Genomic DNA, 115,343 nt, shown 5'->3' on the forward strand with positions numbered 1-115,343 from the left:
TTTTTTTATCCTTTAAAAAGAGAAAAGAAGCACCTTGGAGCAAGTAGACCTCTTGCCCCAAAGCTTCATATTCATTTAAAATTCATTCATTCTACCCATTCCACCTGCACTCATAGGAGATGAAGCATTTTCGTCCTTACTTGGTACATCAACTATCATAGACTCAGTAGTAATCAGTACACTTGCAACAGATATCGCTGTTTCAAAAGCAATACGGACAACTTTTGCCGGATCAATAACACCAGCGGTAAACGCATTAACGTAGTTCATAGCCTCAACATTATATATAAGCTCTTTATTATTCTGTTTAATCAAATAGTCAATTATAACAGCAGACTCAAGACCAGCATTTTTGACTAATCTCTTAATAGGAACATTAAGAACTTTTTTGATAATATTTATACCTATTTGTTCTTCATCTCCTGCACCTTTTAACTTATCAAGAGCAGATGAAGCGTAAAGAAGTGCAACCCCACCACCTGGAACTATACCTTCTTCAATTGCAGCTCTTGTTGCATGCAGCGCATCTTCAACCCTATCTCTACGTTCCTTAACCTCTAATTCAGTTGCTCCACCAACTTTTAGCACAGCAACACCACCTGATAATTTTGCTAAACGTTCTCTTAATTTCTCTTTATCGTAATCAGAGGTTGAAGATTCAATTTGAGATTTGATCTGCTCAATTCTAGCTTTTACTCTGTTGGTGACTTTATTTTCACTGACAATTGTAGTATTGTCTTTAGTAATTTTAACATTCTTAGCAATACCAAGATCTTCGAGAGTTAGATCTTCCATCTTGATTCCAAGCTCATCCTTTATGACATATTTAGCACCGGTTAAAGCTGCTATGTCTTCGAGCATCTCCTTTCTTCTGTCACCAAAACCTGGGGCTTTTACTGCGGCGACTTTTAGACCACCACGCAACTTATTAATGACTAGAGTACTTAATGCTTCACCTTCAATGTCTTCCGCAATGATGAGCAAAGGTTTACCAGACTTAACAACAGCTTCAAGAATAGAAAGCAAAGGCTGTATGATATTGAGTTTTTTTTCTGTAATTAAGAGATATGGATCATCAAGCTCCACTATCATTTTCTCATTGTTTGTAATAAAGTATGGAGAAAGATAGCCACGGTCAAACTGCATACCAGTAGTAAGCTCAACCTCTAGTTCTTTTGAGCCTTTACTTTCTTCAACAGTAATCACACCTTCTTTGCCAACCTTTTTGACAGCATCAGCAATATTACTACCAATGCTCCTATCACCATTTGCAGAAATGATAGCAACTTGAGCTACCTCATCTATTTTTTCTAAAGAAATTGTGCGAGACATTGATGCAACTTCCTTTAATACTACATCCTTTGCCTTTTGCATTCCGTTTTTAATACCAACACGATCGTTTCCAGCAGCAATTGATTTTGAAGCCTCCATTATCATGCTACTAGTTAATATTGAGCATGTTGTTGTACCATCGCCAACTTTGTCATTACATTGAGAGCAACTTTGAGCAAAGATGCTTGTTATTGCAGCGTTCAATGGTTTTTCAGGCTTGATGCCTTTCATTACTTTATAACCATCTTTTGTAATTTCTGGTGCCCCATAAGGCTTATTAATCCCTACTGTTTTTCCTCTAGGTCCTGCAGTTATTGCTACTGTTGAGTCTATTACTGCTGCAACTTCACGGAAAGCCTGTTGTAACTGCTCGCCTGATACTACTACATTAGTCATCTTTATAACTCCTTAATTAATAAAAAAAACTTAGAAAACTATAATAAAATTATTTGTAATATGCTATACTGTGTTTTATTATTTAATAAAACTAAAGACTGTTACTTAACGATAGCAAGTATATCGGACTCTTTCATTACGATAAACTTTTCATCACCGTGCTCTATCTCTGTGCCAGCCCATTGACGATAAAACACTTTATCACCAATTTTTACAGTTAAGGACACGCGCTCACCACTTGTGCTACGTGAACCTTCACCAACTGCTATAACTTCACCCTTAGTAGGTTTTTTTTCAGCACTTGATGGAAGCACAATTCCACTTTGCTTTTCTTCGCTGATAGGCTTAATTAGAACACTATCATCTAGTACATTTAAGTTTACGCTTGACATTTGTTTTCCCTCATCAACAAATTAACCTATAAGCTTATATATGTACTAGTAAGTTAGATTTCAAGGGCTTAAACTCTTTAAATATTAGAAGACGAGAAGCATTTAGTATTGTATAGTAAAATTTAGGCTTATTAATATGAATTGCATGAGTTACATACCATTACAAAGCCGTAGTGCAGTAATTCTGTATGGGCAAGATACGAGAGATTTTCTGCAAGGCATTATAACAAACGATATCAACAATTTAGGTAGACAAAAAGCTATTTACTCTTTACTGCTTAATTCTCAGGGAAAATACTTATACGATTTTTTTCTTGTTGAATATGGTAAATATATTTTACTAGAATGTGAGAATATATACCTACAGCCAATGATTGAGAAACTAAATCTGCTTAAAACTTATCTGAAAGTGAAGATTAAAGACGTTAGTACTCTATATAAGGTTGGAGTTTTATTTAATACTCAGTTAACAGAACATAGTAATGAGTCGCAGGTTATTTTTCAGGATCCAAGACACAAATCTTTGGGAATGAGAATAATACATAAGGATGAAATAAAGCAGCCAGTTGAGAATTTTATTCACTATGAGAGGGTGAGAATTCAAAATCTTATTCCGGATGGAGTGAAAGACATGGTGCAAAATTCATCATTTCCGTTGCAATATTTAATTGATAAAGTAAACGGTATAAGCTTTAATAAGGGATGTTATATAGGCCAGGAAGTGGTAAATCGAATGAGCAGGCAGGAAATATTTAGAAGGAAACTTTACTCTGTTAAAGGAAATAATGTACTTCCGAATATTGGTACTAAAATAATAAATGAAAATAATGAAGAAGTAGGAGAACTGCGCTCTAGTGTAGACAAAATCGGGCTTGCATTGCTTAATACTGCAAAAAGCTATGCAAGTTTGTACGCTGATGAAGTGAAGATATTTGTTTGCTAAAACATTGAGACTTGTAGATAAAGCCTTAAGGTGACGAATAACATTAATTGTAAAACAAAGCTATAAGAACTGCTTAACAAGTTTCAGCAATTACATTAGCATATTAGTTAGCGTTCAGTTTATTTCTAGCTCATAACTTATTTTTGATCTACAGGTTCACTCAAAAAAACTAAAAGTGTTTTTAGTGAATTATATGAAATTATAGCAACTACTTATCTTTAAATTAAGCACTAGTGGAGAATTGCTTTTTTAAAGAGTTAATAAGATTTACAAGTGAATGGTGTTATCTAAGTCACTAGTTCCATAGAGGATTTAAGAAAAAAGTATTAAAATATTTTCTTATGCCATATATTTTTCTTTCCTGTATACACAAAAGTTAGGTAGCATTATAAATAAGATTTTTTTGTGTTTTGATGCTTTCTAGCTTTATATTTCCAGGATTAAGTTTTTTCTTCTTACTGTTACTTTACTATGTTAATATAAGAAAAAATAGGGAACTAAACAAAGAAAAAATAAATGTAGCAAGTCTTGAAAGTACTTTATGTAAACTAGAGCATGAACTTCAAGAGGTGAAACAGATTTTACTATATAAAAATGAGGAAATAATAAACTTAAAAGTTAGCAACGCAGAACTTGGAGTAACCTTGCGAAAAGAACGTGAAGAAAAGAAAAGAGAAATAGAGTTATTAACGGAAGCGGAAAAAAGGCTCACAAATACTTTTAAAGCACTGTCTCTTGATGCTTTACAGGTGAATAGTAGTAATTTTCTGAGCTTAGCGAATGAAGCAATTAGTAGTAAATTAAGAGAGACAGAGGGCGATCTTAAAAAAGGACAGACAACAATTAATGAAGTTGTAGCTCCAATAAAAGAGAGGTTGGAAAAATTTGATAGTGAAATACGTGAGCTAGAAAAGGAAAGGATAGGAGCTTACGAAGGTTTAAAAGAGCAAATTGGATTGTTAATAAACCAAACTTCCAGTCTTGCTAATGCTTTAAGGAAACCTCACATCAAGGGGAAGTGGGGTGAAATACAATTAAAAAGAGTGGTAGAAATGGCGGGAATGATTGAGTACTGTGATTTTTTTACTCAGCCGTCAGTAGTTGATAAAAATGAGGATAATTTATTACGCCCTGACTTAATAATCAAGATGCCCTCTGGGAAACAAATAATAATAGATGCTAAAGTGCCGCTTGATTCTTATCTTGATGCTATGTCACAAAATGATTTAAGAATACAAAGAGAGAAATTAAGAAGTCATTCCTTGGCAATAAAAAGGCATATAAGCAACTTAAGTAAAAAAGAGTATTGGAATCAGTTTAAAAATACGCCAGAGCTTGTGGTGCTTTTCTTAACAGGGGAAGGAGTTTTTAGTGCAGCATTGGAACATGAACCTGCTTTAATAGAGATTGGAATAGAGAAAAAAGTGATTATTGCAACACCGATTACTTTAATCGCGCTATTGAGGACGATAGCATATGGCTGGAAGCAGGAAATGATAGCTGAAAGTTCGAAAAAAATCAGTGAATTGGGACATATTTTGTATGAACGCATCTGTACAATGGGTGAGAATTTTGATAATTTGAGGAAAAGCTTAAAAAGTTCTGTTGATTATTATAATAAAACTGCTAGTTCGCTTGAAGCAAGAGTATTTCCTGTTGCTAGAAAGTTTAATAAGCTTGGTGTACACGCGAAAAATAAGGAGTTAAGCGTTGTAAAAGAACTTGAATTTCTACCACGTACCTTGTATGCTGAGGAGCTAAAAGTGGATTAGGTTTCTTAAGTTTATTTCTGTCATCTAGGCATTACCTCGGCTGCTATTTTCTTCAACTTGCTCTGTAAAAGTTTTTCTTATTTATTCATTGCTAAAGTGGCTTAGCAATTCACATGCAGCAACAGCGACTGCAGTCAAAAACGCTCTTAGTAGTTGTACCTAAAATTCTATCAAGTTTCCCTGTAATAACATTTTTTTATTCTCACCAGTAACTTTTCCGTTCTTCCTAGATCCATCCTATAAGTAATGAAAGACTTTGTCGTTAGTGGCCTTCATTTTAAGGAAATCCTATTTATGTGTTTATGTGTCGTTTCCGTCTATGACTTAAGTACTTAGTGCTTATTAGTTCCTTCTATTGCTGGGCAAGCATATCACTTAACACTTCCTCTTCTATTAATTATTTCCTTCTTCAAAAAAAAAAAGAATTTATGTGCGGCTTAATTAAAGTTCTCAACAATTAATATTTGTAATACAAAGAGATTGATTAACCTCAATAAAGGTCATTTATAACTTCCGTACTAGCTAAACCTATAGGGAATCGTGTAGTTGCTGATTTTGATTTTCCTAATCCTTTAAACTGATTGCTGATAATTCTTTTACTTGATTTAAGAGAAATTTTAACTCAATGTAGGAAAAACTTAAAAGACATGTAACCACCATAATTTTATGTGATTTACAAAAAAGTGTCTTAAGTTTTTTTACTAGATTTTGTTACTGAATCTACAGATTAAAGATGAATTTTAGAGTCAAAGATAGCCTTAATGCTGCAAGCAAGGAAGTTGTTAAAATTTGCCAAGCAATTTTTACATTTGTGATCTGTCTACTTTTGGATAAACTTCATTTGCATTTCCTGTACGCTACTTTCTATTTGTTTTATTTGTTCTATTAACCTTTCTTCTAAATCAAAGTTGCCACTAACCCTTGCCTTAACTTTTTCTTTTTGTAATATACTTAATTCTTTCAGTAATACTATGTTATTCCACACAGTTTCTGCTGATTTTCTCTCGCTTAGTTGACTGTTTAGTACACTAGTTTTTTTTAATATGAACCTTACGACCTCAATATCATTAGACTGCTCAAACTCGTGTAATAAAGCCTCTTTATTAAATTTGCTGTTATTGGTTGCAGTATCAATCATACGCTGTTGTAATCTTCTCATTTTTGTGTTGGTAAATTCAAAGCAAGAAAACTGCTCAAAAAATATAGGATAGCATAAGATCATGGGAAATTCTATTGCTATACGTAGAATTATAGCCTGACTTTGTTCTGCTTCAATTAGCTCTGGAGATTTATTGTGAAGGTACTCGTCTTTTGTTACTCTAATTTTACTACTGAGAGCATGCTTTTTAAAGTTTCTTCTTAATTCATTGCTCTTATTGTAAAAGTAATCTCTATAATATTTTTTGATACTACTGTTAGCTATAGCATTGATATACTTCATGAACTTGTACTCAAGAACTGAGTATTTTTCTGGAGTAAGTTTTTCATCACTTTGTAGACTACTATTGACTATATGACGCCATAGATATTCAGAATGCAATTCTGTTGAATGATCGAGCGCAGAGAGCACTTCTTCTTTTTTATATTTCAGTTCATTGCATATATCATATGGGTCTTTGGTATCTGCTAAAGTCACAAATTTCAATGTATGTCCTGGTTTGAGTATTGACAAAGCAAGTTCTGCTACTCTAGTTTCAGCATTATATCCAGCATTATCACCATCCATACATATGGAGATTTCTTTAGCAAATCTCCATAGGGTTTTTATCTGCTCTGCGGAGATTGCAGTGCCAAGCGGGGCAACTGTATTGCTAATTCCTGCTTGATGCAGTGCTATCACATCAACATACCCTTCAACAACAAATACGTGTTGTTTTTTGAGTATTTCGCTCAAAGCAAAGTTTAATCCATATAAATTTTCTCCTTTCTTAAAAAGCTGACTCTCTGGGCTGTTTAAATATTTTGGCTGCTGCCTAGAACTTAATGCACGTCCACCAAAGCCAATAACTTTGCCTGCGATATTATATATGGGAAATATCAGACGATTACAAAAATAATCACGAAAACTTTTATTTATTAAGCCAATGTCGGTCAAAATTTTGTCTTCAATACCAGAAGAGTTCAAATATTCTTTTAAACCAGAGCTTGGTGCATAACCTATTCTAAATTTATCTATAATTTTAGGTGAAATCTTACGCTGCTTTAGATAAGCTACAATGCCTTTGTTCTTTTGTACAAACCAATTTGTAGCTAAGTCTAGCACTGAAAGCAGTTTATCACTTTTTCTAGACCTAGTAGCACTGAGTTTTTTGGGTAACTTAACGCTTGTAACTAATGCTAACTTTTCTAATGCTTCTTTAAAGCTTAAGCCCTCAGTTTGTGAAATGAACTCAAGTGCATCTCCATGAGCTAAGCAGCCGAAACAATAATATAACCCTTTAGTGTCGCTCACAAAAAAAGATGGGTTTTTTTCGTTATGAAATGGACAGAGCCCAACAAAACTGTTTCCTCTTTTTATTAACCTGACTTTCTTACTTACTATGTTAGATAGCAATAGCCTTGACTTTATAGTATCTATGTAATCCATTCTGTTAAACTAGCAGTAAGATAAGAATTATATAGAATTTATATATATAACTGACTTGAAAATTTATTTCAAATTTAAATACTAATAAAAGATCATGGTCACTAGACGGCTTGACAAAGGAAGCAAAATAAATTACTCGTATTAGATGCCTTTAAGTTATAATTTCTTATATGTCAGATATAATATCGATTGCTTCAGATCATGCTGGTTATGAGTTAAAATCAAAGATAAAACCTTACTTGGAAACCATGGGTTATATAGTCGTAGATCACGGCTGCGCTGCTGGACAAAGTAGTGTAGATTATCCAGATTACGCTATTAAGGTTGTAGAAGATATAACAAACAAAAAGGCAAATTATGGAATACTAATTTGCGGTACAGGTTTAGGCATGAGTACTGTAGCGAACCGTTTTGAAGGAATTTATGCTGCTTTATGTAATAGTGTTGAGATTACAAAATTGGCTCGTGAGCATGGCAACGCAAATATACTGTGTCTTGGTGCAGGGTTTATTACTGATGAGTTAGCAAAAGACATAGTTAAACAATTTCTCGAGACAGAATTTTCTGAAGAGATTAGGCATAAAAAACGTCTTGATAAGCTTAACAGTATCAGTAAGAGAAAAAACACACAGACCTATGATGAAGATGAGATATCAAAGTTCGCTAAAATAGCAAGTGAATGGTGGGATGAGAATGGCAAGTTTAAGCCATTGCACATGATGAATCCTGTGAGAGTGTCTTATATTATTGAGAAGATAAAAGAGTTTAAAAAATGTGACTTAAGTGAAATATCACTTCTTGATGTTGGGTGTGGTGGTGGTATTTTGTCAGAGTCAATGGCACGCGTTGGCATTAACGTTATGGGGATAGATGTATCCGAAGAAAACATAAAAGCAGCACAATCATACACGAAGAAAGTAGGGTCGAATATAGAATATACACATACTAGCATTGAAGAGTTAAGCAGTAACAAAAAATATGATGTAGTTCTGCTTATGGAAGTAGTTGAACATGTAAATAATTTAGATCTTTTTATGAAAAAAGCGATAGAGCTACTAAAACCAGGGGGGTTGATATTTATATCTACAATAAATAGAACTATTAAGTCCTTCTGTTTTGCAATAATTGGTGCAGAGTATATATTGAACTGGCTGCCAAGAGGTACGCATAATTGGAGTAAGTTTCTTAAACCATCAGAAATTGCAAATTATCTAAGAGAAAATAACGTAAAGTTGCAAAGCATGGCTGGTATGGAGTATAATGTGATAAAGCGTGAGTGGAATTTAACTAAAAACGTGGGTGTTAATTATATACTATGTGGTTCCGCAGGCAGTTAGCTTATTGATTTTGCTGCTAGTGTGGATATGACTAAACTTTAAGTGTTGCATAATGAAGCAATTCGAGAATTTTTACATCACTACACCAATATATTATGTAAACGATAAACCACATATTGGTCATGCATATACTTCTCTTTTATGTGATGTGGCAGCAAGATTTGTAAGACTAGCTGGAAAATACGTCAAGTTTACTACCGGTACAGATGAACACGGACAAAAAATTGAAAAAGCAGCTAAAAAACAGGGAATGAAGCCAAAAGAATTTACAGATAAAGTAAGCATTTCATTTAAAAAACTAGCTGAGTTTATAAATTTTCAGTATGATGATTTTATTCGTACCACGGAAAGACGTCATGAGAAAGTAGTTATAGATCTATGGAATAGACTTGAAGAGAGAGGACAAATATACCTAGATTTTTACTCAGGTTGGTATTCAGTGCGTGACGAAGCATTTTATCAAGAATCAGAGCTAATAGATGGTAAAACGCCAACAGGTGCTGAAGTTCAGTGGATAAAAGAAGAGAGTTACTTTTTTCGTCTGTCAGGTTGGCAGAATAAATTATTAGAGTTATATAGAAATCAGCAAAATTTTATCTTTCCTGAGAGCAGGAAAAATGAAGTGGTATCGTTTATAAGATCAGGACTAACTGACCTTTCAATCTCTCGCACTAGCTTTAACTGGGGAATAAAAGTACCAGGTAATGACAAACATGTGATTTACGTCTGGATAGATGCATTAACTAATTACCTTACATCGATAGGGTTTCCTGATATTAAAGGCAGGGAATATGAAAAGTTTTGGGCGAATGATAACTCTTTTAGTGTTCATGTAATCGGCAAGGACATATTGCGTTTTCACGCTGTATATTGGCCAGCAATTCTCCTTGCAGCAGATTTGCCTTTGCCAAAACAAATTGCAGTTCATGGTTGGTGGCTAAATAAGGGAGAGAAAATATCCAAGTCTCTTGGTAATGTTATAGATCCAATTAAGTTGGCTGAAGAGTTTGGTGTTGATCAGCTACGCTATTTTCTTCTTCGGGAAGTAAGCTTCGGTCAAGATGGTAACTTCAATAAGAAAAATATGGTCAATCGAATAAACTCAGAACTGGCAAACAACATAGGCAATTTAGTGCAAAGAACAATTTCGTTTTTATATAAGCAATGTTCGGGAATTGTGCCAACAATCAACCGGAATTTGCTCAAAGACACTGAAGGTTTACCTAATTGCAAGGCTATACTCGATCAAGTAGTGAGTCATCTGTCAAAGTATGAATTTAACCATATCATACTTCTGATTATTAATATCTCATCTGAAGCTAATGCTTATATAGATAAAAGTAAACCCTGGACGCTAAGTAAAACCAACAGAGAGCGCATGAATTTGGTAATCCACAAACTATTAGAGTATATCAGAATAATCGGTATTTTATTGCAACCAATTGTTCCAAAGTCAGCAGAGATAATACTTGACCAATTACAAATTCCAAAAAAACAACGCAATTTTAAATCCTTATGTGGCGCATGCGTAAGCTCAGCTGTACTATTACCTAAGCCTACACCAGTTTTTTTAAGGGTTAACATTTAAGCAAAGAATCATAGTATCCTATGTTATTTTGTTTTAGAACATTGCGATCTGGTTGTACCTTGATTAGCAGCAGATAGTCTAGTGATTTCAACATTATCAAACGGTGCTAACAAAGAAGTAGTAAAATAGTTCGTAAGGTAAATAAGATGTAGCTAAATAAGCACAGATTTTGCTATCTGATAAGCAAGCTAGTTAACTGCACTTACTACTTAGTTTAAATAATCATTAACTTTAGTTGTCTGATTTTTTGGGCTGGAAATCTTAGCTCCTTTTTTTAAATTTTCGCCAGACAGATTATTAGGAATTACAGAATCTAAAAAAACATCTCATTTTTTTCTTTAAATGGACTTCCGGAACATGTACAGATCTGAAACCTCTTCTTGTTTTTCTTTGCATGCTCTTGATGTTTTAGCCCGTCAATATTACCAATAATCTCATTCTTAACCTCTATTGCTTTTTTAAGGTAAAAAATCTCAGCTTATCTTTCAGAAATTTTTTTTTGCTCTTGACCTCCCATTTTGTTTCTTAACTCAGAATTCTTCTGCCGCTTTTTTCTAATACTGAAACTGCAGCAATTGTTTTATTCTTACTAATGGCTACAGTTAAAACCATAATAGCTATAAAAATACAGTGCTACTAATAACAACTGAAGGACTAAACATTTAAAACTGCAATTGGAGTAGAAAATTAACATAAGGAACTGCAGCAAATATTTCTGATATTAATGAGCTAGGGTAGCGAAGCACCACTTAAAAGATAAGGTGCGTTAGTTTTAGCAAACACGCTTTTCATTATATACACCTCGCTAAGATTAATTTATTATTTAAATTCTAGCACAAATAAAAAGACAAATCAACTTTATTAAAAATTAGTAAATTATGGTAAGAATAGGTATTAATAAAAGGCTGCTAATAGCTATGAACTATATCTTTCCATATAATCTTTAAATGCACCTCGATTAGAGTCAAAATATAACTTTATACTGCCAATTGGCCCATTCCTTTGTTTTGCAATGATAAGCTCTGCAATATTTCTAATTTTTTCCATTTTTTCTTGCCACTCTCGATGTTTATTGCTCCCTTCACTTGGCTGCTTTCTCAGTTCATAATATTCTTCTCTATAAAGGAACATTACTATATCTGCATCTTGCTCTATACTTCCTGAATCACGTAAATCAGCGAGTTGTGGTTTTTTATCATCACGTTGTTCAACAGAACGTGAAAGCTGAGATAGTGCGACGATAGGAATATTTAGTTCCTTTGCAATTGCTTTTAAACCCTGAGTTACCTCTGAAATTTCTTGCACTCTATTTTCATTACTTCTTTTTGTTGTTCCTTTAATTAATTGCAGGTAATCAATAAATGCCACTTTTACATTATATAATTGATACAGTAAGCGTATTCTAGTATGAAGAGCACTAATTGATAATGCAGGAGTATCATCTATTATAAAAGATAGTTTAGATAATTTTGTACTGGCATTGATAAATTTATGTAATTCAAAATCACTAATTCTTCCGGTTAGCGCTCTATAATAACTAATTCCTGAGTCTATAGTGATCAATCTCGCAGCTAACTGTTCTGCTGACATTTCAAGCGAAAAAAATACTACATAATGTTGTTTATCTTGTCTTTTCTGTAAAATCTTACAAACATTAAGTGCAATATTTAGTGCTAATGCTGTTTTACCCATAGAAGGCCTTGCAGCTAGAATTAATAGATCAGATTTCTGTAGACCACCAAGAAGCTGGTTTAAATCTTGGAGTCCGGTTGTAACACCAAGCGCTTCTGGATTATTTTTCAGCGTGCTTATTTTTTCAACTACATCTTTAACTGAGCTTGCAAGCTTTACATATGTCTTCTCACCTTGCTTTTTTACTGCTAAGTTAAACAACTTAGTCATCGTCTGTTCGATTTGTATCTGTGCAGGGTTTTCAATGTCATAGCTGTAACTATCAGTAATTATTTCCTGCCCGAGCTTAATTAAACACCTTCTTAAATAAGCATCGCGGATTATTCTAGTTAAACTATAGATATCAAGTGCAATACTTGCCTTTGCTGCAAGCTTTGCAAGATATTCTACTCCGCCACACTTGGTGAATGCTTCATTGTTATCAAAAAACATTTTGAGGCTCAGTTCATTAGCAACCATGCCATGTTTTCTAGTTTTAGATATTTGGGTGAAAATGCTTTGATGCAATGGATCATAGAGGTTGTCTGCTGAGATTACATCTTCAACTGCATCGCAAATTCTATTGTCACGAATCATTGCGCCAATTAGCATTTGCTCTGCTTCTAAGTTACGTGGTAGTTTACATATTTCCTTGCCTGCATCTTTTGAATTGATGAGATTAGCTAATTCATTCATTTTTATTTTCCAGAGCAACTATTGACTATTGTAGAATATTTGATTTCTATTTAAAAGATATAAATGGTAAAAAAATTTGACTAATTCTGTGTTGCTTATAGCATTAAAACTTATGGCTCCTGTGGTGAAATGGTAGACACAGCAGACTCAAAATCTGTTGCCTGGAAAGGCATGCTGGTTCAAGTCCGGCCAGGAGCACTTTGATATTTAAAAGATGCGTTATGTTATACAAAATTTTTAATCGTTTATTTTCTATTTTTTTTTCTATGAATGCTATTCAAGAAGTGAAGAAGGATAAAAATGGTATATGCTATGTAATGGGGCTTAGGCGCTATATATCAATATTGTTTGATTTAATTATTATTATTTTATTCTTACAGCTCTGCAGCCAGACCCTAAATCGGCTCTTTATAAACTCAGAAGATAGTAAAGCACTGAGCCAAATTGCTGCAAAATATCAAATGCAAGTGTCACTTTCTACAGAAGAAAAGGTAGTGCAAGGCAAATTTATTAAATTGTTAATCCTAAATCAAATAGCTCAGTTCGCTATACTTTTTAGCTGTATAACATATATGTGGATAAGGTTTGCTGCTACACCTGGAAAACTATTGCTTGGGCTTAAAGTTGTGGATGCACAGACCTTTGAAAAAGTTACCTTAAGACAAGCGACAAAAAGATTTTTTTCTGTGATATTATCAGCTATGCCACTATTTCTAGGCTTTTTATGGTCAAGCTTCAATAAGCGTTGTCAAACTTGGCATGATAAGATTGCAGATACAGTGGTTATTACTGGTAAGAGTCTTAAGAAATACAAAAGCTAGGAGAGTTTTATACCTGCTTAGTATAGCAGAAAATAGTTGCGCAGGTAAAGCCACTGCTAAATCACACTGTAATCTTTATGATATTATTTAAGTAGCTGAAGTTAAGATCTATTCTTTTTTCCAGGTTTTAGCATCAAGTGCTGGAATGACAGGAAAGAGAGATATACTGAATAGTAGGAATATCACTTTCAGATACTGTTTTATGAAGTTATTAGATACTGGAATAATAAAGGCTTCTGAACCTATAGGTTTACATTTAAGTTTTATTTTATACTATTATAGCGATTACATAACTTTAAGGGACAATTATGTCAGTTATGCCGGATAAATGGATAAAAGAAAAAGCTGAAAATTTTGGGATGATAGAACCTTTTGTAAGTTACAAAAGCAGTAATGGTGTTATATCTTTTGGACTATCATCTTACGGGTATGATGCAAGAGTAGGTAATAGATTCAAGATTTTCACTAACATCAATTCAGCTGTCGTAGACCCTAAAAATTTTTCTGAGAATAGCTTCATAGATAAGGAAACAGATATATGTATAGTTCCACCAAATAGTTTTGTACTTGCAAGTACAGTTGAATACTTCCGTATACCAAGAGATGTACTAGGTATTTGTGTTGGTAAATCAACTTATGCAAGGTGTGGAATTATAGTAAATGTTACTCCCTTAGAGCCTGGGTGGGAAGGTTATGTCACATTGGAGTTTTCCAACACTACTCCACTTCCTGCAAAGATTTATGCTAATGAAGGTGTGTGCCAATTTGTGTTTTTAAATAGCAAAAGCGAGTGTGAAAAATCATATGATGATATGAAAGGAAAATATATGAAGCAGTGCGGTATTACTTTACCATTGGTAAAGTGATTACTATAAGAATGATAGCTTTTGCTACTACCTAAATTACTATTGTCAGAGAATAAAGCTCGCATTGATTTTACTTTGTGTGTTAACTTTTTGGGTTACGTTTTATTTACTATCTCCTTTGCTCATTTTGAGGTTAGACTTTCTATATCTACTGTATGAACACTCCATAGTAGTGGCAGAGTTTGCTATTATGCTATTATTACATTTTTTGCTATAATAATCTGGTCTACAACTGCTTATCATTCATTTCTCTAGATGTTAATTTTACAATTAGTCGATAATATCTAATTTTAGTGATTAATATAAATCAGTATTTGATTAATTCGTATTAACTTATTACCATAATTTATTAACTGCTTTTCCAACATGCTTTCACACTTTTCATTGTTAACTTTACTTACTGCTTAATCTTGACTGTCTTTTATATTTATATTTTTCAAGTGCATGATGAAACTAAGGAATGATGCTGTTACAATAGTGGTTATAATAGTTGGGAATAAGCAAGAGACGTTTATTAATTTCTTCCTAGAATTAGTTGGATTAGGTACTACTATAGTTAACCAACACCAGTAACCTACCTCACACTAGATAAACTTCTTTCTATTCTCTTCTTATACTTCAAGTCTTACTTATACTGGCATTTAGTTAGAGTTAAGCAAATTTTTTACCTTTACATTTTTCCATGTTTAGTTATTATAGATCTATATCACATAGGTCACTGTACTTTCCTTAAGAAGGATACTAAAAAAACTATACTAACCCACCTAATATATAGAAATCAAAAAAACAAGATTTTTTAACTGAGTGGAGCTAGCTGGGAAAGAATGATTAAAAAGACGGCTGTATAAAAATATATGGTTATAGTAGAGTAGATATTTAATGATGATTATAAATATGTTCTCTGTCCTATTGCATTAATGATCACCGTATATTCTAGTTTACTATTTAATAGACTATATATGCTATAACCACCTGCTCATACTCTACAATATTCTTTAAGCTTATAGGGCGACAATTTATTAAGGTTAATTGGGTTAACTGTAAAATGTTTTTTTATATAACTCTTCTAATCTTAAACTCATTGTTTCAGGAAAGTCTGAAAAACCTTTCTAAACTATATTTTCTTTATAATAGATTAAGTATTTACTCTTACAGGTTATTTTTTTATTTTGACTAAACAAGAGAGACACTTTGAAGTTTCTTTACTGAGAGATATGCTAAATTCTTTGACTTATCATGAGTTCTATTAAAATCTATTACTTAGTTAGTTAGTATATAGCATTTTCTTAATTTTAAAATAAAAAAAAGTTGTTACCACACAGAATAACTATGTGGAATATAATAACTATTCTTAGCAATACTTGTAACTGTAAAGTTAGAAGTTGTAATACTTGAAGGTATGATTGAATAATTACTAGTAACAGTTTGTAATTATTAATTTTTATAACTTTAGCTACATCTTAAAACCCCTCCGGTATTTTTGTATACTAAATTAATTATAGCATCTGATTCTTTTTGAATTTCTTCTTCAGTTAAAGTATGAGTTGGAGAGCAAAAAGTAACTGATAATGCTATGGATAGCTTATTTGGTTCTATATTATCTCCATAATATATATCAAATATTGAAACTTCTATAATAAGCTCCGAGCTTTTTTTGATTATATTAATTATATTACCTGCTGCTATATCTCTATTTACAATAAATGCAAAATCGCGCTTTACACTTTGATATTTATAATCAGTGAATTTTTTTTTACTTATAGGTAAATTACTGATGTTTTCTAGTAACACCTCAAAGCCTACAACTTTTTGTTTGATGCCAAAAAAGTTTAATATATTGGGATGCAGCTCTCCAAAATAACCAACTATTTTACCTTTAAAAGAGAAAGTGCCTGACTTTCCTGGGTGGTAATATTCTTTTTCTGCTTTTTCTATAGTTAAGTCATCACAATTGACACCGAAAAATTCCAGAACCATTATGAGATCAGCCTTTACATCAAAAATATCTACTTTTCTGTTGGAATTATAATGGTTCCTCGGCAAATTATTTCCTGACCTAATTTCATTTAAAACATGCTTAGGCTGATTGAGACTATCGTAAATTGGCCCAATTTCAAAAATCGCAAGATCAGGTATTCCATGAGTAATATTATCTGCAGTAACTTGCAATAAATTTGGCATAATACTTGGCCTCATTATGTTGAAGTTATTATTAAATGGGTTATCAATAGTAACTAACTTATCTGAGTAACCAAACTTTTCAGCTGTTGATTTACTCATAAATGACCAAGTGAGCACTTCATGAAATCCTCTACTTGCCATTAAAGTACGCAGACTATCTTGCACACTAATTTCTACCGTAGTATTACCTATTAGCGGTTCTTCCTTTATTTTGTCATAGCCATATATTCTCACTACTTCTTCAACTAAATCAGCAGGTATAGAAACATCTGGCCTCCAGCTTGGTACTCGTACATTCCAATTACTTCCAGTTCTTTTATCAATATTAAATCCTAGATTTGTTAAGATATTAAATATCTCATCTGGTGATGCAGATACACCTCCAAACTTGCTTACATCTTGATAATCAAAATCTACTTTGGTATTAACCTTACCTAAACCGCCGTTAGCAGATACTACACTTGAAACCTCTCCACCACATAGACCTAAAACCATTTGAGTTGCAAGGCTCAGTACATCAAATTCAGGGTCAACTGAGCGTGCGAATCTATAACTTGAGTCTGTAGAGATACCCAGCTGCCTTGAAGATTTAGTGATAGAAATAGGGTCAAACCAAGAAGACTCTAAAAAAATATCAGTGGTTTCAAGAGTGCATTCACTATACTTACCACCTATAATTCCAGCAATTGCATGAGTATTTTTACTATCAGCAATAACACTTATGTCTTTGTTTAATAAATACTCTTTACCATTCAAATCAGTAAATTTTTCTTCGCTGTTTGCTTTGCGTACTATAAGTTCTCCTTCTATCTTTTTTGCATCATATACATGTATTGGGCGGCCAAAGGATATCATGATGTAATTAGTAATATCAACTATTGAAGAAATGGAGCGCATTCCTATTGACTGTAGCCTATCTTTTAGCCAATTTGGGCTCTCTCTATTTTTTACATTGATAATATGTGTTCCACTAATAAAGCTTTTCCCATCGGTGACCTTAACATGTATAGAAGAATTCCTTTTCATTAAAGTAGCAGGGAACTGAGATTTATCTTGGATTTCATTGTTATGCGCTGGAATGATATCGAAGCGAGTTAAAGCCTTTAACGTTCCAATTCCAGTTGCTGCCAAGTCACGTGCTATTCCATAAACACTTAAACAATCTCCACGATTTGGAGTAACATTTATATCAATTACAGGATTGTAATTGAAAAATTTATCTCCTACTTTATAATCATTAGAAAGCTTGATTATTCCTTCAATTTCTCCTTGGGTCGACGCACGTTCAGAAGTAAAACAAGACATCTCTTTGCTTGGTAATCCCTGTATTTTTATAGGTTTGGCCATAAAATCGTCTTCCGGTAACGCGCTACTAGAAGGTGTGAGTACAGTTCTTATACTTTCTCTAATATTTTTTGTTCCATGAGCTATCTGTGAAACTCTGCTGCTGTCATTTGTTTTACGTAACCTTAACTTATCAGTGTTTGGGTAAGATACGACTTCTAATACTTTTTCAGTAGTAACCCCAGCCAATTTAGTATTGTTGTTGGTCACGTTTTCTACTTCCAGCCCTATATGAGTTAACTTATCAGTAATTTCTTCTAAACTAGCACTGGTTTTTAAATATTCTAGTAACCAAGATAACGTAAATTTCATTGATATAAAAAGAAATAAAAAACCTATTGTAATATAAAATGCGGTGGTTTTAAAACTTATGATTTTTAATTCTTTCTTTTGAAAATATACAACTGATTATTTATGTCTTTCTAATTTTTTTTAATGAATAAAATGGATTTAGAAGGGGAAATATATACTATTTTTAGTAACGATTACAACCATCTTTTCCATGTTTTACGCATTAGTTACTATTATGTGTTCTAAATCATTTATTTCACAAAATTACACAGTAATCACCAATTCTTAATTTTTTTCTTCCTAAAATTTTAAATAATAAAGATTTTTCTGTTTTACTGAGAGTGATTTTCTTGTGTAATTTTTTGAACTCTTATTCTTGTAAAAACTTGATTTTATAAGATCTTAGCTCTACTTAATATCAGTGTTTAACTTTTACTGTACCTAAAGCACTATACTTAGTAGCAAGTTCAGTTAGCATGAAATTTTCTTTCTCAATTTCAATTGCTCTCTACATCAATTCTTATGCTTTATTTTTCAGTAAATAAAATAGTTTATATAATAGTAATACATGATATTAAAATCTTAAAATAAATATTTTATGTCTTAATGCACTTCCATACCTCACTTTTAGCACAATGAACTATTTAAGCTTTAAAACAACATCCTGAAAAACTTTTCTACATAGTTTAGTTCCTGTACTTCATTTACTGCATAAAGTGGTATAGTTTGCTGCTTGATGCCTGGTATTTTTATAAAAATCTTGCCTACTTCTTGCCCTTTTTTAATTGGTGCAGGTATCATATCTTTATATTCAACATGCACCTTAATTTTATCATGCAAATTACGACTGTAGGTTATGATAACGTCTCTTGCAACTGTGATAGGTACTTTTCTATCTTTTCCGTATAGGACATTTACTTCCTCAATTATATCATCTTTAGTGAATATTTTTTTAGTATGAAAATGGTCTAAAGAATATTGAATCAGTCTTTTTGCTTCTTCTATTCTCTCTTTCTCAGTGCTCAAACCATTTACGACAACGAAAACTCTCCTATCATTTCGTCTTGCAGATGCTACAATTCCATATGCACCAGCACTCGTATAACCAGTCTTTAATCCGTCAACCCCGATTCCATAAAAAAGGAGAAGATTTTTATTTTTTTGTAAGACTTCATTATATGTTAAATATTGCTCAGAAAATAAGTCATAATACTCAGGGAAATCAGTGAAGATTCTCTTTGCTAGCACCACTAAGTCTTTTGCACTCATGAAGTGAGCTTCATCCGGCCATCCACTTGAATTGACAAAGTGACTATTGCTTAGGCCTAATTTTTGTGCGATTTCATTCATTTCAATTACAAAATTCTCTTCTGATCCCGCAATGCCTTCAGCTAGTGTTATGCAAGCATCATTACCTGAAACTATTACGATTCCTTCGAGCAACTCTTTTACTGTAACAAACTGACCTTCTCTTAAAAACATAGAAGAGCCTTTTCTTTTCCATGCCTTTTTACTTACTTGAAATTTATCTTCCATGTTTATTACCCCGGCTTTTAAATAGGCAAAAGCTATATATAAAGTCATCAATTTGCTCATTGAAGATGGAGCTATTTTTTCATCAGGGTTATGCTCAAAAATGAACGAGTCTGAGGCTAAGTCCAAAATCACTGCTTGCTTTGCTTTAGTTCTAAATTGATATGAATATGAAAAAAAAGGGAATGAAAAGACTAACAGCAAAATTGCCAATTTATCTAATACGCTCATAGTTTTAAGTTTATAGTGTACTAATTAATAGTATGATTATGCGCTAGCATTTTAATGAAATTAAGATAAAATTTTATACATATGATATAACTTGCTGCAGTATAATGTATAGAATTATGAGCTCAAAACATTTTAAAGTACAAAAAACATGAACTAGAAGTAGACAAGTGGTGCTTTTACTACAGTTGATCAACATATTAATGGAAAGAGATGCAAGTGTTATAATTCATATGATAGAAACTCAGATAACAGTACAATTTTAGCACTACAGTAGTAGTAGGACATTTTTTACATGTTACGTGCATGCATAGTGTGTAATAGAGAAGCAATATCAGATTTTGAGTAGAATTTAGAGGATTGCAATATATCATTGAGAAAATGAACAAGAGAATTAAAAATACAGCAAAAAGTAAAACCATTTTTAGTGGTAAGAGACTTTAAAAGGGGACCATGGCTTTAAGCTTATCTTGACAAAACTTTACAGCAACCCTTTTTATTTATTTCTTTTGATTGTATTTCACTTGCTTGAGTACTAGATTTGAGTGTGAGATATGTTATACCACTAACCGCTAATATAGATGTTACTACTATACTAGCCATTGCTCACATATCATCTAGTCTAACTGTGTGTTCAAGTGCAGTAAACACTGCTAACCCAGCAACAAGACCAGAGCAAATAGAGTTGTACACGAAACTTTTGATTGTTTAGATTAGTTTGTTTCTAGCAGTTATTTTTACTGCTTTATCGGCTAGGACTATTTGTGCTGCTTAGGGTAACGCTTGCCTTTCTCTAATATCTCTCCCACCTCTAATACTCTCTGTATTTCCTGTTCTAATGGTATAATAAACGTTAGTTAAATCACACTTAAAATAATATAATGACTTCAAAATCTGTAGTTAAGTCATACTTATCATGATATATTCATAAAATTTTAGCGTAAGATTGCCTTAATTGTGTTAATTTATAGCTTAAGACTGAAAATATTTATGTTGGAAGGAAAATACAGTTTTAAAGAAATTGAAGCTAAATGCAACATATTGTGGGAGGGAAATCAAGTTTATAAATGGAACGGTGACAAGGATAACACTTTTACTATAGATACACCTCCGCCGACGATATCAGGGAAATTGCATATTGGACATATATTTAGTTATTGCCATACAGACTTTATTTCAAGGTTTCAGCGTATGCTTGGAAAAGATGTATTTTATCCAATTGGGTTTGATGATAATGGACTTCCTACTGAAAGATTAGTAGAACAAGCCTATAAGACTAATGCAAGAGAAGTTGGTAAAGGAAAGTTTATAGAGATGTGCCATGAAGTTATTGAAAAGTCAAAGCAAGAATTTAAGGAATTATTCAAATCAGTTGGCATGAGTTATGACTGGAGTTTGGAGTATCACACAATCAGCAGAGAAGCTGTGGCACTTTCTCAAATGTCGTTTATTGATCTATATAACAAAGGGTATGCATATAGAAAAATGCAACCCATTGTTTGGGACCCAGTTGATAAAACTACGATTGCACAAGCAGAAGTAGAGGATAAAGTCTTTGAGTCATCCTTAAATACGATAGTTTTTTTTACTGAGAAAAATGAGCAAATTAAGGTTGCAACCACACGGCCTGAGCTGCTTTTAGCATGTGTTGCAGTTTTCTGCCACCCAGAGGATGCACGCTATACTCATTTAATTGGAAAAGTAGCCTTAGCACCGATAACAGGAGAAAAAATTCCAATAATAGCTGATAATAAGGTAAGAATAGATAAAGGTACTGGGCTTGCTATGTGCTGTACATTTGGTGACGAACTCGACATATATTGGCAGCAAAAGTATAGCTTACCGATGAAAGTTATCGTTGATCAGGATGGAAGGATAAGTCTAGGCTCAGTTTATCATAATAATAGATCCCAATATCAAGGTGCCAGGATGATAGAAGAGAGGTCTATTTGGATAACGAAAGAGGATGTAACACACAATGCTAGAATCTATAATGAACTAAATGGGTTAAAGGTTAAAGAAGCAAGGAGGAGGATAATTGAAATTCTAACTGAAAAGGGACTTTTGATAAAAAGCACTAATATATCTCATTCTGTAAGGTGTGCAGAAAGATCTGGTGCACCACTTGAGATATTACCTACTTATCAATGGTTTATCAAGATTTTAGATCAAAAGGCTAAAGTGCTGGATAAGGTAAAAAAATGTAATTGGCATCCGAGCACTATGCGTAAACGTATGGAAGTGTGGATAGAAGGATTGAATTGCGACTGGTGTATCTCAAGACAGCGTTACTTTGGTGTACCATTTCCAGTGTGGTATTCAAAACGTAAAGGAGAAGAAGGCACAATTATTTTAGCTGAAGCAAAGGATTTACCTATGGATCCACTTAAAGATTTACCAAAAGGATATAGTAAAGAAGAGGTCATCTCAGATCAAGATGTTATGGATACTTGGTTCACAAGTGCAATTACTCCTCAGTTAAATGCGTTGGCGATAAACAATGAGTTTCACTTGCCAGGTCATCGATACGATAAGGTATTCCCTGTAGATCTACGCAGTCAAAGCCATGAGATAATAAGAACTTGGGCATTTTATACGATTTTGAAGGCACATTATCATGCGAATTCATTGCCGTGGAAAAATATTATGATCAGCGGCTGGTGTTTAACTCATGATAAAAAAAAGATGAGTAAATCTAAAGGTAATGTTATTACTCCTCATGCAATGCTTGATGCTTATGGGGCTGATGTAGTGCGTTATTGGGCAGCAAATTCAAGGCTTGGAGCTGATACAGTTTACTCCGAGAATATACTTAAAGTCGGCAAGCGACTTATTACAAAACTTTGGAATGCAAGCAAATTTGTTTCCATATTTATAGGGAAACATCAAGCTATAAGTATAAATTCTGTTAGTGAAATGATGGACAGGTGGATGTTGTCTAAGCTATATAAAGTTATAGAAAAGGCAACAAGTAATCTATTACAGTTTAAGTACTGCGAAGCTTTGAATGTAGTAGAGGAATTTTTCTGGGAGGATTTTTGTAATAATTACTTAGAGTTGGTAAAAAGACGCGCATATGGAGATATTGTTACTAACAGAGCGAACTTAAGTGCGAAGCAGAGTTTAGCGTACGCATTAAGTATTGTTTTGCGATTATTTGCACCTTTTTTACCGTACATTACAGAAGAAATACATTACCAATTGTACAGCTGTAATTCTGTACATACTCAAAGCAATTGGCCGGATAAGGAAGAACTTGTCTATGATAAGCATTCTGAGGAAATGGGAGATGATTTTATACAAATATTAAATACTGTGAGAGAAATAAAGGCAGATAACAAAGTATCAGTTAAGCATCGGATAAAGAAATTGATAATAAAAACAAACCTACAAGAGGATAAGTTGAACCAATCTGCACAGGATGATTTGCAGACAGTATGTAATGCTGAAGTGATAGAGTGGAGTGAGGATACACACCTAGGATTTGAAACTGAAAATGGAAAGTTTATCATAAAAATAAATTTATATTGATTCTTATATAAATTTTCTTGACTGCTTTCATGTTCATATTTCCAACAATTATCGCTGTACATGTGAGGAAGGAATAATGGATGGATTTATAAGGCCAACACACTACATATCTTAAGTCAGTATTTTACTACTTTAACATTGATTGTATCCTGGACACTTTCTATTGTAGCTTACATTGGGTTCTTGTTTTCAGTTGCATTTTTTACGTAGCTTTTCTTGTCGTCTTGAGTTTACCTATGCTTTCTATTTTTCTATTTGCATTTCTATATAAGATAATTGGCAACAATAAAAAAATGGGAGCTAAGTGAGCTGTAAACAAATAGGTAGAGGAAAGAAAAATTAGTTGGTTGAATAAATTATACCAAGAGAAGTAGAGTTTAATAGGCAAAATTAAAGGATTAGGTTATAAGCTATATCAGTCGAAGGAAGAGAAAATTGGTGTGTAGCAAGAATTAAGAGAAAGAAGAAGGTCAGTTAAAAATATCAAGATAAAATTTTCTCCTTTAGAGAGAACTTGAAAAGTTTAAAAGGGAAATAAGAAAAATAAATAAAGAAGTGAAAAAGTTGTGAGAGGTTTAAAGTGACGTAGCACAAGAGGCAAGAATATTGTCTGAGGAGAAGAGGAATAATTCTGTTTCAGTAAATAAAGCTAAGTATTTACGGATAATAGCTAATTAATCTGAAATGCAAGTTAAAGTCATCTTATCTTCCTTGGATATAAATGATAAATACTTTGTGCTAGAGTTTGAAAAACAAGCTTGCTGGTAGACAATTGTCAAAACTAAGCTACCTGCGCATTCACATAGCAAAACTAAGAAGATCTTCTAGAAAATTTACCGACATGCTTATTTTTTAACTACATGATTTGATAAAATAAGTACAATAAACAATTTAACTTTAGATTAATCAGGCTAAAATGCATACAAGTTGTAAGGTAAAATGAAAGCCACTATAGAAGAGAATAAAAAAAGGATCTTTTAAAAGGAGAATAATATTAGTTTATCGCTTTCAAGAAAGTAACAAACATTGTAACTCAAATAACATGATACTTTGTGTACAATAGAGGAGATTTGCTATTAAAAATAGGTATTTTTCTCTCTGTGCAAATAGATTTTAACAAATATACACACTTTAGCCTTTAGGAAAGAATAATGAGTAGCTTACTTTTAAAAGTCGATATGGTTTATCTTATAGCTATATTGCGGTAATTGCAAGAAGTAAGGTCTTGTTGTTAAAAAGAAGTTATTCAATGTTTGCTAAATGAAGTTTTACATGTAGAAGATTCTAGATATGTTAATAAAGTAATCTGCTCAATTAGATCTGCTGATATTTTACGTACCATACATCGGACTATATATAACTTAGATTAGATCTAGCTAGCACTTTGTAGGCTTTATGATTTTCTTAAGGTAAAAAGGTTGCAAAATACAATAATTGTTTTATAATTTGCAAGAGGATTATGCGAAAAGGCATGTGATGAATCCAATAGTGTGTGCGCTAGATACGCAAGATTTAAATGAGGCCATATCCTTGGTTAATATTCTACGTGATAAAGTTGGTATGATAAAACTTGGATTAGAATTTTTTGCTGCCCATGGTCCTTCTGGGGTGAAAAAGGTTGCAAAATGTAATGTACCAATCTTTTTAGATCTAAAATTATATGATATTCCGAACACTGTAACTAAAACAGTTGAAGCAATAAAAGCTTTAGGTGTTGAAATATTAACATTACATGTTAGTGGTGGAACAAGAATGCTAAAGGAGGCTCTAAATGTAGTGAAGAAAACAAAAATAGAACTGATTGGGGTAACTGTGCTAACTAGCATGAGTAATAGAGATTTAAGTAAGCTTGGGATAGCAAGAGAAACGAAATCACAGGTAATTTTATTGGCAAAAATTGCAAAAAAAGTTGGTCTGCATGGAATAGTTTGCTCTGCAATGGAAGCTCAGGAAGTGCGCAAAGAGTGTGGTAAAAACTTTAAGATTATTACTCCAGGAATTCGCATAAATTCCAGCCACGATGACCAAAAAAGAATAGTAACACCAAAAGAAGCAATAGATTCAGGAGCTGATTATATTGTAATTGGCAGGCCCATTACAAAGAGCGGTAGTCCTACAAATAGTGTAGAATTGATATTAAAATCATTGACCTGATTAAGATTAAAAGAAAATTAAAAAAAAAGTATTTAACATAAACGAGTAGACATTATATGGTATTATTGTTTTTATTTTTCCTTGCTGGACTGAGTTAAGTATTATATGTAATGTGTGGCACTGCTTGGCACCGTATGGTTTCTCGGCTATCTTTCTACAAACGCAACGATCGTGGAGAATAATGTCGATGTATTTCATTTTTATGAAAATTTCCTTTTTAAATGAATTAGCTGTATCATTGGGATATTAAAATAATCTCAGACTCAAGAAATTAAAAGCAAGAGGTATGCTGATCCTATAACAACCGAGCAGTTGTATAAGACAAATAGTAATATCAACAATTATAAGGAGTTCTTAGATTTGATAGAAATTGTAATTTAATGTTCAGAAATTAGAATAGATTTCAGTACAAGTAATAAATATTCTTCTGATTATATCTACAAGGGAAATGCATTTGTTAATGTTGAAGGCTGGTAGTAAAAAAGATTGCCGAGACCTTTAGTAAGGAAGAAAATAAAGCCTTTATCAAAAGTGAGAATATGTTTCCACCTCAATAAGGTAAATTAAAACTGATAAGTTAGATAGTAATACAATAATGTTTATATTATTCTTTAGGTAAAGATTATTTTAAATTATGACTACTAAAATCTCATAAGTCAACATTTTTTTTACAATTAAGCTTGTTACTTAAAGTATCAAGATACCATTATATAAATACACTTTATTTGAAGTTTTTTATTGCTAAGCATGCCAGCAAAAAAGCTATGAACACCACACAAGGTAAGGGCTATAAGTTTAAATGAGAATTGAAAATTTCTGTAGCATCATTTTCCTCCAATATACATTGGAATTATATAGTCTATTGTTGAAAATTGCTGTAACGTTCGCGTATTTAGTCCATAGCTCCTATAACCACTTAGCTAGAGGTGGCATTGACATCATAATTGCGTCTGGATCACCATCAGTCATCAAACCAAACCTTGTACCACGATCATAAAGTAGGTTAAATTCCACATACCTACCACGTTTTATTAATTGGGTCTCTCGCTGTTCTTTTGTCCAAGGTTTTTGCATATGTTGATGTATAATATGCAAATAAATTTTCAAAAAGGTTTTGCCTATTGCTTTTATAAACTTGAAATCACTTTCCCAGCTACCAGAGTTAAGATTGTCGTAAAAAATTCCACCAATACCGCGAGGTTCTTTTCTATGCTGTAAGAAAAAGTAGTTATCACATTGCTCTTTAAATTTTGGATAATATACAGTATCAAATTCATCACATGTCTCCTTAATTGATTTATGGATATACTGATAGTCTTCTTTGTCTTTATATGTCGGGGTAAAATCTATCCCTCCACCAAACCATTGTTTTGATGTATATATTAGTCTCGTATTCATATGTGCCGCAGGGACAAGGGGAGATTGCATGTGAGATACTAAAGATATACCGCTTGCCCAAAACTTTCCATTGCTCTCATTTGCACCAGGAATTTCATTTATAATTTGATCTGCGAACTTTCCATATACCTTTGAAACGTTTACTCCTACCTTCTCAAAAACACTACCGTAAATAATTGTGGATTCACCACCTCCACCACCTGGGCGATCCCATTTTCTTTTTTCAACTTTCGGATTTGTAGACAACTGTTCTTCAATCAACAAGAAAGATTTCACAATTTTATCTCTTAGCACACAAAACCATTCAAAAGCTTGTATTTTCTGTTCTCTCATAATGTTTTGCCAATAGTGCCAAAAATTACTGATAGTAATTATATATCAAAGATGTTAATAAGTCTATAGTAATTAAATAGGTATAATGAAGCATTGTTATATGTAAAATGAGTAAAAGGTATATAGATAGCAAGAAAGAAAATAGGGTTGATTTTATACTAAGAAATCATGGAATGTCAATTGTTTTTATTGCAATCATTATGACTTTACCTTCAGTAATGATATCAGCACTCTACTTTTTTGATGTATACGATTGGCATGTTAATATAGAGATTAATATGTTAGTTAGTATCCTCATGACTCTCTTTATGATATACAACGCAAAACGTTATAGATACTTGCTTGGTATTACAGAATTTCAAAATGCAATATTTGCAAGTGCACTCAATCATAATACAGAGTTCTGTCTCATTTTACACAAAGATGAGGGTGTTGTTTATGCTGATGCGAGGTTCTACGAAAGGTTTAAGGAACACATAGATAATGATGTTACACTAGACAAGCTTCTTAAAGCAGGAAATGTTTCAGAGAAAGATACAAAAGCGTTATATGATGCGCTAAAAAATAACTCTTCCGTACAAGTACGCATTACCTTAGACAAGAAAAATAAAACATCTAATTTTCTTTTGCTTTTTGATCCGATATCAGATAACCCCCAAATTGCTCTAGATAATAATAAGATCTTAAACTTGTCATTAGCACCAATAGCAAGACCACATGGATATTTTGTGCTAAAAGCAACACAGATGAATAAAGAACAAGTGTATGAAGAATTAATAGAAAAGCACAACATAGGGACTTACATTGCAAATGCTAAAGGGGTGATTTTATCTGTGAATAGAAGGTTCTTAGATATGTTTGAGTTGAGAAAATTTGAAAAAGGCAGTTTAATCAATGATTTTATATTTCAATCTAATCATGGTAATACGACAACTGACAATGAAATTTCTTTTTGTACCGTAAACGGTGTTCCATTTAAGGCTTATATGAGCACTGCTATGTTTTGTGATAAACATAGTCATAACTATATATATGGCTTAATTACACCAGTTGAGTCAAATGTAGTTGACTATCAACTACATCCGTGTTTTGCAAATTCATCAATTGCTATTGCACAGTGCGATTCAAGTGGCAACTTCATAAAGAAAAACACAGCGTTAATAAAACTTGCAGGTTCAGATACTAACTCAATCTTTACATTAATATTAGACGACTACCATATGAAAATACGTGAATATTTTTCAAGTAACAGAATAAATAATGCGTCCTTTGACGTGCAGCTTAGTAACAAAGATAATATGAAAATATACTTTAATAAGTTTCTCCATGGTAGGATTATGTTTATACTTTGCTATTTTGTTGACAACACTGAACATAAAAACCTAGAAATAAAGCTTGAGCATTATCAAAAAATGCAGGCTATAGGTCAGTTAGCTGGCGGTATTGCACACGATTTTAACAATATATTGACTGGAATAATAGGATTTTGTGATTTACTTTTACTTCAACACTCAGTTGGTGATCCATCTTTTGGAGATATAATACAAATACAGCAAAATGCAAAGCGTGGGTCAAATCTAGTTAAGCAGTTGCTTGCCTTTTCAAGGAGGCAAACTATGCAACCGAAGATTATTGATGTAAATAGTACAATAGCCAGCCTTTACGAAATGATAAAAAGATTGATAGGTGAAAACATAAAATTCACTGCCTATTATGGTAGGGACTTAGGTATGGTTAGGGCTGATCAAGGACAATTGGAGCAAGTTATTATTAACTTAGTAGTTAATGCTAATGCTGCAATGGAGAAAGGGGGAGAACTGACTATACGGACTTTTAATAAAAAAATTAATTCGCTGAATTCTACACCTAAAAATATGTTTTCTCCAGATAAAGAGGGAATTGAACATGGAAATTATGTTGTAATCGAAGTAATTGATACAGGATGTGGAATGACGAGTAATATAATTCAAAAGGTATTTGATCCATTCTTTTCTACTAAAGATATTGCTTCTGGTACTGGTCTTGGCCTTTCTACTGTATATGGTATTATTAAGCAAACTGAAGGATATATCTACGTTGCTAGTAAGGTGGATTATGGAACAAAATTTAGCATATTTTTACCTATGGTTTATATATCAGATGAAGATGATATAGAGAAAGATATTGAAGAAATAGAAAAACCAGTAGTAAATGAAGTTAAAAACAATGGTACGATTTTATTAATTGAAGATGAGGATTCAGTAAGGGAATTTACTACTAAGACGTTACAAAGGAGAGGATTTGATGTAATAGAAGCTAGCATGGGCAGTCAGGCACTGAAAATAATAAGTAAAAAAAGTCAACACATAGATCTAATAATCACTGATGTGATAATGCCAGAAGTTAGTGGTCCGGAGATAGTTAAAGAAGCCTTAATTCACAGGCCAGATATAAATGTCATTTTTATTTCCGGGTATGCAGAAGATGCATTTTTAAAGAATGATAATATTAATATAGAAGATTTCCACTTTTTACCAAAACCATTCACTCTAAGTGAATTAGGAAATAAAGTTCAAAATGTACTACGCAAAGTAGAAAAAACAGTTTGATTCTGGATGTCAAAGTTCATTTTTTCTTCTCTACTACGACAAAAAAACAAGCCTTAGGTATTAGCATTCCTAATTTACCAATAAAGTACTTTTCCTACAGCAGCAGGGTTGTCGGTAATTAATACTAACTGTAATTTTTGTCAACAGCCACCCTTTTAATTTACTATTATACAATAACCTTGATCACGTTCTTTACTTTACCGTACAAAATAACCATATTATATATAGTTGGAAATTTCTGCGTTAGAGGATTTTTAATGCTAATACCTAAGGCTTGTTTTTTGTCGTAGTAGAGAAGAAAAAATGCACACGGAATGTGTCATGGAGAGCAAAAATAAATTGATAGAATCAGCACATTTTTAATATGAATGGAATTCCAAATTTATCGCTAATTCTGGTTAGTGATCAGTTTATAGCTATAGAAATTGAACTGTTACATGTTATAACTTAAATAGGGGAAATTTATGTGAAAATGTATTAGACAAAATACGTAGTAATTTGAATGTATAATCATCAATTTTATCTTCCACTGTTTGGTTTGTATTGCTATACTAATGTCTCGCAGCTGCAGCTCTGTTATTTTTCCTTTTTCAGGGGTAAGAGATAATCTAAACTTTTTTGCAATAGAGAGATATATATTTGCAATACACAACAAGTACAGCAAAATTAAATGAATAAATTAGGAATGACATTCATTAATATTTAAATAATAAGGTATATAAAATCATTATTACATGTAATATTAGACTAGTACAAGCACCTTTTCATAAGGAAATACGCTATTATATACGATCTTAAATGTTCTGTGTGCAAACTTATATCAGTTTAATAAAAGAGATCTTAATAGGTAATAGTTGTAGTGACAGAGAAGAAAGAGTATTTGTTTATTTCATTACTGCACCCAAGCAAATTTTAGCAAAGAAGGACTTTAGTGAAGAATCGTTAAAAACTATGACAGCTTGCAAAGATTCAGGTTACAATAATTAATAATGGGTATAAGATAATAGTTGTTGGTATTGTGGATGAGCAGGTTAAGGTTACGATCTTGATAGTATAAGTTATTATGAAAGATTTAAACAATGAGAAATGCTTAGAAGTATCAATCATTAAAAACGTATAGAGTGAGATATTAATCCAATAAAGGAAGGTAAAGCAATATAGAAAAACTGGTAGATGAGTTCTTTTATGCATATAAGAAACTAGTCTCAACTTTAAATAAAAGCCGGAGTTATATAACCAATATTCCTCAGATATTGTTGCTTTCTGGCAGGGTAAAAATAGTCAATGAAAAAAAACTCAGAAAGTGTTGTAGAGTAAATAGTTTCTCTCAGGGCTTAGTGTTAGAACTGAAAATCAAAATGGTCTTAACATTGAAGTAGTGGTTAGAAATGCACTAAAATCAAGATATGGCAACAATAGAAGATGACATATCTTCCTTGACTTAGTTTATAAAGGTAAAAGTTCATTATAATGATTCCAAGGATAAAATTAATGATACGGTATGGTAACTTATCAAGTGAGTTGGATTTAATATTAGAGGCTTTGAATAAAAAGTTATAAACATTAAAGTTGTTAGATTTACCGTTAAAAGCATTATTTCTCTACTCTGCGTTTCAAAAAATCCCTAATGCATTCTCCTACTGTGTTACGTCTTTTGCCTGCAGTACATTTTGCAATGCATGTATCATTGACCATTTCTTGGCCGCTAGAACAACTTATGCAAGCATCTACTGTACTCGGTGCTATCACGCTCACTATTTTTGGTGCGCCAAAAAATAAAGCAGTAAATGCACCGAGCGCAAAAAAAGCTGGCCATGGCATTCTACCAAATATTGCAAGTAATGCTGTGCCTATTATAACTATTAGCCAATTATGTTTTTAGGTATGTTTTATTGTTCTATATATTAATTTAGCTTCGTGCTCTGTTTTTTATTCTTAGCCAAATTGGTTGAATCGAACTGTAAAACCTGCTAAAGTTCTATCTTATAGAAGGCACCCTTAGCTCAGTTGGATTAGAGCATTTGACTACGGATCAAAAGGTCGAGCGTTCGAGTCGTTCAGGGTGCACTCTATTTTTAGAGTGCGTAGAAAGCACAGGCCATACTTGAAATTGATGCATGAAATACTTACCTTTAGAGGTTAAATACTGAACTATTGTATATGAACACAAAAGACTATTATGAGCTACTGGAAGTAGGCAGGAATGCTAGTATTGATGAAATAAAAAAAGCATATAAAAGATTAGCGTTGAAGTACCATCCAGATAGAAATCCTGGTAACAAAGAAGCAGAGGAAAAATTTAAGGAGATAACGGCTGCGTATGAGGTTCTGTCTGACCCTGAGAAAAAGGCGGGTTATGATAGATATGGTCATGAAGGCACTTCTAGTAGGTTTGACTTTAGCCAGGCTGCAGGAGATTTTAGTGATATATTCAACGATTTTTTTAGCGGTGGGTTCGGGGAATCAGGAAGGTCGAAAGCGAAAAGAAGTACACCGGGAGTTCCTGGGTCGGACTTGCGTTATGATCTTGAAATTACCTTGGAAGATGCATTTAATGGAATACAGGCGCCTATACATTATGTTACAAATGTAAAATGTGACATGTGTCGAGGTACAGGCAGTGAAGGTGCAATCAAGCCAGTCCAATGTCACATGTGCCGAGGAAGTGGTAGGGTTAGGGCACAGCAGAGTTTTTTTACAATTGAAAGGACTTGTACGACATGTTACGGAGAAGGTGAGATAGTACAGAATAAGTGCAAAAAATGTAGTGGGAATGGACGTAGAAGGGATGAAGTAAATATATCAATTTCAATTCCGAAAGGCATAGAAGAAGGTGCTAAAGTAAGGGTAAGCGGTAAAGGAGAGGCTGGAGCAAGAGGTGGAAAAAGTGGAGATTTATATGTATATGTTAAAATTGCTCCGCACAAAATTTTTACTCGGAATAAAGCAGATTTGCATTGTAAAGTACCTATAAGGATGACATTAGCAGTGCTTGGTGGTGAAATCGATGTGCAGTCAATTGATGGAGCTAAAATAAAAGTGAAAGTTCCTGAAGGCACTCAAACTGGTACTAGACTGCGCTGTAGAGAGAAGGGTATGCCGTATATAAACTCAAATATACGTGGTGATTTATATGTACAGGTGATAATTGAGACTTTAAATCCAAAGATCTTAACTAAAAAGCAAATTGAGTTACTAAAAGCACTTGAAGAGGAGGAAAATATACAACAGCAATCTGAAGGGTTTTTTAGTAAAGTAAAAAAAAAGTAAAAAGTTTACTAAATGATGTTAAAAGTAGCCTTTAGATTTTTTTTACTGTTCTCTATTACTATAACACTTAGTGTATACTATGCGAATATTTTTATGTAAGCTTACTTAATTTTCATTAACTTTGTTAAAAGCTTTATTTAATCTATCTAGGAGATAGGCTAATTTTTTATACTTGTAGGTAACAATAGAGTATAGGTACAGCTTTCTAATTTTAAAGTTAGCCTCTTGTGAAGCTGCAGAACAGTTAATAAGCTAAGAGAAAAAAGTTATAAAAGAAGTTAAAATAAATTAAAGGAAAGAAGCGATAAGAACGGAATAAGCTCCGTATATAATGATATACAACGCATTTCAATCTAACAGTTTTCATAAAAACCATAAGTTTAAGCTGTGAGTGTTAGATGCTACATATTATCAGGCGATCTGCTAACTTTGCAGGGCGATATAGAAATGATGTAGTTATTACTAAGTGGTGATAGAATTCTTACCCGGAAAGACGTGGTTCTGTGCATAAGTGACAACAGTGGTTTAGAATTAAGGCAACCTAAAACTACACTAAACACCTCTTCCCGTTTTGAAATCAACCCCAAGCTGATAAATCATAGCCTAAAGTGTACTATAACTTCAAAAAGAAGAGATCAGAAAATTTAAAACTCAATTGGAGAAATTATATGCTCAGCTTAAGGATAAAGAATCAATCACTAAAGTAAACAATGCAAGATCTAGAAAATAAAAACACACCACTTAATAGTGAACCAGGCAAGGACATGTATGGATTCTTTTTACATTATGCTATACATAATAACCATTTAGATGAAGTAATAAAGTATCTACTAAAAACGAATCTTTAAAGTACAAGACAAAAATAGAAAGACTCTTTAGATTTTGCTGTTAACAAACTAAATTAAATAGAATAGTAGGTGGGATCTTTATAAGAGAAAATAGAGAGTAAAATAGGTTAAATAAGAATAAATTGGAAGAAATAAAAACTAAAATGAAAGCTTTGAAAAAGGCAGATCTCTCTAAAGAAATTAAAGATGGAAGAGAAAGCAATGGTATGAGGAATAAATTTGCTGTAAATGCACGACTCGTAAGCAAAAATAGCACGAACCATTGCTTTATGAAAACATATTACTTTACTAGGCCCTAGTAATCTTGATATAGTAGTCACTTTAGTTAAGTCTGCGGAAGTTTATAAATGGCAATTTTAAGTGTTAGGGAAGCTTTATGTATAGCAATCAGAGAAGAAATGCAAAATGATCACAATGTATTTATCATGGGTGAAGAGGTTGCAGAGTATGATGGTGCTTATAAAGTGACAAAGGGATTACTGAAGGAGTTTGGAGAAAGTAGAGTAGTTGATACTCCTATTACTGAACATGGATTTGCTGGTCTTGCTGTTGGAGCAGCACTTGCTGGACTTAGGCCAATCGTTGAGTTTATGACTTTTAATTTTTCTATGCAAGCCATCGATCAAATCGTAAACTCTGCAGCAAAAACAAACTACATGTCAGGTGGACAACTTGGATGCTCTATAGTGTTTCGTGGACCAAATGGCGCTGCAGCAAGAGTTGCCGCACAACATTCTCAATGCTTTGCATCTTGGTATTCGCATATACCAGGGTTAAAAGTGATAGCACCTTACTTTGCCTCTGATTGTAGAGGTCTGCTCAAAGCAGCAGTTCGTGATCTAGACCCAGTAATATTTTTAGAAAACGAGATTGCTTATGGGCATGAGCATGAAGTTTCTGATTCTGAACTATTAAATAAAGATTATCTACTTGAGATAGGTAAAGCTGCTGTTATACGCAAAGGAAAGGATGTAACTATCACCGCTTTCTCACTGAAGTTAGTAGATGCTTTAAGTGCAGCTAATTTGCTTTCGAGTGAAGGCATAGAAGCTGAAGTTATCGACCTTAGAACTTTGAGGCCACTTGATACTGAAACTGTTATTAATTCTATCAAAAAAACTAATAAGTTAGTAAGCATAGAGGAAGGTTGGCCATTTGCAGGAATAGGGGCAGAGCTATCAGCCATCATTATGGAACAGGGGTTTGATTATCTTGATGCTCCAGTTATAAGGGTAACTGGTAAGGATGTACCCTTACCTTATGCTATAAACCTAGAAAAGAAAGCGTTGCCACAAATGGAAGATATAGTTAAAGCTGTGCATCAAGTTTGCTTTAGAAAAACTTAACTACTCATCAGAAAGATCGTAGCTAAACTGAGAAATATAAAAGCTGAAAGAATATCAGTTGTTGCTGATGTTAGGATTGAGGAAGAAACAGCAGGGTCAGATTTTAAGCGATGGAGCATTATGGGAATGAAAGTTCCAATAAACGTTGCAATGATCGACATCATAATCATGGAAGCTACAAAGATAACCTCCACTTTGAAAGTGTGGAACCTTATTGTTAATACCACAAGTGAAATAATAGATAGAATTATTCCATTTATCAAACCTATCAAAAACTCTTTTATCAGTATTCTATTTGTATTTTGCTCAGTTAAATGTTTTGTTGCAATTGCCCTGATGGTCAGCGTTACTGTTTGAGACCCTGCGTTTCCACTCATTGATGCAATTATTGGCATTATTATTGGGAGTACTACAAAGCTCTCTATTACACTATCGAAAAAACCAACTACTATAGAATATATTGTTGCTGCTAAGAGATTGAATAATAGCCAAGGTAACCTTTGGATTATAGTTTTATGTATAGGAGTATTTATATCGGCTTTAGAAGATACACCGCTTATTTTAAGTACGTCTTCTTCTGTCTCTTGTTGAACAACTTTTATTACATCTTCGATTAAGATCACACCTATAATCTTACCTCGCTTATTTACTACTGGAGCTGACAGTAGAGAGTAATCTTTAAATATTCTTGCTACTTCCTCTTGATCTACTCCAGTTTTGATGATCTTTATATCTTGGCTCATTATTTCTTTTATTGTTGTTTCTCCTGAGTGAGATATCACCTTACTTAGATTAACACTACCTATAGGTTCTAGTTTTGAATTAATGATGAAGATTTGATGAAACTTTTCTGGTATTTTTTTATAATTGCGTAAAAATTCTGTTAACTCGTTTATCGTCCAATAGTACGGAGCTATAACCATATTTTTATGTATTAACCTTCCTGCACTCTCTTCTGGATATGATAATAACTCCTCTACTGGCTTTCGAGTTGTACTGGGCAAGTAGTTAAGTATGTTTCTTATAGACTTTCTGTCTAAATCTTTTACTATAGTTACTATATCTTCTGCGTTGAGAAGCATTAATAACTTTGCGGTATTTTTTACTCCTAGTGTTTCTATAATTTCTACTTGTAAATCTGGCACTACATGCACTAGAGCATCACTTAGCAAGTGTTGATCTAAAATACTAACTAATTTTTCCCTGTGATCGCTAATCGAAGTGGATAAAAAATATGCTAATTGAATGCTGTCTATCGTTTTTACAATCTTACGGGCATTTTCCAACTCTTCGTTATCAAGTGATTTAATTAGGTCATCAATAGCTTTTTTATCTAAGCCATAATGGAAATTTACTTCAATATTCATATTTTCACCTTACTGCTTAATAAATACACGTACTTGATTCATTTAAATATTAGAGTATAATAAGATTGTTTTAAATTAACTATTATATGGTTAAATTTCTATTTTGTGTACTATTATTGCTACTAATAGTGAATATATTAAAACCTAAAGCATAATGAAAACTCATTTAGAAATCCTTGAACATTTTCAGAGCTTAGCTGAAAATATTTCAATTATCAGGAGGTGTCTTTGATATAGAAAAATTGAAATCACGCCTTGTAGATTTAGAATCTCAAGCTGCAGGTGATAATCTATGGCAAGATAACCAAAAGGCACAAAAGATTTTAAAAGAGCGTTCTAAGATTAAAAATGATGTGGAGTTATTTTTAAAGCTAGAAAGTGATTACAAGAGTATCGTTGCCTTAATGGAATCTGCTATCGATGAGAATGATGAAGAATTTTTCTCTGAAGCCGAAAACGAATTAACGGAACTGGAAAAACTAATCAAGCGTAAAGAAGCAGAGTCTTTGTTTACTGATGAAACAGATAACAACAACTGTTTTTTGGAGATTCATTCGGGAGCTGGGGGAACAGAGAGCAACGATTGGGTTGAAATGCTTGTACATATGTATATAAGGTGGGCTAAGATTTATCATGATTTTAAAGTTGAAGTTATAGAAAAATCAGAAGGAGAATCAGTTGGAATAAAATCTGCAACGATAAAAATCATTGGAGAAAAAGCTTATGGATGGGCAAAAAATGAAAGTGGTATTCACAGACTGGTTCGAATATCTCCATTTGATGCAAATAGTAAACGTCATACTAGTTTTGCAAGTGTAGGAGTTACTCCAGTAATAGAAGATTCAATTGATATTGACGTAAATGAAAAAGATTTGAGGATTGACACTTACCGTGCTTCTGGTGCTGGAGGTCAGCATGTAAATAAAACTGAAAGTGCAGTGCGTATAACGCATATTCCAACAGGTGTTATCGTTCAGTGCCAAAATAGTCGATCCCAGCATCAGAATAAAAATGAGGCATTAAAACTGCTTAAAGGACGTTTATACCAAATTGAACTGAAAAAAAAAGAACAAAAAACAGCTCAAGAGTATGGCAAGAAATGCAATATGGGTTGGGGTAATCAAATCAGGTCATACGTTATGCATCCGTATCAAATGGTGAAAGATTTAAGGACTGGATATGAAGTTGGTAATATAAATTCTGTTTTTGATGGTAATATAGATTGCTTCATAGTTAGAATGCTCACTAATAAAAATTAGGCAGAGTTGACTTTTACTATGATATGTTTATAGAAAAAGCACTATTGGTGCTGGATAAAAACTCTCTCACTATTTTTGAAGATAGGTTAACTTTCATTTGCTTGCCCATGTTTATAATCGTGCTAATTACTACTAAATATAGTATTGTTGTGTAAATTTTTTACTTACATATTTTTATTGCTTTTTATAATCACTATAGAATTGAATTTCTTGATATGGTATCTGTTACCTAAATAGCTGACACCTCTTTCTACATAGCTTTAGCTATTTACTCCAGATATATTACCTGTATACTTATTACTAAATTAAACTTAAGATAATCAAAATGGGCGAATTTAAATCAATCCGTAATATTGCAATAATTGCACACGTCGACCATGGCAAAACTACTTTGCTTGATAATATGTTAAAACAAAGTGGTACGTTTCGCGGAAATCAAGAAGTACGAGAGCGGGTTATGGATAGTAGTGATCAAGAGCGTGAACGCGGAATTACAATACTTGCAAAATGTACATCGATAACATGGGGCAATGAAAAGATCAACATTATTGATACACCAGGACATGCAGACTTCGGCGGGGAAGTAGAAAGGGTGCTATGCATGGCAGATGGTGTACTACTGCTGGTTGATGCTGTAGAAGGTCCAATGCCGCAAACTAAGTTTGTATTATCAAAAGCGCTAAAAGCAGATTTAAAGCCGATTGTAATAATTAACAAGGTTGATCGACCAGACAGCAAAATTGATGAAGTATTAAACGAGATATATGAGCTATTTTTTAGTCTTGATGCAACTAATGAGCAGCTAGATTTCCCATTACTGTATGCTTCTGGTAGGAATGGTTGGTGCGTTAAGAAACTTTCTGATGAAAGAAAAGATTTAAGCCCACTATTTTCGACAGTTATAGATTGCATAAAACCTCTTGTTTATGATCAAAGTGCACCTTTTGCTATGCTAGTTACTTTACTTGAATCTGATAGGTTTCTCGGCAGAATCCTGACAGGAAAGGTTTGCCAAGGAATTATAAAAATTAACTCTGACCTTAAGGTATTCAACCTCGATGGTAAAGTGGTCGAACGAGGAAGATTGATTAAGTTACTATCATTTTCTGGCTTAAAACGTATTCCAGTAGAACAAGCTGTAGCAGGTGATATAATTTCAATTGCAGGGCTTAAAAAAGCTTCAGTCTCAGACACCATAGCATCACCGGAAGCTACAACTGTGATAAGCTCAACTCCAGTTGATCCGCCAATAATGGCAATTACTATAAGCGTTAATGACTCACCCTTCGCTGGGCAAGAGGGAACAAAACTTACTTCGACTGTTATAAAGGACCGTTTATATGCAGAAGCAGAAACAAATGTTGCAATTACTGTAACTACAACACCAAGTGGTGAGGCATTTGAAGTTGGTGGACGGGGTGAGCTGCAGCTTGGAGTGTTAATCGAAGATATGAGGAGAGAAGGTTTTGAGCTTTCTATTTCACGCCCTAGAGTCTTTTTTAAAGAAGAAGATGGTAAAAAGCTTGAACCTATAGAGGAAGTAGTGATTGATGTTGATGATGAGTATAGCGGAATTATTGTGGAAAAACTTAGCTTTCGCAAAGGTGAAGTGACTGATATTAGATCTTCTGGTAATAGTAGAACGAGGTTAACGTTTTTAGTGCCATCGAGAGGATTAATCGGATATCAAGGGGAATTTTTGACTGATTCCAGAGGTACTGGTATAATGAACCGTGTATTCTATGGTTATGCTCCATATAAAGGTCAAATTTCTGGAAGACGTAATGGGGTATTAATTTCCACTGATCAAGGTGAAGCTGTAGCGTATGCAATTTTTAATTTACAAGATAGAGGGATTATGTTTATTAAGCCACAAGACAGAATGTATTGTGGTATGATCATCGGTCAACATAGTCGTGACAATGATTTGGAAATAAATGTGCTTAAAGGTAAACAGTTAACAAATGTAAGAGCTACAGGTAGTGATGAGGCTGTAAAACTTACTCCACCAAAAATAATGACTTTAGAAGAAATGATAGCGTATATAAATGATGATGAATTAGTAGAAGTAACTCCGAAGTCTATACGTTTACGTAAGAAATTTCTTAACCCTAATGAACGTAAACGTGCAGAAAGGGAAAAAATAAAGAATAGATAGAGGTTTTCCTGTTTTGAATAGATATTTTATTATATTACTTCTATTATTCAATCTTTTATATAACCTGCTCTCAACGGCAATCTTTCATCAAAACTTACTTACGCTTTTTAAATATTTTAAGTATTCTGTAATTCTCATCTATGTTTCCCCTTAGAATTTCTTACTATGAATTAGTCATGTAAAAAATCTATTTTATCCTGAAAGTTGTTTTTTTTTGCAATAACTTGTACAGCAGAATGAAATATTAAACTATATTTTCTATAGTTAAGTTTTTTAGATGAAAAGATGAAAATTTGTGTAGGGATCAATGGCCTTGGTAGAATAGGGAGAAGTGTATTGCGTGCTATTTTCGAAATAGAAAAGTATGGTGAACAAATAGAGGTTGTAGCTATAAATGGATCACTCAGCGCCAAGCAGCATGTACATTTAATTAAATATGACTCTATTCATGGAAAATTTGATGGTAACGTTGATTTTAGCGAGTCTGAAAATTGGATTTCTATAAATGGCAAAAAGTTTTTTTTATATAGAGAACGAAATCCTGAAAATATCCCTTGGAATGTTGATGTAGTACTTGAATGCACCGGTGCGTTTAATAAGCGCATAGAAGCAGTAAAGCATAATGCAGGAAGAGTAATTGTTTCTGCTCCAGTTTCAGATGCTGATGTAACTATAGTATATGGTGTGAACAATAGTATGCTAAAAAGAGAGCATAAGGTGATATCAGCAGGTTCTTGTACTACAAATTGTTTAGCTCCAATTGTGCAGGTTTTGCACTCTAATTTAGGTATAAAAAGTGGTTTTATGACTACTATACACGCCTATACAAACGATCAAAATATTCTTGATGGTAATCATAAAGATTTACAAAGAGCAAGAGCTTGTGGGTTATCTATAGTGCCAACTACAACTGGAGCAGCAAAAACAATTAGTTCTGTCATTCCTGAATTAAAGGGAAAGCTAGATGGTATTGCCATCAGAGTTCCAGTTAGTAATGTCTCTATGATTGATTTTAAATTTATAACTGGTAAGAAAGTAACGGCTGAGGAGATAAATAGGATATTGAAGGATTCAGCAAATTATGTACTTTCCATGTGCGAGGAACCTTTAGTTTCAATAGACTTTGTACATAGCCCCTACAGTGCAATTGTAGACTTAGCTGGTACATATGTCACAGGTGATATATGTAGGGTTGCAGCATGGTATGATAACGAATGGGCCTTCTCACTAAGGATGTTAGATATAGTGTTATTGTGCTATAATGGAGCATGAATAAAAACCCAAACGAATATACTTCATTTTATGAGCACTTTGCAGAGCTTAGGAGAAAGGTTATTTTCTGCTTTCTGTTTTTTCTCGTTGTTTTTGGTTTTTGCTACTATTTTAAAGAGAATATATACTATTTTTTACTCACTCCTTTAATAGAGGCCACAAAAGGAAGTAATAGCTTTTCTCTAATCTATACAGACTTGACAGAGGCATTTTTTGTATATCTCAGAGTTGCTATAATGAGCGCACTTTTGTTTTCTTTTCCTGTATTTGCATGGAAGTTTTATATGTTTTTAGCACCTGGACTATATAAAAGTGAAAGGGCAGTGTTGTTACCATATTTAATTGCAACACCAGTTTTGTTTATAACAGGAGCTGCTGTAGTTTATTATTATATATTTCCTTTAGCTTGGAGGTTTTTTATTGCTTTTGAAAGTAGTGGCAAACCTTTTGGCATACCAATAGAGTTTATGCCGTCAGTCAGTGAATATTTAGACCTTGTTCTCCAATTCATGTTTGCATTTGGCGCTGCATTTCAAATTCCGGTTATACTCACGTTAATGGTTAGAGTCAGGTTACTTACCACACAAAATTTGTCGAGTAGGAGGAGAATTGCAATAGTGGTAATTTTTATTATTGCTGCAGTCCTAACTCCACCTGATGTATTAAGCCAAGTAGGACTTGCAGTACCAATGCTGATTCTATATGAACTATCTATTCTAGTATGCAGATATATTGAAAAGAAGGCAAAAAGTAATACTTGATATTGACATTTATAAAAATTACATAATATATATTATGGAAAATGAAATAGAGATTAAACATTTTCTTCCTTTTAGGCTTCTGGTGATAGCCTCATTAGTCTTTGTTACAGCGCGGTTAAATACTTCCAATAACCTCTTAAGTAGACTTGGAGTTAACGAAAATATAGGATTAACAGATACATTACTATTTTTATCATCACCACTTGCTTTATAATCTATTGAGATAATTCCTCTACTTTTTCCACCAGTAAGAAGTTTTCCAATTATAGGAATCTTTAACAGAGATTTATTAATTGAATATGCTGGTATTACTTGTCCTTCGACCTGAAACTTGTGATCTCTAACATCAAGCTTACCACTGGCGCTAATACCTAATTCTGCTCCTTCAAGCCAAGACTCTTCAATTTCAATAATACCATCTTTATATGAAAAAGGTGCGTTATACTTATCAAAATATACACCTTCATTCTTTATAGCATTTACAATACCAGGCAATGAAGACATTGACAATAAAGTAGTGAGTAGTGGAGCATCTTTGATGTAGAAATTACTAATGGATAGCATACCATGATGTTCTCCACTCTTCCTCTGAGGGGATAGATAAAAAGATAATTTGCCATTTTTAATTGATCTGCTAATTCCTAGAGAACGCAAAAATATGCCTGAATTATCTGTATATATTTCAAGACCTATTCCACTATACTCTGCTAATATATTACTGTTATCTTTCAGAAATTGCCCTGTAAATTGACTTCCACTGCAATCACCTTTAGTACAAGTTAAATTCAGTTTAGCATTTTTAATAATAATATCTTCTTTCATAACTACGTTATCAATATTCATGCTAACTTCTATATTACTGTTTAATCTATTACTATCTTTGCCAAGCAAACCTAAAATATCACCTAAGTTCACTTTCTCACCATGGATAGTTATAGCGTTTTTCTCTTTACCTGATTTAATCTCTATACTAAAGTTATTATCAGGAAGTTTAAAGTCGCTAGAACTTAAGTATAAATTTCCATTTTCTAATTTCCCATTGAATTTTATATTTAAGCCATTTCCTATAAAGTCTAATTTATCTATTAGTAGCTCACCTGCTCCCTTTAACTTTGCAGAAAATGAAATTTTATTGTGATCCTCAAAATAATTTTTCCGCCCTAGATAGCTTGAATGCAACTCAAGCTCTGATAAATCTACATTACCATTAATATACCCAGTCTTATCCTGATTTATCACTGATTCTATATTTGCATTGATGTAACCATTACCAAAATTAAGTATTTGAGCAGGTAAATCTCCGGTTAAATTCCAGGAAAAACTTCTATTTTTGTTGCTACTTTTCAAGTCAAATATTAGCTGTGTATTATTCACTATGCCGCTTCCACGTAAATCAATAAAATCCCTACTAAAATCAAGCTTAACATCGTACTTACCGAGGTTTACATCACAGATAACTAGATTGTCAATTTTAGAATGGAAATTGGCTAAAAAATTTGCTTTTTTATTATCGGTGTTCAGATTAAAAACACGAAAATTGAATATAGATTTTGCTTTTCCATCTATTTTGTCCCTTGTAATTTTAATAATATCATCTAGCTTAAATTTTATGGGCTCATATAACCCATAAGCATCACTCACAGCCTGGCCATTGATAACAAGAACTGAATCTTCTTCATTAAAAGAATTCATTTCAATATATCCACTATCAATGGTAAAGTTCTGAAACTTAGCACTATTTATAGTAATTTTCAGATTATTATTTCTAAGAGTTAAGTAACCATTTAATTCCTTTACTTGTTCGGAATTTTCATCAAATTTTACACTACCGTTTTCTATATCAGCAATAACTGCAACATTCGATAAGTTATTATTAATTAAATTATTAATTTTGCCATTGAAACTTATAACTGTATTTATAATATTCCCATTAATATTACGGCAATACCATTTTTTAAATTTACTATTTACTACACTATCTGGTACATAGGTACATAAATCCCTTGCAGCAAGTCTGCCAATGTTTGCCCTAAGCAGGGCATTATTTGTGCTAAGGTTTATTTTACCTATTAAAGAGAGAGATATATCGTATAAGTTAAAACAGAAGTTTCTTACACTCATTACCCCATTATTATATGTTAAACTTATGTTTACGTTAGTTATAGGTAAGTCTTTGTTTACATAATTTCTTATATCCAACACGTATATATTTCCATCTACGACTTCATTCTTTCTATTAATTTTCATTGAAAAGCTTCCTTTAAATCCTACGTCTTTGTTTAAACTGTAATTTTTAACTAACGTAAAAAATTCGCTTAATAATCCCAATTTTAAGTTATAGAATGTTCCACACACATTTAATAAACTATTGTGATTTTTTACTATAATAGACAAATCACCTAGAATCCCTTTTTTATCTTTTGTGTGAATATGGATATCCAAAATATCAAAATTCTTTCCCTTTCCTACATACACTTTATCAATAAAAAATTCCTTCTCTGCATCTTTATTTATAGTAATATTAGTAATTTCAACTTTTGAATCTGCATTCAAGTCAAAAAAGAATTTTTTCATTGCTTTCAAATAATTTTGAAAACTAAAATCAACCGCTTTGGAGTCAGCTTTTTCCTTATTAGCAGTTCCTGTAATCATTAAAGCTGTTGACACTGAGATCCGTTTTTTTTCTCCTTGAATCTCAGAGTCATGCATTGAAATAACAGTGGCAGGCCAAATATGTATATGTACTTTATCAGCTAAAACCTGAGAAAATTGTATATTAGTTTTAAATAAAGAGTTTATCTTAAAATGCACGAAAAAGTTGGCAATTTTTATAGTAAAATCATGATTTACTACTTCAAAATCCGTAATAACTAAGCACGGATCTTTACTACCTTTTTGCCATATAATCGAAGTACCATTCATATTGATATTTGCATTGGCAAGCGCTCCTGATATCTTCTTTCTTATATAGAAATTAATATAATTAGTATTAATTTCTAAAGAATCCTCATTTTTAAACAAGATAAAGAAGCAAAATACGAATAATAAAACTATAAAAAATAATACAGTGATTTTTTTAAGCATCAATTATTGCTTTTCTTGCTAAGCTATCAGCCTCCTCGTTGTGCTTATCACAATTATGCGCTTTAACCCATTTCCAATTAATATCATGTTGTAGGGCAGCATTATCTAACTCTTTCCACAATTCTATGTTCTTTACTGATTTCTTATTACTTGTTTTCCAGCCGTTCATTTTCCACTTATCTATCCATTCTGTTATGCCACGTTTAATATAGAGGCTGTCTGTATATAAGTTAACATTGCAAGGAAATTTTAACGCCTTCAGCCCATTAATCACTGCTGTTAATTCCATTTTATTATTTGTAGTGTTTTCTTCCCTACCATAAATACTCTTTCTATGGCCTTTAAATAATATTATTACTGCCCACCCTCCTGTTCCCGGATTACAAGAACATGCTCCGTCTGTGTATATTGTTACTTCCTTTTTATTCATTTTTTACTATATGAGCTATATGAATAGTAAAGCGTATGCCTACTTCTATAAAAGCACAATTTTAATGAAACTTACAGAAATAGGGCAATTTAAGCTATACCTTTAAATTTTATTATAGAAACGAAAAAGAGTCCAACAGTTAGCACTATCAGGAGAAAAAGTAAAAAGTAGTTTTTGTTTTTCTGCTGTTCCTTCATAATCAAAACCAATTAATGGAACAAAAGATAATACTAGCAAATAGAGAGAATAGGTAGGAAATTGAATAAGAAAACATTTTTTTCTGTGAGCTATAATTTTTAAGCCTAATAATAGATATAGCATACCAAATAAAAATGCAGCCCTCGAGAATTGCTACGCTTAGGTAGAGTAAAACCCTTTTTAAAAATAATGATGGAAGTAGGCTGGTCAATACTAGCAGTATACTATAAATTAATATATGTTTCCTTGTTTTTTCTGAGCCATAGACAATATTGAACATTGGGATTGATGCTTTTGTATATTCCTCAGACTTATTTAGAGATAAAGCCCAAAAGTGCGGTGGAGTCCACATGAAAATTATTAAAAATAGAATAAAACTTTCCCAGCTTATAGAATTAGTTACGGTTGCCCAACCGATCATTGGAGAAAAAGCACCTGATATACCACCGACAACGATATTTTGCGGAGTGCGCCTTTTAAGCCAAATTGTATATATAAAAACGTAAAACAATATACCAATTGCAAGTAAAACAGCAGAAATATAATTCACTGCTATTGCCATAATAAATACTGACAATACTCCAAGAGTTATACCAAACTCAAGAGCACTTTCTGCAGAGACTTTACCTGAAGGTATAGGACGATTTTGTGTCCTTTTCATGAGCAGATCTATATCTCTGTCATACCACATATTTATGGCACCTGCAGATCCTGAACCAAGAGCAATACATATAATGGATATTAGTGCAATGAAAGGATGTATATTACCTGGTGCAACAACCATTCCAGCAACTGCAGTAAATACTACAAGATATATCACCTTTGGCTTTAATAAACACCAAAAGTCCAGTATTGTTGATTCAACATTTAACAAAGCACTCGTATACATCCTATTTTATAACCGGCGGTTTTTCGAAAGTATGAAAAGGTGGTGGTGAAGATACTGTCCATTCTAAGGTATCACCTCCCCAAGGGTTATCTTCAACTTTTTTACCCCATTTAAATAAATGTATAATTATGAATATAAAAAGCATAACTGAAATGAAGGACATATATGAACCAATCGAGGATATATAGTTCCAAGGAATAAATGCATCAGGGTAATCAGGTATGCGCCTTGGCATACCAGCTAACCCTAAGAAATGCTGAGGCAAAAAGGTGATATTAGTACTAATAAAAGTAAACCAAAAGTGTATTTTTCCTAGGGACTCATTATACTGCCTACCTGACATTTTACCTATCCAATAGTAAAAGCCAGCGAAGGCTCCAAATAATACAGCTATTGACATAACATAATGAAAATGAGCAACAATATAATATGTATCATGTAATAGCCTATCCACTCCACCTTGAGATGAAATTACTCCAGTTACACCGCCTCCTACAAACATAAAAATGAAACCTAGTGCGAACAGCATAGGAGTCTTAAGTTCAATTGCTCCACCCCACATAGTTGCAATCCAGCTAAATACTTTAACACCGGTTATAACACCAATAAAAATTGTGCTAGTACTAAAAAATATAATAGCATCTTCACTAAGTCCAACAGTAAACATATGATGAGCCCAGACTATAAAACCAAATGTTGCTATCGCTATCATAGCATAAACCATCCCTATATAACCAAACACTGGTCTATGAGAAAAAGTTGACACGACCTGGCTTATGATACCAAACGCAGGGAAAATAATGATATAAACCTCTGGATGACCGAAAAACCAAAATAGATGTTGAAATAATACAGGATCACCACCACCAGCTGGATTAAAAAAGGAAGTACCAATATTACGGTCAGTAAGTAGCATAGTTATAGCACCAGCAAGTACTGGTAAAGCAATAATTAACATAAATGAAGTCAACAAAATAGACCAAACAAATAGTGGCATCTTAGTTAATGACATACCTTTTGCACGCATATTAAATATAGTGACTATAAAGTTGATTGCTCCAACAATTGAAGACATACCAGCAATATGAAGTGCAAATATAGCAAGGTCAACTCCTGCACCTGGGTGGAACATGATTTGTGACAAAGGTGGATATAAAGTCCACCCTGTTCCAGGACCTTCACCAGCAAATACTGAGAGAAGGAGCAAAATAAAAGATGACACTAATAACCAAAAACTTAGATTATTCATACGAGGAAATGCCATGTCTGGTGAACCAATCATGAGAGGAACAAACCAATTACCAAATCCTCCCATTAGAGCTGGCATTATCATAAAAAATACCATTATTACTGCATGTCCTGTAACTATTACGTTATATAGTTGATAATTACTACCTAGTATATTGATATGCATTAGCTGAGTACGAATAATTATTGATAACAATCCACCAATAATCCCAGTCAATATGGAAAAAATGATATACAGTGTTCCTATATCCTTATGATTAGTAGAGAATAACCAACGTCTTATACCTTTTGATATATCATTCATACCTATACTCCAAATTTAACTTACTAACTTTTTATTTTCAATCCATTCATTAAAATCTTCTTTACTCACTGCCTTAACAACAATCGGCATAAATCCATGACCTTGACCGCATAATTCATAACATTGTCCATAGTAAATACCAGGCTTTTTGACATTAATCCATGCTTCATTTAGTCTACCTGGTATGGCATCAATTTTTACACCGAAAGCTGGTACTCCCCAGCTATGTATTACATCTCCTGCAGTAACTTGTAAACGAATATTAGTATCGGTAGGTAAAACAACATTATTATCAACAGAGAATAGCCTCAAATCCCCTTCAGCAAAACTATCTGTTTCCTTAATGTAGCTATCAAAAGATATACCTTGATGCTCTGGATACTGATAACTCCAGTACCACTGGTGGCCAATAACTTTTAGTGTCATGTCAGCCTTTGGTATCTTTTCTTGTAGTTTAATTAATTGAGCATTTTTAAAAGCCAATATACCGACAATAATCGTTGGTATAACAAACCAGATAATTTCTAAAATAATGTTGTGACTCGTTTGACTTATATTTGTTACTTTATTCTTTTGAAAGCGAAATACCACATAAATAAGCAGCATCCATACAAGAAGCATTATTCCAACCATTATACTCATCACAAATAAATGCGATTCAATTACAATTTCCATTATCTCAGTTGCAGGTGTGGGAAATCCAAATTGCCAAGAAGTAGGAACAGAAGCAATTGACATATTTGAGTAAAATACTATCAATAATGCAAGTAACTCTACCATACTTGTTTACTGTAAAACTAACTATATAATAGCGTATATAACTTACTATGCAAACAAAGATTAGTAGTAGTTAATAGTTTTAAAACGTTTAGTTAGCTACAATAATATAACCCCAATTTAAGGAAAGAAGAGCATTTACATGAATCTATCTCAATAAAACATCATAAATTTTGAAAAAGCCTGCCTTATACTAAATTATAAATTTTTTATTAACTAACCTCTAATACTCATAGCGGCACACGCAGTTCGTATACTAAGACACATTTATTCTCTACGAAAAGTAGTGAATGAACAATTCAAAAAGTCAGAAGAAGCAGAAGATCTTTCTGTTAAAATTATAGAAGAAAGGGGGACTAAAGGCTATGATGGGAGTAGAAAGGTAGAAAAAGGACATAGTAGACTTTGTATGTACAGAGATATATTACCTAAGTTGCTATCAACTAAAAGTAAGAATTTAAAATATAGCCCAGAAAATAGGTTACAAAAGGGTTTTTGTTTATTAAATCAACAGGAATAGAAAGCTACCAAAGAAATAAAATTTGTTTAATAACATTTACTGAAAATTCTATACCATTGCTGTAAATGGGGTCATGGTAAAAGGAATTTTTCCAATTTTACTGGTTGGGGTGAATAATCTATGTAAATAGAGCTTCTGAAAAGTCAATAAAATCTTAATTCTATTATGAAAATAAGTCTATTTACTTTAATGAGTTATCTATCTTTCTATAAAAGATCTATCAACCGTTGCAATTATAGGTGTAAATAAGAATGATAAGAGAGTGCGGGATTGAGTGACTATGTATACTTCAGCTGGCATACCAGGGTACAGATATACGTTTTTAAACTGAGCAAGTTCCGACTTTGGTATCACAACATGTACTAAATAATAACGTCCCAATCTTGGGTCATCAAGAGCATCAGGAGAAATATAGCTTACTACACCATTAATAAAACCTAAACTACGCGCATTATAAGCACTTAGCCTTACTTTGACTTTCAACCCTTCTAATCCGCCGCCAACGGAGACCATATTGCTACCTCTTTTTTGTGCTGATATTATTTCTTCTATATTTCTAGTCTGGATTTTAGTGCCTATTATTAAATCATCATCAGATGGCACTATGCTCATAACTGGAACTCCAGATTGTATAACACCACCTTCAGTATGATACCTTATATCTGTAACTATTCCATCTTGAGGAGATCTAATTATTGTGCGTGCTAATGTATCTTCTGCAACTATTAACCTCTTTTTTAAGTCAGCAATAGATGTACTAATTTCCTTAAGTTCAATGTTTGCTCTTTCCTGGAAATCGTTCCTCACATTTACAATTTCTAATTCATTCTCTCCAATTTTTTGCTGTGCTTGAGATATTGCAGCGCGGTAGTGACCAACCCTACCTTCAATTTCAGCAAACTGCTTTTTCAAAGCGAAAATGTGTGTCTTGCCTATATAGCTATTGTTAAGAAGTTGTCTTTTTATTTCTAATTCTTCAGCTACTAAGTCGTATTGTTTGAGAGCTGCATCCAATTGAGAGTGCAGTCCTACTAACTCGTTATGTAGCTGCTTTATACGTTGTTGCAGTACATTAGTTTTTCCTAATGCACTCTTGCGCTGAGAGTGAAACAATTTTACCTGATTTTTTATTACTCTGTTTGCAAGCTCACTGTTAGACAATTTTTTAATTTCATCAGGAAATTCAATTTTGTCTAATCCTGCCCTAATAGCGATTAGCCTTGCTTCAGTTGTCAAAAGCGATAAAAGTTTCTCTTTAACTATACTTAAATTTGCCTTCTCATTAACATCATTTAACAAAACTAGAGGCTCATTTTTTTTAACTACTTGACCTTCCTTGACTAAAATTTTGCTTATTATTCCTCCTCCTAAATGCTGAACCACCTTTCTACTTGAAGATACAATAACTTCTCCACTTGCATGTACTGCTCCATCAATTGGAGCTATAGCTGACCAAATGCCTCCTACTCCAAAAAAAATGAGTATTACTACCAGACCGAAAAACAGTGGCCCCCATGTTACTTTCAGAACCTCATTTACACTATTTCCTTCACGCTTTAAAATGAAACTTGTCACTGCATCAATTAATATAAAAGTTTTATCCAAAAATTTTGGACATTTTTTCTTTTTTATCCCTTGCATATTTATATTATCACTACAGCAAAGGAGACCTGTCAAAGGAAATCAAGCTTTCATTTTTTTTAACTTACTTATTCACACATTACTGTGAACTTGCATGAGTACTGAAATAATATGCTAATATGCAAAAGCCAAAGAATTCATGACTCAAACATCTAATTTGGACTCAATCAAAATAATAACTTAGTAAGAATTTTGTGCTATATCTTAATCTGAATTAAGCTCTGTGAGAGTCAAAGCCGCTCATATATTAGAAAGTCCATTGCTAATTAGACAATGTTCTGCTAGTAATTAAAAAAATAAAATTATTATGTTTCAATTAGAAGGCAGAAAGTTCCTCATCACTGGTGCCTCAGGTGGGATAGGGCGAGCGATTGTGAAGGTCATGTATAAAGCCGGAGCAACTTTATGTATCTCTGGGACAAAAAAAGAGACTCTCGAAGGCATTGCTAAGCAATATAAGAAGAACATACATGTATTTCTTTGTAATTTATCAAGTGCTGAGGAAGTAAATCAGCTAATAGACAGAGCAAGCAAATTAATGGCAGGTTTTGACGGGCTTGTGTGTAGTGCAGGCATTATACGAGATGGTTTACTACTGAGAATGACAGACGAAGCATGGCAAAAAGTAATTGATATTAACTTGAGCTCCACATTTAAGTTAAATAGAGAAGCATGCAGAAAATTAATTAAAAATAACTGGGGAAGGATTATAAATATTTCTTCAGTGATAGGATTAACAGGAAATGCTGGACAATCAAATTATGCAGCATCGAAAGCTGGAGTAATAGCTATGAGTAAATCTATAGCAAAAGAAGTTGCAAGTCGAAATATAACAGTCAATTGTGTTGCTCCTGGATTTATAGATACCAAAATGACTGAAGTCTTAACCAAAGAACAAAAGAAAAAAATAATAGATAATATTCCAATGAAAAAAATGGGGACGGTGGAAGAAGTAGCAGCAGGGGTTCTATTTTTAGCGAGTGATGAAGCAAAGTATATTACAGGGCATGTATTGAATATTAATGGCGGTTTATTTATGTAGTGATACTTTACCTATAGACAAGATATAGACTTTACTTTAAAATAAGTATGCGTAAAATAAAATTAGTTTTATTACACTAGTTTATTATCAAAGGCAAAAAAATGGACTCCATAATAAGAAAATTTTTTAATATTCTATATGTGGTATTACTTTTCTCAGGTTATCCAACCGATTCTGGTGCTGGAGGTACTGATATAGATGATACAACTGCTCAAGTAATATGTAACATTATTGGTTATATCTGGGGAATAGGTGGTCCACTTATGACCGTAGTAATAATTGGTGCATCTTTACTTGCAATATTTGGTAGAATGCCTTGGCCAGCTCTCTTTGCTTTAGGCATGTTTTGCGGTGTATTTTTTGGCGCTAAGGCAATTATAATGAAAGTTATACCTAATATGAATGATAGTGTAAAAGTTATGCTAGAAAATTGCGGAACAAAAAAATAGAAAAAACGGTAGCATGTAAAATAACTATCACTCATTGAGTTGTTTCATGTCTTCAATTTGCAATAGGTAAGGGCTACCCTTTGGTAAAGTTTTAATAGCTAATTCAGCATATCTCGTAAATTGTTCCAAATTGCCTTCAATACAAGCTTTCTTCGTTAAAGCAAAATAATACATTGCTATATTAGCATTACGTTTGTACGCAACGCTTAAATATTTCCAAATAAAGGCATTATTCGGTTCTGCACTTGCGACTTGTTCAAGGTAAAAAATTGCCTTTTTTGCATCACCGTATAGTAATAGAGTATGAGATAATGCAAGTTTTACCAAATAGCTGTTCTTTTCAGGTAAATATTTCAGTGACTCTTCATACATTCTTATTGCTTCACTTAGATTTCCAGCCTTATACAACATTTCTGCTTTCAATTCATATAGATATGGATCACTACGTGACTTCTGAGCTAGTGAATCAATTATAGCAATAGCCTCTTTTATCTTTCCTTGCCTATAGTGAATTATAGCATTTACGCATTCAGAATTACCTTCATATTTACTAGATAATACATGGATGGGAGAAAAGAAAGAATCTAGTTTTGTAACTACACGTTTAAACTTTAGTAACTTATCCGCGAGAATTGGCTTTATATCGTTTTTAACCTTATAATTCTGTACAGCAAGTATTCGCTTACTACTAAGTGGATGAGTGTGAAAGTATCCTACAGTATTTTCGCACTCAATACTTTTAAAGTAACCGAAAACTTCTCTCATACCTGAATTATCATAGCCAGATTCATCAAGGTACTTTAAAGCGTATCTATCTGCTGTACTTTCTTGCTCTTGAGAATAGTTAAAAAATAATCCGGAGCTGAGTGCCATACCACTGAGTAAAATTGCATTGGTGACCTGAGGATTAATGATGATAGTAGAAATCAGCCCTATCATATAGCCAATCATCGCCATAGATTGTAAACAACCTATGGCACCGCTCATCTGTAATATATGACCAGCAGATATATGAGCGATCTCATGTGCTAATATACTAAGTAAAACATAAGGTTCAGTTGAATATCGCAAAAGTCCTAAGTGAATAAAAATATTATTATTATCAATAATAAAAGCATTAATTGAGTCATCATTCACCACGAAAACTTTTACCTGGTCACTATCAACACCCGCAGCAGAAAAGAGAGGTTGTGCTAATTCTTTCACCATTGCTTCCACTTCACTGTCTCCTATAATATTAATAGAGTAAGTATTATTATAATATACAAAAAAGAGCAATAAGATAAAAAACTTGACAACTTGAAGCATGGGAATCTCGTATTTGCATAATTTTTAGGAGTTTTACATCTTAATACTTGAATTATATGAGTTTATGAAATGCTAACTTAATTTCTTGACATAATTAATGAGTTCATCAATAGTAGTCAATTTAATTTTATGTTGTTCAGCAAACTCAAGTAACTGAGGTAGACGCATCATAGAGCCATCGTCATTCACTAGCTCACACCCTACAGCCGCATGGTTAAGGTTAACTAGCTTTGCTATTTCAACACTCGCTTCAGTATGACCATTACGTGCTAAAACTCCACTATCGTTTGCAATAATAGGAAAAACATGACCAGGAGTAATAATATCATCTTTAGTACTCTTTTCATCAATAGCAATAAGTATTGTGCGTGTTCTATCATTAGCAGAAACACCTGTTGTAATACCGTAACGCGCATCGATTGATGTAGTAAATGCGGTGTGAGGAGCAAGCTTTTCATCTACATTGCTTCTTCTCATAAACTCAAGACCAAGTCTATTCATATGAAGTTTTGTCATTGCTAAAAATACAATGCCAGTTCCATATCTAATCATAAAAGCTACATGCTTTGGCTTTAATTTTTCAGCTAAAATGATCAAATCACCTTCATTTTCCCTATTTTCATTATCAACTAAAATAAACAATTTACCAGACCGAGCATCCTCTAATACATCTTCCACAGGAGAAATACAGGATAGGTTCATCGATGCATAAGTGGCCTGTATCATAATTTATTTAAATTCAATCTTAACTATTTTATATAATTTCTCTCCACTTGGCACTATTACTTCTACATGTTCGCCAATTTTTTTACCAATTAAAGCACTACCTAAAGGTGAGCTAGTAGATATTAACTGCTTTGAAACATCAGCCTCATACTCACCTACAATTTTATAAATATATTCTACTTCACTACCATCATCATTTACCATACTCAATGTTACGGTTGCGCCAAACATTACTGAATCGCCAGACAAGCTTTTCACTTCTATTACTTCTGCATGCGAAAGCTTGCTTTCCAGCTCCATTATACGACCCTCAATGAAACCTAATCTTTCTCGCGCAGCATGATATTCCGCACTCTCGGATAAATCACCTTGATCACGGGCATCAGAAATGGCCTGTATAATAGAAGGTTTTTCTTCTTTTAATTTTTCAAGCTCAGCTTGCATACATCCAAAACCTTCTCTTGTTATAGGGAACTTCTTAACGACAGATGAAGTCATAACCAATACCTACACACAATTAAATTGAGTAATAAAATTACTCACAATACTAAAAATATCGTTTTGTATACCATTATACATGTTGTTTGACAACTTTTTTAAAATTTCAGGATATGCATTATGCAAATAATTGATAAGATCATATTCAAATTTATTGATGTTGCTTATTTGTATCTTGCTTAACTGATCATACATATCAGAAAAGATATACATTAGTATTACCTGTTCTTCTATTGACATAGGTGAATGCTGTTTTTGCTTTAATAACTCAATAAGATATCTACCCTTATTCAAGGCTAATTGAACATTAGTATCAAGGTCAGAACTAAATTTTGCAAAGTCTTCCAATTCTCTATATTGAGCTAAACTTAGCTTTACAGAACCAGCAACTTTCTTTACAGATTTCAATTGTGCAGCAGATCCAATCCGTGAAACTGATAAACCTATATTTACTGCAGGGCGAAACCCTTCGTGAAATAATTCAGATTCAAGAAAAATTTGCCCATCGGTAATTGAAATTACATTGGTTGGAACATACGCAGATACATCACCAGCCTGAGTTTCAATAATCGGTAAAGCAGTCAAAGACCCTTGCCCTCTTCCATCAGACATTTTAGCAGCTCTTTCAAGCAAACGAGAATGTACATAGAATATATCTCCAGGGTAGGCTTCACGGCCAGGAGGACGTCTCAACAGCAAGGACATTTGCCTATATGCTACAGCGTGCTTAGATAAATCATCGTACACTACCAAGCAATGCATTCCATTATCACGGAAAAATTCTCCAATAGTACAACCAGCATAAGGTGCTAAAAACTGCATAGGTGCACAGTCAGATGCACTAGCTACTACCACAGTTGTATACTCTAATGCCTGACTTTCTTTTAACTTATTTACCACTTTCGCTACTGCTGAAATTTTTTGTCCGATAGCAACATAAACGCAGTAAACTTTTTGATCTTCACCTACCCTGTCATTAATCTTCTTCTGATTCATGATAGTATCAAGTGCAATAGTAGTTTTCCCGGTTTGCCTATCGCCAATAATTAACTCACGTTGTCCTCTACCTATCGGAATTAGTAAATCTATAATCTTAATTCCGGTCTGTAGAGGTTCATGCACAGATTTACGATCAATGATACCTGGTGCCTTAGATTCTATGTCCATTCTATTTTTAACTCTAATCTCTCTACCTTTATCTATAGGATAGCCCAGAGCATTTACGATCCTTCCTAGTGATTCATGTCCTACTGGCACTTGTATGACACCACCACTGCACTTTACAATATCCCCTTCTTTCACATCACGGTCATTACCAAGCACCACTATTCCAGCTATATCATGATCTAAATCAAGAACTATCCCTTCTACACCACTTGCAAAAAATACCTTCTCACCGAACTTCGCTTCTTCAAGCCCATAAACCAGTGCAATACCATCAACTACTGAAATTACCTCACCTATACTTTCTCGTTTTATAAGGTTATCAAACGCTTCAACTTTTTTCCGTATTATGTTTATAACCTCAGAAGCATTTATATTATCTTTCATATATAATTCCTCATTTTTAATATTTCCATTTTACTAAAATTAACCAATTCATCTAAGTAACTTTTCAGCGAAACATCGATCAAATTAAAGCCGTACTTCACTATAAAACCACCAAGTATAGAAGGGTCAACTATATTGACTACTTTTACTATCTTACCAAGAAAGCTTAAAGATTCAGTAATTATTTTTATATCAATCTCCTTTAAAACCTCTGCTGATTTTATAGTAACTTCTAATTCATTTTCATTTTTCCTTACAAGACTCAAAAATTTTTCTAATATAAAAATCAATAAATTAGAACGCCTATTTGCAAGTACCACCATAATAAATCTCACTAAGCTCTCACTCAAATCTCCATTTATAGAAAGTAAAACTTCCTTCTTGCATGCAAGAGAAATCATAGGGTGGGACAGATACATAAAAACGTCACGTTGACTTTTTAAAAAAGCCAATATAAATTTTATTTCTTTTCTTATAGTATCTAATTTACCTTTTGAGACGTAAAACAGCGCCTTAGCGTAAGATGAAATTAAATTATTGTGTTGAGTCTTTTTCATGTCAAATTATCTAATATATAGAGTTAAACATCTTTAGCTTGACCATAGAGTCTAACCTAAAAAGACTTAGACCTCTAATATGGTGACTAAACTTATGATTACCGATAAAATCCACTACAAAACAGCTATTTATAACCGCTAAAGGGAAGTATGCAAAAAAAATGAGAGCCAGTAATCAAAATAATTATAATAGATTTCTTGCAGAAAAGAAAACACTTCTATTTACACTTACTTTTTTTATCAGCTAGAAAAGTATGTTACCTAAGGCAGCGTAGAAAAGTGTTATCAAATAGTGGATATTGTAATCTAAACACATTTTAATAGTTTTACTTTTTTCTTTAAATCTAAGAGTTTATTAATTTCAATCTTTCTCTTTACTTAAGGCTAGCTTCTCCATTAACACCAGTCACTTGCTTAGGCTTTCTACTCCTTTTAAGCTATAATATAGCAGGTACACTAAAGTTTTATTGGATCAAGAAAACTTGTGAAACGCTTTTCTATGATTCCTAGAACTCTCAACTTTAGAAGAGCTAGTAAATTCCTTTTAGTTAACACTATACCTTCAGACATTATACCACCTATCATAGGTTTTAAATACCAAGTTGCCCTCATTCTAAGCTAACTTCTTCTTTAAATAGCTTTTATGCTTGCCTTTGAATATACTACTTCATAAAACTAGAAACCAGTAAGTACTTTAAAGTTTTTCTATTAAGAACTATGTTGATCATTGAATCTATAAAGGTTTTTCGGTATTTACATATACAGCATCTCTTTTTATCTTTTAATAAAAAAATTCATATGTTGCTAACACTTAGGAAGAGTCTTCACCTACTTTGACAAAGAATTTTTATCATACTCGAATTGATTTAACAAATAACATAAAACTAAATACCATACAACAATCGAGAAGAGAATGGACAAATCACAATTAGTCAAAGAAGTATTTAACTCTATAGCAAGTCACTACGACATCATGAATGACATAATGAGTTTTGGAATGCATAGGCTATGGAAAGACAAAATGGTAAATAGTATGCATTTTACAAAAAACTCTAAGGTTTTGGACATCGCTGGAGGAACTGGAGATATAGCAATAAGAATAGCAAGAAGAGAACCAAGTACTCAAGTCACAATATGCGATATAAACCAAAACATGCTGAGCAGGGGAATCGATAAAGCCATAAACTCAAATCAGCTCAATTTCAATTGGGTGTGTGCAAATGCAGAAAATTTGCCATTTGAAAATTCTACATTTGATTATTGTACGATAGCCTTCGGTATTCGAAACATTTCTGACCGTAAAAAGGCTTTAAGTGAGGCGTATAGGGTATTGAAACTGAACGGGAAATTTATCTGCTTGGAGTTTGCCCCTATGCATTACCAAAACGAAATATTTACCAAATTCTATGACCTATATTCATTTAAAGTAATTCCTAAAATCGGTAGCATAGTTGCTAAAGATAAAAAACCTTATAAGTATTTAGTAAAAAGCATCAGAGAGTTTCCAACTCAGACTAAGTTTCAAATGGAAATTGAAGAGGTAGGCTTTCGAAATGTTGAATTTTATGACATGAGCTATGGGATAGTGGTGTTACACATTGGAACAAAATAAACATCAAAATTTAGTATAGAATACTAAATTACTATTTCAGTAGGTTCCTTATTTACTCACACTCAGCAAGCTCTTCAAAAGCACAGCGTTTTTTTCCATAGCATAAAATCATTTTATATAACATCATAACATCATACAATTTACAGTCCTATCACTGATTACTTTAGTAACATTTTTCTTCATCAGCATAAAAACTATACTTAATCTTTCTATTTGTAAAAGTTTTACTATCTTTTTCATTAACGATACTTGACATAAAAGAAACAGCACGAAAATTTTTAAATTACTAGATCATTAGAAGTTTTCAAAAAGAGGCCAATTAATTAGAGTTAGACCAGGCAAAGGTAGCGTAAAATTTTTCTCTCTGATGTCACGTAGATTTTATGTTTTCTGTTTAGAAAGAAGAATTCAGTTTTATTATGCACTTAGTTGTAATGAATTATTTAATTCTATTAACGGATTTTTTAACATTTCAATTTAATTTATCACATAATTTATCAATAGACATAGAAGTAACGTTGAGTATTATTTTCCCTACTATTAGCAAATAACTAACTAAAAAGATCATAGAGATATTAGACTGCTCCTTCGAAGTTATTCTACTTCAGCTTTGGAAATATCAGCCCTGAGTGGATTCCGTACAACTTTAATTTTTTTACCTTTATCTCTTCCTTTTTAAGCAGCATTACCAAGTGTTCTTAAATAAGAATAAGCTATTCATCACATGTTCACTTTATTTCTCCTTTATAGGCAATAAATTCTTCTTCTAACCAATTAAATCTATAAAAACACTTTGTTATTTTAAGGTTCGATACTAGTTATCTTGTCAGCTCTGTCTTGAATATACCTCGCATAGTTTGACACTATCTTTACCTCTGTAAAGAATATCAACGATGTTTTATCCTTTATTTAATTTCTATCATGAAGGTCAAAAATATTGTTGAGAAAATGGATAAAAGTACGTTAGCAAGATAACCTTTTAAAGGTCGAGAATTTTTAAAAAAGATATAGTAAATGAAAAAACATTTGATTATGTAGTGTACTACTCTATACAAATATTCAACCTTCTTTAGCAATGGTTGTGCCCCCAAAGCTTGCAAAGCATATCTTTTTCCTCTTTCTCATGAAACTAAAATCTATATACTTAACTCTAGAAACTTTAAAATAAAATGCGATCTGATATTAGGCAACTATTTTACTATATAAAGCCTAACCTACATTATTTTATTATAGCTTTTATTGCAGTCCTATTTTCCGCTTTAATGATTCTCCTTTTTGGCAGAGGTCTGAGCAGCATAATTGATTCTAGTGCAAGACATAATTTTACTACTAAATTAGTAGTAACTATATTTATAGTTTTAGGCATTTCTTTTGCTGCATTTGTTAAGTTGTATTTTATAGGAATGGGTAGTGAGAAAGTTGTTGCAAGAATCAGGTATGACTTATATAGCAATATTACTGATTTACAACCAAGTTTTTTTGAGAATACTAGCGTACAAGATGTTATCTCGGCGTTAATTACTGATACCTCTGTGTTACAATCAATAATAAATAGTAGCTTACTCACCATATTACGGAATTTTGTGATACTAATTGGTAGTGTTGCTATGTTGTTATATACGAACCTACACCTAACCACATATGCAGCTGCAATAGTTCCAATGTTATTGATCATTATGACATCACTTGGAAAAAAGGTACGCAATTATGCACGCTTTGCCCAAAGCAAGCTAAGTGAACTTGCATCACTTAGTGAGGAAAATCTCAGATCCATAGCAACTATTAAATCATTTGTGTTAGAAGAAAATGAGAAAGCACGTTTTAAGGAATACTTAAGCTCAGTATCAGAATCATACTTAAGATTAGTCCTCCTGCGTGCTATTTTAGTAACTTTAATCATCTCATGTGTGATAGGTTCGTTAGTTATTTTGCTTTTCTTTGGTATCAAAGAGGTCTTGAGCAGCAATATGACTATTGGCGAGCTCTCCTCATTTGTGTTCTATTCAGCACTTGCAGCAGGAGCTGTAAATAATTTGAGCGATAACGTTAGTGATTTACAACGAGGTTTTGGAGTAGTAGAGCGTCTACTTGAACTCAAAGATATGAAAAGCCCCATAGTAGACTCTAGGAACCCTATAAAAATTCATAACGTTCAAAAAGAAATCGCGTTTAACGATGTAACATTTTTTTATGAATCTCAACCCAATAGACCAGTCCTAAGCAATGTATCCTTTTCTATAAAGGTAGGCCAATCCGTCTCAATCATTGGACCGTCCGGCAGTGGCAAAAGCACTATTTTAAAACTTCTGCTCCGTTTTCATGATCCAAATAAAGGCAGCATTACCATCGATGGACACAACATTAAGTCAATCGCATTAAATAACCTCAGGTTGTTATTTGGTTTAGTACCGCAAGATCATACGATATTTTCTTGCTCAATAATGGAAAATATATTATATGGTAAACCAGGTGCTGAATATAAGGAAGTGAAGCAAGCAGCTATCAGCGCTTATGCGATGGAGTTTATTGATAAGTTACCTAATAAATTCGATACATTTGTAGGGAAAAGAGGATTAAAGCTCTCTGAAGGACAAAAGCAACGTATTATAATAGCAAGAGCAATACTCAAAAATCCTCAGATTTTAATACTGGATGAGGCAACTTCTGCTCTTGACTATGAAAGTGAGAACCTTGTACAAAAAGCATTGAAAGAGTTAATGAAAAATAGAACGACGATCATGATTACACACAGGCTGTCATCTACACTCACAACCGATAAGATCGTAGTAATTAACCATGGAGAAATAGAGGAAATAGGAACTCATGATTCCCTCATAAGCAAAAATGGACTATATGCAAAATTAGCGAAAATATAGTAGACATATTATACTATCACAAATTAACACAAATTAGGTTGATATCTTAAATTTAGGTTAAGATATTTAATTCTCAAACATTTTAACCTATAACAAACCAATGTCCTTTTTCTAAGGACTGGTATCACTCATACTTATGTTTTTACCATACTAACAACATATGACTACCCATTGTTTACCAATTTTACTAATATACACTTCTTACATACCTACAGAAGATTGTTTCTAAACAATTTATATATACATAGTGTGATTTTAACATATATGCTCTATATTCTTTCAAGGGCACTTAGATACTATTCAAATAATATTATGCACCTTACTTTTTAATAAAAAAAATTCATAAGTAAAAGCTTACTTGTTACTTATATGGCAGTTTTACTACTTAATACTACATAATTAATTCAAACTGTATTTAGTTCCTTTTTGAAGCCTTATCACCTTTTGATCACAAGCAAAAAACCTCTAAATTCTAATATTTGCACAATAGCTGCTTATCTATACATAGCATAAATAAATCTGCTGGTAATTCTGTCAATAACTGCTTAACTATATCACTACTGAGGTTACATTTTTATAAGATAAATCTTCAATTAACCTTACCCATTTACTATACTGCTATATAGTTTATAGATTTTTGATTGATGAACATTTTTAAGCAGATTTTTTTGTTAATTCTTAGCAAATTAGATGAGTTAAAGCAAAAGAGTATTATAAATACGAGTGTAGAAAATTTTATCTTAGAACCTCCAAGTAATAGAGCATATGGAGATGTTTATACAAATGTCGCCATGGTGCTTGCAAGGTATGAAAGAAAGAACTCCATTGAGATTGCAGAAATATTAGCAGAAGAATTTGAACTTTTTAACGAAATTGCAAAAGTAGAAATAGCTGGCCCTGGTTTTATCAACATGAACTTTAAAATAGAAGTATGGCACAGAATTCTTAAACAAATAAATGAGCTGAAAACAGAATTTGGTACTTTAAACATTGGAAATAATCAGGCTGTTAATGTTGAATTTGTATCTGCAAATCCAACTGGCCCACTGCATATCGGTCATGTAAGAGGAGCAATATTTGGTGACGTTTTAGCAAACTTGTTAAAAAAAGTTGGCTATCAAACCACTAAGGAGTATTACATCAATGACGCTGGAACACAGATAGATATGTTAATTCGATCAGTATACTTACGGTATAAGGAAGCTTTAGGAGAGAAGATTAATATCGAAAAAGGTTTATACCCAGGCGAATATTTAAAAGCAATAGGAAAAGGGCTAGCTAAAAAATATGGTAAAGATCTTCTAGAAGAGCAAGATTACCAAATAATTAGAGATTATACTTTAAATTCTATCTTAGAACTCATAAAAGAAGACATGAACTTACTTGGAGTGAATCATGATATCTTTACTTCAGAGTATGAGCTGCAAAAAAGTGGCAAAATTGAAGAGAGCATAAAGATATTATCTGAGAAGGGTTTAGTATATGAAGGATACCTAGGCAAACCAAAAAGTAAAGAAAGCGAAAATTGGATTTCTAGAAAAGAAATGTTGTTTTGTTCCACAAAATTTGGTGATGACGTTGATCGTGCACTTAAAAAAGAAGATGGTAGCTGGACTTATTTTGCATCAGACATTGCCTATCATTTTGATAAGATATCACGCGGTTTTAGCAATATGGTAGTAGAGCTTGGTAGTGACCACGGCGGCTATATTAAAAGGCTCAAAGCAGTTGTTTCTGCACTAAGTGATAATAAGGCAAAGATAGAGGTAAAATTGCATAATATTGTAAATTTCTTCGAAAACGGAAAACCTATTAAGATGTCCAAAAGATCAGGAAACTTCCTAACAGCAAGAGATGTAGTTGAGGAAGTTGGTAGGGACGTTACTCGCTTTATAATGCTAACACAAAGAAATGATATAGTTCTCAACTTCGATTTTGCTAAAGTGAAGGAGCAATCAAAAGATAATCCTATTTTTTACGTGCAATATGCATGCGCCCGTGCTCATTCGTTAATGCGCAACGCTCCAAAAGAACTTCCAAGTGCAGACCTTTCACTTTTAAAGACTGATGAGGAACTATTACTTATAAAAATCTTAGCAAAGTGGCCAGGTGTAGTAGAAATAGCTGCAAGGCTTTATGAGCCACACAGAATTACTTTCTACTTACTTGAAGTTGCAGAAGCATTCCATGCTTTATGGGGATATGGTAAAAATAACTTAAATATGCGGTTCATACTAAAAGATGATTTAGACCTAACTGCTGCAAGAATATCCCTCGTCCAAGCTTTAATACACATCATTACTTCCGGGCTTTCTGTTTTTAACATAGAGCCTTTAGAAGAGATGAAATAAGCAAAGAAATATGGAAATAAGAAAGACCGCGAGCTTTCCTACACATTAAATTACAGTAGCATAACCCTTCTCTTTCCTGCTGTTGATGATTATTTCCCCTACTGTTACTGCTGCTAAAATAAAGCAATAATGCACCCGTGTTGACAAAAAAATAGGTGATACAGAGGCTATGCTACCAGCTAGCAATAATTGGGAGCCGTAAGGTAAAATACCTTTTGTAGCACAAGCAAAAACATCTAGTAAGTATGCACTACGGTATGGTGCAATATCATGCTTTTTTGCAAGCCTTTTTGCAATGCTGCCACTTAGCAAAATAGCAATAGTATTATTAGCAACTAGAATAGTAAACATAGATGCTATTCCTGCTATTACAAATTCAGCTCTAGTTTTTGTGATACTACTTCCATCAATAAGTTTATATAATGTTTTTTGACCTTGTTTGTACATTATATTGCTCAATCCACCAATAAATAAGGCAAACATTACTATTTCGTTTACTTTTTTAAACCCCCTATATATGTCATGAGAGAATTGAATAATAGAATAGTCAAAAAAAGCTATTCCTAGAATACCAGCAATAATTATGTTTACAGTTATTGTTACCAGCGTAGTAACTTCAAATAGGGCCATAATTATTAAAGAAATATAAGGAATAACCTTTATTATTGATAAATAATCTAAGTTTGATATAGTGATAATTCTCGCACTATCTACAGTAATTACTAAATAGATAAGTGTTATAATGCTGGCAATAAACGCTACTTTAGAATTTGCCTGAAGTTTATCTTTTATTGTAGCGTTTTGTGAGGAAACAGATGCAATAGTGGTATCAGATATCATTGAAAGGTTATCACCAAATACGGCGCCCCCAACTACAGTTGCAGTTCCTATCTCAAGATCAAAAGCTCCATTCTTTGCTAAGTCAACAGCAATTGGTACCATCAGTGCAACAACTCCCATAGATGTACCAATTGCAGTTGAAATAAAAGCAGAAGCCAAGAATACTCCAGGTAACAATAACCTCGCTGGAAGAAAATTGAGAATCAGATTAGCAACAGTATTTGCACTATCAATTGATTGACTAACAGAAGAAAATGCTCCAGAAAACAGGAAAATTAAGCACATAGTAAGGGTATTCTTGTTACCCATACCTTCGATGACAGTATCGATGTTATGTTGCATTTTATCTGTTCTACGCGAGATGGCAAAAAATAGTGCTGGCAATAAGCAAACTACCGGAGAAATTTGACGAAGTGGATTATCAATTCCGGTGAAGAAAAAATAAGTGCCGCTTCCAAGATGTAAAACTAAGAAAATAAATAGAGGAATAAAAGCAATCATTTTATTATAATTAAAAGTTCAAACTATAACTAATTAAATAATTTTAAGCAAGTCTAGTTTCACTAGTTCTACAGAAAGTTGACAATAGAGTTTTGAGCTTTTATACTTAATTTATTTAATTAAATAGTGCAAAAGGCTATGAATCCTTTTGGCAATAGAGTTTTTGTAGCAGAGCACTGAGGTTTAGGAAAATTATTGTCCTCATAACCAATTTTAACAAGTTACAATATCTATTATAAATAATGAAATGTCTCAAAGTATTACAACTATACCAATAGAAGATAATAACATTAGGCTGGATAGATATATAAGAAGAACTTTTCCATATCTGAAACAATCTACAATCGAGAAATCTCTAAGGAAAAGGTTAATTAAGGTTGATAATTGTAAAGCAAAGTCAAGCGATAGAGTGCATTTTGGACAAACTATAACAATAAAATGCTTAGATTATATTGAAAATACCAATTCTAACCGTAAATATGACCAAGAATTAGTTAATATACTGAAAGATAATGTATTATACGAAGATGAATATATACTAGCTATAAATAAACCTACAGGAGTAATTGTTCAAGGCGGCATAAAGGTAAAAGTCAGCATTAATGATTTGCTTGACCGAATCAGGGAAGGAAAAATATTTAAGATTGTTCACAGGCTAGATAGAGATACAAGCGGAGTGATAATATTTGCACGTAATGCTAATGTTGCAAGATACCTTACAGAGGAATTTAAAGGGCGAAGAGTAAAGAAAACCTACTTAGCATTAACCTCCGGCATACCAAGCAAGAATAGAGGAACAATAGATCATCCATTAGTAAAAAAATATATTTCAGGTCAAGAAAAAGTAGTCGTTGACGAAGATTCACCTCAAAATGCCACTACGCGTTTCTCAATCATAGCGAGATTAGGACAAAATGTTGCTTATGTAAAACTGCAACCAATTACTGGCAGGACACATCAATTAAGAGCACATCTGGCTTATATAAATTGTCCTATTCTCGGTGATGGTAAATATGGTGGTAAAAAAGCTTTTATTGATGGAATAGTAAATAGAATTCATCTCCACTCGTATTCTTTATCTTTTAAGTTACCAAGTAACAAAAAAATTACTATCATTGCCCTTCCTCCTAAACACTTTAAAAAGTCCATTGAGGCGTTAAACCCTATTACTTAGTGGTGCCTGTAGGCAATTTTGCCTCTCAAAAGGTAAAATATAAACACATCTATATTGTAATCTAAGCTAGAGATATAACTATTACTTTTTAAGTATGCGCTGAAATGTTCAAGTTTATTATATCAAAATATAAAACATAATAAATGCCTAATAAATAAGACCTACAAAAAATACAGTAAACATACAACAGAAGTTAAGCATACACATGCATCTACACATTAATGAAAAAACCTGTAGAAAAAGATAAATTTCAGGTTTTAAAATCTTTAAAGTGCATCAACAATTTTTTTGAGTCGTTTTGACTCACAGCTAGCAGTCAACAGATTTATAAACATCAGTATACAACTTATCAATGCTTGGTTCTCTACTACTTTTAGCAAAATCCTCCGATTTTTTCACTAGATCATGTATTTCCTTATCTATTGTCTTACACTCTTCCTCTGAAGCAACCTTGCTACTTATCATATATTTCTTTAAAGTACTTATAGGGTCACGATTTTGCTTTATATCTTCAACTTTCTCTTTTGACCGATAAGTAGCAGGATCTGACATTGAATGGCCACGATACCGATACGTCTTCATTTCAAGCAGAATTGGCCCTTTTCCGCTGCGTACATACTCAGCTGCTTCGCCTGTTGCCTCATAAACAGAAAAGCAATCCATTCCGTCAACCTGCTTCCCAGGAATACCAAAACCTTCTCCTCTTTTATATAGCTCAGTTACTAATGTTGATCTCTGAACAGAAGTTCCCATTGCATATCCGTTATTCTCTATAATATAAATCACTGGCAATTGCCACAAAGATGCCATATTAAATGATTCATATACTTGCCCCTGATTCGCAGCACCATCACCAAAATACGTAAATACCACATTGTTTTTTTTCTTGTATTTATTAGCAAAAGCTATTCCTGTACCAATTGGAACTTGCGCACCTACTATTCCATGCCCACCAAAGAATTTCCTTTCAATATCAAATATATGCATTGAACCACCTTTACCTTTTGAGCACCCTGTTTCTTTACCATTTAGTTCTGCCATTACAATATTTGGATCAGAATCACATGCGAGCATTAAACCGTGGTCTCTATAACTTGTAATAAAAGCGTCACCAGGTTTTGATGCAGCATGAGTTCCAACTACAACTGCCTCCTGTCCTATTGATAAATGACAAAACCCACCTATTAATCCCATTCCATATAATTGTCCTGCTTTTTCTTCAAATCTACGCACTAGTAACATTTTTCTGTAGAACCCAATCACCTGTTCTTTAGTAAGATTTTTTGCTTTCATATTAATTTCTCTTTCATTAAACTCAAATAATATCAGAAATTTTTAACGTTTTATAATGGATTATTATCGCTGGTTTGAAGCCTTTCACGTTATCTCTGTCATTATGTGGATGGCAGGAATGCTTTACTTACCTAGGCTTTATGTCTATCACACAACTGTAAAGCTAGGATCGGAAAGCGATACCTTACTTCAAATAATGGAAAAGAGGCTACTTAAATATATTGTGAACCCTGCAATGCTCTTTTCGCTTGGTTTTGGTATCATATTAATGACTATAAGGGAGGCATACTATGAAGGATGGTTTCATGTAAAAGCATTAGCATCATTCTTTATGATTATTATTCACATACTACTTGCAAAACATAGAAAAAATTTTGCAATGGGTTCAAATAAAAAAGCTCACATTTATTTCCGTATCCTAAACGAAGCAGTTACAGTACTAATAATAATTATAATTATTGCAGTCATCGTGAAACCATTTCGCTAACCTTTTCCAGGAAACAATTATTAAAGAGCCTTATTGACACTTTTCAATATTTATAGTAGAATATATAGCATTCAAGGATTTAAAGTAAAAACTTATGAGTGGTGAAGCTCAAGGTCCAAATATCGCAGAGTGGCAAGCTCAACAACAACATCAAGAACATCAAGAAGGAAAGAGTGGTTTTGGTCTTGGCTACAGTGACTCTGTTGCAACAATTGTAGATGGAATGAAGTGGCTGTTTAGCTTTCACGAAGGGGCAATTACTTCCTACAGTAATGTGTTTGAAGGTTTAGTAAATGGTAGTAGTCTGGTAACGTTGTTTGGAAAATCAGGTAACATGTTTGGCATAAAATTTCTTGAAGATCTTGCAGAACACTTTTCAGGTGAAAATAGAGACAGTGAAAGTATAACATTGGAGGGAATGGATATAGGTTATAGTGATAAATGTCTCCCTTACCCAGGTGATTACCCTAATTTTAGTAATGAAATAGTTCATGGCGAAAGCCTACATGACATATATAATTTAGGCAATCACTGTGATCCATCTTTTTCACCTAGCCCTTCACCTTTTGTTGGTGATGACTATGAACATGAGCTCGATGCTTAAAAAGCGTTAAATAACAGTCGAGGTAAGCAACATTTTTCTTCAACTTATCATAATTAACACGAGTTCATTTTAGTGAAAAGGGTTTCAATTTTAGGATCAACAGGAAGCATTGGAAAAAAAACTGTAGATCTACTATTAAAGAAAAGAAGAAAATATCAAGTAGAAGTACTAAGCACCCACTCGAACTTTGCTTTACTAGCGCATCAAGCAAAATCACTAAGTGCAAAATATGTTGCCATTTCTAATGAAAGGTTTTACAAAGATTTAAAAGAATGTTTACTTGGTACAGGTATTAAAGTAGAAGTTGGTGCCGAAGGTCTAGCAAATGTTGCTTCTTTGCCTATTGATCTCTCAGTTGTTGCAATAGCTGGCATTGCAGGCCTTGAGCCAGTTATGCACATAATAGAAAGTGGCACTAAGGTCATTGCACTAGCGAACAAAGAAAGTATTGTTTGCGGTGGGAAATTACTACTTAAGAAAGCTAAGGAAAAAAATGTACAGATAATTCCTATCGACTCTGAACACAATGCGATTTTTCAAGTTTTACAAAATGATGATAAATGTGTAGAAAAGATTATACTTACTGCTTCTGGCGGACCATTTTTAAACCATAGTCTTGAACAATTAAGAAACGTTATAGTAGATCAAGCATTAAATCATCCTATTTGGAACATGGGAAAGAAAATTTCAATTGACAGTGCTACGATGATGAATAAAGCTCTAGAAATAATAGAGGCACACAGCTTATTTAACATCAGTCCGAATAAAGTTGAAGCAGTAGTACATCCTGAATCGATAATACATGGAGTTGTAGTTTATAAAGATGGTTTCAACTTTGCTGTACTTGCGGAAGCTGATATGACAGTTCCTATTTCATACGCTTTATCTTGGCCAGAAAGGTCAGCTTTAAGTTATAAATTAGATTTAACAAAGCAAAAAAAATTGACCTTCCAAGAGCCTGACTACAAGCGCTTTCCTGCACTAAAGCTTAGCATGGAAGTGCTAAATTCTTCTTTGCCACACATAAATAGTATTGTGCTCAATGCTGCAAATGAAGTAGCCGTGAATGAATTTTTGAAATCACGCATTGGTTTTTTAGGGATAGTAAAAGTGGTAGAATCAACAATAGAAAATTTTGATAATTATATCAATATCAGTTCACTACCTGATATAATAAATATTGATCATGAAAGCCGTGTTATCGCTAAAGGAATTATTGCGTGTAAAACCCTTACGTATAGCTAGGAATTCAATGATCTAAAATATACTCTTTTGTTAAGGATGAGCTAGCATTTTCGAATATTTCTCTGACGCTCCCAGATTCAATAATTTTTCCATTATGAAAGAAAATTACGCTATCAGATAACTTTTTAGCCTGCTTCATTGAATGAGTTATCATAATTATGGTGAATCTTAACTTTAACTCTTGTATAAGATTTTCGATCGCATTAGTTGCCATTGGATCAAGCGCAGAGCACGGTTCATCCATCAATAAAATAGTTGGTCTTACTGCAATTGCGCGAGCAATGCACAGCCTTTGTTGTTGACCGCCAGATAAGGCTAATGCACTGTCTCGCAATCTATCTTTCAGCTCTTCCCATAAACTAACCTTGGTTAAACTATTTTCTACTATTTCATCTAATTTCCCTTTATTTTTTACCATACCATGTAATTTAGGCCCATAAGCAACATTATCATATATTGACTTTGGAAAAGGATTTGGTTTTTGAAATACCATGCCGACTTTTGCTCTAAGCAATACAACATCCATATCACGTGAATATATATTACCTAGTCCATCGATAATCAATTCACCAATAACTTTACATCCTGGTACATAATCATTCATACGGTTAAAACAACGTAAAAACGTCGATTTACCGCACCCAGATGGCCCAATAAAAGTAGTAACTTCTCTTTTACGAATATCCAAATTTATATCGAACAAAACTTGTTTAGAGCTATACCAAAGATTTAAATTTTTCACAGAAGCACATGTGTCACTCATATTACACTCTGCATCGAATAGAGACCTGGAGTTTCTCTCTTGTTCTCGTATAGCCATATTGCTGCTTGAATAGCACCTCTAGCAAACGCTGTGCGATCAATTGCTTTGTGATTTAACTCTACCCGTTCATCAGAATTAACAAACATTACGCTATGATCCCCTATTACCCCACCTCCACGAGACACTGCAAAACCTATTTCACCTTTTTCTCTTACATTTGAACTATTTAGTAAATATTGATTGAACTTGAAATCCCTTTTTGAAGCGTGAGCAATTGCTCTTCCAAGCTCTATGGCTGTTCCAGATGGCGAACCTTTTTTTAAGCTATGATGCATTTCCCAAATCTCAGCGTCGTATTTATTACCCAAAAGCTCAGCAGCCTTTTTTACCAATTTCAGCAACACATTAACCCCAACACTCATATTTGCTGACCACAATATCGGAATCTCAGCAGCGTACTCTTTTAAATTAACATTTTCTACTCCAGTTGTTCCACTTACCATCGGCTTTCTAAATTTTACAGCTGCCTTGAGACAAGCTAACATACACTCTTCAGTTGTAAAATCTATTATAACATCGGATAACTCAAATATATCACTAATGGAACTTGTAATTTTGATTCCTAAAATAGAACCGTGGCCTATAATTGGTCCAATATCTGAACCTATGTATTTACTACCAGAACGGGTAACAGCACCTGCTATCTCTACTTTAGTATCTGTAATCAATTCACTAAGTATTTTTTTGCCCATCCTGCCTAAGCAGCCTATCACTCCAACTCTGATCTTCATAAAGCTTTTTATATTAACATTAGACCTTTTTTAAAATTTTGTCATTCTTGTAAGCTATAACTCAGACCTACTCACAACTCAAAATGAGTATATATCTTATTAAGCTGCATGCCAAGTTACTCTGCTTTTTTTTCGTTGTTAAATATATGATTATTCTTTGTAAGATTAGATGCATGCTTTCTTAAACCTATCACTTCAGCAGTTAAATTTTAGTATGTCGTTGTTATTACAATCTCCAAAACATCAAACATATCTATACTTTTGCCTAACTATATCCAGTAAAATTATAAGAAAAATTAGGACACAACACCAGCCATTTGCAGGGTATGTTGAAAAATCATTCTATGATCTAAATCAGCTGTTTTACAGGTAATTTCTAAGCTTATTAGCTCTTCTATAACCTTCTTGAGGTCTGAAAGTTGAAAAACTTTTAGATGAGATTTAAAACTTTTTAATTGCTTAAAGAACATTGGAGGACTCAGCTGGTCAATTGCGGTTTGTTCACTCATTCCACCCTGGATTAACAGTAAAACGTTCTCAAGATGTAAGAAATAATTTAATATAATACGAATTAGTGCTATCGGTGAAAAATTTTCTTGTAGTATTAATATATCAGAAACTTTAATGAATCGCTCCATATCTTTATTTACTATAGCAGAGCACAGGCTATCAAGTGTAACATAATCATTACTAGAAGTTGAAAGGCACAGCTCTATATCAGTATAGTCAAGATCTTTTCTTTTTCCTAGATATAAAACTAATTTCTCAAGCTCTGAATATATAGACAACTTGCTACAATTAAGGTAAGATTGCAGATGATAGATCACTTCATTTGTGTATTTTATACCATTTCGGTCTAAGTAATCTGATATTATATCGCAAGGGTTACTATTGCTATACCTATAGCAAGCAATGACACCAAAAATTTTTGAGCTTTCCATATAACTTTTGGTTATAGAATGACATGGAAGATCACTTGCTACCATCACTATATAATGACTACCTGTATTACGGTCCAACACGTTTTTTAACTCTTTAGATATACTCCCACTTACATTTGTCAGCTTAATTAATTTCTTGTTAGCAAACATCGAAATATTTGCCAGCTCAGAAAACAATAAACCAGGAGATTTATCCACGATTGTAAAGTCCATCACTTGAACTGAATATTCACTTAAACCAGCAATTACTTCTCGCACGAAAAAATCCACTTTGCTATTATCACTTCCATAAATTAATACACCCCTCAAAGTATCAGGTTTCTCTAGAAATTTTTTGATCTTAAATGGCGTAATCCTCATATCCTTTATATAATATAATTTTCACTTAAGCATAAGAATGTTTAAGAACTCTGAACTTTCTTGCACTTAGATATGTATTTAAAAAAAATACCCTTTTTCGATTATATTACTTACTCAAAGCAACCATAATAATACAGCTATAAGCAAGCTATTAATAAACTAAAACGGAATTAAGCGAATTTATTTAATACTAACCTCACAAAATAAGCAATAATTAAGTATGTAGCTGCAACAAGTATAATTGTAGGTCCTGTTAATAAATCAAAACTTACAGATAACATCAAACCTGATATTCCAGAAATCACAGAAAAACCTGTTGCAACAACAACCATCTGTACTGGAGTTTTTGAGATAAGCCTTGCAGACGAAGCTGGTATCAATAAAAATGCAGCAACGAGCAATATTCCTATTAATTGGGCAGACACTGCTATAAATATAGCAAGAGTAATCAAGAATTCTAGCCTAACCAAACTCACGTTTACTTTCTCAACTATTGCCAAATCTTGATTGATCGAAATCATTAGCCAGTAACGCCATCTAAACGCTAATATCAGAGTAACTACTGCTGAGATTAGGAAAATTAATACTATATCATTCTGTTCCAATGTTAATATATCACCAAACAATGAACTAATAATGCTACTATTGCTCGACGGGAGAAAGGACATCAATATTAAACTTGATGATAAAACTACATTAGTAACGATATTTAATATCGCATCAACAGAGTATAATCTATTAAAATTAAGGGAAAGCATTATTGCAAAAACAATTGCTATAAGCATTATGCTAATTGATGGACTGATCCTAAAGATTAAAGCCAGTGCAACACCAAGTAACGAAGAATGTGATAAGCTATCACCCAAGTACGATAATCTTTGCCATATCATAAACGACCCTAACGTACCTGTTACTAGGCTAATTATAACTATTGCAGTTAGACTATTAATAAAAAAGCCTTGCGTAAATATTTCAAACATACTACATTACCTTTGAGGCAAGTAACAATAAGTCTGCTTCAGATACCAGAATATTACGTTCTCTGCCTGCTATACCAGTTGTCATAAACTCTAAATTTAAGCCTTTTTGTTCTATAAGGTAAGCTTTAACTAAAGTATTCGTCATCTTACATATTTTACCAGTGCCTATTAATAAAACCTTTACTTCCTTTATTAAAAAAGATACAAAATGTCCTCTGCTATTTACACCACTCTCTTTAAGCTCAATCACCTTTTTAGGAAAAACTATAATCAAGCTACAATATTCTTGATTATTTACTAATAACTTTCCTACTTCATAATTATTCATAAAGTTTTTACTCTGAGAATTAAAGGGATTACATTTATAAATCAAACTATTAACTGAGTGCCGCATACCCACCATTCTGGCTGCTTTTCCCTGATATTCACTGCAGCAGTTTTCGCATTTTTTTCACTATCAAATACTCCAAAACATGCTACTCCACTGCCTGACATTCGAGATAGCACAGAACCTTTTTGTGACTCCAATGCTAATATCACATCCTTGATCTCAGGTACAAGACTTACCGCTATTTCTTGAAGGTCATTTCTAGTTTCTTTAAGAAGTTCCAATATATCTTTTTCAACATCATCGTTCCATTTAATTGGTTCAGAAAAATCTCCCTTATATTTTGAAAATACTTCTGGCGTACTCAAAAATCTTTTTTTTGGTTTCACAAGCACCACATTTCTAGGCAAAGAAAATTTTTTTATGGGATACAACTCTTCACCAATACCTCTAACCAAAACTGGCTTATTATCTATACTTGCGGGAACATCAGCACCAACGCTTATAGCTATTTCATTTAAAATTGACCTGTCAATCCGCCACAATTTCCCTAGCGTACGTATCACAGCTCCAGCATCTGAAGAACCGCTCCCTAGACCCGCAGCAGTTGGCACATTTTTTACAACTTTTATAACAACCTTAGTACGTACAGGAGCATATCTAAGCAGTAAGTTAACTGCTCTCATTACGGTATTGTACCTACTACTTATCTTGAGCTCAGAATTTATGAATTCAACTGTAGAATTATCATACTTGAAATCCTTTTCACCTACCCTTATCTCCAAGAAATTAGAAAGATTAGCAAAAACAAATAAGCCTTCAACTAAATGATATCCTATTTCTTTTTTTTCTACAATATGCAAGAAAAGATTAATCTTTGCAGGAGCCTTTACACAAAAACTTTTCATTTGTATATCTTCACTAACACTACTTTTACAGTATATTTTACGATGCCATTTTAGTCAAACTTTATACAATTTCTACACTTCTAATGAGATTAGATATTATAAATCCCAATTTTTCTGTGTGGGTAAACGCATCTGCTGGTGCAGGCAAAACAAAAATCTTAATAGATAGAGTATTAAGACTTTTATTAGAAAATAAGAGAAATATTCTCTGCTTAACATTCACCAATGCTGCAGCAAATGAAATGGAGGGTCGCATTCACAACATACTGAGTAAGTGGGCCATGTGTTCGAATAGTGAATTAATTGCATCTTTAGAGCAATTAGGTCTCTCCTTACTGTCACTTAAGTGCCACCATTCACCATTCCAGGATCCAATACTAAAATCCAAAGAAAATAAAGTATCTGATCATTATATAATCCGAGCAAGAAGGCTTTTTTCTGAATTGGAAAATTTGGGCTTAACTATACAGACCATACATGCTTTTTGTTACAAATTAATCTCCAACTTCCCTATAGAAGCTGGCATCTCTCCAAATTATATGCTGAGTGAGTGCAAAGAATTACATTCTATAGCATTCAAAAAAACGCTTTACAACGAAGCCGTGCAAGATAGTATAGACTCTATTGCAGCAGAAATTGATGAAAATAAACTGCGCGATTTACTTTACACTTTATGTGTAAGAAGGCCATTACCAGCAACTGATTTAGAATATATAAAAGATAAACTTGGTGTTCCAGATGAAGTTCATGACCTAGCAAACGAGACGATTAGGTATATAGAAAGGTTATCTGAAATATTAAGCAATGGCGGTAAAAGAGAGCGAAGTTATAGTGTCATACTCTCCAATTGGTGTAGCGGCACAAAAACATCTGCCACCCAAGCAACTAATACTAAAATACAGGAAAAAAAGGATGTAGATTTTAAGGTAATGTACTGGAATACCAAAATAGAAAATTTAGCTAAGATATTTTTAAAATCAGAATCTTATGAAAAAAAAAGCATATCATCTATAATAACAAAAGGCATCTTAGAGAAATTCAAAGATGCAGAATGGATAGTAAAGAATATTCAGAATATAGTATTTACTTATACAAGAGATATTAACTCCTATAAAATATTCAAGAGAACTAGCAACTTACTTAACATATTCAAAGTGTACACTGACTTATATAACAGTGAAAAATCAAAAAATGCATTACTCGACTACAACGATATAATCGACTTAGCAACAAATCTTCTAAGTAATCCAGAGTATAAAGATTGGGTATTGTTTAACTTAGATCAAAAAATAGATCACATTCTTATTGATGAAGCACAAGATAATAGCATTGATCAATGGAAAATTATAATAAATCTCTGTGACAAATTCTTTACCAGTGGTGAAGAAAAACGAACCCTGTTTGTTGTTGGCGACATAAAACAATCTATTTACAGATTTCAAGGGGCAAATCCCTATCTATTTAATCACATGCAACAATACTTCTATACAAAAACTGGTAACAGAAACTGGATATCATGCCAACTTAAAAAATCATTTCGCTCAGCTCCAGAAATTCTAGCATTTGTAGATAAAATATTCAACAACTTTTGCAAAGAGATATCCTTTATTGATAGTGAAATAAAACATACTCCAAACAGAAAAAATGATCAAGGGTATATTGAAATTTGGCCACTATTACCAAGCCTCAAAGAAGAAAAACAGCAGACTTTACAAATTCATTTAACAGATAAAAAAGATTACATAATGTTAGACCGCCTGCTTGCTCAATCAATAGCTCAAAAAATTCACAACTGGTTAAGCAAAGGGCGAATCTTAGTTGCTAAAGATCGCCATATAGAACCAAGAGACATTATGATCTTAGTACGGCAAAGAAATGTGTTAGTTGATTATATAGTGAGCGAGCTTAAAAAAGCAAAAGTGCCGGTTATAGGGCGAGACTATTTTAAGATTATGGACTATATAGTTATACAGGATTTAATAGCTTTAGCCGAATTTTTACTCCTTCCTACAAATGATTTAGCTCTTGCGAATGTTTTAAAATCTCCACTATTTAACTTTACTGAAGATGATTTATTTAGCATTGCATATGATCGTAAAGAACAGTCGTTATGGGAAAGACTTCATAATTATTGCTGGATTGTCTATAGTGAATTAAACTATCTTATCAACTTATCTCGTATAGAATCACCTCTTACATTGTTCACACATATAATACACACAGGCAAGAAGAAATTTGCTGCAAGACTTGGTACTGAGTACTTCGAAGTCTTAGATGAGTTTATAAACCTTGTGTTAAAATTTGAAAACCTATCCCTTCAAGCATTTATTCAATGGATCAAAGAAAATAATCCAGAAATTAAAAATGATACACAATTAAAGCGCAATGCTGTGCGGATAATGACAATCCACAAATCAAAAGGCCTGCAAGCTCCTATAGTATTCTTAGTTGATACAAATACGGTACCAAGAAACAATGAGAACATTATTTTTGATATAATGGAAGCACCATTTTGGTGTGGAAAGGATACTAACATTCATTGTGACCAAGTAAAGAGAGAGAGGAAAATGGAGGACTATAATGAATATTTACGTTTGCTATATGTAGCACTTACTCGCGCTGAAGATGAATTATATATTTTAGGTAAAGAGCCAGTACAAAAAGGTTCTTGGTATGATCTGCTTACTAAGCAGCAAGAGCTATATGAAAAGAAACAAGCTTGGTTACAGCCGATGTTTAAAGAAAAAGTTAAAGTACTATGTGTAAACGCAAACTACCCTTATATTTGTAAAAAACTTGATCATTTCGATGTTTCAGTGATTTCTCTCCCGCCAACTCTGGCAACATTATTCCAAGAATCTAAAAAGAAAGAAGAAGAATCAGTGTCAACTGTTTACTCTTCTCCATTTCAGCACGTAATCCCAGAATACGGAGAAAAGAGCGCTGAAATGACAGACGGTTATACAAGAGGCCTAATAATCCACAGTATATTGCAATATATACCTAAGATAGAAAAAGATAGAAGAAAAAATTGGATTAGAAAGTACCTTGATAATATAAACACTAGAGAAAAAAAAGACGAGATCTATAGCAAAATATTAGCCTTTAATGAAAAATATGATTACCTATTCAACTTAGAAGGTAAATCAGAAATTATGCTAAGTGGAATGATTGATGGCAAACCAGTACTAGTACGACTGGATAGGTTATGCATAACGCAGGATAAAGCAATTATCATTGATTACAAATCACACCGTAATACTTCTACTTCTTCGTTAAATGAAATAAAAAAAAAGATGTTAACTTATAAAGCCCTAGTACAAGCAGTATATCCGAATAAGCAGGTAGAGTGTGTGGTTATTTGGATAGAAGACTTAACCCTACAATCTGACTTTTGATGAAACCTGGAATACTATTTGCCAATTGATATACATGCATCACCTTCTTTTGAACATTCATAGTACAAACTTGAGACTAGTATTTCCTCCACATATATTAAAGAGCATAGTATATATTGATATACAAAAAAAACTGTTCATTTTTTGGCTCAGCCATCTTAGGTAAAAAGTACGTCAAAAAGGAGAATTATGTAAAATACATTTATAGATATATTGATACTTAGAGGCTGTTCATCTCTTGTTTAGATGGTTGTGAAACATTACAGTACTGTTTAATATTTCAACATAAAGAGAAGTTCAATATATTGAATCAGCATTTTAGAGGTCTTCCGCTATTAGACCGATACTTTTACCTATATATAAGGTAAAAACGAAAAATCTTCTTTATTGAAGCTTCTTATACTTATTTTTAATAATCAAGTAACTCAGGTATTAATTATAAGCAGGTTTTTTATCTCCTTTTTTTCATATGAAAGACAGCAGGTATAAATGTATCGTTGACTCTATTACTATTTTATAGCACTTTCAAATAAAACTACCTTCTACACACTGAACATAAAACATAGCTTAAGACTTTGTAACCAAGCAATAGTTGTTCATTACCTAACGATAATTTTTTCTTTTAGGAGTTCTCTACATCCTTTTGTAATCCTTCACTATAATAAATCACTTGCTGCGCATCATTTTACAATAAGAAATGAGATTATCAAATAAGATAATCAATAAGTTTCTTTATTATTTAAAGATACCGATAAAAACTTGACTTACATACTTTACGCCTCTAAAATTCTTATTTTAAGTCTTACTTATAATGTCAATAACAGTATTAAGTGTATTACAAATAATATTGGTTATCGTTCTAGTAATCTTAGTGCTTTCACGTCCGCCTGGAAGTAGCTCGTTGAGTGGTTTTAGTAACTCACAACATGGACTCAATTTGATGATTTCAGTGAAACCTCCCATAAATCTGCTCAGCAAAGTAACTGCTATAGTTGTTGGCCTATTTATAGCAAACACACTACTATTATCAGGATTGTGTTCAAAAAATGTACATAGAAAGTCAATTGCAGAAAGAATCATATCAGAAAATAAACAAGAAAATAAGTTTACTTCCGTTCCTTTTGAAGATTAATGAAGAAGGAAGCTAAATTTATCTTTGTAACAGGTGGAGTAGTTTCATCCTTAGGTAAGGGCTTAGTCGCTTCAAGCGTAGGTACGCTTCTTCAAGCTTATGGCTTTAAAGTACGTATTAGAAAACTTGACCCATATTTAAATATTGACCCTGGAACAATGAGTCCAACTCAGCATGGAGAGGTGTTCGTTACTGAAGACGGTGCAGAAACTGATTTAGATCTTGGACATTATGAACGTTTTACTGGAATGAAAGCAACCAAAGATGATAATATAACAACTGGTAAAGTATATCACGAGTTATTGAAGAAAGAGAGGCGTGGTGATTATTTAGGTAAAACTGTACAAGTTATTCCTCATGTAACAGATCTGATAAAATCATTTATTTTTAACGGTACAGAAGGTTTAGATTTTATAATATATGAAATAGGTGGAACTGTAGGTGATATTGAAAGCCAACCGTTTTTAGAAGCTATACGTCAAATCAGCTACAAGCTCGGGAAACAAAGAGTTATTCTTATTCACCTGACCCTAGTACCATACTTAACTGCAGCGCAAGAACTAAAGACAAAACCAACACAGCATTCAGTTCGAGAGTTAAATTTTGCGGGGTTACAACCAGACATTATACTATGTCGTAGTGAAAAGAAAACTTCCGATAATCAAAAAAGGAAAATAGCCAATCTTTGTAATGTCTCTTTATCTAATGTAATACCTGCTCCTGACGTGAACCATATATATGAGTTACCAATTTTATATAATCAATATGGACTTGGTACACAAATTCTGGAACACTTTCATTTAAGTAAACCACAACCAAGCTTAACTGAATGGAAGCAAATAGTACTTTCTATGAAAAAGTCAACACAGGAAGTCACTGTATCTATAGCAGGAAAATATACCGAATTTCCTGACGCATATAAATCACTGGTCGAAGCATTAAATCATGGTGCAATTAGAAATAAAGTTAGAGTGAAAATAAACTGGGTTAACTCAAGAGAGAAAAGCAAAGAACTTATTAATGAAAAATCCATAGAAAAAAAGCTAAGGAACTCCCATTCAATCCTCGTGCCAGGAGGATTTGGCGATGATGGAGTAGAGGGCAAAATATTGGCAATAAGCTATGCCCGCACGCATAATATCCCATTTCTTGGAATATGCCTTGGCATGCAACTTGCAGTCATTGAATTCGCTCGCAATGTCATTAAGCTTGAGGATGTACACTCTGAAGAATTTTATACCTGTAAGCACCCGATTATTAAGCTAGCCGGTAGTAAAAACATTAATGTTGGTGGAACTATGAGACTTGGAGCATATAAATGTAATGTAAGCCCAAATTCCAAAATGGCAGATGTATACGGTAATACCACTATCTTGGAAAGGCATAGGCACAGATACATAATTAATTTAGATTACAAAGATGATTTAGAAAAAAATGGTTTGACATGCAGTTGTATATCAGAAGATGGAACATGCATAGAAGCAGTAGTGCTAGAAAGTCATCCTTGGTTTATCGGTGTGCAATTTCATCCAGAATTTCAATCAAAGCCGTTTTCCCCTCACCCTCTTTTTATATCCTTTATTAAAGCAGCAATTAATAAAATTAAAAGAAAGAAGACCAACAGAGAAAGTGTTTAAATATCGATATATGGAGCTTGCAGTAGAACAAGCAAAACTTGCTCACAAAAATGATGAAGTTCCTATAGGAGCTGTAATAGTCAGTGGAAGCAACATAGTCTCTTCCACACATAACATATACAATGATCCAACTGCACATGCAGAGATATTAGTAATCAGACAAGCATGCAAATTGCTTTCAACACCAATACTCTCCGATGTTGATATGTATGTAACATTAGAGCCATGTCCGATGTGTGCTCAAGCCATCTCTTTTGCAAGAGTTAGAAGAGTATACTTTGGAGCTTATAATCCTAAAGGTGGAGGAATCGAAAACGGTGTTAGGATATTTCAATTTTGCAGCCATGTTCCTGAAGTTTATGGCGGGATATTAGAAACAGAATGCTCTTCTTTGTTAAAGGATTTTTTTAAGAAATTAAGAACTTAGTTTAGACATATTAATTATTATCGAATTTCTTCATCACTCCAGTGCACTAGGTTAAGTTAATTGGTGAGTGTCTTTCAATTTTATAATTTTCAATCTCGCTATTAGATGATTCTGTTAACTTAGTAATAGTAACAATGTTAATTACTACTTCAGTTTTTCCTTTCTCTACATTGGTTCATATAGGTTACCTTTCTACCTTCATCAAGTCTTTGCTAAGGACAGCTTCCTCTTTATATAGGCTCATTATCCTTTCCCCATACACCACTGTCCTCTTCATTCCAATAAACTTATCTAATTCACCATACACTTGCTTTATTATTACTAACAACTCCTCTGCATCTTTTTTAAAAGATGCACCAGCACCATACTAGCTTATTAACTATTCTACTTTATCTTTAAGAAACTTAGGTAGCCTAATGAATACAAATTGAAAACCTTGTAAGCCATGTTTATCAGTTTTATAATCTTAAAAATAAAACACAGCCCAAGGTTTAATAAAAAAGCTACCCAGAGGAACATCAGCAACGTAATACCGAGTACATTTTTTTTAAGCTTCCTTACAAGAAAAACTCTTCTTTGAACATCAGGTTTAATCTTAAACCTAGGAATCTTAAAAAAAAGTCATAACAAATCAGCTCAAAAAGCATTAACAATAATAATATAACATTTTCTAGAAACAATCCAATCACATCCTTTGACTCACAATTTAAAGCTCAACTTAACATATATGGTTTACACCAGAACTTTTACCAATCGCATTTTTTGTCTTGTGGCTTTATTTGCAATATTGCCACTAAACCTACTAATAAACAGAAAACTATATAAAGCCCAGCTGCAAAGTTTACTTGAGGAAATGTGATAGTAAACCAAGTGCATATCATAGGAGTAAACCCACCATGAAAAGCAAAAGAGATGTTGCGTGATAAACTTACTCCACTAAACCTAACAGTGGTGGGAAAAAGTTCAGATGCAACTATCCCTATAGGGCTTATACCCTTCTCTATTACAGAAAGAACCATTATACTAAGCATAATTATAAGATAACTTTTATAATAGTAGGCAATAAATAATATAGGACAACATAGCACCATTGTAATCACTATAAATAAAATCGCAGTGCGTTCTTTACCTATTCTATCAGCTAACATTCCAAGAACTATTGCAAATATTGGCATTAGTATACTGGTTATAATCAACACAATCTCATTGATATATGTTGTGACATACGTTTTAACTGATATTGTCTCTTTTGCAAGAGTTCGAAGGAATATGGTGAATCCAACAGTAACATTAACGGGCACGGATATTAAAACAGCAAGTATAAGAGCTCTTTTATAGTGCTTTACAAGCTCTATTATTGGTAAGTCTGGTAGACTTCTTTGCTTTTGGTTCTTTTCATACTCCAGAGTCTCTTCTAATATATATATACTATATGTACTAATTAACCCTAGAACAGCTGAAAAAGTGAACGGCAATCTCCAACCCCAAGTATTAAAATCAGTGTTTTTTTTGCAGATGATTACTACCACGACAGAAAGCAGAATACCAATAGAGCGACCTAAACTTGTCATTCCACAAAATACCCCTAGCTTTTTCTTATCAGATAAATGCTCTATTAAATAAACAGAACTGCCTCCCTGTTCAGCACCGAACGCAATTCCTTGCGTTACATGAATTGCAAGAAGCAATATAGTAGAAGTTATACCTATTTGACTATAACTTGGAATAAACGCAATGAGACTAGATGGAATTGCTATCAGCAAGATAGCAATCATCAATGCCATTTTCCTTCCATACCTATCACCAATATGACCGAATGCAGATGCGCCGAGCGGTCTCACCATTGCACCTAATCCTGCAATTCCAAATAATTGCAATATATTATAATAAATATCCTTTGCAGAACAAAATTCTCTACTGATTACATTAACCAGATCAATAAAGAGCATATGATCATACCATATTGTAATTTTACAGAGTATTGTTGCCAACAACATTTTTGTTTGCTGATTACACACCAAGTTCAATTTATAAATATTTGCTTATTTAATTGTGGCTGCTTTTTAGAATTTAGTAAAGCTACAACCTTAGGTTGTAAGATTAACTTTTTGTTATTGTATGTAATAATGAGATCATTAAAATTTAGAGGGTAGAGTCAAGAAGTAAGCCCATTGCAAAAATCAATATGGTAAAGTACAGTTTTTAACAACTTCAACATCACTGAATTTAAAAGTTTGGCCATTTACAATCTGTGATCTTTCATGCCCTTTCCCTGCAATCAGCAGGACCATATCTTGATTATAGGAAATATCCATACCTTTTTCTATAGCTTCTTTCCTGTCCTCTATCTCTAGTGCACCAGAACAATGTAACAAAATATCACGGCGAATTTCTGTTGGATTTTCGTCACGAGGATTATCATTTGTAACTATAACTCTTTCTGCATACATTTGCGCTATTTTACCCATTTCTGCGCGTTTTGCCTGATCACGATTACCACCACAACCAAAAACTAAGATTACCCTTTTGCTGAAGTGCCATTTTAAAGACAATAGCACTTGCTCAAGTGCACTTGGAGTATGTGCGTAATCTACAAACACAAAAGGTTTTACCTTTTCCATCCTTCCTGGTGGAGAAACTAGTTTATCTATACACATTTTTTTGTAACTCAACCCAGACGAGATAGCTATACCGATTGCACACATCAAATTACACGCTTGAAATTGTCCTAAGACTGGAAAAAACACATCATAAACTTCATTATCAACTCTAATTGTTAGATATTGACCATCTTGTGCTGGTACTTGCTTTATTAAGGTAATATTAGAACCTTTTTTCCCATAAGTTATAACTTTGTTACCACGTTTTTCAGCTATCTTAAGCAATGCATAGCATTCATCTATACTTGCATTTAAAATTACTGTTTTTTCTTTTGGTAGTATCTCACAAAATAACCTTTTCTTAGCCCTAAAATATTCACTAATATCCTTATGATAATCTAAATGATCTTGCGAGAAATTTGTAAAAGCTGCAGCAGTTAACCCAAGCCCATGAATTCTGTACTGATCAATCCCATGACTTGAAGCCTCCAGTACTAAGTGCTCTATGTTTTTACTACTCATATCACATAATGTTGCATAAAAATCATCTGCATCCGGAGTGGTAAGGTTATTATAATTAGCTTCCCTTTTATTATTGATACACGTTCCAAGTGTTCCAATAGACACTGAATCATAGCCAGCATTTTGCCAGATTTGGCGGCAAAACTCTACTACTGAAGTCTTGCCATTCGTACCTGTTACAGCAGCAACACATTTAGGCTGCTTAAATTGATAAAACCTGCTAATTATTTTGCTGTATGTTTCTTGAGGGTTTGGGTGAAAAATATAGATCCGAGAGTTACATGATGCTACAAAATCTGCCATTATTACTGAAGTTTTTACATCACCTACATACTTCTTACTTTCTTTTGATACACAAACAAAAAGGTAACCCTCTTTGACTTTCTTAGGGTTACAGGTAACACCTTCGATTTCAATATCAAAAGTAACATCAACAATGTTATAAAGTAAATCCCTCAATTTCATGTTCTACTTTATCAGCTTAAAGATCTAAACATGGTAACCTAGCTAGTGCTGCATCTAAATCAGAAATTAAATCTTCAGGATCTTCTAACCCACAAAATATTCGTACGAAACTTCCACCATAATCTGAACGCATTACAGACCTTGGCATAGATTTATGATCTACCGGTAACATCAAACTATCACACCCTCCCCAAGAAGCACCAATACTAAAAATCTTCATATGATCAACCATACAACTGAGCTCTTTATATGAATATTCTCTATCTAGTACTATACTGAATACGCTGCTTGCTCCTTTAAAGTAACTTTTCCACAATTCATGCTGAGGGTGAGAATGAAGCGCCGGATATAAAACCTTTTTAATTTTTGGGTGCTCCTCTAGCCATTTTGCTACCTTCATTGCCGTACTTTGATGCCTTTTTATACGTGTATACAATGTCCTGAGTCCTCTGTGTGCAAGATAACAATCATGCGACTGAACAGTCACTCCATAATTCTTGTAGCTCTCATAAAGTAATTCAAAAACCTCACCTTCAGCAATAACAGCTCCCATCAATAAATCTGAGTGACCAGCTATATACTTTGTAACCGCATACAGAGCAACATCAATTCCATAATCAAGCGGTTTAAATAACAAAGAAGTGGCCCATGAATTGTCACAAACGGTTATGATTTCATGCTCCTTAGCAACTTTTACTATATGTTCTACATTTGAAATTTCAAACGTCACAGAACCTGGAGTTTCAATCATTATCAATGCAGTATTACTACGAATCAAACTAGTTATACTCTCCGTTGGATCATAAAAAGTCACTTTTACTCCTCTTTTTGGCAGTTCACTTTCAACAAATCTCCTAACTCGATAATAACTATTATCTTGAACCAAAATATGTGAACCTGCTTTAGCAAAAGTTAGAATAACAAAGGTAAGCACAAACAGTCCAGAAGGGTAGATTAATGCTTGTCCCCTACCTTCAACTTCAGCAAGAGCACTTGAAAGGTAGTGAACGGTAGGAGTACCAACATTACTATAACTATAATCCCTTAATACACCATCATTGATTACATCATATATACTCTTCCCGTTTGCTGCATCTAAGTAGTCCTTATAGGTAGGAAATAATATAGTAGAAGAATGATAAATTGGCGGATTCATAGAACCTTTGTAATCATTAAATTTTCTCCCTGCTTTCACCAATAAAGATTCTTCTTTCACACTTTATTACCTATTTTTTGAACTGTATTCACTTTGCGTATAGAAATGAAGAGAAATTGCATGTATCAGCTCTATCTCACTTCTTAGTAACCCATAAATCAATCTATGACGTTTGAAGGTGCTCATTCCAACAAAGCTATTGGATATCAATATCAACCTAATATGTGAAGGTAATGCTGAAGATGAAGCAAAATAGTGACCTGCATGCTCTACAGACTCATCGATAATATCAATATTAATCACATCTATTGAGTTTCTTATTTTTTCTTCTATTGTTTCAATGATACCCATACTATCAGAGTGCTGAACCTCATACAAAAGCTATTCAATAAAATCAGAACTTCGTATAGCATGACAAACTGCTATAGCAAGTGCATCAGCAGCATGGTGACATTTTATATTTAAGTTGTCAACCACCTGACTCACCATAAACATAACTTAATCTTTATTAGCACGGTCATTTACAGTTAGCTCCACCACTTCTAACACTAAAATTATGATCACTTCTAGATATCTTAAAGCCAGTGAAGATTTTGGATTTTTACTGACGAAAAAACTTCTACACCTCAGCTTAGCTTGGAAAATATACAGTTTACTGCCGGTCAACATAGTGTCACTACCCAAAAATTTGATACTACTTCCTTCATTTAAATTGACACTAACCTACCAGTCTTATTTATTCCCGAATTAGACCTATTATTTTAACCATTTAACAAACACTTAACCAATACACAAACACAAATACAAATATCCAGATTATATCTATAAAGTGCCAATACCAAGAGGCAAACTCAAAGCACAAATGATCTCGAGATGTAAATTGATCCCTCTGCGCTCTAAACAAACACACTAACAAGAATATTATTCCTATTACAACATGCATGCAGTGAAACCCAGTAATTAAATAAAAATTGGATGCATAAATTAACTTTTCTCCTGTCTCTTGTAGAGAAAAACATGCCTCATGATACTCTATTGCTTGCACTATTGTAAAAAATACCCCAAGCAGTATAGTTATGGACAACATTTTAACCGTGCTCTCTTTATCATCCTTAAGTAAAAAGTGGTGCGCAGAGGTAATTGTTGTACTAGAAAGTAATAACACTAATGTATTCATAAATGGCAATGACCACGGATTAAGCGGTAAAATCCCCTTAGGAGGCCATTTAACTCTATCTGTAGGGGAAAATGCCTCAAACAAAAAAACTGGGTCGAGCCAAGCTTTAAAGAATGAACAAAAGAACACTGCAAAAAACATAATTTCTGAAAGGATAAATAAATACATTGCAACCTTGAGTCCATGCTTTACAATTGCAGTATGACATTTATCGTAAATGGCTTCTTTTATTACATCTTTCCACCAACAAAACAACACTCCTGATATTGCAGAGATTCCTAAAACTAAACTAAATACTCCAGAAACTTGTTTACGGAACGTGCCAACCAACCCGAGTACAAAAACAAGAATTGCCGCTGATATAATAATTGGCCAAGGACTTGGATCCACTAAATGAAAATTATGCTCTTTACTTCCCATACTACTTTCAAAAATAAATACCAAGCATATAAATTAGCTTTAAATTGTCAATGCTACTAGGGAATAAGTGATCAAATTTTAAGAAATTACATACGCTATTCTAAATAACTCAAGCATTTTTACTTCTCTCATTTCTACTTAGTTTTTTACAACATTCATCAATAGTATTTCTTAAAATGATACATCATTATATCTATTGTTTTTTAAAATCTACTTTCCACATTATTAATAACAGTCCTACACATTAATATGCAAAACCACAAAACTATTATAATACTCATAATACTCCATATATAAAGTAAATAAAAAATTAGCAAGGTTAAAATAGATAATGAGAGACTTCTTCGACATCCCAGATCACATACAGTAAAGTAGCAATCATAGAAAAATCTATTAGCAGCTACTAACCTTTGTATCACTTTAACAATATAACTTTGAATTTTCTATATATAGCTAATTACACTCTTTAAAAGTTTAATCCATAGCAACTCTTAGTTATATTATTAAACATATAAAAATACTAAAAAACAGGGGGGGGTGGTTAATATGAATAACTCTATGTAAATTACAATCTGTGAGCTGCATTATAACATATTTCAAAACTCCATTTAGCTCTGCAGTCCTACTGTAAAAGAATTCTGACATGTTCTTTTTTTCACTATTATTATATTTTTTATATAGACTGTTCATGATTCTAGTCACATAATCAATATGGTATTTGCTACATTGTACTAAAAAAAGGTCTATCTGTTTCTAATGTTTATTATTAACAACAGTGTTTCTTTCACAATACTACAAATAACTATTCATAGCATATGAAACATTGATAAAATGCTGCTTAATCTTCAAGCAACAGAATTACGATATGTAATAACCAATAAAGCATGAGTGCACAGTACCTATTATATGATTATATAAAAAATCCTGCTAGCATGCTGGTAGTAGAATTTGAATTTTTTATAATTTGTTTGCTCATTTAATATTGAAAGGGTATTCTTTTATTTTATCAGACAAGATTTGATGATTCTCTTATAGTTCGTTATAGAATCCTTCCTTCATTCTGTTACACACTTTACCCTATAAATAAAAATTGCTGTTAATATAGTGCTACTATTATAAAATGTTAGTTATACTTTAATACCAAGCTAGCATATTAGCATTAAGTCAAATTAAAAATTCTGGCAATCTAAAAAAATATCTTTGCTGTTCTCTATATTGAATTCTTTACGAAGAGTGCTAGACAAACTTGTGTCTTCCCAAGAAAATTTACCATCTTCTCCTGATTTTTTACCGAAGTGTCCATAATAGGCCGTATATTTATATATAGGACGGTTAAGCGATAAATGTTTAATGATACCTTTGGTTGATAAATCTATATTATTTTCAATAAATTCTTTAACCCTTTTTTCATCTACCGTATTTGTACCAAATGTATCAATATAGAATGAAGTAGGTTTTGATATACCAATTGCATAAGAAAGCTGAACAAGACAACGCTCAGCTAAGCCCGCAAAGACAATATTTTTAGCAAGATATCTTGCCATATAGGCTGCAGATCTATCAACTTTTGTTGCATCTTTTCCAGAAAACGCTCCCCCACCGTGTGGAATATATCCTCCATAAGTATCAACCATAATTTTTCGTCCAGTTAACCCACAATCGCCAGCTGGTCCACCAATAACAAACCTACCAGTCGGATTAACTAGGAGGTTCTCCTCAGGACACATCCATCCTTTTGGTAAAGACGAAACTATATAAGGGTAAATTATTTCTCTTACTTTTAGCTGATCTAGGTTTTCTGGATGTTGTATTGAAACAACAATACTCTCAGCACGCACTGGAAGATTATTCTCATACACCAAAGTGATCTGCGATTTTGCATCTGGCCCAAGCTTCACTTTCCTAGCTGCATTCATAATATTTTTCATAATCGAATGCGCATAAAAAATCGGTGCTGGCATGAGGCTTTCTGTCTCTGTTGTTGCATAACCATACATTACCCCCTGATCCCCAGCACCTTGATTCACCCCTATTGCAATGTCATTTGATTGTTCATGCAATAATATATTCACCTTCACCTTTCTCCAGTGAAAGCCATCATGCTTATAACCAACACTCCTTATTATACTCCTTGCAATATTTTCAATCCTGTAATTTTCAATACTAGGTCCAAACACTTCCCCTGCTATAATAACATTGTCTCTAGTAACTAAAGTTTCTATTGCAGTTCGCGAAGAAGAGTCAGCAAAAAGGTATTCATCAAGTATTGCATCTGAAATTTGATCTGCAACTTTATCTGGGTGACCAGCCGCAACTGATTCACTAGTTACAAATTTTTTATGTAAACTCACGCCTTAGATTTTCACTTGTACAACAAAAATTATCATAGAATAACATAGTTAGTAATCACTAAATGACAGACCTTATAACTTATAATATAAAAAACCTCCTTACGCTTCTTGCTAATTTGATAAATTAGCTATACAGGTTACATTTACTATCTCTTATATACTTAAAGGCCTCTACCATGTTGAGAACTAACAGAAAAACTAAACTAAATTTACAGAATAAAGTTTAACTAAGTCAACAAAAGATTTTTTGTTGTTACTAACTTTAATTAAACTCCACTACAAGCAGGTAAAACTCAGGTGATCTTCGATAACTTGTAAGTAACACCTTATAAAGATACTACAGAATTTTCTTCCAGACGAAAAGTATTGTGCGCATATGCATAAGTGTTTTAATTTTTCTAAGTCTTTTGTATACGTCAAGAAAGTAAGTTAATAATGCTAAAAGTTGTTACACACCTAATACTGTGTGCTGTTATGATGAGTTAAAGGTTCATAGATTTCTACAAGAGAAAAAAATAAATGCCGCCTATACTGAGTGATGTCAGCCATTGATGAACCTAAGGCTTCATACACAGAGCATCTCCTCAACCAAGAACTAAGTATATATAATAACACTGACAAAGATAGTCTAGATACCTTTATATTATATTGCTCAATGGCAATGTTTAAGGTTGTAAAACTTTTTATCAGAAAAGAAAAACATTAACTCTATTAGAAATAGTAAATTTTATATTATTACATTTTGCTGCTATAGAAGTAAATGTAGTGAAAGGTCAATTGACACTGTCAGGAAGAGTCATTCAAATGTTGTAGCATTACTTTTTTTTCTCATAAGAGCTGTGTCCATACTATCAATACGCCCTAAAAAAGTAATAAGAAAGGTTTTTGCGTAGCATTTTAACGCAGATATAAAGTAGGTCTCTAACTTTACTTAAGCCATAAGATGCTCAATGAACTATCAAGTTGTACAGCTTGAAACCAAAAGCAATTTTACTATTCACTTAGTAATAAGTAATCACTTTGCTCCTATTTATAGAATATATCACAATAACTACACTTTTTGGCAGCAATTTCAGTATCCATCTCCAAATCTAACAATACTGGTTAACTTATAAAGTTATAGAAAAAAGGAGCAAAATTAGCACTAAAATTAATGTAAAAGGTGATAATATACCTTTACTTATCAACACCAATATACATTTTAGTAACAAAAAAACTCTAAGATCATCTCTTGCAATGCAGATATACACACCAAAGAAATTTTTATTAGTAAAATCAACTTTAAAGAAATAACTAATTTTATAGTCAGCAAGTTCATTACTAATTTCTTATTAATAAATTCAACTAAGAAGTCAGTTATTCGAAAAAGCAGACAATAAATTCGAACCCATCTAAATAACCTAACAGCAGATAGCTAGATCACTAGTATTTTTTGTCATACTATTTCACTTAATACTTGTTACTGAAATATTATAACGTATCACTTCAAATCTGCAAAGTTTATGCTAACTTATAATTTCTAGATCTAAAAAAAAGAATAAAAAACAGGAAAATAGGACAAACCCAGTTTTATATGTGATATATCAGTCGCCAGCTTTATTGTATAATGAGTAGCAGCAGAAAAGAAAAAAGACAAATACCTTGAGGAGCAAAAATTGTTATTGAAGAGGTTTCGCACTACACCAAATTATTTATAGGGAAAAATCCAAACAAAAAAGTTGGTGGGCCTGGGAAGAGTTGAACTTCCGACCTCACGCTTATCAGACGTGTGCTCTGACCAGCTGAGCTACAGACCCCTGATTTATCTAAGTTGAAACTTGTATATTGCTCATAGACAAAATATCAATAAAAGTCTTTCCACTTACTGATCTTCTAAACTTGACCCAGCCTTCCACTTTAGCAAAAATCGTATGATCTTTACCCATACCAACATTTTTTCCGGGGTGAAATTTTGTTCCCCTTTGACGGACAATTACATTACCAGGAAAGACTTTCCCGTTTTTTTTTATTCCTAACCTACGGCCTGCAGAATTTCTACCATTACAGGAACTACCACTTGATTTTTTAGTAGCCATATTTTACCTCTTACCTTTGAAGATTAATTTCACTGATACGAAGAACAGTTATATACTGTCTATGGCCAATTTTTCTACGATAATTTTTTCTTCTCTTTTTTTTGAAGACTATAATTTTTTCCCCTTTACGTTGCTCAAGCACTTTAGCTTTAACAGTAACATTCGGTGAATAAGACAAACCACTATCCGAAAAACAAATTACTCTATTGATTTCTACCTCCTTTCCTTCCTCAGCCTTCAATTTTTCTATTTTTATCACGCTACCCCTTTTCACTAAGTACTGCTTTCCACCTGTCTCGATTACCGCAAACATATCAAATACACACTCTCACTACTAATTTTAATAATAAAAGGTGCCATATATATTGTCAAGACAAATAACCCACCTGAAGTCACATCAAACACCTCCAGTAGACACAACAGGGAACGTGCTACGAGTAAAGCAATTACCCCCAAAAGCTTTGATGATTATATTTAACAGCACAATATAACATGTCCACTTTTTTTGAAACTCCTTTTATATCTTTAACTCAGCCTAACACTTCCTTCAAAGGATCATTGAAATAATTGAACTTCTTGATCAACTTACTATTCCATTTCACCTTTCCCAAAATTATCTCTCACTAAAATCCTTGATCCCTTTACCGCTAATTTTCCCGCCTTTTTACATCTTGTAAAATCTGTGCTTTACTTAGAGTAAAGCAGCATTACCCTCTTAATTACTATTCTATATCTTCTACCTTGTCTACACCCAAAAATTTACCTTTTATATCTATTCTCACAAACAAAATTTCCTCTCTTTAATTCCCTTCTTCACTTCGCACCACTCTCAGCTTCTCACTTTGTATTACATTAAATCTACTAGATCAAAAATCAATGCTTGTAGCAATAACAAAAATACTTTGTTCCACTCTTGAACTTTTCACTACCATTGCTCTTTAAATAAGCGATAAAATATTTCACTAAGTAAACTTACCACTTTTTATTAATAAGCTATCTATATGGATTCTATATTCTTGTTTTGTATGTTCTTGCTTTATGTAAAGCTTCATACCGTTTCTTTATCTACTCTGTTTGACTCACTTCTTTTATAATATAAAATAACATAATCAAAATCTGAAACCAGCTCAAATTCTGCAACTAAAAAAGTATATCTTTACCCATAGCACATGGAGAAATAGAACTAGCTGCATCATCTTGATAGATGATACCAAAGACATTTTACCTACAGGTAGAGTAACTCTCAGATGCCTTCAATCTTACATAATCTTATGAATTATATTAATAAACTCACACATTCCAACACATAGATATAAGAACATAGACCTGAAACATTATAAGGTGTGTTGTTAACATAAAAGATTAGTCATTTAATCTTTCACTCAAAATCAAATTCACAACATCAGGGTTAGCTTTTCCTTTAGTAAATTTCATAACTTCACCAACGAAAAATCCGTATAATTTTATCTTACCACTTTTATATTCTTGAACCTTATCTTGGTTATCATCAATAATCCTGCTGACAATCTCTGATATTTGCCTTTTATCAACTACTTGCCTTAAATCATATTCTTCTATAATAAGAGAAGCAGACTTACCAGTTTCAAACATAATATCAAAAACCCGCTTACCAAGTTTAGCAGATATTGTTCCATTAACAATAAAATCTAAAAGCTTCGATAAGGCATTTGCTTTAATTGGAGAGTTTGTGATATCAATGCTCGCTTTATTCAAACGACCAAAAAGTTCTACGGTTAACCAAGTAATTGCAAGCTTTAAATCGTGTTTTTTTATCAATTCTTCAAAGTAGTCAGCAATTGCTTTGTCAGAAATAATAACGTCCGCGTCATATTCATTGATACCTAATTCCCTAATATATCGCAGTTTTTTTTGATCTGGCAATTCAGGTAAAGATAACTTAATAGAATCAATTCTGTCCTGGCTTATCTCAACAGGCAATAAATCAGGCTCAGGAAAATATCTATAGTCACTTGCATCCTCTTTGTTCCGCATTACCTTTGTTTCTCTTAAAGCAACATCAAATAACAAGGTATCTTGATTTACCCTTCCTCCACTCTCTAAAATCTCAATTTGTCTTTGTATTTCATAGTCTATAGCTTGAATAATACAACGTATTGAATTCAGGTTTTTTATTTCACAACGAGTGCCAAATGCATCACTGCCTCTTGGACGTACAGAAACATTTGCATCACAACGAAGTGACCCACTTTCCATGTCACCATCACATGAACCAATGTAACGCAAAATCTGCCTTAACTTTTTCATAAATTCTGCAGCTTCTGCAGATGACCTAAGATCTGGCTCTGAAACGATTTCCATTAAAGCAACCCCTGCACGATTTAGATCTACGTAAGTCTTACTTTTTCCATGAATGCTCCTTCCTGCATCTTGTTCTAAATGAATCCTTGCAACTCCTATTTCTTTTTCATTATTTTCGATAAAAATTTTGCCGTTCTTAACTATCGGCTCAAAAAACTGAGTTATCTGATAACCTTGCGGTAAATCAGGGTAAAAATAATTTTTCCGATCAAAATAGGAATACTTATTAATCTCTGCAGAAAGTGCAAGACCAGTGCGTATTACCTGTTCTATAGAGTAATAATTTAGTATCGGTAATGTACCTGGCATTGCTGCATCAAACAGAGAAACCTGAGTATTATGCTCAGCACCAAACTTAGTTGATGAATTAGAAAATAGCTTTGCCTTAGAAGAAATTTGAGCATGCACCTCAAGCCCAATTACTGCTTCCCAATCCTCTTTTGACATGCACTTAACTTAAATAGTAATTTGAATATTCTGCAAAATTAGCACAAAAAGTCAAAAATAAAACTCATGTTTTTATATTTCCATCTTAATTTTTTAATATAATGATTTTAAATCATTATATTAAAACAAATATTGCAGTTTTAGATAAAAGTATAAAAAACCATTTGATAACCCTCCATTAACTCAATCTATTGTAAGATTAAAGATATTCAGTCACCTTCAGATCTATACAAAGATTAAACCAAAAAAAGGGCTAAGTACTTGGCACCTTTCCTTTACTCAATAAGCCTTTTAAATACTAAAGCATCTTATAACTAGGTAAGAAAGCCTCACCTAAATAAATTTAAAAAATATACTATAAAAAGCTGACACTGAACGAAAAAAATCAAATACACCTCCCCCTATTTATTTTCTTCTTTGTTATCTATATCCTGATAATCAGAATCCACCACCTTTCCTTCCTCACTATTTGACATAGACGAACCGGCAGAGTCTTTTCCACCCTGCTGTTGAGATTCTTTATATACAACTTCTCCAAGCTTCATAGATAACTGAGAAAGATTAGTAATCTTCTGCTGTATTAAATCAACATCATTAACACTATTAGACTTGATGACTTCCTTTAACTCATTGACTGCATTTTCAATAGCAGACTTATCCTCTGGTAAAACTTTATTACCATACTCTTTCAGAGACCTCTCTGTATAATGAACTAAACTATCTGCCTGATTCTTTACTTCAATGAATTTCTTACGTTCCTCATCCTCTTGTGCCTTTTCCTCAGCTTCTCTCACCATGCGACTTATTTCATCATCAGATAAACCACCTGAAGACTGAATACGTATTTTTTGCTCTTTCTTAGTAGCTTTATCTTTTGCAGAAACATGAACTATTCCATTCGCATCTATATCAAATGTCACTTCAATCTGAGGAATTCCACGAGGAGCAGGTGGTATTCCTTCTAAACTAAATTGGCCGAGCAATTTATTATCAACCGCCAATTTCCTCTCACCTTGATATACCTTAATAGTAACAGCAGCTTGATTATCCTCTGCAGTTGAAAATACCTGAGATTTTTTAGTAGGAATTGTAGTATTACGCTCAATAAGCGGAGTGAATACTCCCCCTAAAGTTTCAATACCAAGAGAAAGTGGTGTTACATCAAGTAATAATACATCCCTTACATCACCTTGAACAATTCCTGCTTGTATTGCAGCTCCAATCGCCACAACTTCATCAGGATTTACCCCTCTATGCGGATCTTTACCAAAGAACTCTTTAACCTTCTCGATTACTTTTGGCATGCGGGTCATTCCACCAACAAGTACCACTTCACCAATTTGACTAGCAGACATACCAGCATCTTCAAGAGCCTTTTTACAAGGAACCATAGTCCTTTTAATTAAATCATTCACTAAACTTTCAAGTTTAGCCCTTGTTAACTTCATATTTAAGTGTTTTGGGCCACTTGCATCAGCTGTAATGAACGGTAGATTTATCTCCGTTTCCATCGCACTTGATAATTCAATTTTTGCTTTTTCCGCAGCCTCTTTGATCCTCTGCATAGCCATTGGATCATTTCTCAAGCTTACACTACTATTTTTTTTAAACTCATCTAATAAGTAACTTACTACTGCATCATCAAAGTCTTCACCACCAAGATGAGTATCACCATTCGTTGCTTTAACCTCAAAAACTCCATCACCTATTTCAAGTACTGAAACATCAAATGTACCACCACCAAGGTCATATACTACTATCGTGTGTCCATGCTTCTTATCAAGACCATAAGCAAGCGCTGCAGCAGTAGGCTCATTAACTATCCTTAGTACATTTAACCCAGCAATTTTCCCTGCATCCTTTGTTGCTTGGCGTTGAGAGTCATTAAAATAAGCTGGCACTGTTATCACAGCATCCTTTACCTCTTCTCCAAGATAAGCTTCTGCTGCTTCTTTCATGTTTTGCAGTATAAATGCACCAATTTGACTAGGGGAGTATTCTCTATTACCAGCTGTTTTAACCCATGCATCGCCATTTTTTGCCGCAAACACTTTATACGGAACATTTAGACTTTTTATCTCAGGATCACTATGTTGACGACCTATCAATCTCTTAGTAGCAAAAAAGGTATTGCTTGCATTTGTAGTTGCTTGTCTTTTTGCAGGAGCACCAATCAATCTTTCGCCCGATGAAGTAAATGCAACTATAGATGGAGTAGTTCTTGCTCCTTCTTTATTTTCTATTACCTTTGTGTCCTTACCTTGCATTATCGCAACACAAGAATTTGTTGTCCCAAGATCTATACCTATTGCTCTCCCCATAATGAATACTCCCTTGTAAATATTATCTAACATAAGGATATATAAGTATGAAACTTACTAATTACAAGTCCCATTTGGGATTTCTAATTAGCTATTAGAGCTTACAAAGACGCGAAAGCCATCTAGTCAACCAAAAGTTATTTTGTAACCCACCTGAGTAATCAATCTTCTCATTGTCTCTGCCCTCAACTTTGTAACCAGAGTTTTGCAGTGGCTTACAATCACTTAAACTAACTTCATCTCCTCGTTTTAAAATAAACACATCTACGTTTAAATTATTATCAACACTAACGTTCAATTTAATATTAAACTCTCTTTCGATCGTAGAAACGGTATCGCGCTTATTACTAAAAATATGTGCAATAATTGAACCATGCGCTGATAAATCAAACGACCCATTTCGATTTCTACTAGCAACATACTGTAATTCTCTTAATATTGACGCAACAATTACTTCATTTGACTTTACCTTACCAACTCCCTTACAGTGTAAACATTCTGTAGTATTGATTTCCTGTATGCTCGGTTTAATCCTTTGCCTTGAAAACACCATTAAACCAAAGTCATTTATATAGCTAAACTGGACCCTTGCTTTATCATCTTTAAACGCCTGTCTAACAGCAAATTCAACAGCTCTACAATACTGATATTTCAACATACCAATAAAATCTACTACTATTAACCCTGATAAGCCTCTTAAATTCACTTGCCTTGATATTTCAGGTACTGCTTCCATATTGGTCCTATAAGCTGTTTCTTCTATACTATCCTCCCCCATCATTTTTCCCGAGTTTACATCTATTGAAACAAATGCTTCAGTTAAAGTTATTATTAAAGAACCACCAGATGGCAATTTTACTCTATTGCTATATAACTCAGAAACTTGATCCTCAATTCCATAGTAAGTAAATATCGGAATAAAACCTCTATACAACCTATAACGCAACTTACTACCCTTTAACGCATTCTCAGCATATTGTCTCACTACTTCAAAAGCTTCCTTCCCAGACACTATAACTTCTACATCATTACTACAAAAATCACGAATAGATCTCATAATTAAATCTGCTTCGTTATAAATTAACGATGGAACATTTGCAGAGGAAGCATTTTTCTGGATGCTCTGCCACAATGAAAATAAATAATTATAATCCTGTTCAATTTCTTTCTTGCTCTTTCCTGAGCCAACAGTCCTAATTATTAAACCTGACCTTTTTGGCAAGTCCATTGAATCAAGTACATCTTTTAATTGCTTTCTGATACTAGTGTCCTCAATTTTGCGAGATACTCCACCTCTACTCATAGAATTTGGCATGAAAACACAGTACCTACCTACTAAAGTTATATAAGTTGTAAATGAAGCCCCCTTGTTACCACGTTCCTCTTTAGTCAGTTGAACTAACATTTTTTGATTAACCGCAATAACATCCTGTAACTTATACCTCTTATATAAATTATATAAAGATACTTCCCTTACAAATCCATTATTAGACTCATTAACATTTCTATTAACTGCGTAATCTGAAGAAACATTCGTTGATGTACTACTATCTTCCTCTGTATAACCACCATTTGAACAATTTCCAAAAAAAGCTTCCTTCTCCTTTTCTGAAATATTAAAATAATCCGGAGATATTTCAGAAAAAGATAAAAAACCTTGCTTATTTTTCCCATACTCAATAAATACAGCTTGCAAAGAAGGCTTTATACGCTTTACATGAGCAACGTATATATTACCTCTTAATTGCCTTTTTTCCTTGAATTCTTGCTCAAATTCTACAACCTTATTATTGACTAACAAAGCAATCCTCACCTCATCAGAGCAGATAGAATTTTCTATTAATAGTAACCTTTTACTACTATTCGCCACTTGCGTTTCATTCTGAATTTAACTTCATATTATCAATACGCTGCAGATTGTCAAGAATTTTACGATCTACATCATTCAAAATGATACAAAATAGTTGACTTTTAGTACTTTATATAATAAACTCATAAAGAACTTATATTGTTATACTAAATATGGCAAAAAAGAGCGCTTCTTTGCTTGTTAAGCTAGTTAGCAGTGCAACCAAGAAAACAAGTACTGGTGAAGAAAAACCGACAGGCTACTTCTATATTAAAAAGCGTAATCCAAAAAAGCTTACTAGAAAACTAGAGCTGAGAAAATATGATCCGGTAGCCAGAAAACATGTATTATTTAAAGAAGAAAAATTAAAGTAGTTTTCTATAAGGAAGTTTTTTGCCATGCAAAATTCACAATTAAGTTATCCAATAGTGATAGAATTGGGTGACATAAAAGATACAAAACTGAAATTGATAAAGGTTATCGCACAGTTAATAAGTAAGAAATATAGAACACAAAAAAAAGCGGCAATCGCTCTAAGGATTGATCAACCTAAAGTATCTCAAATTAATAAATCAAAAATTGAAGGCTTCTCCCTAGAGTACTTGCTCAACTTATTGATTGCACTTGACCAAGATATAGATATGGAAATAAAGCATAATTCCAAACTTATATAATAAGGTTGTCTATTTATTCTAATTTTAGAATAAATTGCAATTAACACTAACAAAAATTTCTAAAATCTATACTTAATAGCTGTCTTGAGGCTACTAGCAATAAATTAAACATACGGAATACTGTATTATTATACAGTACTATAAAAATGGAATACATTTACAGCTCTATGACTCGTCCTCTTCAAATGCTTTTTGCTAGTGTATCTAGCTTGAGTGTAGCAATACCACAAAAACGAACTCTTTTATACCTGCTTATCAACTCAATAGAACTAGTTATATAGGATGCATTTCGTACCCCCTTGTTTACAACTCACTTAGTTGAGAACTTACAAAAAAAACTTGTAGAGCAAAATTGAGTCAACAAAAGACTTCTTATCTATCTTTAATTTTAACTAAGTTAGTTTTCTATTTTAACATATCTCTATCACACCACCTCACTTCACTTAAAATCAAAGGCCAGTTATAACTTTGCTATAGACTGTTAAATTCTATGTAGATTTACTAATTTGATAACTTCTTAACAAACTATAGACAGCATATCTTCATATCATTTGCTCATGTATTAAAGGCTAATCGACAACCACACTAGACCGGTATGTAAGTAACTCCCTAGCATTTCAAGGGAATATCCTTCACTTTCTATTCCTTCATCTCCATCTCAGGTCCAGAAAAAGGTATCTTAAAGCAAATTGATCTCATTAATATCGATGATATTATCCTCAACAATGCTGCGCTAAGTAAGAAAATAGATATTTCTTATAAACGAAACACTTTTTTTTTGCTAACATTTGTGTTAATCAAGCTGTTTACTTAATAACTACTTGTGCTTAAACTAGCTCTAGTTTAGATGAGTTCAAAACATGTAAATACCAAGTGTACAAGCAAAGCTAACTGCTTAATTACTAAACTTGTCAAAAATTTCTAAGATACCTGACATAAATATACTTGCGCTTGAAAAACACAATGTAAATTCTTATAAATTGAAAAAAATACCCTTTCAGTTTAGGTGACACAAACATCTTTCCAACTCTTGTTTAGATGGATACCGACAAGTTAGTACAGGCAAAATTAGGATTTCATAAAAATCCAAGTACATTCATTAAATGAACCATCAAGTAAATGTATAAAATGAAGATATTTATATCACTATATAATTTCTTTATCATTTTTAAATTTCTTATTCACTGAAATATTAAATTTGAAATAACAAAACCAATGAAAACTAAGTCTAGTATATTCCATTTTACCTTAGATAAATTAAACTTTTCTGTAATATATCCTATACTCGCTCCCAGGTCTAAAATATACCATGAATAAAATCTAGGAAAATAAATTTTTAATAAATCAACTAGTTTTGTAGCACATCCTTTTTGAACAAAAGCTATATGCACAAGATAAGCTTGCTCTACTAAAATTGCTCTATATATACTCTTTTTGTAACCATATTAAGACAAGAAAATCTATAATTTTGCTCATACACAAAAATAATGCTAATATAAACTTAGATTATGATAACCTCTGCACTATATTATAGTTAGTTAATAATTCTAAATTCTGTATTAATTTTGCTTTATTTAAATGATAAAAAGGCTACAACTCACTAAGTTATAATATCATGGTTCTTATGAAATGATATTATGCCATCTATCGTACCTTATTTGAAAGCTCTGCGTTATCGCTTTTAACTTTAACTTGTGTTTTTTGCATAATCACAAGTCAAATTCTAGAAAATTGATAAAAGAGAGGTTGAATAAATAAGTCCTGAATATTTATTAACAAGGCAATTTTTATCATAATACTAAAACAAATATTATATGTACTAAAGTTATCTTAAGGCTTTACTAACAATGCCTGAAATTGACGTAGAATTTTCTCAGAAGGTTAACGTCAGTAGAAAAGCTTCATGATCTTCACTAAGATTTAAAATTTCCTATATCAATACAATATCCCCCATTCATACTGAAAATTGTTTCAGCGATAACAAACTTAAGCCTTAAATCACTCCTGAATTTTGCAAGCAAATCTACCCAAGTGGCCTATATCATTATGTAATATCGCACGAGTTCAGCATTGCTAAAAAATATAGCTTAGCATTTATAGACTATCATAACCCGTACTTATCAAAAAAGACAATAGATTTGTACAAGTGTTGGTTGACCACAATAAGCTTATAAGGACTATTAAATTATCCCAGAAGCCTAAGTTAGTTAAAGATGAGGGCTAACTCAGTTTTTGACTTAAACAGAAGCGCAATCGTTAGTAGAGAAAAAAAAGGTCCATTCTTAGTAAGCTGAAGTTTCTTGTGATCCATGATATTTTTCTTTATTTTAGAATATATTACAATACTCATTGTATAGGTTGTACATAATCCGTTTACCAATGAGGAATCTAAATTCTGATAAAAAAATTAATTTTTACCAAGTCAGATTAAATCTTCAGTGACACATTTGAAGAATACTATAGTAAAGATACAACAGTTCTATATTCGTTTATTAGTTGGGGTGAGAAAAATGTTGGATGAACTTACAAGTATTATATTCCCTTATTAAGACTTACTTAGAAAAAATCAAGAACGCTTTCCATAAGAAAATTCTTTAATTAAGAAGGGCCTTATCCTACTTAAAGCAGAAAATTACCATAAATTTCCTTACTTTTTTTAATGAACCAGAATTAGTCCTTTAATATAGAGAACTCATTACTTAAATAATGATGTAGCCATTCTTGACACTTTCTTTACTAGCTACTCTATAGAGTTAACGTTATATCTATACAAGGTTAAAACAGAACATTGCAGCAAAATTTATGCTATATTAGGACTAATATGGAAGGAAGCTCATAAAATACAACTGGTGGCTGAGGAGGGACTTGAACCCACAACCAAGAGGTTATGATCCTCCTGCTCTACCAATTGAGCTACTCAGCCCAATCAAAAACTTTACTATACATATAATCTACATATTTTGTATAATACTCTAAGTTAAACAGAGATTCCAGCTTTTCAGAGTTAATAACTTTAAGTAAAGACTTATCTTGTTTCAACTCAGATAGAAAGTCATTATCATCTCCTTTCACTTTCATTGCATTACTTTGAACAATTTCATATGCTTTTTCTCTTGTTAAACCACTCTGTACTAATTCAAGCAATACACGTTGTGAAAAAATTAAACCTTTTGAAGAGTTTAAATTCTTTTTAATATTTTCTTTATTAATCACTAATTTATTTACTAAATCTGCTAATCGCACTAAAGCGAAATCCATTAATATACAAGCATCAGGAGCAATGCATCTTTCCACAGACGAATGCGATATATCTCGTTCATGCCACAACGCAACATTTTCTAACGCAGGAAACATATAACTGCGTATTAAACGTGAAAGTCCAGTTAGATTCTCACTTAAAATAGGATTACACTTGTGTGGCATAGCAGAACTACCTTTTTGCCCAATGGAAAAATACTCGGAAATTTCTCCAATTTCAGTCCTTTGCAAATGACGAATTTCAATAGCAATATTCTCCATTGAGCTTGCAATCACCCCTAAAACTGAGAAGAACATAGCATGTCTATCACGAGGAATTACTTGAGATGACACAGTTTCAGCTATAAGTCCCATTTTCTTCGCTACATATTCTTCAACAAATGGATCAATATTTGCAAAATTTCCCATTACACCTGATATTTTACAAGTTGAAATTTCTCTTTGAACATTAACTAGCCTTTGATAGCTACGCCTAAACTCTGCATAAAACCTGGCAAATTTTAACCCAAGTGTCGTTGGCTCTGCGTGCATTCCATGACTACGTCCAACACACATAATATCTTTATAGTCCTCAGCTTTTTTCTTCAATGCTGCAAGTAAATTTTGTAAATTCTTGAGCAAAATATCACACGATTCTTTCATCTGTACAGCAAGACATGTGTCTAACACATCAGAACTTGTCATACCGTAATGGAGATAACGAACATTAACTCCTACTTTTTCAGCAATATAAGTTAAAAAAGCTATAACATCGTGTTTTACAGAGGATTCAATCTCATTAATACGTTCAACATCAAATTTAATAGCACCAGAAAGCTTTTCAGCAACATCATTTGGAATCACTCCTAGCTTTGCTTGAGCTTCACATGCTAGTTTTTCTATTTTTAGCCATATATTAAACTTATTGTTTTCCTCCCAGATAGCAGACACTTCTCCATGACTGTAGCGAGGAATCATTAAACGTCCTCTGTTTTACTTCTGAGTATATAAAAAACCAACACCACAAGTTGGAATAACACTAATTTATCTATAAAAAACATTTCCCTGCGGCTATGATCAAAAATCATCTCTGATTAACTTTATCACTATTAGCAGTCTCTTTACCTAAACCCTGTTCAACCTCTTGTTGTTGCAGCTTTTGGCTTTGCAATTTTACTTGCCTTAATTTATACGCATCTATTTCTGATCTAACAACATACACAGCGATTGGCACCACTATTTCACTATGAAGCTCTATATTCACTTGGTACTCACCTAAATTTCTTATCCTTACTCCATTAAAAGATATTCTACGGTAATCAATCTCATGTTCTTGCAAGGACCTTGCAACCTCTCTCGCTGTTATAGAACCAAAAATTTTACCATCTTCAGAAGCTTGCTTTACTAAAATTACAAACTTATCAACAAGAGATGCTGCTAGCTCTTTTGCTAAATCTAATTTTCTTATATTTTCTTCTTCTAAAAAGAAACGTTGCTCCTCTAGTTTTGCTATGTTTTCCTTAGTAGCTTTAATTGCCTTCTTTTGCGGAAAAAGAAAATTACGTGCGTAGCCAGGCTTCACTTTTACAATCTCGCCTAATTTACCGAGTGTTTTTATACCTTCCTTTAAAATCACTAACATAAATCACCTAAACTTTTTTAGTACAATAGGGAACAAGACCCAAAAAACGTGCCCTTATAATTGCTAAACGTAATTTTCTTTGTTTTCTTGCACATACACCCGTTAATCTTCTAGGTAATATTCTACCGTAGTCAGAAGTAAATTTAGATAACAAATCTGTATTTTTATAATCTATATCCTCATCTTTAGATGTAGCAAGAGGACAAATTTTAGAACGCCTAAATCCAGTCCTATTATTCACAGATACATAAGAATCATTAAAACTATTTCGTTTCTTTACCATTATGCACTTTGCTCCTCAACTTGTTTATTCATCATATAAGACTTACCTTCAGAAAATTTATCAACCTGTACAGATAAGTAGCGAATAACATTTTCATTAAGCTTTATTCTACGTATAAATTCGCTCATAACACTTGAAGTAGAGTCTATACACATCATACAGTAATGACCACTCTTCATCTTATTTATCGGATATGCAAAATCTAGTAAGCCCCAATATTCATATTTTATCAATCCTGGAGCTTCAATATTTTCCAAAAGAATTTCTAATGTTTTACCTAACTTATCCAAGTTTGTTATTTCACAATCTTTTAAAGTCTCTTGAAAAACCTTTACCAAATTCTCCGAAATGTTTTCTTTTAAAGTGTTCACTACATTACGAATAAAAACACTCTTAGCAGACTGCTTGCTATTCTCCGAGAGCTTCATAAAATTTTGCGTAACCCTTAAACCTTTTAATCCGTTTTTTAACTCCTTACCAATCTTTAATTTAACCTCTCTCAAATTTGAAAGATCTCCTGCAAGCTCAATCCACAAAATTTTTACAAGATTTTCCAAAAAATTGGAACAATCAACTAAACTCTCTTGAATAGCATTAGACTGTATTTCCAATTCTCGCTTTATAAACTTGTTATTCTCCAAAAAGTTTCTTACTTTTCTAAAAATAATATCCCTTTTAATACTTTTTAACAAAACAGCTAGTTCCTGGACCATCTCTTCTACTTCCTGCTGTAACAAACCCTGCTGTACTACAAAAGTAAATTCATAAAGACTCACTATATTTTCCTTCCTTGATGCCGATCAAATTTTCCATTATACAAGGATTTTTCATATAAGCAAGCTATTTGTATTAATCTCCATACCTTTAACCCAGCTTAAATTAGATATTTCACAAGCAATTTGAGGGGTAATTGAATATGTATCCGGCAACAAGATACTTACCTTATACTTTCCACAGAAGAGTTTCAACATTATCTTGGTTCTGCCTCCATTTTTTAACACTGAATTTAGCTCCTTAGCAATTTTTTGCGAGCCTTCATGCCCAGTTAAGACTAACCTCTCAATTATAGAAGTGATTCCATCTGTAAATTCAGATATACCCTTCCCTGCTAATCTTGTAGTACTTTCTGAAGTTTCAAGGTCAATTATAACAAATGTTCCAGGTAAAAATAGATTTCTTTTCCCTTCTATTATTTTATTATTGTAAAATGCTATTTCAGAAATATTATATGGATCAGAAAGTGTGAGTATAACAAACCTTCCACGCTCTGAGGTTCTCATACGCACGTTTAATACTACACCAGCAGTTTTTGTCGTTCTATTCTCTCCAACAAATCCAATGTTTAATTTTTTTAAAAGAGTTCTAAATTTTTTAAGTGGATGATTAGTTAAGTAAAATCCTAGCGAAAATAACTCATGCTCTAGTTTCTCTTCTTCATTAAAATCTTTCGTATCCTCAAGCTTCGGCTTTAGGACATCAAGATTATTAAATAAACCAGTTTGGTTTGACTCCTTATTTTGTCTATTTTTATTTGCAAAGTAAATCAATGTATCTATTGACTCATACAACTGCTTTCTGTTTTGATGTACACTATCAAATACCCCAGCCTTAATTAGGCTTTCTAGAGCTCTTTTATTTATCACATGCCCAGAATCTTGAATAAATTCCCATATATTCTGATAAGTGCCAGAATTTGTGCCTACTATTCCTTCTGCTATAGAGAAACCAACATTACGCAAAGCAGCAATACCATAGCGTATATGTTTACCTTCTATTGAAAATAGAGCTTGAGACTTATTTACGTCAGGTGGAAGAACAATAATTCCACAAAGCTTTGCAGTATGATAAAACAAATTCAGTTTATCCCTATCACCGATATTTAAATTCATCAAGGCTGTAAAAAACTCCAACGGATAGTTGGCCTTAAGGTAAGCCGTTTGATAAGATATCACTGCATATGCAGCTGCATGAGATTTATTAAATCCATAACCAGCAAATTTCGCAACAAGATCAAAAATATAACTTGCTCTATTATAATCAACACCATTTTTCATTGCTCCTTGGATAAAAAGTTCACGTTGTTTACCCATCTCTTCCTTGATTTTCTTACCCATAGCACGCCTTAGTAGATCTGCCTCAGCTAGGCTGTATCCAGATAGAATACGTGCTATTTCCATTACCTGCTCTTGATAAATTATTACTCCAAATGTTTCTTTTAATACTCCCTCAAGTAATGGATGGATATAATCTGGTTTTTCAAGTCCGTGTTTTCTTGCAATATAAGTCGGAATGTTATCCATAGGCCCTGGGCGATAAAGGGAGATCAAAGCGATAATATCTTCGATACAATCTGGTTTTAACTTGATTAAAGACTCTCTCATCCCAGAACTTTCAAGCTGGAACACTCCAATCGCATCACCTCTTGAGAGCATTTTATAGGTTCTATGATCATTCAAAGAAACTGAAGAAATATCAATTTTTTTTCCATCACGATCAATTAAACGGCACACATGATCTATTAGCGTCAGCGTGCCAAGACCAAGAAAATCAAACTTTATTAGTCCAGCTTTCTCTACATATTTCATGCTATACTGAGTTATTGGCAGAGGCGAATTTGGATCATAATAAACAGGAACAAAGTTTTCCAATTTCCGATCACATATGACAATCCCGGCAGCATGAGTCGAAACATGACGATATATTCCCTCAAGCTTAAGAGAGACATTAAGGAGCTTTGCAATCACCTCATCACTATCTCGTTCTTTCTGCAGATTTTGATCAAGCTTTATTGCTTGTGACAGAGTCACAGGATTTACCGGATTAAATGGAACCATCTTAGATATTTTATCTACCTGAGCATAAGGCATCTGTAATACTCTTCCAACATCTCGTAGCACAGCCCTTGCCTGTAATTTTCCAAAGGTAATTATTTGAGCAACATAACCGTACTTCTTTCGAACATAATCAATAACTAAGTCCCTCTTTTCTTGGCAGAAATCAATATCAAAGTCAGGCATTGACACACGATCAGGGTTTAAAAACCTTTCAAAAATCAGACCAAATTTTGTTGGATCAAGGTCTGTAATCTGCAGCGCCCAAGCAACAATTGATCCAGCACCAGAACCTCTTCCTGGACCAACTGGAATGCCATTTGCTTTACTCCAGCGGATAAAATCAGAAACTATCAAAAAGTATCCAGAATAATTCATTGAAGTTATCACGTTCAGTTCATAATTTAGCCGATCGTAGTACTGTTCAAGGTTTATATCTATTCTATTTGCAATACGCAACTTCAAACCTGTAATCGCTTGCTCCCTCAGTTCTTCATTCTCAGTTTTATTCTCTCGACAAGGAAACTTAGGCAAAATAGGCTGTCTACTTCTTGGCATGTAAGAACACCGTCTAGCTACTACTAAAGTATTATGAATTGCTTCAGGAATATCACTAAATAACTTCTTCATTTCCACCACAGACTTAAAATAATGCTCAGTGGTTGCTTTTTTTCTATTCTTCTTAAGAGAATAACTTCCCTCTGATATACACGTTAATATATCATAAGCTTCATAGTCAGACTTATTTAAAAAAAACACGTCATTCGTTGCAACAAGTGGTATATTGTGCTGGTAAGCAAAGCTTATCAAAGTTCCTTCAAGTTCCAATTTTTTACTAAGTCCATGACGCTGCAATTCAACATATAAACGACCATTAAATGCTGAAAGCAGCCTTTTTACTGCTTCCCTATCTTGTCTCAATAACAGTTGAGATAATATCCCATCATATCCACCGGTCAAAGTGATCAGACCTGAACTTAAACCTAACAGCTCAGCAAAATCAACATAAGGAACATCATTGCTGCTTTCGCGCTTTCTAAAAGACTCACTTACCAAAGTGACTAAATTGGCATAACCTTGCTCACTTTTTGCAAGCACCAATATAGGTAAATTTTGTTCTAAGTGCCGAATTATAATATCACATCCTACTATTAGTTGTATACCCATACTTGCCGCATATTCTGCAAATTCAAGCGAACCAAATAAGTTACCTGAATCAGTAACTGCAACTGCTGGCATCCTATATTGTAAGCAAAGATCGATAAGTTCCTCAATTTTAACTGAACTCTCAAGCAACGAATAAATACTGTGAACACGCAAGTGTATAAACATAAAAAACTTCAAGCCAGTAATAAGAGAATACCATTGATTTATCTATAAGGATACAATTTCATAGAAACAAAAGCTTACCCAATGTACAATAAAACTCCTTAATAATCTTCAACTCTTTTTTTACCGTATGTACCTTATGCTAACCCTTCTAAGTCTTCTATATAAGCTAAACATACACTTATAAAGCACTTAAGATAACACAAAAAATAGTACAGGATTAAGAGTAAGAACAAATAATTAGCCACTAAAGCTCTTCTTTTACTTTTTTTCTTCGTTTAATAAATTTTTTTAAGCACTCATACTTTGTAGTCCAACAGATACTATCTCAAGTCCAAGTGTTAGGCTCCAGGAGCTTTTTGAGTTAGTGAAGCATAAAGTAACTACTTCATACAGAAAGTGACCTTTCATAGGAAATTATGACAATCAGTATCAATTACTTAGACGTAACCTCTCTAGGCTTATTTATTCCATTGTATGCAACTTCAGCTCTTCAATATATAAACTCTCCAACCCTACTTTATAATTAGGGTAAATTAGAGAAATACTAAGATCTTTTTTAATTTTAACATTACTCACTTTTTTTGACCCTAAGTAAAAACTTTGTGCATAATCTGGTAAAGAGGAAACTTCTATCGGCTCTGGAACGCTAACGTTTAGAAGTTTAGCTGCGTATGTTATCACTTCAGATTGTGTAGCAGGTAAATCGTCTGCACAGTTATATATTTCCCCAGGTTTCATATTTTGCATAGAAGAAAATAGAATATTAGATATATCTTCAACATGAATACGAGAAAAAAGATGCCCTTCTCTTTGTACATTTCTTGCTTTATTAAGCCGTAAGTTAACTAACATGTTTCTGCCAGGACCATATATTCCAGCTAAACGAAAAATATGCACAGGTAACTTACTATTTAGCCATTTCTTTTCAGATTTAAGGCGGCTTTTCCCTCTACTTTCTACAGGTTTTGTTTCAGATTCTTCTGTAACCCAATTACCAAAATGATCACCATAGACAATAGTTGCAGATAAATACCCAAGCCATCTAATATCTTGAAAGTAATGACCATATCTCTCTAATACGTCATCACCATCCGGTGGAATGGAAACTAAAATATGTGTTACGTTTTGAAATATATCTTTATTTATTTTCTCGTAATCAAAGAGATTAATGCTTTGTATGCCTTGATTTCTTGAAGTACCATTAATTTTCCAACCTAAGCCTAGCAAATTTTTTGATAAAAATTTAGCTACATACCCATACCCAAAGCAAAACAAGCGCATGGAAACTAGCTTTTAAAATTTTTCTTAATAAACTCTACACCTAACTTTATCCCCTCCTCGTTGATAATATGTCCTAACGCATGAATTGGGTATCCTTCAACATTTACCCCACTTTTCTTTAGAGCTTCAACCATCAAGTTAAGAGAAGAAAAAGGCACTATATCATCAGCGTCACCATGAATGACACACACATTAGGTTTTGATTTGATCTTTGGTATAACTTTTGAAGGCAGGAGAAACCTACCAGAATATACAACAACTGATGCGCAAGATTGAGGGCGGGCAAGGGCTGTATGTATAGCAAGCATTGCCCCTTGAGAAAATCCAACTAAAGAAAGCTGTATATCTTTTAAGCCAAATTCCCTCAATTTTGTATCAATAAAATGATTTACTATTAACGTAGCATTTTTTATCCCATTATACAATACTTCCTCACTGTAATCTTCTAAACTAAACCACTGATAGCCGTCACCTATTTCTCTTTTAAATGGAGCATCTGGTACTATAAAACATGAATCAGGTAAAGACTTGCTCATAACTTTAGCAAGATGAACAAAGTTATCACCGCTTGATCCCCAGCCATGCAAACAAACAACCAAATTTTTCTTATTTCCGCTTGCACAAATTTCTGGACCTTTAAGTTCAATCATTCCTTCATTCCTTTTTTTTGTATTTACACTTTTAATCTAGCATTAGTTTATGCTTTTGTAAAAGCTTATATCTCTATGTCCTCATTTTAATGATAAAAGAAAATTGCATTTGTATAACGGTTTATTTAAGTATATATTTTAGTTTACTTAACAAAAACTATGAATATTGATGATGAAGTAGTTTTAAAGATTTACAAACCAACAAAAACTGCAACTCAATCTGGTCTAGGCAATACACGCTTTTGGTATCTAAAAACTAAGCCAGATTTCTATTATATTGAGCCTCTAATGGGGTGGGTTGGCTCAAAAAACCCAAAAAAGCAAATCATATTAAAGTTTAGTTCCCTCGAGCAAGCAATATCTTACGTAAAAAAACGCAACGTTAAATATATAATTGAAATGCCAAAAAGCATTAGGAGGTTACCAAAATCTTACGCAAGTAATTTTATACCAAAGTAAGTTTTATTGTAGTTTAAACCTTCCAGTGTCAGTTACTTAAGTGCAAGAAGCAACTTAATATAAATAATATTTAGTATTCTAATTATAGAGTATACTGCCTTATTAGTAAATTAACTAATACTCTCATCATAATACTGGTTACCTGTAAATTTATTGTGCGGTTTCTATGAGTAACAAATGAACACCTTTTAAGGATAGTGCTAAGGAAAAATACTTAGCTTTTAAATAACCTTAAAAACATTTACAAAGATACTAAGAACAGTAACACATCATAATCCTTTTACCAAATATAGTAACCACATTGATAAACCATACGAAATTACTAAGATTGCTTTGCGAAGTTCTGTAACAGCACTAGACTATCTTCATACCACCTTCATCATTATCCTATATTGAAGAAAGGAAATGGGATCTAAAATTTGAAATTTACAATTGTAAATGGCAGAAAGAACTAAATGAGCTAACATAAATCACTCTGTACACAAAAACTTCTTCAAAAAAAACAAAAGTAGATTTCATAAATAATATGAATTTCTTTATATATTATCAATAATAGGCTAATAAATGTAGAACTTCAATATACACCATATAAGGAAATTCCTGGCAGCAGCATTAAAGCATATTGGAAGCATTTCTCAGTGTAACCTAAAACTACTAATAATAGCACAAGATTAAGAATAGTAACCACTGTTTTAGACAGAGAAGGAAAATACCATCGATTCACTAGACAATAAGGTGTTACAAAAAAAATATAATACCTTCCAACATAGAAGAAGCAGAAAAACAATAGTAAGTGAAGTGATATACTATCTAATATACAGATAATACGTCACCATCAAGCGCATTTATTAAACTTCTTATAAAAGGTCTTATAGATAATAACTAAAAAATTTACTAAAATTAATGACAAACAATTACAAGCCTAGACCTAAAAGATAATACCGACAATAGTAATAAAGAATTAACAAAAAAATCTTAGTAACCAGAATAGTAATCAATTAATTTAATATCAGAAGAAGTAGTATTCTATATTAATACTGTTAGAAAGTATAAATTACTATTTAATATTTTCATCAACACACTAAACCTTAAATGGAGACCAAAAAGGCGTTTCCTCTCTAACCTTTTTTACTATAACTTCAGATCAAAGTCTTTTTAACTCTTATTTCCAAAACTTCTATGTGTACTCCACCTAATAGCCCTAAAATTTTGAGCTTATACAGTATTACTTACCTTTTTTAGTCTGATTTTGTACTGGCACTTTAAACATCACTCAACTATTTTACTAGATACTATTGGTCAATAGTTACCTTATTTGTTATTCTTCTATAATTTTCTACAAAACCCTAAGAATATCCGTACCTTTAAAACCTAAAGCATACATAAAGTGATGAGAGCAAAGTCTTATCATTTTTTTTAAATATTGCAGAGCTGCTACAAGTAGAAAAAATTTTCACCAAACCAGGCACAAAATAAATAGTAGAACACCCAACCACTATTGCCTGTCTCAGACCTCTACATAAATGCAAGCCAACCAACACCACACATAAAAATCACAATTGTACCAACTAAACAGCTTAAAGAATTTCGTATAAGCAATCTACACTTAGAACTTAACAATTTATCCACCATACCATTACTATAACAGCAGCTAAAAAGCCAATTAAATATCCACCTATTGCCCCAAGAAGAGTAAAATAATCAACAGGAAAATCTACAAAAATGGGAAACCATGACACACTAAGCAATATATACACAAGCACAGAATAAAATGCTGTTTTGTGATCAAATCTGAGCCCAATGAGCACATCACTCCTAAACTTTGCAGTGTGATAGGTACGGGATGAAGAGGTATGCATATTTGACTCATTAGAAATAAGAGTAAAACGCAAGAGAAAATTTTAACTAATATTAACTTACTGCTAGGTTGTGTATAAACATGCCTATCAAAATAAAACACGTTTATACTAATTATATTTATAGAATTCTGCAATTCAAATTTTGCTTACATTGTGTTACAATAAATTAATTTATATACTTAAATAGAAATGATGAATACACAAGATTTATTGGCATTGATGAAAATAAGACACAGTGGGTGTTTATATGATCCAGATAAAGTAGTAAATCAAGAAAAGATCAATGCTTTAATAGAAGCAGCTCGGCTTTCTCCTTCATGTTTTGGTGATGAACCTTGGAGATATATAATATGTAATAAGCAAAGTAATCAAAATTCATGGAAAAAATTACTGAGTTGCCTTGATGAATCTAATCAAAAGTGGGCAAAAAAAGCACAAGTATTGATCATATCATTAAGTGCTAAAAATTTCCGGAAGCTAGATAAAGGAAAAAATTTTTGGGCTAAGCACGACACCGGTGCAGCAAATTATGCGCTTATGTTACAGGCCGCATCGACAAACTTAATGGCACATCAAGTAGGCGGATTCGATAGAAACAAGATAGTAAAAAGATTCAATATACCTAATGATTTCAACATAACATCAGTAATAGCAGTTGGTTACGAAGAAGAAGGCACTGAAGTTCAGGAAAAAAAAAGAAGGCCAATAGAGGAAATATTCTTTTACGATGAGTGGCCATTGAGCTAACTTGATCACTCTTCTTCAGCACCATAAAATATAGTTGTTTGGTAAGTAGGTTTTTCTTATTTTCAAACTCATAATTTATGCTATTCTATATAGCTTAGTAAAAGTCATAAAGAGCAGAATGCCAACTGCTTCATTAAGAATGGGGAAGAGATTTTCAGATAGTATTTAAGTACTTTTGAACAGCAATGTCATCAAATCCTTCAACAAAAATCTTATAACTTACATATTATACTTCCCTTAAAAAACTTTTATGGGTCCCACACGCATGGTTTAACTTACCTTTACTCTCCAATACTCTACTCTATTTCTATCATATTGGAAAACTGAATATATCTTGATAAGAAAATCTTTCCCAGTTTAATTTTAAGTTTGTATAAGCAAAAGGTTTGTACATATAGTAAATAAAAAATATTTTAATTACCAATTGGTTCAGTTCATTAAAAGTACTGAGACCAGTATAACTACTGCTACCAAAACTATAGTTGTTTCTTA

Annotated in this window: 80 protein-coding genes, 4 tRNA genes and 2 pseudogenes; 35 read left to right on the forward strand and 51 right to left on the reverse strand. The window is 32.9% G+C overall.

Translation table 11 applies throughout. The features are described from left to right. Positions 1–75 precede the first annotated feature (75 nt). Together groL and GOY12_RS01625 are read right to left on the reverse strand one after the other, a co-directional pair. On the reverse strand, positions 76–1,728 hold the full coding sequence (groL, locus tag GOY12_RS01620) for a chaperonin GroEL (RefSeq protein ID WP_175818334.1): 1,653 nt from the start codon (positions 1,726–1,728) through the stop codon (positions 76–78). 101 nt (positions 1,729–1,829) lie between these two features. Next, on the reverse strand, positions 1,830–2,120 hold the full coding sequence (locus GOY12_RS01625) for a co-chaperone GroES (protein WP_175818335.1): 291 nt from the start codon (positions 2,118–2,120) through the stop codon (positions 1,830–1,832). A gap of 145 nt (positions 2,121–2,265) precedes the next feature. Between GOY12_RS01625 and ygfZ the strand changes: the two genes are divergently transcribed. Together ygfZ and GOY12_RS01635 are read left to right on the forward strand one after the other, a co-directional pair. After that, positions 2,266–3,063 carry a CAF17-like 4Fe-4S cluster assembly/insertion protein YgfZ gene (ygfZ, locus tag GOY12_RS01630; RefSeq protein ID WP_175818336.1) on the forward strand — a complete coding sequence of 266 codons (798 nt, stop codon included), beginning with the start codon at positions 2,266–2,268 and terminating at the stop codon, positions 3,061–3,063. 413 nt (positions 3,064–3,476) lie between these two features. Beyond that, a complete protein-coding gene (locus tag GOY12_RS01635) occupies positions 3,477–4,835 on the forward strand; it encodes a DNA recombination protein RmuC (protein ID WP_175818337.1) in 1,359 nt (452 codons plus the stop codon). 820 nt (positions 4,836–5,655) lie between these two features. On the opposite strand, the gene dnaG is transcribed toward GOY12_RS01635, so the two are convergent. Further along, positions 5,656–7,422, reverse strand: a complete 1,767-nt coding sequence (gene dnaG, locus GOY12_RS01640) for a DNA primase (RefSeq protein ID WP_175818338.1) — start codon at positions 7,420–7,422, stop codon at positions 5,656–5,658. 170 nt (positions 7,423–7,592) lie between these two features. Here dnaG and ubiG point away from each other — a divergent pair, with 170 nt between their 5' ends. After that, positions 7,593–8,759 (forward strand): bifunctional 2-polyprenyl-6-hydroxyphenol methylase/3-demethylubiquinol 3-O-methyltransferase UbiG, encoded by a 1,167-nt coding sequence (gene ubiG / locus GOY12_RS01645; protein ID WP_175818339.1) that lies wholly within the window; start codon positions 7,593–7,595, stop codon positions 8,757–8,759. A 52-nt stretch (positions 8,760–8,811) separates the two neighbouring features. Further along, positions 8,812–10,347, forward strand: coding sequence for a methionine--tRNA ligase (gene metG, locus GOY12_RS01650; protein WP_175818340.1), 1,536 nt, complete (start codon positions 8,812–8,814; stop codon positions 10,345–10,347). A 915-nt stretch (positions 10,348–11,262) separates the two neighbouring features. Here the strand turns inward: metG and GOY12_RS01655 are convergent. Beyond that, positions 11,263–12,714, reverse strand: a complete 1,452-nt coding sequence (locus tag GOY12_RS01655) for a replicative DNA helicase (RefSeq protein WP_175818341.1) — start codon at positions 12,712–12,714, stop codon at positions 11,263–11,265. Between the two features lie 115 nt (positions 12,715–12,829). Between GOY12_RS01655 and GOY12_RS01660 the strand changes: the two genes are divergently transcribed. The 3 genes from GOY12_RS01660 (at position 12,830) to dcd (ending at position 14,401) form a co-directional block, all read left to right on the forward strand. Continuing rightward, positions 12,830–12,912: transfer RNA gene (locus GOY12_RS01660), tRNA-Leu, on the forward strand. Between the two features lie 23 nt (positions 12,913–12,935). Further along, positions 12,936–13,535 carry an RDD family protein gene (locus GOY12_RS01665; RefSeq protein WP_175818342.1) on the forward strand — a complete coding sequence of 200 codons (600 nt, stop codon included), beginning with the start codon at positions 12,936–12,938 and terminating at the stop codon, positions 13,533–13,535. 308 nt (positions 13,536–13,843) lie between these two features. Further along, positions 13,844–14,401, forward strand: a complete 558-nt coding sequence (dcd, locus tag GOY12_RS01670; protein ID WP_175818343.1) for a dCTP deaminase — start codon at positions 13,844–13,846, stop codon at positions 14,399–14,401. 1,449 nt (positions 14,402–15,850) lie between these two features. On the opposite strand, the gene pheT is transcribed toward dcd, so the two are convergent. After that, entirely contained in the window at positions 15,851–18,238 is a 2,388-nt protein-coding gene (pheT, locus tag GOY12_RS01675) for a phenylalanine--tRNA ligase subunit beta (protein ID WP_175818344.1), read from the reverse strand. Between the two features lie 630 nt (positions 18,239–18,868). Next, positions 18,869–19,981: a D-alanyl-D-alanine carboxypeptidase family protein gene (locus GOY12_RS01680; protein ID WP_175818345.1), complete on the reverse strand. Its 1,113-nt coding sequence runs from the start codon at positions 19,979–19,981 to the stop codon at positions 18,869–18,871. Positions 19,982–20,968: 987 nt separating this feature from the next. Between GOY12_RS01680 and GOY12_RS01685 the strand changes: the two genes are divergently transcribed. Both GOY12_RS01685 and pyrF read left to right on the forward strand, forming a co-directional pair. Next, positions 20,969–23,509: a valine--tRNA ligase gene (locus tag GOY12_RS01685; protein ID WP_175818346.1), complete on the forward strand. Its 2,541-nt coding sequence runs from the start codon at positions 20,969–20,971 to the stop codon at positions 23,507–23,509. A gap of 1,476 nt (positions 23,510–24,985) precedes the next feature. Continuing rightward, entirely contained in the window at positions 24,986–25,663 is a 678-nt protein-coding gene (gene pyrF / locus GOY12_RS01690; RefSeq protein ID WP_175818703.1) for an orotidine-5'-phosphate decarboxylase, read from the forward strand. Positions 25,664–26,569: 906 nt separating this feature from the next. On the opposite strand, the gene hemF is transcribed toward pyrF, so the two are convergent. Continuing rightward, entirely contained in the window at positions 26,570–27,394 is an 825-nt protein-coding gene (gene hemF, locus GOY12_RS01695) for an oxygen-dependent coproporphyrinogen oxidase (RefSeq protein WP_175818347.1), read from the reverse strand. A 107-nt stretch (positions 27,395–27,501) separates the two neighbouring features. Between hemF and GOY12_RS01700 the strand changes: the two genes are divergently transcribed. Next, positions 27,502–29,982: a response regulator gene (locus GOY12_RS01700; protein WP_175818348.1), complete on the forward strand. Its 2,481-nt coding sequence runs from the start codon at positions 27,502–27,504 to the stop codon at positions 29,980–29,982. A 1,593-nt stretch (positions 29,983–31,575) separates the two neighbouring features. On the opposite strand, the pseudogene GOY12_RS03695 reads toward GOY12_RS01700, so the two are convergent. Continuing rightward, positions 31,576–31,845: pseudogene (locus tag GOY12_RS03695) on the reverse strand (TrbC/VirB2 family protein); the annotation flags it as partial. A 129-nt stretch (positions 31,846–31,974) separates the two neighbouring features. Between GOY12_RS03695 and GOY12_RS01710 the strand changes: the two are divergent. The 3 genes from GOY12_RS01710 to GOY12_RS01720 all read left to right on the forward strand — a co-directional run bounded on the left by GOY12_RS01710 (position 31,975) and on the right by GOY12_RS01720 (position 35,446). Then, a tRNA-Arg gene (locus tag GOY12_RS01710) sits at positions 31,975–32,049 on the forward strand. A 93-nt stretch (positions 32,050–32,142) separates the two neighbouring features. After that, positions 32,143–33,252, forward strand: a complete 1,110-nt coding sequence (dnaJ, locus tag GOY12_RS01715; RefSeq protein WP_175818350.1) for a molecular chaperone DnaJ — start codon at positions 32,143–32,145, stop codon at positions 33,250–33,252. A 1,195-nt stretch (positions 33,253–34,447) separates the two neighbouring features. Then, positions 34,448–35,446, forward strand: a complete 999-nt coding sequence (locus tag GOY12_RS01720) for a pyruvate dehydrogenase complex E1 component subunit beta (protein WP_175818351.1) — start codon at positions 34,448–34,450, stop codon at positions 35,444–35,446. Here the strand turns inward: GOY12_RS01720 and mgtE are convergent. After that, the gene (gene mgtE / locus GOY12_RS01725; protein ID WP_175818352.1) at positions 35,443–36,813 is read right to left on the reverse strand and encodes a magnesium transporter; all 1,371 of its coding nucleotides are present in this window, start codon (positions 36,811–36,813) and stop codon (positions 35,443–35,445) included. The two genes, GOY12_RS01720 and mgtE, sit on opposite strands and share 4 nt — an antisense overlap. A gap of 154 nt (positions 36,814–36,967) precedes the next feature. Here mgtE and prfB point away from each other — a divergent pair. The 4 genes from prfB to tatC all read left to right on the forward strand — a co-directional run bounded on the left by prfB (position 36,968) and on the right by tatC (position 42,263). Then, positions 36,968–38,072, forward strand: a protein-coding gene (prfB, locus tag GOY12_RS01730) for a peptide chain release factor 2 (RefSeq protein WP_246214410.1) whose coding sequence is annotated in 2 segments (ribosomal slippage) — positions 36,968–37,042 and positions 37,044–38,072 — 1,104 coding nt in all. Because the reading frame shifts where the segments join, the coding sequence is not laid out codon by codon here. Between the two features lie 325 nt (positions 38,073–38,397). Continuing rightward, complete coding sequence (gene typA / locus GOY12_RS01735; RefSeq protein ID WP_175818353.1) at positions 38,398–40,230, forward strand: translational GTPase TypA; 1,833 nt, start codon at positions 38,398–38,400, stop codon at positions 40,228–40,230. Between the two features lie 285 nt (positions 40,231–40,515). Next, positions 40,516–41,502 (forward strand): type I glyceraldehyde-3-phosphate dehydrogenase, encoded by a 987-nt coding sequence (gene gap, locus GOY12_RS01740; RefSeq protein ID WP_175818354.1) that lies wholly within the window; start codon positions 40,516–40,518, stop codon positions 41,500–41,502. Beyond that, positions 41,499–42,263: a twin-arginine translocase subunit TatC gene (tatC, locus tag GOY12_RS01745; protein WP_175818355.1), complete on the forward strand. Its 765-nt coding sequence runs from the start codon at positions 41,499–41,501 to the stop codon at positions 42,261–42,263. Before gap ends, tatC begins: the two co-directional genes overlap by 4 nt. Positions 42,264–42,281: 18 nt before the next feature. Here the strand turns inward: tatC and GOY12_RS01750 are convergent, their stop codons facing one another. The 5 genes from GOY12_RS01750 to coxB form a co-directional block, all read right to left on the reverse strand. Next, the gene (locus GOY12_RS01750) at positions 42,282–45,347 is read right to left on the reverse strand and encodes a YhdP family protein (protein WP_175818356.1); all 3,066 of its coding nucleotides are present in this window, start codon (positions 45,345–45,347) and stop codon (positions 42,282–42,284) included. Beyond that, positions 45,340–45,777: a ribonuclease HI gene (gene rnhA / locus GOY12_RS01755; RefSeq protein WP_175818357.1), complete on the reverse strand. Its 438-nt coding sequence runs from the start codon at positions 45,775–45,777 to the stop codon at positions 45,340–45,342. The genes GOY12_RS01750 and rnhA overlap by 8 nt, the downstream gene beginning before the upstream one ends. Before the next feature lie 199 nt (positions 45,778–45,976). Further along, positions 45,977–46,864 carry a heme o synthase gene (cyoE, locus tag GOY12_RS01760; RefSeq protein WP_175818358.1) on the reverse strand — a complete coding sequence of 296 codons (888 nt, stop codon included), beginning with the start codon at positions 46,862–46,864 and terminating at the stop codon, positions 45,977–45,979. A 1-nt stretch (position 46,865) separates the two neighbouring features. Beyond that, positions 46,866–48,416, reverse strand: coding sequence for a cytochrome c oxidase subunit I (ctaD, locus tag GOY12_RS01765; RefSeq protein ID WP_175818359.1), 1,551 nt, complete (start codon positions 48,414–48,416; stop codon positions 46,866–46,868). Between the two features lie 15 nt (positions 48,417–48,431). Then, positions 48,432–49,196 (reverse strand): cytochrome c oxidase subunit II, encoded by a 765-nt coding sequence (gene coxB, locus GOY12_RS01770; RefSeq protein ID WP_175818360.1) that lies wholly within the window; start codon positions 49,194–49,196, stop codon positions 48,432–48,434. A 283-nt stretch (positions 49,197–49,479) separates the two neighbouring features. Between coxB and GOY12_RS01775 the strand changes: the two genes are divergently transcribed. Continuing rightward, entirely contained in the window at positions 49,480–49,713 is a 234-nt protein-coding gene (locus tag GOY12_RS01775) for a hypothetical protein (protein ID WP_175818361.1), read from the forward strand. 198 nt (positions 49,714–49,911) lie between these two features. Here the strand turns inward: GOY12_RS01775 and GOY12_RS01780 are convergent, their stop codons facing one another. Continuing rightward, positions 49,912–51,354, reverse strand: coding sequence for an HlyD family type I secretion periplasmic adaptor subunit (locus tag GOY12_RS01780; protein ID WP_175818362.1), 1,443 nt, complete (start codon positions 51,352–51,354; stop codon positions 49,912–49,914). 307 nt (positions 51,355–51,661) lie between these two features. Between GOY12_RS01780 and fabG the strand changes: the two genes are divergently transcribed. Both fabG and GOY12_RS01790 read left to right on the forward strand, forming a co-directional pair. Next, complete coding sequence (gene fabG, locus GOY12_RS01785; protein WP_175818363.1) at positions 51,662–52,396, forward strand: 3-oxoacyl-[acyl-carrier-protein] reductase; 735 nt, start codon at positions 51,662–51,664, stop codon at positions 52,394–52,396. Between the two features lie 101 nt (positions 52,397–52,497). Beyond that, a complete protein-coding gene (locus tag GOY12_RS01790) occupies positions 52,498–52,845 on the forward strand; it encodes a TrbC/VirB2 family protein (protein ID WP_175818364.1) in 348 nt (115 codons plus the stop codon). A 27-nt stretch (positions 52,846–52,872) separates the two neighbouring features. Here the strand turns inward: GOY12_RS01790 and GOY12_RS01795 are convergent, their stop codons facing one another. From GOY12_RS01795 to atpH, 5 genes are all read right to left on the reverse strand, one after another. After that, on the reverse strand, positions 52,873–54,153 hold the full coding sequence (locus GOY12_RS01795) for a M48 family metalloprotease (RefSeq protein ID WP_175818365.1): 1,281 nt from the start codon (positions 54,151–54,153) through the stop codon (positions 52,873–52,875). Between the two features lie 72 nt (positions 54,154–54,225). Continuing rightward, positions 54,226–54,879, reverse strand: a complete 654-nt coding sequence (gene ribB, locus GOY12_RS01800; RefSeq protein WP_175818366.1) for a 3,4-dihydroxy-2-butanone-4-phosphate synthase — start codon at positions 54,877–54,879, stop codon at positions 54,226–54,228. Between the two features lie 3 nt (positions 54,880–54,882). Further along, positions 54,883–55,377: a transcription elongation factor GreA gene (greA, locus tag GOY12_RS01805; protein ID WP_175818367.1), complete on the reverse strand. Its 495-nt coding sequence runs from the start codon at positions 55,375–55,377 to the stop codon at positions 54,883–54,885. Between the two features lie 9 nt (positions 55,378–55,386). Then, on the reverse strand, positions 55,387–56,928 hold the full coding sequence (gene atpA / locus GOY12_RS01810; RefSeq protein ID WP_175818368.1) for a F0F1 ATP synthase subunit alpha: 1,542 nt from the start codon (positions 56,926–56,928) through the stop codon (positions 55,387–55,389). After that, the gene (atpH, locus tag GOY12_RS01815) at positions 56,925–57,485 is read right to left on the reverse strand and encodes an ATP synthase F1 subunit delta (RefSeq protein WP_175818369.1); all 561 of its coding nucleotides are present in this window, start codon (positions 57,483–57,485) and stop codon (positions 56,925–56,927) included. The genes atpA and atpH overlap by 4 nt, the downstream gene beginning before the upstream one ends. A 913-nt stretch (positions 57,486–58,398) precedes the next feature. On the opposite strand from atpH, the gene ubiE reads away from it, so the two are divergent. The 3 genes from ubiE to argS all read left to right on the forward strand — a co-directional run bounded on the left by ubiE (position 58,399) and on the right by argS (position 64,324). After that, positions 58,399–59,097, forward strand: coding sequence for a bifunctional demethylmenaquinone methyltransferase/2-methoxy-6-polyprenyl-1,4-benzoquinol methylase UbiE (gene ubiE / locus GOY12_RS01820; protein ID WP_175818370.1), 699 nt, complete (start codon positions 58,399–58,401; stop codon positions 59,095–59,097). 1,169 nt (positions 59,098–60,266) lie between these two features. Further along, positions 60,267–61,973, forward strand: a complete 1,707-nt coding sequence (locus GOY12_RS01825; RefSeq protein WP_175818371.1) for an ABC transporter ATP-binding protein — start codon at positions 60,267–60,269, stop codon at positions 61,971–61,973. A gap of 644 nt (positions 61,974–62,617) precedes the next feature. Continuing rightward, positions 62,618–64,324: an arginine--tRNA ligase gene (gene argS, locus GOY12_RS01830; protein WP_175818372.1), complete on the forward strand. Its 1,707-nt coding sequence runs from the start codon at positions 62,618–62,620 to the stop codon at positions 64,322–64,324. A gap of 45 nt (positions 64,325–64,369) precedes the next feature. Here argS and GOY12_RS01835 read toward each other — a convergent pair whose 3' ends face one another. Next, positions 64,370–65,665: a Na+/H+ antiporter NhaC family protein gene (locus GOY12_RS01835; RefSeq protein ID WP_175818373.1), complete on the reverse strand. Its 1,296-nt coding sequence runs from the start codon at positions 65,663–65,665 to the stop codon at positions 64,370–64,372. 247 nt (positions 65,666–65,912) lie between these two features. Between GOY12_RS01835 and GOY12_RS01840 the strand changes: the two genes are divergently transcribed. Then, the gene (locus GOY12_RS01840; RefSeq protein WP_175818374.1) at positions 65,913–66,839 is read left to right on the forward strand and encodes an RluA family pseudouridine synthase; all 927 of its coding nucleotides are present in this window, start codon (positions 65,913–65,915) and stop codon (positions 66,837–66,839) included. A 309-nt stretch (positions 66,840–67,148) separates the two neighbouring features. Here the strand turns inward: GOY12_RS01840 and pdhA are convergent, their stop codons facing one another. Further along, positions 67,149–68,132, reverse strand: coding sequence for a pyruvate dehydrogenase (acetyl-transferring) E1 component subunit alpha (pdhA, locus tag GOY12_RS01845; protein WP_175818375.1), 984 nt, complete (start codon positions 68,130–68,132; stop codon positions 67,149–67,151). A 55-nt stretch (positions 68,133–68,187) separates the two neighbouring features. Here pdhA and hemJ point away from each other — a divergent pair, with 55 nt between their 5' ends. From hemJ to dxr, 3 genes are all read left to right on the forward strand, one after another. Next, a complete protein-coding gene (hemJ, locus tag GOY12_RS01850) occupies positions 68,188–68,619 on the forward strand; it encodes a protoporphyrinogen oxidase HemJ (protein WP_175818376.1) in 432 nt (143 codons plus the stop codon). Between the two features lie 94 nt (positions 68,620–68,713). Next, the gene (locus GOY12_RS01855; protein WP_175818377.1) at positions 68,714–69,223 is read left to right on the forward strand and encodes a hypothetical protein; all 510 of its coding nucleotides are present in this window, start codon (positions 68,714–68,716) and stop codon (positions 69,221–69,223) included. A 72-nt stretch (positions 69,224–69,295) separates the two neighbouring features. After that, positions 69,296–70,468: a 1-deoxy-D-xylulose-5-phosphate reductoisomerase gene (gene dxr, locus GOY12_RS01860; RefSeq protein WP_175818378.1), complete on the forward strand. Its 1,173-nt coding sequence runs from the start codon at positions 69,296–69,298 to the stop codon at positions 70,466–70,468. Between the two features lie 4 nt (positions 70,469–70,472). Here dxr and pstB read toward each other — a convergent pair whose 3' ends face one another. The 6 genes from pstB to GOY12_RS01890 all read right to left on the reverse strand — a co-directional run bounded on the left by pstB (position 70,473) and on the right by GOY12_RS01890 (position 75,539). Beyond that, positions 70,473–71,231 carry a phosphate ABC transporter ATP-binding protein PstB gene (pstB, locus tag GOY12_RS01865; protein WP_175818705.1) on the reverse strand — a complete coding sequence of 253 codons (759 nt, stop codon included), beginning with the start codon at positions 71,229–71,231 and terminating at the stop codon, positions 70,473–70,475. Further along, a complete protein-coding gene (dapB, locus tag GOY12_RS01870; RefSeq protein WP_175818379.1) occupies positions 71,228–72,022 on the reverse strand; it encodes a 4-hydroxy-tetrahydrodipicolinate reductase in 795 nt (264 codons plus the stop codon). Before dapB ends, pstB begins: the two co-directional genes overlap by 4 nt. Positions 72,023–72,318: 296 nt before the next feature. Continuing rightward, a complete protein-coding gene (gene holA, locus GOY12_RS01875; protein WP_175818380.1) occupies positions 72,319–73,323 on the reverse strand; it encodes a DNA polymerase III subunit delta in 1,005 nt (334 codons plus the stop codon). A 170-nt stretch (positions 73,324–73,493) separates the two neighbouring features. Further along, the gene (locus GOY12_RS01880) at positions 73,494–74,303 is read right to left on the reverse strand and encodes a metal ABC transporter permease (protein ID WP_175818381.1); all 810 of its coding nucleotides are present in this window, start codon (positions 74,301–74,303) and stop codon (positions 73,494–73,496) included. 1 nt (position 74,304) lies between these two features. Beyond that, positions 74,305–74,631, reverse strand: a complete 327-nt coding sequence (locus GOY12_RS01885; protein ID WP_246214343.1) for an MTH938/NDUFAF3 family protein — start codon at positions 74,629–74,631, stop codon at positions 74,305–74,307. 41 nt (positions 74,632–74,672) lie between these two features. Continuing rightward, the gene (locus tag GOY12_RS01890; RefSeq protein ID WP_175818383.1) at positions 74,673–75,539 is read right to left on the reverse strand and encodes a 4-(cytidine 5'-diphospho)-2-C-methyl-D-erythritol kinase; all 867 of its coding nucleotides are present in this window, start codon (positions 75,537–75,539) and stop codon (positions 74,673–74,675) included. Positions 75,540–75,622: 83 nt separating this feature from the next. On the opposite strand from GOY12_RS01890, the gene GOY12_RS01895 reads away from it, so the two are divergent. The 4 genes from GOY12_RS01895 (at position 75,623) to GOY12_RS01910 (ending at position 82,133) form a co-directional block, all read left to right on the forward strand. Next, positions 75,623–78,937 (forward strand): UvrD-helicase domain-containing protein, encoded by a 3,315-nt coding sequence (locus GOY12_RS01895; RefSeq protein WP_175818384.1) that lies wholly within the window; start codon positions 75,623–75,625, stop codon positions 78,935–78,937. A gap of 811 nt (positions 78,938–79,748) precedes the next feature. Continuing rightward, the gene (gene secG, locus GOY12_RS01900; RefSeq protein WP_175818385.1) at positions 79,749–80,069 is read left to right on the forward strand and encodes a preprotein translocase subunit SecG; all 321 of its coding nucleotides are present in this window, start codon (positions 79,749–79,751) and stop codon (positions 80,067–80,069) included. Beyond that, positions 80,069–81,706 carry a CTP synthase gene (locus GOY12_RS01905; RefSeq protein WP_175818386.1) on the forward strand — a complete coding sequence of 546 codons (1,638 nt, stop codon included), beginning with the start codon at positions 80,069–80,071 and terminating at the stop codon, positions 81,704–81,706. Before secG ends, GOY12_RS01905 begins: the two co-directional genes overlap by 1 nt. Before the next feature lie 10 nt (positions 81,707–81,716). Beyond that, a complete protein-coding gene (locus GOY12_RS01910) occupies positions 81,717–82,133 on the forward strand; it encodes a nucleoside deaminase (RefSeq protein ID WP_175818387.1) in 417 nt (138 codons plus the stop codon). A 184-nt stretch (positions 82,134–82,317) separates the two neighbouring features. Here the strand turns inward: GOY12_RS01910 and GOY12_RS01915 are convergent, their stop codons facing one another. From GOY12_RS01915 to GOY12_RS01980, 14 genes and pseudogenes are all read right to left on the reverse strand, one after another. Then, positions 82,318–82,461, reverse strand: coding sequence for a hypothetical protein (locus GOY12_RS01915; RefSeq protein WP_175818388.1), 144 nt, complete (start codon positions 82,459–82,461; stop codon positions 82,318–82,320). Between the two features lie 418 nt (positions 82,462–82,879). Then, on the reverse strand, positions 82,880–84,130 hold the full coding sequence (locus GOY12_RS01920) for an MFS transporter (protein WP_246214345.1): 1,251 nt from the start codon (positions 84,128–84,130) through the stop codon (positions 82,880–82,882). 183 nt (positions 84,131–84,313) lie between these two features. Next, entirely contained in the window at positions 84,314–85,720 is a 1,407-nt protein-coding gene (locus tag GOY12_RS01925) for a UDP-N-acetylmuramoyl-L-alanyl-D-glutamate--2,6-diaminopimelate ligase (protein ID WP_175818390.1), read from the reverse strand. Between the two features lie 16 nt (positions 85,721–85,736). Continuing rightward, positions 85,737–86,936: a cystathionine beta-lyase gene (gene metC / locus GOY12_RS01930; protein WP_175818391.1), complete on the reverse strand. Its 1,200-nt coding sequence runs from the start codon at positions 86,934–86,936 to the stop codon at positions 85,737–85,739. 6 nt (positions 86,937–86,942) lie between these two features. Continuing rightward, positions 86,943–87,227: a BolA family protein gene (locus GOY12_RS01935; protein WP_175818392.1), complete on the reverse strand. Its 285-nt coding sequence runs from the start codon at positions 87,225–87,227 to the stop codon at positions 86,943–86,945. Between the two features lie 30 nt (positions 87,228–87,257). Next, positions 87,258–87,645: pseudogene (locus GOY12_RS03775) on the reverse strand (crossover junction endodeoxyribonuclease RuvC). Further along, positions 87,646–88,473: a cytochrome c oxidase subunit 3 gene (locus GOY12_RS01945; protein WP_175818393.1), complete on the reverse strand. Its 828-nt coding sequence runs from the start codon at positions 88,471–88,473 to the stop codon at positions 87,646–87,648. It lies immediately after the preceding pseudogene. 1,169 nt (positions 88,474–89,642) lie between these two features. Then, positions 89,643–90,824 (reverse strand): methionine adenosyltransferase, encoded by a 1,182-nt coding sequence (gene metK / locus GOY12_RS01950; protein WP_175818394.1) that lies wholly within the window; start codon positions 90,822–90,824, stop codon positions 89,643–89,645. A 1,719-nt stretch (positions 90,825–92,543) separates the two neighbouring features. After that, positions 92,544–92,620 (reverse strand) — tRNA-Ile (locus GOY12_RS01955). A gap of 9 nt (positions 92,621–92,629) precedes the next feature. Further along, positions 92,630–92,899, reverse strand: a complete 270-nt coding sequence (rpmA, locus tag GOY12_RS01960; protein ID WP_175818395.1) for a 50S ribosomal protein L27 — start codon at positions 92,897–92,899, stop codon at positions 92,630–92,632. 10 nt (positions 92,900–92,909) lie between these two features. After that, the gene (gene rplU / locus GOY12_RS01965) at positions 92,910–93,212 is read right to left on the reverse strand and encodes a 50S ribosomal protein L21 (protein ID WP_175818396.1); all 303 of its coding nucleotides are present in this window, start codon (positions 93,210–93,212) and stop codon (positions 92,910–92,912) included. A gap of 1,049 nt (positions 93,213–94,261) precedes the next feature. Next, complete coding sequence (gene gatB, locus GOY12_RS01970; protein ID WP_175818397.1) at positions 94,262–95,686, reverse strand: Asp-tRNA(Asn)/Glu-tRNA(Gln) amidotransferase subunit GatB; 1,425 nt, start codon at positions 95,684–95,686, stop codon at positions 94,262–94,264. Positions 95,687–96,087: 401 nt separating this feature from the next. Continuing rightward, on the reverse strand, positions 96,088–98,007 hold the full coding sequence (dnaK, locus tag GOY12_RS01975; RefSeq protein ID WP_410543530.1) for a molecular chaperone DnaK: 1,920 nt from the start codon (positions 98,005–98,007) through the stop codon (positions 96,088–96,090). Positions 98,008–98,101: 94 nt separating this feature from the next. Further along, complete coding sequence (locus GOY12_RS01980; RefSeq protein WP_175818399.1) at positions 98,102–99,877, reverse strand: Rne/Rng family ribonuclease; 1,776 nt, start codon at positions 99,875–99,877, stop codon at positions 98,102–98,104. Between the two features lie 152 nt (positions 99,878–100,029). On the opposite strand from GOY12_RS01980, the gene rpmG reads away from it, so the two are divergent. Both rpmG and GOY12_RS01990 read left to right on the forward strand, forming a co-directional pair. Next, positions 100,030–100,230, forward strand: coding sequence for a 50S ribosomal protein L33 (gene rpmG, locus GOY12_RS01985; protein ID WP_175818400.1), 201 nt, complete (start codon positions 100,030–100,032; stop codon positions 100,228–100,230). A gap of 24 nt (positions 100,231–100,254) precedes the next feature. Further along, complete coding sequence (locus GOY12_RS01990; RefSeq protein ID WP_175818401.1) at positions 100,255–100,530, forward strand: XRE family transcriptional regulator; 276 nt, start codon at positions 100,255–100,257, stop codon at positions 100,528–100,530. 2,847 nt (positions 100,531–103,377) lie between these two features. On the opposite strand, the gene GOY12_RS01995 is transcribed toward GOY12_RS01990, so the two are convergent. From GOY12_RS01995 to GOY12_RS02030, 8 genes are all read right to left on the reverse strand, one after another. Further along, positions 103,378–103,453: transfer RNA gene (locus tag GOY12_RS01995), tRNA-Met, on the reverse strand. After that, on the reverse strand, positions 103,444–104,745 hold the full coding sequence (gene purB, locus GOY12_RS02000) for an adenylosuccinate lyase (RefSeq protein WP_175818402.1): 1,302 nt from the start codon (positions 104,743–104,745) through the stop codon (positions 103,444–103,446). Before purB ends, GOY12_RS01995 begins: the two co-directional genes overlap by 10 nt. Before the next feature lie 106 nt (positions 104,746–104,851). After that, positions 104,852–105,409, reverse strand: coding sequence for a 50S ribosomal protein L9 (gene rplI / locus GOY12_RS02005; RefSeq protein WP_175818403.1), 558 nt, complete (start codon positions 105,407–105,409; stop codon positions 104,852–104,854). Positions 105,410–105,416: 7 nt separating this feature from the next. After that, on the reverse strand, positions 105,417–105,692 hold the full coding sequence (gene rpsR / locus GOY12_RS02010; protein ID WP_175818404.1) for a 30S ribosomal protein S18: 276 nt from the start codon (positions 105,690–105,692) through the stop codon (positions 105,417–105,419). Then, positions 105,692–106,030 (reverse strand): 30S ribosomal protein S6, encoded by a 339-nt coding sequence (gene rpsF, locus GOY12_RS03780; RefSeq protein ID WP_410543531.1) that lies wholly within the window; start codon positions 106,028–106,030, stop codon positions 105,692–105,694. The genes rpsR and rpsF overlap by 1 nt, the downstream gene beginning before the upstream one ends. Positions 106,031–106,519: 489 nt before the next feature. Further along, positions 106,520–109,855: a DNA polymerase III subunit alpha gene (dnaE, locus tag GOY12_RS02020; protein ID WP_175818406.1), complete on the reverse strand. Its 3,336-nt coding sequence runs from the start codon at positions 109,853–109,855 to the stop codon at positions 106,520–106,522. Between the two features lie 462 nt (positions 109,856–110,317). Beyond that, positions 110,318–111,136, reverse strand: a complete 819-nt coding sequence (locus tag GOY12_RS02025; RefSeq protein ID WP_175818407.1) for an SDR family oxidoreductase — start codon at positions 111,134–111,136, stop codon at positions 110,318–110,320. A gap of 5 nt (positions 111,137–111,141) precedes the next feature. Next, the gene (locus GOY12_RS02030) at positions 111,142–111,786 is read right to left on the reverse strand and encodes an alpha/beta hydrolase (RefSeq protein ID WP_175818408.1); all 645 of its coding nucleotides are present in this window, start codon (positions 111,784–111,786) and stop codon (positions 111,142–111,144) included. A gap of 159 nt (positions 111,787–111,945) precedes the next feature. On the opposite strand from GOY12_RS02030, the gene GOY12_RS02035 reads away from it, so the two are divergent. Continuing rightward, positions 111,946–112,245 (forward strand): NADH dehydrogenase ubiquinone Fe-S protein 4, encoded by a 300-nt coding sequence (locus tag GOY12_RS02035; RefSeq protein ID WP_175818409.1) that lies wholly within the window; start codon positions 111,946–111,948, stop codon positions 112,243–112,245. Between the two features lie 1,613 nt (positions 112,246–113,858). On the opposite strand, the gene GOY12_RS03705 is transcribed toward GOY12_RS02035, so the two are convergent. Further along, entirely contained in the window at positions 113,859–114,053 is a 195-nt protein-coding gene (locus GOY12_RS03705) for a biotin transporter BioY (protein WP_246214347.1), read from the reverse strand. Between the two features lie 240 nt (positions 114,054–114,293). Between GOY12_RS03705 and GOY12_RS02045 the strand changes: the two genes are divergently transcribed. Continuing rightward, positions 114,294–114,851, forward strand: coding sequence for a nitroreductase family protein (locus GOY12_RS02045; RefSeq protein ID WP_175818410.1), 558 nt, complete (start codon positions 114,294–114,296; stop codon positions 114,849–114,851). Positions 114,852–115,343 lie beyond the last annotated feature (492 nt).

The organism is Wolbachia endosymbiont of Dirofilaria (Dirofilaria) immitis (assembly GCF_013365455.1).
GTDB lineage: Bacteria > Pseudomonadota > Alphaproteobacteria > Rickettsiales > Anaplasmataceae > Wolbachia.

Excerpts from the sequence above, each read along its gene's own strand:
- groL (WP_175818334.1), bottom strand. The coding sequence starts at position 1,728 with ATGACTAATGTAGTAGTATCAGGCGAGCAGTTACAACAGGCTTTCCGT.
- GOY12_RS01625 (WP_175818335.1), bottom strand. The coding sequence starts at position 2,120 with ATGTCAAGCGTAAACTTAAATGTACTAGATGATAGTGTTCTAATTAAG.
- ygfZ (WP_175818336.1), top strand. The coding sequence starts at position 2,266 with ATGAGTTACATACCATTACAAAGCCGTAGTGCAGTAATTCTGTATGGG.
- GOY12_RS01635 (WP_175818337.1), top strand. The coding sequence starts at position 3,477 with ATGCTTTCTAGCTTTATATTTCCAGGATTAAGTTTTTTCTTCTTACTG.
- dnaG (WP_175818338.1), bottom strand. The coding sequence starts at position 7,422 with ATGGATTACATAGATACTATAAAGTCAAGGCTATTGCTATCTAACATA.
- ubiG (WP_175818339.1), top strand. The coding sequence starts at position 7,593 with ATGTCAGATATAATATCGATTGCTTCAGATCATGCTGGTTATGAGTTA.
- metG (WP_175818340.1), top strand. The coding sequence starts at position 8,812 with ATGAAGCAATTCGAGAATTTTTACATCACTACACCAATATATTATGTA.
- GOY12_RS01655 (WP_175818341.1), bottom strand. The coding sequence starts at position 12,714 with ATGAATGAATTAGCTAATCTCATCAATTCAAAAGATGCAGGCAAGGAA.
- GOY12_RS01665 (WP_175818342.1), top strand. The coding sequence starts at position 12,936 with ATGTTATACAAAATTTTTAATCGTTTATTTTCTATTTTTTTTTCTATG.
- dcd (WP_175818343.1), top strand. The coding sequence starts at position 13,844 with ATGTCAGTTATGCCGGATAAATGGATAAAAGAAAAAGCTGAAAATTTT.
- pheT (WP_175818344.1), bottom strand. The coding sequence starts at position 18,238 with ATGAAATTTACGTTATCTTGGTTACTAGAATATTTAAAAACCAGTGCT.
- GOY12_RS01680 (WP_175818345.1), bottom strand. The coding sequence starts at position 19,981 with ATGAGCGTATTAGATAAATTGGCAATTTTGCTGTTAGTCTTTTCATTC.
- GOY12_RS01685 (WP_175818346.1), top strand. The coding sequence starts at position 20,969 with ATGTTGGAAGGAAAATACAGTTTTAAAGAAATTGAAGCTAAATGCAAC.
- pyrF (WP_175818703.1), top strand. The coding sequence starts at position 24,986 with ATGAATCCAATAGTGTGTGCGCTAGATACGCAAGATTTAAATGAGGCC.
- hemF (WP_175818347.1), bottom strand. The coding sequence starts at position 27,394 with ATGAGAGAACAGAAAATACAAGCTTTTGAATGGTTTTGTGTGCTAAGA.
- GOY12_RS01700 (WP_175818348.1), top strand. The coding sequence starts at position 27,502 with ATGAGTAAAAGGTATATAGATAGCAAGAAAGAAAATAGGGTTGATTTT.
- dnaJ (WP_175818350.1), top strand. The coding sequence starts at position 32,143 with ATGAACACAAAAGACTATTATGAGCTACTGGAAGTAGGCAGGAATGCT.
- GOY12_RS01720 (WP_175818351.1), top strand. The coding sequence starts at position 34,448 with ATGGCAATTTTAAGTGTTAGGGAAGCTTTATGTATAGCAATCAGAGAA.
- mgtE (WP_175818352.1), bottom strand. The coding sequence starts at position 36,813 with ATGAATATTGAAGTAAATTTCCATTATGGCTTAGATAAAAAAGCTATT.
- typA (WP_175818353.1), top strand. The coding sequence starts at position 38,398 with ATGGGCGAATTTAAATCAATCCGTAATATTGCAATAATTGCACACGTC.
- gap (WP_175818354.1), top strand. The coding sequence starts at position 40,516 with ATGAAAATTTGTGTAGGGATCAATGGCCTTGGTAGAATAGGGAGAAGT.
- tatC (WP_175818355.1), top strand. The coding sequence starts at position 41,499 with ATGAATAAAAACCCAAACGAATATACTTCATTTTATGAGCACTTTGCA.
- GOY12_RS01750 (WP_175818356.1), bottom strand. The coding sequence starts at position 45,347 with ATGCTTAAAAAAATCACTGTATTATTTTTTATAGTTTTATTATTCGTA.
- rnhA (WP_175818357.1), bottom strand. The coding sequence starts at position 45,777 with ATGAATAAAAAGGAAGTAACAATATACACAGACGGAGCATGTTCTTGT.
- cyoE (WP_175818358.1), bottom strand. The coding sequence starts at position 46,864 with ATGTATACGAGTGCTTTGTTAAATGTTGAATCAACAATACTGGACTTT.
- ctaD (WP_175818359.1), bottom strand. The coding sequence starts at position 48,416 with ATGAATGATATATCAAAAGGTATAAGACGTTGGTTATTCTCTACTAAT.
- coxB (WP_175818360.1), bottom strand. The coding sequence starts at position 49,196 with ATGGTAGAGTTACTTGCATTATTGATAGTATTTTACTCAAATATGTCA.
- GOY12_RS01780 (WP_175818362.1), bottom strand. The coding sequence starts at position 51,354 with ATGCAAGGGATAAAAAAGAAAAAATGTCCAAAATTTTTGGATAAAACT.
- fabG (WP_175818363.1), top strand. The coding sequence starts at position 51,662 with ATGTTTCAATTAGAAGGCAGAAAGTTCCTCATCACTGGTGCCTCAGGT.
- GOY12_RS01790 (WP_175818364.1), top strand. The coding sequence starts at position 52,498 with ATGGACTCCATAATAAGAAAATTTTTTAATATTCTATATGTGGTATTA.
- GOY12_RS01795 (WP_175818365.1), bottom strand. The coding sequence starts at position 54,153 with ATGCTTCAAGTTGTCAAGTTTTTTATCTTATTGCTCTTTTTTGTATAT.
- ribB (WP_175818366.1), bottom strand. The coding sequence starts at position 54,879 with ATGATACAGGCCACTTATGCATCGATGAACCTATCCTGTATTTCTCCT.
- greA (WP_175818367.1), bottom strand. The coding sequence starts at position 55,377 with ATGACTTCATCTGTCGTTAAGAAGTTCCCTATAACAAGAGAAGGTTTT.
- atpA (WP_175818368.1), bottom strand. The coding sequence starts at position 56,928 with ATGAAAGATAATATAAATGCTTCTGAGGTTATAAACATAATACGGAAA.
- atpH (WP_175818369.1), bottom strand. The coding sequence starts at position 57,485 with ATGAAAAAGACTCAACACAATAATTTAATTTCATCTTACGCTAAGGCG.
- ubiE (WP_175818370.1), top strand. The coding sequence starts at position 58,399 with ATGGACAAATCACAATTAGTCAAAGAAGTATTTAACTCTATAGCAAGT.
- GOY12_RS01825 (WP_175818371.1), top strand. The coding sequence starts at position 60,267 with ATGCGATCTGATATTAGGCAACTATTTTACTATATAAAGCCTAACCTA.
- argS (WP_175818372.1), top strand. The coding sequence starts at position 62,618 with ATGAACATTTTTAAGCAGATTTTTTTGTTAATTCTTAGCAAATTAGAT.
- GOY12_RS01835 (WP_175818373.1), bottom strand. The coding sequence starts at position 65,665 with ATGATTGCTTTTATTCCTCTATTTATTTTCTTAGTTTTACATCTTGGA.
- GOY12_RS01840 (WP_175818374.1), top strand. The coding sequence starts at position 65,913 with ATGTCTCAAAGTATTACAACTATACCAATAGAAGATAATAACATTAGG.
- pdhA (WP_175818375.1), bottom strand. The coding sequence starts at position 68,132 with ATGAAAGCAAAAAATCTTACTAAAGAACAGGTGATTGGGTTCTACAGA.
- hemJ (WP_175818376.1), top strand. The coding sequence starts at position 68,188 with ATGGATTATTATCGCTGGTTTGAAGCCTTTCACGTTATCTCTGTCATT.
- GOY12_RS01855 (WP_175818377.1), top strand. The coding sequence starts at position 68,714 with ATGAGTGGTGAAGCTCAAGGTCCAAATATCGCAGAGTGGCAAGCTCAA.
- pstB (WP_175818705.1), bottom strand. The coding sequence starts at position 71,231 with ATGAGTGACACATGTGCTTCTGTGAAAAATTTAAATCTTTGGTATAGC.
- dapB (WP_175818379.1), bottom strand. The coding sequence starts at position 72,022 with ATGAAGATCAGAGTTGGAGTGATAGGCTGCTTAGGCAGGATGGGCAAA.
- holA (WP_175818380.1), bottom strand. The coding sequence starts at position 73,323 with ATGAGGATTACGCCATTTAAGATCAAAAAATTTCTAGAGAAACCTGAT.
- GOY12_RS01880 (WP_175818381.1), bottom strand. The coding sequence starts at position 74,303 with ATGTTTGAAATATTTACGCAAGGCTTTTTTATTAATAGTCTAACTGCA.
- GOY12_RS01885 (WP_246214343.1), bottom strand. The coding sequence starts at position 74,631 with ATGAATAATTATGAAGTAGGAAAGTTATTAGTAAATAATCAAGAATAT.
- GOY12_RS01890 (WP_175818383.1), bottom strand. The coding sequence starts at position 75,539 with ATGAAAAGTTTTTGTGTAAAGGCTCCTGCAAAGATTAATCTTTTCTTG.
- GOY12_RS01895 (WP_175818384.1), top strand. The coding sequence starts at position 75,623 with ATGAGATTAGATATTATAAATCCCAATTTTTCTGTGTGGGTAAACGCA.
- secG (WP_175818385.1), top strand. The coding sequence starts at position 79,749 with ATGTCAATAACAGTATTAAGTGTATTACAAATAATATTGGTTATCGTT.
- GOY12_RS01905 (WP_175818386.1), top strand. The coding sequence starts at position 80,069 with ATGAAGAAGGAAGCTAAATTTATCTTTGTAACAGGTGGAGTAGTTTCA.
- GOY12_RS01910 (WP_175818387.1), top strand. The coding sequence starts at position 81,717 with ATGGAGCTTGCAGTAGAACAAGCAAAACTTGCTCACAAAAATGATGAA.
- GOY12_RS01920 (WP_246214345.1), bottom strand. The coding sequence starts at position 84,130 with ATGTTGTTGGCAACAATACTCTGTAAAATTACAATATGGTATGATCAT.
- GOY12_RS01925 (WP_175818390.1), bottom strand. The coding sequence starts at position 85,720 with ATGAAATTGAGGGATTTACTTTATAACATTGTTGATGTTACTTTTGAT.
- GOY12_RS01935 (WP_175818392.1), bottom strand. The coding sequence starts at position 87,227 with ATGGGTATCATTGAAACAATAGAAGAAAAAATAAGAAACTCAATAGAT.
- GOY12_RS01945 (WP_175818393.1), bottom strand. The coding sequence starts at position 88,473 with ATGGGAAGTAAAGAGCATAATTTTCATTTAGTGGATCCAAGTCCTTGG.
- rpmA (WP_175818395.1), bottom strand. The coding sequence starts at position 92,899 with ATGGCTACTAAAAAATCAAGTGGTAGTTCCTGTAATGGTAGAAATTCT.
- rplU (WP_175818396.1), bottom strand. The coding sequence starts at position 93,212 with ATGTTTGCGGTAATCGAGACAGGTGGAAAGCAGTACTTAGTGAAAAGG.
- gatB (WP_175818397.1), bottom strand. The coding sequence starts at position 95,686 with ATGTCAAAAGAGGATTGGGAAGCAGTAATTGGGCTTGAGGTGCATGCT.
- dnaK (WP_410543530.1), bottom strand. The coding sequence starts at position 98,007 with ATGGGGAGAGCAATAGGTATAGATCTTGGGACAACAAATTCTTGTGTT.
- rpmG (WP_175818400.1), top strand. The coding sequence starts at position 100,030 with ATGGCAAAAAAGAGCGCTTCTTTGCTTGTTAAGCTAGTTAGCAGTGCA.
- GOY12_RS01990 (WP_175818401.1), top strand. The coding sequence starts at position 100,255 with ATGCAAAATTCACAATTAAGTTATCCAATAGTGATAGAATTGGGTGAC.
- purB (WP_175818402.1), bottom strand. The coding sequence starts at position 104,745 with ATGATTCCTCGCTACAGTCATGGAGAAGTGTCTGCTATCTGGGAGGAA.
- rplI (WP_175818403.1), bottom strand. The coding sequence starts at position 105,409 with ATGTTAGTGATTTTAAAGGAAGGTATAAAAACACTCGGTAAATTAGGC.
- rpsR (WP_175818404.1), bottom strand. The coding sequence starts at position 105,692 with ATGGTAAAGAAACGAAATAGTTTTAATGATTCTTATGTATCTGTGAAT.
- dnaE (WP_175818406.1), bottom strand. The coding sequence starts at position 109,855 with ATGTTTATACACTTGCGTGTTCACAGTATTTATTCGTTGCTTGAGAGT.
- GOY12_RS02025 (WP_175818407.1), bottom strand. The coding sequence starts at position 111,136 with ATGCGCTTGTTTTGCTTTGGGTATGGGTATGTAGCTAAATTTTTATCA.
- GOY12_RS02030 (WP_175818408.1), bottom strand. The coding sequence starts at position 111,786 with ATGATTGAACTTAAAGGTCCAGAAATTTGTGCAAGCGGAAATAAGAAA.
- GOY12_RS02035 (WP_175818409.1), top strand. The coding sequence starts at position 111,946 with ATGAATATTGATGATGAAGTAGTTTTAAAGATTTACAAACCAACAAAA.
- GOY12_RS02045 (WP_175818410.1), top strand. The coding sequence starts at position 114,294 with ATGATGAATACACAAGATTTATTGGCATTGATGAAAATAAGACACAGT.